The organism is Streptosporangium oxazolinicum (assembly GCF_039537505.1).
Lineage (GTDB): Bacteria > Actinomycetota > Actinomycetes > Streptosporangiales > Streptosporangiaceae > Streptosporangium > Streptosporangium oxazolinicum.
Map to the genome: position 1 here is coordinate 57,672 of NZ_BAABAQ010000010.1, position 114,675 is coordinate 172,346.

At 71.1% G+C, this 114,675-nt stretch carries 105 protein-coding genes and 1 pseudogene (2 of these 106 running past the window's edge); 61 read left to right on the forward strand and 45 right to left on the reverse strand.

From position 1 onward, the window contains the following. Positions 1-22 carry the 5' portion of a GH1 family beta-glucosidase gene (locus ABD817_RS24845; protein ID WP_344920528.1) on the reverse strand. It extends 1,364 nt beyond the left edge of the window, so the window shows 22 of its 1,386 coding nt (coding positions 1-22); the start codon lies at positions 20-22; its stop codon lies off the left edge, out of view. Positions 23-444: 422 nt separating this feature from the next. Between ABD817_RS24845 and ABD817_RS24850 the strand changes: the two genes are divergently transcribed. Next, on the forward strand, positions 445-1,704 hold the full coding sequence (locus ABD817_RS24850) for an alpha/beta fold hydrolase (protein ID WP_344920529.1): 1,260 nt from the start codon (positions 445-447) through the stop codon (positions 1,702-1,704). Positions 1,705-1,768: 64 nt separating this feature from the next. Here ABD817_RS24850 and ABD817_RS24855 read toward each other — a convergent pair whose 3' ends face one another. The 8 genes from ABD817_RS24855 to ABD817_RS24890 form a co-directional block, all read right to left on the reverse strand. Beyond that, on the reverse strand, positions 1,769-3,238 hold the full coding sequence (locus ABD817_RS24855) for an ATP-binding protein (protein WP_344920530.1): 1,470 nt from the start codon (positions 3,236-3,238) through the stop codon (positions 1,769-1,771). Next, complete coding sequence (locus ABD817_RS24860; RefSeq protein WP_344920531.1) at positions 3,235-4,896, reverse strand: NAD(P)/FAD-dependent oxidoreductase; 1,662 nt, start codon at positions 4,894-4,896, stop codon at positions 3,235-3,237. Before ABD817_RS24860 ends, ABD817_RS24855 begins: the two co-directional genes overlap by 4 nt. A 103-nt stretch (positions 4,897-4,999) precedes the next feature. Beyond that, complete coding sequence (locus ABD817_RS24865) at positions 5,000-5,902, reverse strand: TrmB family transcriptional regulator (RefSeq protein WP_344920532.1); 903 nt, start codon at positions 5,900-5,902, stop codon at positions 5,000-5,002. Between the two features lie 331 nt (positions 5,903-6,233). After that, the gene (locus ABD817_RS24870) at positions 6,234-6,836 is read right to left on the reverse strand and encodes a TetR/AcrR family transcriptional regulator (protein ID WP_344920533.1); all 603 of its coding nucleotides are present in this window, start codon (positions 6,834-6,836) and stop codon (positions 6,234-6,236) included. A 171-nt stretch (positions 6,837-7,007) separates the two neighbouring features. Next, a complete protein-coding gene (glnII, locus tag ABD817_RS24875) occupies positions 7,008-8,021 on the reverse strand; it encodes a glutamine synthetase (protein WP_344920534.1) in 1,014 nt (337 codons plus the stop codon). A gap of 296 nt (positions 8,022-8,317) precedes the next feature. Next, positions 8,318-8,950: a MerR family transcriptional regulator gene (locus ABD817_RS24880; RefSeq protein WP_344920535.1), complete on the reverse strand. Its 633-nt coding sequence runs from the start codon at positions 8,948-8,950 to the stop codon at positions 8,318-8,320. A 41-nt stretch (positions 8,951-8,991) separates the two neighbouring features. After that, on the reverse strand, positions 8,992-9,585 hold the full coding sequence (locus ABD817_RS24885) for an HAD family hydrolase (RefSeq protein WP_344920536.1): 594 nt from the start codon (positions 9,583-9,585) through the stop codon (positions 8,992-8,994). Positions 9,586-9,712: 127 nt separating this feature from the next. Continuing rightward, entirely contained in the window at positions 9,713-10,081 is a 369-nt protein-coding gene (locus tag ABD817_RS24890) for a hypothetical protein (protein ID WP_344920537.1), read from the reverse strand. Positions 10,082-10,298: 217 nt separating this feature from the next. Between ABD817_RS24890 and ABD817_RS24895 the strand changes: the two genes are divergently transcribed. The 5 genes from ABD817_RS24895 to ABD817_RS24915 all read left to right on the forward strand — a co-directional run bounded on the left by ABD817_RS24895 (position 10,299) and on the right by ABD817_RS24915 (position 15,325). Continuing rightward, positions 10,299-11,168, forward strand: a complete 870-nt coding sequence (locus tag ABD817_RS24895) for a MurR/RpiR family transcriptional regulator (RefSeq protein WP_344920538.1) — start codon at positions 10,299-10,301, stop codon at positions 11,166-11,168. Between the two features lie 2 nt (positions 11,169-11,170). After that, complete coding sequence (locus ABD817_RS24900; RefSeq protein ID WP_344920539.1) at positions 11,171-11,929, forward strand: sugar isomerase domain-containing protein; 759 nt, start codon at positions 11,171-11,173, stop codon at positions 11,927-11,929. A gap of 39 nt (positions 11,930-11,968) precedes the next feature. Further along, positions 11,969-13,378, forward strand: a complete 1,410-nt coding sequence (gene ngcE / locus ABD817_RS24905) for an N-acetylglucosamine/diacetylchitobiose ABC transporter substrate-binding protein (protein WP_344920540.1) — start codon at positions 11,969-11,971, stop codon at positions 13,376-13,378. Positions 13,379-13,511: 133 nt separating this feature from the next. Next, positions 13,512-14,414, forward strand: a complete 903-nt coding sequence (locus ABD817_RS24910) for a carbohydrate ABC transporter permease (protein ID WP_344920541.1) — start codon at positions 13,512-13,514, stop codon at positions 14,412-14,414. Then, positions 14,414-15,325, forward strand: a complete 912-nt coding sequence (locus ABD817_RS24915) for a carbohydrate ABC transporter permease (protein WP_344920542.1) — start codon at positions 14,414-14,416, stop codon at positions 15,323-15,325. Before ABD817_RS24910 ends, ABD817_RS24915 begins: the two co-directional genes overlap by 1 nt. 28 nt (positions 15,326-15,353) lie before the next feature. Here ABD817_RS24915 and ABD817_RS24920 read toward each other — a convergent pair whose 3' ends face one another. Beyond that, positions 15,354-15,671, reverse strand: coding sequence for an ArsR/SmtB family transcription factor (locus ABD817_RS24920; protein ID WP_344920543.1), 318 nt, complete (start codon positions 15,669-15,671; stop codon positions 15,354-15,356). A gap of 92 nt (positions 15,672-15,763) precedes the next feature. On the opposite strand from ABD817_RS24920, the gene ABD817_RS24925 reads away from it, so the two are divergent. Beyond that, positions 15,764-16,762 carry a zinc-dependent alcohol dehydrogenase family protein gene (locus ABD817_RS24925; RefSeq protein ID WP_344920544.1) on the forward strand — a complete coding sequence of 333 codons (999 nt, stop codon included), beginning with the start codon at positions 15,764-15,766 and terminating at the stop codon, positions 16,760-16,762. A gap of 383 nt (positions 16,763-17,145) precedes the next feature. Then, positions 17,146-18,018 carry a chitosanase gene (locus ABD817_RS24930; RefSeq protein ID WP_344920545.1) on the forward strand — a complete coding sequence of 291 codons (873 nt, stop codon included), beginning with the start codon at positions 17,146-17,148 and terminating at the stop codon, positions 18,016-18,018. Between the two features lie 268 nt (positions 18,019-18,286). Here the strand turns inward: ABD817_RS24930 and ABD817_RS24935 are convergent, their stop codons facing one another. Then, positions 18,287-18,976 (reverse strand): DNA alkylation repair protein, encoded by a 690-nt coding sequence (locus ABD817_RS24935; RefSeq protein WP_344920546.1) that lies wholly within the window; start codon positions 18,974-18,976, stop codon positions 18,287-18,289. Positions 18,977-19,052: 76 nt separating this feature from the next. Further along, entirely contained in the window at positions 19,053-19,742 is a 690-nt protein-coding gene (locus ABD817_RS24940) for a TetR/AcrR family transcriptional regulator (RefSeq protein WP_344920547.1), read from the reverse strand. Between the two features lie 577 nt (positions 19,743-20,319). Between ABD817_RS24940 and ABD817_RS24945 the strand changes: the two genes are divergently transcribed. The 3 genes from ABD817_RS24945 to ABD817_RS24955 all read left to right on the forward strand — a co-directional run bounded on the left by ABD817_RS24945 (position 20,320) and on the right by ABD817_RS24955 (position 23,801). Further along, on the forward strand, positions 20,320-21,843 hold the full coding sequence (locus ABD817_RS24945; RefSeq protein ID WP_344920548.1) for a glycoside hydrolase family 3 protein: 1,524 nt from the start codon (positions 20,320-20,322) through the stop codon (positions 21,841-21,843). Between the two features lie 121 nt (positions 21,844-21,964). After that, complete coding sequence (locus ABD817_RS24950; protein WP_344920550.1) at positions 21,965-22,666, forward strand: pentapeptide repeat-containing protein; 702 nt, start codon at positions 21,965-21,967, stop codon at positions 22,664-22,666. A gap of 196 nt (positions 22,667-22,862) precedes the next feature. Then, positions 22,863-23,801, forward strand: coding sequence for an SDR family oxidoreductase (locus ABD817_RS24955; RefSeq protein ID WP_344920551.1), 939 nt, complete (start codon positions 22,863-22,865; stop codon positions 23,799-23,801). Here the strand turns inward: ABD817_RS24955 and ABD817_RS39650 are convergent. Then, a pseudogene (locus ABD817_RS39650) lies at positions 23,788-23,901 on the reverse strand (IS982 family transposase); the annotation flags it as partial. The gene ABD817_RS24955 and the pseudogene ABD817_RS39650 sit on opposite strands and share 14 nt — an antisense overlap. Positions 23,902-24,085: 184 nt before the next feature. Between ABD817_RS39650 and ABD817_RS24960 the strand changes: the two are divergent. Then, positions 24,086-25,099 (forward strand): nitronate monooxygenase, encoded by a 1,014-nt coding sequence (locus ABD817_RS24960; protein WP_344920552.1) that lies wholly within the window; start codon positions 24,086-24,088, stop codon positions 25,097-25,099. A gap of 760 nt (positions 25,100-25,859) precedes the next feature. Here the strand turns inward: ABD817_RS24960 and ABD817_RS24965 are convergent. Together ABD817_RS24965 and ABD817_RS24970 are read right to left on the reverse strand one after the other, a co-directional pair. Continuing rightward, entirely contained in the window at positions 25,860-26,678 is an 819-nt protein-coding gene (locus tag ABD817_RS24965; RefSeq protein ID WP_344920553.1) for a hypothetical protein, read from the reverse strand. Beyond that, complete coding sequence (locus ABD817_RS24970; protein WP_344920554.1) at positions 26,675-26,995, reverse strand: PadR family transcriptional regulator; 321 nt, start codon at positions 26,993-26,995, stop codon at positions 26,675-26,677. The genes ABD817_RS24965 and ABD817_RS24970 overlap by 4 nt, the downstream gene beginning before the upstream one ends. 415 nt (positions 26,996-27,410) lie before the next feature. Here ABD817_RS24970 and ABD817_RS24975 point away from each other — a divergent pair, with 415 nt between their 5' ends. Further along, positions 27,411-28,244 (forward strand): ATP-grasp domain-containing protein, encoded by an 834-nt coding sequence (locus ABD817_RS24975; RefSeq protein WP_344920555.1) that lies wholly within the window; start codon positions 27,411-27,413, stop codon positions 28,242-28,244. Positions 28,245-28,475: 231 nt separating this feature from the next. On the opposite strand, the gene ABD817_RS24980 is transcribed toward ABD817_RS24975, so the two are convergent. Both ABD817_RS24980 and ABD817_RS24985 read right to left on the reverse strand, forming a co-directional pair. Continuing rightward, a complete protein-coding gene (locus tag ABD817_RS24980) occupies positions 28,476-29,120 on the reverse strand; it encodes a DUF3159 domain-containing protein (RefSeq protein ID WP_344920812.1) in 645 nt (214 codons plus the stop codon). A gap of 2 nt (positions 29,121-29,122) precedes the next feature. Then, positions 29,123-30,418 carry an FAD-dependent oxidoreductase gene (locus tag ABD817_RS24985; protein WP_344920556.1) on the reverse strand — a complete coding sequence of 432 codons (1,296 nt, stop codon included), beginning with the start codon at positions 30,416-30,418 and terminating at the stop codon, positions 29,123-29,125. A 105-nt stretch (positions 30,419-30,523) separates the two neighbouring features. Between ABD817_RS24985 and ABD817_RS24990 the strand changes: the two genes are divergently transcribed. Then, complete coding sequence (locus tag ABD817_RS24990) at positions 30,524-31,132, forward strand: TetR/AcrR family transcriptional regulator (RefSeq protein WP_344920557.1); 609 nt, start codon at positions 30,524-30,526, stop codon at positions 31,130-31,132. Positions 31,133-31,202: 70 nt separating this feature from the next. Here the strand turns inward: ABD817_RS24990 and ABD817_RS24995 are convergent, their stop codons facing one another. Then, positions 31,203-33,734, reverse strand: coding sequence for a M14 family zinc carboxypeptidase (locus ABD817_RS24995; protein ID WP_344920558.1), 2,532 nt, complete (start codon positions 33,732-33,734; stop codon positions 31,203-31,205). A 131-nt stretch (positions 33,735-33,865) separates the two neighbouring features. Further along, the gene (locus ABD817_RS25000; RefSeq protein WP_344920559.1) at positions 33,866-34,627 is read right to left on the reverse strand and encodes an SDR family oxidoreductase; all 762 of its coding nucleotides are present in this window, start codon (positions 34,625-34,627) and stop codon (positions 33,866-33,868) included. Between the two features lie 229 nt (positions 34,628-34,856). Between ABD817_RS25000 and ABD817_RS25005 the strand changes: the two genes are divergently transcribed. The 5 genes from ABD817_RS25005 to ABD817_RS25025 all read left to right on the forward strand — a co-directional run bounded on the left by ABD817_RS25005 (position 34,857) and on the right by ABD817_RS25025 (position 40,885). Next, on the forward strand, positions 34,857-36,764 hold the full coding sequence (locus ABD817_RS25005) for an ABC transporter substrate-binding protein (RefSeq protein WP_344920560.1): 1,908 nt from the start codon (positions 34,857-34,859) through the stop codon (positions 36,762-36,764). Positions 36,765-36,770: 6 nt separating this feature from the next. Beyond that, positions 36,771-37,823: an ABC transporter permease gene (locus ABD817_RS25010; protein ID WP_344920562.1), complete on the forward strand. Its 1,053-nt coding sequence runs from the start codon at positions 36,771-36,773 to the stop codon at positions 37,821-37,823. After that, positions 37,820-38,752 carry an ABC transporter permease gene (locus tag ABD817_RS25015; RefSeq protein WP_344920563.1) on the forward strand — a complete coding sequence of 311 codons (933 nt, stop codon included), beginning with the start codon at positions 37,820-37,822 and terminating at the stop codon, positions 38,750-38,752. The genes ABD817_RS25010 and ABD817_RS25015 overlap by 4 nt, the downstream gene beginning before the upstream one ends. 64 nt (positions 38,753-38,816) lie before the next feature. Next, positions 38,817-39,875 (forward strand): ABC transporter ATP-binding protein, encoded by a 1,059-nt coding sequence (locus ABD817_RS25020; protein WP_344920564.1) that lies wholly within the window; start codon positions 38,817-38,819, stop codon positions 39,873-39,875. Then, complete coding sequence (locus tag ABD817_RS25025) at positions 39,872-40,885, forward strand: ABC transporter ATP-binding protein (protein WP_344920566.1); 1,014 nt, start codon at positions 39,872-39,874, stop codon at positions 40,883-40,885. The genes ABD817_RS25020 and ABD817_RS25025 overlap by 4 nt, the downstream gene beginning before the upstream one ends. A gap of 149 nt (positions 40,886-41,034) precedes the next feature. Here ABD817_RS25025 and ABD817_RS25030 read toward each other — a convergent pair whose 3' ends face one another. Next, complete coding sequence (locus ABD817_RS25030; protein WP_344920568.1) at positions 41,035-42,333, reverse strand: DUF2252 domain-containing protein; 1,299 nt, start codon at positions 42,331-42,333, stop codon at positions 41,035-41,037. 331 nt (positions 42,334-42,664) lie between these two features. On the opposite strand from ABD817_RS25030, the gene ABD817_RS25035 reads away from it, so the two are divergent. Next, a complete protein-coding gene (locus ABD817_RS25035) occupies positions 42,665-43,288 on the forward strand; it encodes an SDR family NAD(P)-dependent oxidoreductase (protein WP_344920569.1) in 624 nt (207 codons plus the stop codon). Positions 43,289-43,332: 44 nt separating this feature from the next. Further along, a complete protein-coding gene (locus ABD817_RS25040; RefSeq protein ID WP_344920813.1) occupies positions 43,333-43,407 on the forward strand; it encodes a hypothetical protein in 75 nt (24 codons plus the stop codon). Positions 43,408-43,482: 75 nt separating this feature from the next. Here the strand turns inward: ABD817_RS25040 and ABD817_RS25045 are convergent, their stop codons facing one another. From ABD817_RS25045 to ABD817_RS25080, 8 genes are all read right to left on the reverse strand, one after another. After that, positions 43,483-43,800 carry a hypothetical protein gene (locus tag ABD817_RS25045; RefSeq protein ID WP_344920570.1) on the reverse strand — a complete coding sequence of 106 codons (318 nt, stop codon included), beginning with the start codon at positions 43,798-43,800 and terminating at the stop codon, positions 43,483-43,485. Further along, a complete protein-coding gene (locus ABD817_RS25050) occupies positions 43,791-44,207 on the reverse strand; it encodes a hypothetical protein (protein ID WP_344920571.1) in 417 nt (138 codons plus the stop codon). The genes ABD817_RS25045 and ABD817_RS25050 overlap by 10 nt, the downstream gene beginning before the upstream one ends. Positions 44,208-44,264: 57 nt before the next feature. After that, a complete protein-coding gene (locus ABD817_RS25055; protein WP_344920572.1) occupies positions 44,265-45,113 on the reverse strand; it encodes a helix-turn-helix domain-containing protein in 849 nt (282 codons plus the stop codon). Between the two features lie 9 nt (positions 45,114-45,122). After that, a complete protein-coding gene (locus ABD817_RS25060; RefSeq protein ID WP_344920573.1) occupies positions 45,123-45,638 on the reverse strand; it encodes a DUF6879 family protein in 516 nt (171 codons plus the stop codon). A 5-nt stretch (positions 45,639-45,643) separates the two neighbouring features. Further along, the gene (locus tag ABD817_RS25065) at positions 45,644-46,015 is read right to left on the reverse strand and encodes a hypothetical protein (protein WP_344920574.1); all 372 of its coding nucleotides are present in this window, start codon (positions 46,013-46,015) and stop codon (positions 45,644-45,646) included. Positions 46,016-46,252: 237 nt separating this feature from the next. After that, the gene (locus ABD817_RS25070) at positions 46,253-47,455 is read right to left on the reverse strand and encodes an FAD-dependent monooxygenase (protein ID WP_344920575.1); all 1,203 of its coding nucleotides are present in this window, start codon (positions 47,453-47,455) and stop codon (positions 46,253-46,255) included. A gap of 275 nt (positions 47,456-47,730) precedes the next feature. Then, on the reverse strand, positions 47,731-50,916 hold the full coding sequence (locus ABD817_RS25075; protein WP_344920576.1) for an AfsR/SARP family transcriptional regulator: 3,186 nt from the start codon (positions 50,914-50,916) through the stop codon (positions 47,731-47,733). A gap of 232 nt (positions 50,917-51,148) precedes the next feature. Then, positions 51,149-51,502 (reverse strand): hypothetical protein, encoded by a 354-nt coding sequence (locus ABD817_RS25080; RefSeq protein WP_344920577.1) that lies wholly within the window; start codon positions 51,500-51,502, stop codon positions 51,149-51,151. Positions 51,503-51,638: 136 nt separating this feature from the next. Between ABD817_RS25080 and ABD817_RS25085 the strand changes: the two genes are divergently transcribed. From ABD817_RS25085 to ABD817_RS25095, 3 genes are all read left to right on the forward strand, one after another. Beyond that, positions 51,639-52,385 (forward strand): GntR family transcriptional regulator, encoded by a 747-nt coding sequence (locus ABD817_RS25085; RefSeq protein WP_344920578.1) that lies wholly within the window; start codon positions 51,639-51,641, stop codon positions 52,383-52,385. Between the two features lie 281 nt (positions 52,386-52,666). Further along, complete coding sequence (locus ABD817_RS25090; RefSeq protein WP_344920579.1) at positions 52,667-53,281, forward strand: GNAT family N-acetyltransferase; 615 nt, start codon at positions 52,667-52,669, stop codon at positions 53,279-53,281. A 43-nt stretch (positions 53,282-53,324) separates the two neighbouring features. Beyond that, positions 53,325-53,999: a copper homeostasis protein CutC gene (locus tag ABD817_RS25095; protein ID WP_344920581.1), complete on the forward strand. Its 675-nt coding sequence runs from the start codon at positions 53,325-53,327 to the stop codon at positions 53,997-53,999. 87 nt (positions 54,000-54,086) lie between these two features. Here ABD817_RS25095 and ABD817_RS25100 read toward each other — a convergent pair whose 3' ends face one another. Beyond that, a complete protein-coding gene (locus ABD817_RS25100) occupies positions 54,087-55,301 on the reverse strand; it encodes a DUF6986 family protein (RefSeq protein WP_344920582.1) in 1,215 nt (404 codons plus the stop codon). A gap of 138 nt (positions 55,302-55,439) precedes the next feature. Further along, entirely contained in the window at positions 55,440-56,780 is a 1,341-nt protein-coding gene (locus ABD817_RS25105) for an FAD-dependent oxidoreductase (RefSeq protein WP_344920583.1), read from the reverse strand. 456 nt (positions 56,781-57,236) lie between these two features. Here ABD817_RS25105 and ABD817_RS25110 point away from each other — a divergent pair, with 456 nt between their 5' ends. From ABD817_RS25110 to ABD817_RS25120, 3 genes are all read left to right on the forward strand, one after another. Continuing rightward, complete coding sequence (locus tag ABD817_RS25110) at positions 57,237-57,605, forward strand: hypothetical protein (protein ID WP_344920584.1); 369 nt, start codon at positions 57,237-57,239, stop codon at positions 57,603-57,605. A 360-nt stretch (positions 57,606-57,965) separates the two neighbouring features. Then, on the forward strand, positions 57,966-58,529 hold the full coding sequence (locus ABD817_RS25115) for a hypothetical protein (RefSeq protein WP_344920585.1): 564 nt from the start codon (positions 57,966-57,968) through the stop codon (positions 58,527-58,529). Positions 58,530-58,627: 98 nt separating this feature from the next. Next, positions 58,628-60,370: a proline--tRNA ligase gene (locus ABD817_RS25120; RefSeq protein ID WP_344920586.1), complete on the forward strand. Its 1,743-nt coding sequence runs from the start codon at positions 58,628-58,630 to the stop codon at positions 60,368-60,370. Between the two features lie 250 nt (positions 60,371-60,620). On the opposite strand, the gene ABD817_RS25125 is transcribed toward ABD817_RS25120, so the two are convergent. The 4 genes from ABD817_RS25125 to ABD817_RS25140 all read right to left on the reverse strand — a co-directional run bounded on the left by ABD817_RS25125 (position 60,621) and on the right by ABD817_RS25140 (position 62,419). Then, complete coding sequence (locus ABD817_RS25125) at positions 60,621-60,830, reverse strand: DUF4236 domain-containing protein (protein ID WP_344920587.1); 210 nt, start codon at positions 60,828-60,830, stop codon at positions 60,621-60,623. Positions 60,831-60,931: 101 nt separating this feature from the next. Next, positions 60,932-61,129, reverse strand: coding sequence for a DUF4236 domain-containing protein (locus tag ABD817_RS25130; protein ID WP_344920588.1), 198 nt, complete (start codon positions 61,127-61,129; stop codon positions 60,932-60,934). Between the two features lie 307 nt (positions 61,130-61,436). Beyond that, a complete protein-coding gene (locus ABD817_RS25135) occupies positions 61,437-61,931 on the reverse strand; it encodes a ferritin-like domain-containing protein (RefSeq protein ID WP_344920589.1) in 495 nt (164 codons plus the stop codon). Next, entirely contained in the window at positions 61,928-62,419 is a 492-nt protein-coding gene (locus ABD817_RS25140; protein WP_344920590.1) for a hypothetical protein, read from the reverse strand. Before ABD817_RS25140 ends, ABD817_RS25135 begins: the two co-directional genes overlap by 4 nt. A gap of 191 nt (positions 62,420-62,610) precedes the next feature. Between ABD817_RS25140 and rimP the strand changes: the two genes are divergently transcribed. From rimP to ABD817_RS25210, 14 genes are all read left to right on the forward strand, one after another. Then, on the forward strand, positions 62,611-63,111 hold the full coding sequence (rimP, locus tag ABD817_RS25145) for a ribosome maturation factor RimP (protein WP_344920591.1): 501 nt from the start codon (positions 62,611-62,613) through the stop codon (positions 63,109-63,111). Between the two features lie 12 nt (positions 63,112-63,123). Continuing rightward, entirely contained in the window at positions 63,124-64,131 is a 1,008-nt protein-coding gene (gene nusA / locus ABD817_RS25150) for a transcription termination factor NusA (protein ID WP_344920592.1), read from the forward strand. Next, entirely contained in the window at positions 64,115-64,417 is a 303-nt protein-coding gene (locus ABD817_RS25155; RefSeq protein WP_344920593.1) for a YlxR family protein, read from the forward strand. The genes nusA and ABD817_RS25155 overlap by 17 nt, the downstream gene beginning before the upstream one ends. 143 nt (positions 64,418-64,560) lie before the next feature. Then, complete coding sequence (infB, locus tag ABD817_RS25160) at positions 64,561-67,725, forward strand: translation initiation factor IF-2 (RefSeq protein WP_344920594.1); 3,165 nt, start codon at positions 64,561-64,563, stop codon at positions 67,723-67,725. 108 nt (positions 67,726-67,833) lie between these two features. After that, the gene (locus tag ABD817_RS25165; protein WP_344920595.1) at positions 67,834-68,133 is read left to right on the forward strand and encodes a DUF503 domain-containing protein; all 300 of its coding nucleotides are present in this window, start codon (positions 67,834-67,836) and stop codon (positions 68,131-68,133) included. A gap of 66 nt (positions 68,134-68,199) precedes the next feature. After that, a complete protein-coding gene (rbfA, locus tag ABD817_RS25170; protein WP_344920596.1) occupies positions 68,200-68,679 on the forward strand; it encodes a 30S ribosome-binding factor RbfA in 480 nt (159 codons plus the stop codon). Then, entirely contained in the window at positions 68,676-69,680 is a 1,005-nt protein-coding gene (locus tag ABD817_RS25175; protein WP_344920597.1) for a DHH family phosphoesterase, read from the forward strand. Before rbfA ends, ABD817_RS25175 begins: the two co-directional genes overlap by 4 nt. A gap of 30 nt (positions 69,681-69,710) precedes the next feature. Beyond that, a complete protein-coding gene (gene truB / locus ABD817_RS25180) occupies positions 69,711-70,610 on the forward strand; it encodes a tRNA pseudouridine(55) synthase TruB (RefSeq protein WP_344920599.1) in 900 nt (299 codons plus the stop codon). Positions 70,611-70,755: 145 nt separating this feature from the next. Further along, positions 70,756-71,709 carry a bifunctional riboflavin kinase/FAD synthetase gene (locus tag ABD817_RS25185; protein ID WP_344920600.1) on the forward strand — a complete coding sequence of 318 codons (954 nt, stop codon included), beginning with the start codon at positions 70,756-70,758 and terminating at the stop codon, positions 71,707-71,709. Positions 71,710-71,997: 288 nt separating this feature from the next. Continuing rightward, positions 71,998-72,267: a 30S ribosomal protein S15 gene (gene rpsO / locus ABD817_RS25190; RefSeq protein ID WP_344920601.1), complete on the forward strand. Its 270-nt coding sequence runs from the start codon at positions 71,998-72,000 to the stop codon at positions 72,265-72,267. Between the two features lie 319 nt (positions 72,268-72,586). Continuing rightward, the gene (locus tag ABD817_RS25195; RefSeq protein ID WP_344920602.1) at positions 72,587-74,938 is read left to right on the forward strand and encodes a polyribonucleotide nucleotidyltransferase; all 2,352 of its coding nucleotides are present in this window, start codon (positions 72,587-72,589) and stop codon (positions 74,936-74,938) included. Then, positions 74,938-76,251: a M16 family metallopeptidase gene (locus tag ABD817_RS25200; protein ID WP_425583407.1), complete on the forward strand. Its 1,314-nt coding sequence runs from the start codon at positions 74,938-74,940 to the stop codon at positions 76,249-76,251. Before ABD817_RS25195 ends, ABD817_RS25200 begins: the two co-directional genes overlap by 1 nt. A gap of 93 nt (positions 76,252-76,344) precedes the next feature. Further along, entirely contained in the window at positions 76,345-77,082 is a 738-nt protein-coding gene (gene dapB / locus ABD817_RS25205; RefSeq protein WP_344920604.1) for a 4-hydroxy-tetrahydrodipicolinate reductase, read from the forward strand. Between the two features lie 300 nt (positions 77,083-77,382). Next, positions 77,383-77,892, forward strand: coding sequence for a GNAT family N-acetyltransferase (locus ABD817_RS25210; protein WP_344920605.1), 510 nt, complete (start codon positions 77,383-77,385; stop codon positions 77,890-77,892). Positions 77,893-77,998: 106 nt separating this feature from the next. Here the strand turns inward: ABD817_RS25210 and ABD817_RS25215 are convergent, their stop codons facing one another. The 4 genes from ABD817_RS25215 to ABD817_RS25230 all read right to left on the reverse strand — a co-directional run bounded on the left by ABD817_RS25215 (position 77,999) and on the right by ABD817_RS25230 (position 81,847). Then, entirely contained in the window at positions 77,999-78,868 is an 870-nt protein-coding gene (locus tag ABD817_RS25215) for a 1,4-dihydroxy-2-naphthoate polyprenyltransferase (RefSeq protein WP_344920606.1), read from the reverse strand. Positions 78,869-78,893: 25 nt separating this feature from the next. Beyond that, positions 78,894-79,505: a GNAT family N-acetyltransferase gene (locus ABD817_RS25220; RefSeq protein ID WP_344920608.1), complete on the reverse strand. Its 612-nt coding sequence runs from the start codon at positions 79,503-79,505 to the stop codon at positions 78,894-78,896. Between the two features lie 132 nt (positions 79,506-79,637). Continuing rightward, entirely contained in the window at positions 79,638-80,210 is a 573-nt protein-coding gene (locus tag ABD817_RS25225; RefSeq protein WP_344920609.1) for a CGNR zinc finger domain-containing protein, read from the reverse strand. A gap of 239 nt (positions 80,211-80,449) precedes the next feature. Then, positions 80,450-81,847, reverse strand: a complete 1,398-nt coding sequence (locus tag ABD817_RS25230) for an aminotransferase-like domain-containing protein (RefSeq protein ID WP_344920610.1) — start codon at positions 81,845-81,847, stop codon at positions 80,450-80,452. Positions 81,848-81,905: 58 nt separating this feature from the next. Between ABD817_RS25230 and ABD817_RS25235 the strand changes: the two genes are divergently transcribed. Then, positions 81,906-82,856, forward strand: coding sequence for a DMT family transporter (locus ABD817_RS25235; RefSeq protein ID WP_344920611.1), 951 nt, complete (start codon positions 81,906-81,908; stop codon positions 82,854-82,856). Positions 82,857-82,914: 58 nt separating this feature from the next. Here ABD817_RS25235 and ABD817_RS25240 read toward each other — a convergent pair whose 3' ends face one another. Beyond that, positions 82,915-83,124 carry a hypothetical protein gene (locus ABD817_RS25240; RefSeq protein WP_344920612.1) on the reverse strand — a complete coding sequence of 70 codons (210 nt, stop codon included), beginning with the start codon at positions 83,122-83,124 and terminating at the stop codon, positions 82,915-82,917. Positions 83,125-83,584: 460 nt separating this feature from the next. Between ABD817_RS25240 and ABD817_RS25245 the strand changes: the two genes are divergently transcribed. Then, positions 83,585-84,061: a peroxiredoxin gene (locus tag ABD817_RS25245; RefSeq protein ID WP_344920613.1), complete on the forward strand. Its 477-nt coding sequence runs from the start codon at positions 83,585-83,587 to the stop codon at positions 84,059-84,061. A 130-nt stretch (positions 84,062-84,191) separates the two neighbouring features. Here ABD817_RS25245 and ABD817_RS25250 read toward each other — a convergent pair whose 3' ends face one another. Both ABD817_RS25250 and ABD817_RS25255 read right to left on the reverse strand, forming a co-directional pair. Further along, positions 84,192-85,253 carry a glycerophosphodiester phosphodiesterase family protein gene (locus ABD817_RS25250; RefSeq protein WP_344920614.1) on the reverse strand — a complete coding sequence of 354 codons (1,062 nt, stop codon included), beginning with the start codon at positions 85,251-85,253 and terminating at the stop codon, positions 84,192-84,194. Positions 85,254-85,533: 280 nt separating this feature from the next. Next, complete coding sequence (locus ABD817_RS25255; RefSeq protein ID WP_344920615.1) at positions 85,534-86,256, reverse strand: GntR family transcriptional regulator; 723 nt, start codon at positions 86,254-86,256, stop codon at positions 85,534-85,536. Between the two features lie 550 nt (positions 86,257-86,806). Here ABD817_RS25255 and dapA point away from each other — a divergent pair. From dapA to ABD817_RS25315, 12 genes are all read left to right on the forward strand, one after another. After that, positions 86,807-87,733, forward strand: coding sequence for a 4-hydroxy-tetrahydrodipicolinate synthase (dapA, locus tag ABD817_RS25260; RefSeq protein ID WP_344920616.1), 927 nt, complete (start codon positions 86,807-86,809; stop codon positions 87,731-87,733). Between the two features lie 164 nt (positions 87,734-87,897). After that, positions 87,898-89,583 carry a ribonuclease J gene (locus ABD817_RS25265; protein ID WP_344920617.1) on the forward strand — a complete coding sequence of 562 codons (1,686 nt, stop codon included), beginning with the start codon at positions 87,898-87,900 and terminating at the stop codon, positions 89,581-89,583. Between the two features lie 340 nt (positions 89,584-89,923). Beyond that, positions 89,924-90,736: a 5-dehydro-4-deoxy-D-glucuronate isomerase gene (gene kduI / locus ABD817_RS25270; RefSeq protein WP_344920618.1), complete on the forward strand. Its 813-nt coding sequence runs from the start codon at positions 89,924-89,926 to the stop codon at positions 90,734-90,736. Beyond that, the gene (locus ABD817_RS25275) at positions 90,736-91,473 is read left to right on the forward strand and encodes an SDR family oxidoreductase (protein ID WP_344920619.1); all 738 of its coding nucleotides are present in this window, start codon (positions 90,736-90,738) and stop codon (positions 91,471-91,473) included. The genes kduI and ABD817_RS25275 overlap by 1 nt, the downstream gene beginning before the upstream one ends. 17 nt (positions 91,474-91,490) lie before the next feature. Next, positions 91,491-92,255, forward strand: coding sequence for an IclR family transcriptional regulator (locus ABD817_RS25280; protein WP_344920620.1), 765 nt, complete (start codon positions 91,491-91,493; stop codon positions 92,253-92,255). Positions 92,256-92,359: 104 nt separating this feature from the next. Further along, the gene (locus tag ABD817_RS25285) at positions 92,360-92,545 is read left to right on the forward strand and encodes a tautomerase family protein (RefSeq protein WP_344920621.1); all 186 of its coding nucleotides are present in this window, start codon (positions 92,360-92,362) and stop codon (positions 92,543-92,545) included. 271 nt (positions 92,546-92,816) lie between these two features. Beyond that, positions 92,817-95,342, forward strand: a complete 2,526-nt coding sequence (locus ABD817_RS25290; RefSeq protein ID WP_344920622.1) for a DNA translocase FtsK — start codon at positions 92,817-92,819, stop codon at positions 95,340-95,342. 101 nt (positions 95,343-95,443) lie between these two features. After that, positions 95,444-96,193: a helix-turn-helix domain-containing protein gene (locus tag ABD817_RS25295; RefSeq protein ID WP_344920623.1), complete on the forward strand. Its 750-nt coding sequence runs from the start codon at positions 95,444-95,446 to the stop codon at positions 96,191-96,193. Positions 96,194-96,349: 156 nt separating this feature from the next. After that, positions 96,350-97,759, forward strand: coding sequence for a 30S ribosomal protein S12 methylthiotransferase RimO (rimO, locus tag ABD817_RS25300; protein ID WP_344920624.1), 1,410 nt, complete (start codon positions 96,350-96,352; stop codon positions 97,757-97,759). A 25-nt stretch (positions 97,760-97,784) separates the two neighbouring features. Further along, complete coding sequence (gene pgsA, locus ABD817_RS25305) at positions 97,785-98,390, forward strand: CDP-diacylglycerol--glycerol-3-phosphate 3-phosphatidyltransferase (protein WP_344920625.1); 606 nt, start codon at positions 97,785-97,787, stop codon at positions 98,388-98,390. Between the two features lie 7 nt (positions 98,391-98,397). After that, positions 98,398-98,901 carry a CinA family protein gene (locus tag ABD817_RS25310; RefSeq protein ID WP_344920626.1) on the forward strand — a complete coding sequence of 168 codons (504 nt, stop codon included), beginning with the start codon at positions 98,398-98,400 and terminating at the stop codon, positions 98,899-98,901. A 207-nt stretch (positions 98,902-99,108) separates the two neighbouring features. Further along, complete coding sequence (locus ABD817_RS25315; protein ID WP_030904158.1) at positions 99,109-99,456, forward strand: helix-turn-helix domain-containing protein; 348 nt, start codon at positions 99,109-99,111, stop codon at positions 99,454-99,456. On the opposite strand, the gene ABD817_RS25320 is transcribed toward ABD817_RS25315, so the two are convergent. From ABD817_RS25320 to ABD817_RS25330, 3 genes are all read right to left on the reverse strand, one after another. Continuing rightward, the gene (locus tag ABD817_RS25320; RefSeq protein ID WP_344920627.1) at positions 99,453-100,244 is read right to left on the reverse strand and encodes an Fpg/Nei family DNA glycosylase; all 792 of its coding nucleotides are present in this window, start codon (positions 100,242-100,244) and stop codon (positions 99,453-99,455) included. The genes ABD817_RS25315 and ABD817_RS25320 overlap by 4 nt on opposite strands. Positions 100,245-100,421: 177 nt before the next feature. Next, positions 100,422-100,871, reverse strand: a complete 450-nt coding sequence (locus ABD817_RS25325) for an RrF2 family transcriptional regulator (RefSeq protein ID WP_344920628.1) — start codon at positions 100,869-100,871, stop codon at positions 100,422-100,424. Positions 100,872-100,891: 20 nt separating this feature from the next. After that, the gene (locus tag ABD817_RS25330; protein WP_344920629.1) at positions 100,892-102,562 is read right to left on the reverse strand and encodes a condensation domain-containing protein; all 1,671 of its coding nucleotides are present in this window, start codon (positions 102,560-102,562) and stop codon (positions 100,892-100,894) included. Between the two features lie 309 nt (positions 102,563-102,871). On the opposite strand from ABD817_RS25330, the gene ABD817_RS25335 reads away from it, so the two are divergent. Further along, positions 102,872-104,050 carry an ROK family transcriptional regulator gene (locus tag ABD817_RS25335; RefSeq protein ID WP_344920630.1) on the forward strand — a complete coding sequence of 393 codons (1,179 nt, stop codon included), beginning with the start codon at positions 102,872-102,874 and terminating at the stop codon, positions 104,048-104,050. 156 nt (positions 104,051-104,206) lie between these two features. On the opposite strand, the gene ABD817_RS25340 is transcribed toward ABD817_RS25335, so the two are convergent. Then, on the reverse strand, positions 104,207-105,712 hold the full coding sequence (locus tag ABD817_RS25340; RefSeq protein WP_344920631.1) for a glycoside hydrolase family 3 protein: 1,506 nt from the start codon (positions 105,710-105,712) through the stop codon (positions 104,207-104,209). Positions 105,713-105,893: 181 nt separating this feature from the next. Here ABD817_RS25340 and ABD817_RS25345 point away from each other — a divergent pair, with 181 nt between their 5' ends. The 5 genes in view from ABD817_RS25345 to ABD817_RS25365 are tightly spaced (each overlapping or abutting the next) and all read left to right on the forward strand, a layout consistent with a single transcriptional unit that may run on beyond the window. After that, positions 105,894-107,402 (forward strand): condensation domain-containing protein, encoded by a 1,509-nt coding sequence (locus tag ABD817_RS25345; protein ID WP_344920632.1) that lies wholly within the window; start codon positions 105,894-105,896, stop codon positions 107,400-107,402. Beyond that, entirely contained in the window at positions 107,399-111,997 is a 4,599-nt protein-coding gene (locus tag ABD817_RS25350; protein ID WP_344920634.1) for a non-ribosomal peptide synthetase, read from the forward strand. Before ABD817_RS25345 ends, ABD817_RS25350 begins: the two co-directional genes overlap by 4 nt. Further along, on the forward strand, positions 111,990-113,414 hold the full coding sequence (locus ABD817_RS25355) for an MFS transporter (RefSeq protein ID WP_344920635.1): 1,425 nt from the start codon (positions 111,990-111,992) through the stop codon (positions 113,412-113,414). Before ABD817_RS25350 ends, ABD817_RS25355 begins: the two co-directional genes overlap by 8 nt. Next, on the forward strand, positions 113,392-114,435 hold the full coding sequence (locus ABD817_RS25360; RefSeq protein ID WP_344920636.1) for a methyltransferase: 1,044 nt from the start codon (positions 113,392-113,394) through the stop codon (positions 114,433-114,435). Before ABD817_RS25355 ends, ABD817_RS25360 begins: the two co-directional genes overlap by 23 nt. After that, positions 114,432-114,675, forward strand: the 5' portion of a protein-coding gene (locus tag ABD817_RS25365) for an FAD-dependent oxidoreductase (RefSeq protein ID WP_344920637.1). Its footprint extends 1,298 nt past the window's final position; only the first 244 of its 1,542 coding nucleotides appear in the window; its start codon is at positions 114,432-114,434; its stop codon lies off the right edge, out of view. The genes ABD817_RS25360 and ABD817_RS25365 overlap by 4 nt, the downstream gene beginning before the upstream one ends.

Consider the following 114,675-nt stretch of genomic DNA (forward strand, 5'->3'; position numbering starts at 1 on the left):
TCCGGTCGTCGGTCTGGGTCATCCCTTGATCGCTCCTTGCGTGGTTACGCGGACGGGTCGCCTTCGGAGCAGCGCCGGGACGACGATCGGTGCGGGGGCGCCGGGGCAGCGCCCACTGGTGCCCACCGGTGCCCTCTGCGCATCGAGTCACCCTCCCGCGCTTTGTGAGCGCTCACGGGGAGTGGCGACTGCTCAACTTCGAGGCTTAATTCATATTGAAATTTAAGAGGCAAAGCTCCGTCTGCGTCAAGGTGGTGTTATCGAGTCGTTTCTCACGTTACGGACAGTGCCGATCCATGTCGGAGGACCTCCGGAACACCCGTGGGAGCCGGCCCGCGCCGCCGTCCGTGGGAGACCGGCGACCATGACCGTACGGCACGCCGGCCGGGCACCGGGGCGCGGGCAGGCGAAGGGACGTCGCGCGGGTCCGATAGCTTTCCGTGGGTGACTGTCCTTCTGCCCGGTGTGGCGCTCACCGACCACGTGTTCACCGTTCCCCTCGACCACGCCGACCCCGGTGGCGAGACGATCGAGGTCTTCGCCAGGGAGGCGGTGGACCCGGCACGGCGGGGGGAGGACCTGCCGTGGCTGCTCTTCCTGCAGGGCGGTCCCGGGGGCAAGTCGCCACGCCCGGCCGCCGCCGACGGGTGGCTGGGGCACGCGCTGAAGACCCACCGGGTCCTGCTGCTCGACCAGCGGGGGACCGGCCGCAGCACTCCCATCACCGCGAGGACCGCGCGCGGCACGGACGCCGAGCTCGCCGCCCGCCTCGGGCACTTCCGGGCCGACTCGATCGTGGCCGACGCCGAGCTGATCCGGCGCGAGCTCTCCGGCGACCGGCCGTGGGAGACCCTCGGCCAGAGCTACGGCGGCTTCATCACGCTGACCTACCTCTCCCGGGCTCCCGAGGGCCTGGCGGCCTGCTACGTGACCGGCGGCCTGGCCGGGCTCGACGCCACCGCCGACGACGTCTACTCCCGCACCTACCCGCGCGTCCGCGACAAGGTGAACCGCTACTTCGCCCGCTACCCGCACGACTCGGAGCGCCTGGACGAGATCGCCGCCCACCTGCGCCTTCGCGAGGTCTCCCTGCCCGACGGCGACGTGCTGACCGTACGCCGCCTGCAGACCCTCGGCATGTGCCTGGGCATGAGCGACGGGGCCGAGTACCTGCACTGGGTGCTGGAGGAGGCCTGGACCGGCGACAGGCTCTCCGACCTGTTCCTGTACGAGGTCATGATGGCCACCGGCTTCGTCGGCAACCCGCTCTACGCGGTCCTGCACGAGTCGATCTACGCCCAGGGCGCCGCCACCGGCTGGGCGGCGCATCGGCTGCTGCCCGGGGAGTTCCGCGAGGACGCCGGGCCGACGCTGCCCACCGGGGAGATGATCTACCCCTGGATGTTCGACGAGATCGCCGCGCTCCGCCCCTTCAAGGGCGCCGCCGAGATCCTCGCCGCCACCTCGGACTGGCCCGCCCTCTACGATCCCGCCCGGCTGGCCGCCAACCGGGTCCCGTTGACCGCCGCCGTCTACTACGACGACATGTACGTCGACGAGGGCCTGTCCATGCGCACCGCGCGGGCGGTGGGCAACGTGCGGACCTGGGTGACCAACGAGTGGCAGCACGACGGCGTCCGCGTCTCCGGGGGCGCCGTCCTCGCCCGCCTGATGGACATCTCCAACGGTGTGCACGGCTCCTGAACATCCACGGCTTCCGGAGGTCGCGGACGTCGTGGGACCTCCCGCCACTCTCAGGGGCCGGGTTTCAGGTGGAGTCGGCCGCCTCGGTCAGGGGGAGGCGCACCTGGAAGCGGGTGTCGCCGGGCTTCGACTCCACGCGCAGGTCACCGCCGTGCCGGCCGGCGACGATGCGGAAGGAGATGTCCAGGCCGAGCCCGGTGCCCTCGCCCACCGCCTTCGTGGTGAAGAACGGCTCGAAGATCCGCTCGCGCAGGGCCTCGGGGACGCCGGGGCCGGTGTCGCAGATCTCGATCAGTGCGATCGTGTCGTGTTCGAGCCGGGTGCGGACGGTCAGGACACCGGTGCCGGCCATCGCGTCCAGCGCGTTGTGGATCAGGTTGGTCCACACCTGGTTGAGCTCCCCGGCGTAGGCGGGGATGGGCGGCAGCTCGGGGTCGTAGTCGGTGGCGATGGTGATCCCCGGCGGGATCTTGCCGCGGAACATGGTGAGGGTGCTGTCCAGCAGCTCCCGCACGTTCACCGTCTGGTACGGCGCCCGGTCCATCTGGGAGTACTGCTTGGCGGAGGCGATCAGCGAGGAGATCCGCTCGGTCGCGTCCGTCACCTCGTTCAGCATCTGGGTGATCTCGATGGCCTCCGACAGCCAGTGCATCGCCCCGTCCAGGTAGCGCTCGCCCAGCGCCTCGCGGACCTTGTCCATCTTGCCGACCCTGAACCCGGCCGCCACCAGCGGAGGAGCGATCTCCCAGGCGTCCCGCACCCCCGCCTCCTCCAGGGCGTCGGCCAGTTCGTCCTCGGCGTCGGAGATCTCCAGCGGGGAGCGGGGCGGCGCCTCGGAGATGCTGGCGGCGCACGCCTCCTGCAGGTCGATCAGGGCGCGCAGCCGCTGGGGCTCGATGCCGTCCTCGGCCAGCGCGGCGAGCCGCCTGCGCGAGGTCTTCGTCCTCTCCCGCAGGTCGTCCACGGCCCGCACGGCCGCCGCGGCCGGGTTGTTGAGCTCGTGGGTGAGCCCGGCGGTGATCGTGCCGAGCGCGGTGAGCCGCTGCCGCCGGTCGATGAGCTCCCGCTGGGCCATCCCGCCGATCCGGGCCCCGTCGAGCAGGTGCACCGCCATCGGGAACCACTCGGCCATGATCTTGCCGTACTTCCTGGCCGGGAGCATGAACACGCGCGTCGGCTTGGTGGCGCGCAGCGAGTGGCTGTAGGTCTCCGGGGCGCGGTCGCCCAGGTAGGCCAGGATCGCGCCGCCGTAGGCGCCGGGCTGCGAGGTCGGGGTCATGGTGACCGGCCCCGCGGGGGTCTCGGTGGTCATCACCACCTCGCCCTCGACGAGCACGGCGAAGCAGTCGGCCGGATCACCCTGCTTGATGATCGCCTCGCCCGCGTCGTACTCCTCCTCGTCCCCGTACCTCGCGAGCCACCGCAGCTTCTCCTCGTCGAGCTTCTCGAAGAGGAACAGCCCGCGGAGCACCTCGATGTCGATCATGTTCTTTCCCCCGCGGGTGCCGGGAGGGACCTCGTCCGGAGTGGTCATGTCTTCTCCAAATAGCGGTGGACGAGAGCCACGGCCATCGCGCCCTCGCCGACCGCCGAGGCGACCCGTTTGATCGAGTCGGCCCGGACGTCGCCGGCGGCGAACACCCCCGGCACGTTCGTCTCCAGGTGGTACGGCTCCCGCCGGAGCGGCCAGTTGCGCGGCCGGTTCTCGTCGGCGGTCAGGTCGGGGCCGGTGAGGACGAAGCCCCTCTCGTCGCGCTCGACGGTCTCGCCGAGCCACTCGGTGAACGGCTGGGCGCCGATGAAGACGAACAGCCACTCGGCCTCGACGGTGCGCTCGCCCTCGGGGCCCTTCAGCGTGATCCGCTCCATGTGGCCCTCGCCCTCGGCGCCGACCACCTCGGTCTCGGTGTGCACCTCGATGTTCGGGATCCGCGAGATCTGCTCGATCAGGTAGTGCGACATGGTCCGCTCCAGCCCGTCGCCCCTGACGATCAGGTGGACCCTGCTGGCGTACCCCGACAGGTAGACCGCGCCCTGACCGGCCGAGTTGGCGGCGCCGACGATGTAGACGTCACGGTTCGCGCACTCGGGCGCCTCGGTCATGGCCGCGCCGTAGTAGCAGCCGGAGCCGATGAAGTCGTCGAGGCCGGGGGCGTTCAGCCGCCGATAGGAGACGCCGGTGGCGAGGATGACGGTGTGCGCGGCGATCGTGCCGCCGTCGGCGAAGCCGACCACCCGGGCCCGGCCCCTGACCTCCAGGCTGGTGACCGTGCGGGCGGTGAGCAGCTCGGCGCCGAACTTCGTGGCCTGGCGCCGCGCCCGGTCGGCGAGCTGGGCGCCGGAGACGCCGTCGGGGAAGCCCAGGTAGTTCTCGATCCTGGAGCTCTGGCCCGCCTGCCCGCCCGAGGCGTGCTGCTCGACCATCACCGTGCGCAGCCCCTCGGAGGCGCCGTAGACCGCGGCGCCCAGCCCGCCGGGGCCGCCCCCGATCACGATCAGGTCGTAGAAGTCGGTGGCCGGGGCGGTGGACAGCCCCACGGCCTGGGCCAGCTCCGAGGGACTCGGCGCGGTGAGCTTCCTACCGTCGCCGGTGACGACCAGCGGCAGCCTGGCCGGGCTGACGGGCTCCGGGCTCCCCTCGGCCTTCTCCCCGGCCGCCGCGATCAGCTCGGCGCCCTCGGGGGAGTCGGCCAGCATCCAGCGGTAGGGCACCTGGTTGCGCGACAGGAAGTCCCTGACCTCGTACGACGGGGCCGACCAGCGCGCGCCCACCACCCGCAGCTCGTCGGACTCGCGCCGGTCCGTCCGCTGCCAGGCGTCGAGCTGGGCGTCCAGCACCGGGTAGAACTTCTCCTCCGGCGGGTCCCACGGCTTGAGCAGGTAGTGGTCGAGATCGACCACGTTGATCGCCTGGATCGCGGCCTCGGTGTCGGCGTAGGCGGTCAGCAGCACGCGGCGCGCGTAGGGATACAGGTCCATGGCCTGCTCCAGGAACTCCACCCCGTTCATCTGCGGCATCCGGTAGTCGGCGAGGATCGCCGCCACGTCGTCGCCGCGCAGCCGCAGTTCGCGGACACTGGCGATGCCGTCGGCCGCTGTGTCGGCCCGGACGACGCGGTAGGAGTGGCCGTAGCGGCGCCGCAGGTCGCGGGCGACGGAACGGGACACGCCGGGATCGTCGTCGACCGTCATGATGACCGGTTTATCCATGTCCTGCCTTCCCCCGAGATGGAGACAATCGATATCGGGACAATCTCTCCGAAGGATGTCACATCAGCGTTAAAGCAAACATCGATCAGGCGTGGTCGTGGGGCGCGGGGGAACCGTAGGGACGGTGGCCTGGCGCCCCGGCGGCGCGCAGCAGGGCGGCCGAGCGGTCGCGGTCCGTGAGGAAGCGCCTGAGTTCGGTGTCGGCCGCCCAGATCTCGCGCATGGCCTCGTGCCCGACCCGGTCGGCGACGATCTGCAGGGCGATGTCCTGCCTGACGTACTCGACCGCCATCGCGACGACGGCCGGGTCCTCGGTGTAGACGCCCCACGCGGTGCCACCGGCGAAGCCGCCGACGAGGGCCTCCCGCCGGTCGCCCGTGACGACGAGCAGCCGGTGGTCCGGGCTCTCCTTCGCACCCCCCTCGCCCTCGGGGACGGCGCAGGGGAAGCGGTGCTCGTACAGGTGCCCGACCGGCTCCCGCGCCGTCCCGAAGTGCATCACCGAGGTGTCGACCCCGCGCTCGACCGCCCGCTTGATCAGCGGGGAGAGCAGCCTCATCTCCTCGGGCCAGATCGACACGAACAGGTCGCCCCGTGCCCCGGCCACCACGTCCTCGGCCCGGTCGAGCAGCGTCCCGGCGTCCTTGAGGTTGTGGATCAGGTAGGCCTTGGGCGGCGCCACGATCGCGGGCAGCGCGACCTCCAGCGACTCGATCGAGTCGTCGAACTCCCTGCGCATGCGCTCCAGCAGGGACCGCGGGGGCAGCGGCAGGTAGTCGGTGGCGTCGTCGGAGCCGCGCAGCTCGTAGGCCGCGCCCTTGGCCACCAGCTTGCCGAGGGTCTCGTAGACCGTGCTGCGTGGCACGCCCGAACGTTTGGCGACCTCGTAGCCGTTGAGAGGCTGTCCGGCACCGACCAGGGTGACATACGCCTTGGCCTCGTAACCCGACATGCCCAAGCGTTGTAATTGCTCCACTACGTCCCGCATCGCAGTTATGGTACGGCGCGAGCTACCCGTTTAGCGCTGTCCTAAAGCACCTGTTTTGTAGGATTTTCGTGACGTGAAGTCGTCCGGACCCGTGGAACTGGGGTAACGGAACGAGAGAGCGCTCCACGGGGGAATATTTTACTTTCATTTGGTTTCAGTGGATTCATCGTGCGTGCTCAGGCACCCGGTGGCGGGCAAGCGCCGGAGCCGATTCCTGCCCGAATCCGGCCCGGACCGGCAGGGGTTTCACCGTGGGACGCGCCACGGGCCGGAGCCCGTCCCGCGCCGGTGGCGCGCGCGGTAATTTCGGTCCTGTCCCGCGTCTCCCCGGTCACCGCGGCGCCTGGGTCACCCTCAGGGCTCCGAGGACGAACTCCACGACCGTGTCGGCGTACTCGTGGGTGAGCGGGGCGGTACGCAGGATCCAGCGGTGGTAGACGGGTCCGTACAGCAGCTCGACGGCCACGCCCAGATCCGCGTCCTCGGCGACCTGCCCCGCCCGCTGGGCGCCGCGCAGCCGTTCCCTGGTCGCCTCCAGGTGCGGCTCCATGATCCGCGCGGTGATCTCGGTGTTGATCGCGGGGTCGTTCAGCGACTCGACGATCAGCGCCCGGCTCATCGTGTCGAGCCCGGGATCGTTGTACTCGTCGACGATGGCCCGCAGCACGAGGCGCAGGTCGGCCCGGAGGTCGCCGGTGTCGGGCAGCGCGAGGTTCCCCTCCTCGTCCGAGGTCCGGGAGAGGAAGGCGTCGACGAACACGGCGCCCTTGGACGGCCACCAGCGGTAGATCGTCTGCTTGCCCACCCCCGCGCGGGCGGCGATCGCCTCTATCGTCAGCCTGGCGTATCCGGACTCGGCCACCAGGTCGAAGGCGGCGCCCAGAATGGCCTGACGCGACCGCTCACTGCGACGGGCCGGGTTCGGTGTTTTCACGCGCCCGAATGTACCATTTTGCGAGTCGAAACGTCTCGTCTCGCCTACTTCGTCGTGCTCCGCGGCCCCACGGAACTCACGAAGGGGGCGCGGGTGGACGGAGGGGTGGAACGCCGAAGGCCGCGGACGCCCCCGGCAGGGCGTTCGCGGCCTTCGAGTCTGCGGGTCGGATCAGACCTGGCCGGCCTTCTCCAGGGCGGAGCAGCAGGTGCTCACGATGAGGCGGGTGACGAGGTAGGGGTCGACGTTGGCGTTCGGACGCCGGTCCTCGATGTAGCCCTTCTTCTCCACCTCGACCTGCCACGGGATGCGGACCGAGGCGCCGCGGTCGGAGACGCCGTAGCTGAACTCGTTCCAGGGGGCGGTCTCGTGCAGGCCGGTGAGACGCTCCTCGATGCCGGCGCCGTAGTGCTTGACGTGCTCCAGGGCGTTCGCGGCGAGGGCCTCGCAGGCGGTGATGATCGGGTCGTAGCCCTCGCGCATCGCCTTGGTGGAGAAGTTGGTGTGCGCGCCCGCGCCGTTCCAGTCGCCCTTCACCGGCTTGGCGTCCAGGGTGGCGCCGACGTTGAAGTCCTCCGCGGTGCGGTAGAGCAGCCAGCGGGCGATCCACATGTGGTCGGAGGCCTCGACGGGACCGGCCGGGCCGATCTGGAACTCCCACTGACCCGGCATGACCTCGGCGTTGATGCCGGAGACGGCCAGGCCCGCCGCGATGCAGTGGTCGAGGTGCTTCTCGACGATCTCGCGGCCGAAGACCTCGTCGGCGCCGACACCGCAGTAGTAGCCGCCCTGCGGGGCGGGGAAGCCGCCGATCGGGAAGCCGAGCGGGCGGCCCTCCTTGAAGAAGGTGTACTCCTGCTCGATGCCGAACCACGACTCCTGGCCAGCGTACTTCTCGGCGACCTCGACGAGGGCGGCGCGGGTGTTGCTGGAGTGCGGGGTCATGTCGATGTTGAGCACCTCGCACAGCACCAGCACGCTGTCGCCGCCGCGGATCGGGTCCGGGCAGCTGAAGACCGGCTTGAGCACGCGGTCCGAGGAGGAGCCGTCGGCCTGGTTGGTGCTGGACCCGTCGAAGCCCCAGATCGGGAGCTCCGCACCGTCCGCCAGGACCCTGGTCTTGGAGCGAAGCTTGGCGGTCGGCTCGGTGCCGTCGATCCAGATGTATTCGGCCTTGAAGCTCATCGGCGGAGTCCTTGAGGATGGAGGGATCTGCTGCCCTCAAAGATTCGCAAGTCGCGATTTCGCAACTGTTGCCCGTGTGTGAACAGGGTGTTACCCAGACCTATATGAGCAGGCAGGGGCTGTATTGAGGCCCGCACGCGCGAGGTTTCAGGGCTGTGAGCTGCCCTTTCGCGGGACGATTGGAACGATAGAGACATCCGTCACAGGTTGAACGGGATTATTACTTAAGGGGGTTTTCATCACTTTTGTCCCATACGAGGCCGGGCGCCGTCCCATGTGCAGGCCCCTCCGGGAGGTCAGGCGCCGAAGACGCGGGCCGAGACCGACTCGTGGGCGAGCCGCCGCATGACGTCGAGAACCCTGCCGTGCACGACGGTGCCGAGGACCATCGCCTCGACCGCGGCCTCGCGGGGGCCGTCGAGCGGGATGTTGCCGATCTCGTGCTCGGTCACGAGCCGCAGGGCGGCGTCGGCGTAGGGCCGCAGGGCCTCGCCGTCGGCGGGCATGCCGAGCCGGGCGAGGGTGAGGATGGCCTGGGCCAGCTCGTCGCGGGCCGGGGCGCCGGGGTCGATCCGCCAGCCGAGATCGGTGATCATGGTGTCGGCCTCGGTGCGGGCGCGCGCCCACTCCTCGCCGGACGCCTGCGGTTCGACCGCGGGCGCGAGGGCGTACTGCGCGGTGCCGAGGACGCGGTGCAGGTCCAGGTCCTCGTTGTCGACGGCGGCCATCACCTTGCCGATGGCGGCGATGGACAGCCGCCCGACCTCCAGCAGCGCCCGGATCAGCCGCAGCCTGCGCACGTGCTCCTCGCCGTACCGCGCCCTGGTGGCCGAGGTCTGCTCCCCGGCGGGGAGCAGACCCTCGCGCAGGTAGTACTTGATCGTCGGGATGGGTACGCCCGACGCGGCGCTGAGCTCGGATATCCGCATCATTGGATAGTACAGGTAGCCAACGCGCGAGCCGGGACACGCTAGCGCAGTACGGGGCGGACGTCGATGACGGTCATCCCCGCGGCGAGGGCGGAGGCCACTCCCTCGTCGGTGTCCTCGTAGGCGACGCAGGCGTACGGGGCGACGCCGAGGAGGCGTGCGGCGAGGAGGTAGACGTCGGGGGCGGGCTTGCCGTAGCGGACGTCGTCCCTGGTGACCACGGTGTCGAAGAGGGGGCGCAGGCCGGTGACGCGCAGGGTCTCCTCCACGGCCTGGCGGGCGCCTCCCGAGGCCACGGCCATCGGCACCCGTCCCCGGTGCGCCTCGGCGACCGCGCTGACCGGCCGGTGCGGGGTGACCGTGTGGATCAGCCACTGGTAGGCGTCGAGCGCCGCCGCGCGCACCGCCTGGTAGTCGAGCTCGGCTCCGGTCTCGGTCTCCAGCTCGGCCAGCAGGCGATCGGCCGACAGGCCCGTACGGGCGCGGTACCACGCGGGGTCGAGGTCCACCTGCCACCCGGCGAGCGCGGTCCGCCAGGCGCTCTCGTTGGCGGAGGCGGTGTCGACGAGGGTCCCGTCGCAGTCGAAGACCAGGGCGGCGTACGGCGTGGAGGGCTGGAGTCGCTGGTGAAGCATGGTCGCCTAACACGTGACGGTGGATCTCCGTCCACTTTACGCGTACGGAACCGGCGGTACGCCCGCCCGGGGGGTGGTCGCGTCACCGTGACGGTGAGGCCGCGACGGCGGGCGGTGCGGGGAGAACCTAGCTGATCTCGCCCCAGCCGTCGTGCCGTGCCCTGGCCAGCTCGGCCTCCATCTCCTCCAGCTCCTGCATGAACCCCTGGAACCCCCTCGGGCCCAGGCGGCGCCAGACGAGCAGCTGCAGGGAACGCGTCTCCTCGTCGATGAGCGGCTCCTGGCGGAGCGGTGCCAGCAGCTCCTGGGCCTGCCGGTCCGCCGCCTGGAGCTCCTCGACGGTGAAGCGGATGCCGTGCTCGCGCTCCAGCAGCCGGATGTGGGGGTCGTTGCGCAATCTCTGGTCCCAGGCGCGCCGGGCGCGCCGGGCGGCCAGCTCGTCGTGGACGTGCGCACTGGAAACCTGGTGCGGCGTGTCGGCCGGACGTCGAGTCATCGTGGGGTTCGCCTCCGTCAGGCGGCTCCTTTTCTGGAACCTCTGCTATGAACGACGCTCGAGAAGCGCCGGAGGTTGTCGGAATTTTCCGCTGAACCTCCGGATCCGCGGGCGTTGTGTCCCCAGTTGTGTCCCCAAATGTGCCGCTGACGGCCTTGACGCGAGCTTGACTTGAGAATAATTTTCACCCAGATGGCTTCCAATGAAAGGAATACTTGTGGCCGCAGGTGCGCTCGGACGCATCCAGACCGAGACGCCCGCGCTGCCCGAGGCGCTGCGCCGGGTGGGGGAGGCGATCCTGGCCGACCCCGCCGAGGCGGCGCGATCCACGATCATCGCGCTGGCCGAGCGGAGCGGCAGCTCGCCCGCCACGGTGACCCGCTTCTGCCGGGTGTTCGGCTTCACCGGGTACGCCGGGCTGCGGGTCGCGCTGGCCACGGAGAACGGGCGTGCCGCGCAGGCCAACTGGGACGCGGGGGTGGGCCACGAGATCGGCCCCACCGATCCGCTCGACGCGGCGATCGGCGTGATGGCCGCCGCCGACTCCCGGCTCATCCAGGAGACCGCGGCCCAGCTGGACGCGGGCACCGTCGCCACGGTCGCCGAGGCCATCGTCGCGGCCCGCCGCGTCCTCATCTTCGGTGTCTCCACCAGCGGGGCGGTGGCCGTGATGATGGGCGGGCGGCTGCGCCGCATCCGGATCCCCTGCTGGAGCCACGCCGACGCGCACGAGGCGCTCGCCGACGCCGCGCTGCTCGGCGAGGGCGACGTCGCGATCGGCATCTCCCACCAGGGCCGTACCCGCGAGGTGCTGGAGTCCCTCGGCGAGGCCGGGGACCGGGGCGCGCTCACCGTCGCGGTCACCTCCTTCGCCCGCTCCCCGCTGGCCGAGCTGGCCGACCGGGTGCTGACCACCGCCAGCCGCGAGACCACCTTCAGGCTGGGCGGCCTGGCCGCCGTCCACTCCCAGCTCTTCGTCCTCGACACCGTCTACGTCGCGGTCGCGCAACGCACCTACGAGCAGACGAACGAGGCGTTCGAGCTGACGATCAGGGCTCTGGAGAGCCATCGCGTGGAGAGGAGCTGACCGTGGAGATCGGTGCTTCCGAGTACGTTCACGAGGTCAAGGCCCTGGTGGACGAGGTCTCCAGGACCCAGAGGGACGCGGTGGGGGCAGCGGCGGCGCTGATCGTCGCGTCCCTGCGCGGCGGCGGCGTGATCCAGGCGTTCGGCTCCGGGCACTCCGAGGCGATCGCGATGGAGATCGCCGGGCGCGCGGGCGGCCTGGTGCCCAGCAACCGCCTCGCCCTGCGCGACGTCGTCCTGTACGGGGACGCTCCGGTCGGCACCCTCCTCGGCGCCCCCGGTGAGCTGGAGCGCGACCCCTCGGTCGCCCGGCGGATCTACGACCTGGCTCCCGTCCGGCCCGGGGACGTGTTCGTGCTGATCTCCAGTTCCGGGGTGAACGGGTCGGTGGTCGAGCTGGCCTCGATCGTCAAGGAGCACGGGCACGACCTGATCGCCCTGACGTCGGTGCAGCACAGCACCGCGATGACCCCCCGCCACCCCTCGGGCCGCAAGCTGCTCGACCTCGCCGACGTGGTGCTCGACAACCGCGCCCCGTACGGCGACGCGGTCCTCCCGCTCCAGGACGGCGGCACGTTCGGGGCGGTCTCCACGATCACGTCGGCGCTGCTGGCCCAGATGGTCGTGGCCGAGGTGGTACGCGTCCTGACCGAGGCGGGCCTGACCCCGCCGATCTACCGTTCCGCCAACGTGACCGGCGGCGACGAGCACAACCGCGCGCTTGAGGACCGCTACGCCGGAAGGATCCGGCGAGGTGCCTGACCACCGCCCTCCACTCCCAGGCCACTTCCAGGAGGAAGCATGACCCAGCTATCCAGGCGTGAGCTTCTGCGCAGCGCGGCCCTGGCCGGTCTCACCCTGCCGGCCCTGTCCGCGTGCGCCACCCCCGCGGGCAACGGCGGCGCCGCCTCTTCGGCACCCGTCGTCGGGGCCACCAGCGCGGCCAACCCGCTCGGCTTCGCCGAGAACAAACCCCTGGAGGTCTGGATCTTCGACGGTGGCTTCGGCGACGGCTACGCCACGGACGTCCACGAGCCACTGCTCAAGGCCAGACATCCCAAACTGGAGATCCGGCACAACGCCACCAAGGAGGTCGCCAAGACCCTCCAGCCGCGCTTCGCCGGTGGCGACCCGCCGGAGTTCGTCAACAACTCCGGCGCCAACGCGATGGACTTCGGCGCCCTCGTCCAGGACGGCCAGCTCGCCGACCTCACGCCGCTGTACGACGCGCCGAGCTGGGACGACCCCGCCGTCAAGGTGCGCGACACGATCGACCCGAACGCGATCGAGCTGGGCAGCTACGACGGCAAGCCGTACGTCCTCAACTACGCCAACACCGTCTGGGGCATCTGGTACTCGCGCAAGCTCTTCGAGACCGAGGGCTGGCAGGTCCCCAAAACCTGGGCCGACTTCCTGGCGCTGTGCGAGACCATCAAGAAGTCGGGCAGGATGGCGCCCTTCACCTACGCGGGCAAGCACCCGTTCTACATCTACGAGGCCATCCTCACGCTCGCCGCGAAGATCGGCGGCAAGGACGTGCTGAAGGACATCGACAACCTCCAGGAGGGCGCCTGGAAGGCCGAACCGGTCAGGCAGGCCGCGGGGGCCTTCGTCGAGATCGGGTCGAAGTACCTACTCCAGGGCACCGCCGGGCTCGACCACGTGCAGACCCAGACCGCGCACAACAAGGGCCAGGTCGCGATGCTGCCCTGCGGCTCCTGGCTGGAGAACGAGCAGAAGGACTCCACCCCGGCCGACTTCGACTACGCGATGTTCGCGCTCCCCGACTTCGGCTCCTCCGACGCCCTCCCGTACGGCACCCTGCACGCCCAGCCGGGCGAGGAGTACGTCGTCCCGGCGAGGTCGGCGAACCCCCGCGCGGGCATGGAGTACATGCGCGCCATGCTCTCCAAGGAGGGCGCGGGCAAGTTCATGGAGCTGGTCTCCACGCTCACGGTCGTCAAGGGCGCCGGCGAGGGCCGTACGCTCAAGCCCGGCCTGAAGAGCGCCTCGGCCGCGCTGGACGCGGCGGGGGACAACGCCGTCTGGTTCCTGTTCCGCAAGTGGTACGTCGAGCTGCACGACGAGGTGGCCGCCGCGACCGGGCAGCTCATGAGCGGCAAGCTCACCGTCGAGCAGTGGGCGGACCGGGCGCAGGCCAAGGCCGACGCCATCAAGAAGGACTCCTCGGTGAAGAAGTTCAGCCGATGACGGCGGCACGGGGCGGGTCACGTGGCGGGGCGCCCGGGGAACGGCGGTCAGGTCATGAACCACGGCGGGATGACGACGACGGCGGCCGGCGGCGCGTCGCAGGGGGAGTCGCGGAGGGAACGGTAAGCCGGCCATGAACCACGGCAGGACACGGTTCGTCGCGGGCTTCCTCGCGATCCCGGTGGCGCTCTACCTGATCTACGTGATCGCGCCCTACGCGCAGGCCTTCTACATCGCGTTCACCGACTGGCGCGGGGTGAACGCGACCCCGCGCCTCGTGGGGCTGGAGAACTTCCGGCGGCTCCTGGACGACAACGTGTTCTGGCAGGCGGTCGGCCACAACCTCGTCCTGCTGGTCCTGATGCCGATCCTCACGCTCGGGATCGCACTCTTCTTCGCCTTCCTGCTCAACGCGGGCGGGCGGGGCGGCACCGGGGGCATCTGGGGGTCGAAGTTCTACCGCGTGGTGTTCTTCTTCCCCCAGGTGCTGGCCGTCGCCGTGGTCGCCGTGCTGTTCCAGCAGGTCTTCAGGCCGGACCGCAGCGGCATGCTCAACGCGCCGCTCATCGCCCTGGGGTTCGAGCCGGTCGGCTTCCTGTCCAGCACCGACGTCGCGTTCTGGTCGATCCTCGCGGTGCTGGTCTGGCAGGCGGTCGGCTTCTACGTCGTGCTCTTCTCGGCGGGCATCGCCTCCATCCCGCGCGACCTGTTCGAGGCGGCGGCGATCGACGGCGCCGGGGGGCCGCAGCTGTTCCTGCGGGTCACGCTGCCGCTGCTGTGGGACACCATCCAGGTCGGCTGGGTCTATCTCGGCATCGCGGCGCTGGACGTCTTCGCCATCGTGTGGGTGATGACGGCCGAGCACGGCGGCCCCGACCACTCCACGACCGTGATGGCGGCGGAGATCTACCGCACCGCCTTCCAGTACTTCAAGTTCGGCTACGCCTCCGCGATGGGCGTGGTGCTGTTCTTCTTCACCATCGGGTTCGCGGCGCTGGCCCTGCGCCTGTCGCGGCGTGAGCGGATCGAGTTCTAGTGGCGGACGTCGTGATTCCCCGGAGCAGGGCCCTCGCCCGCGAGGAGCGCAGGAGGCGCCTGGGGCCCCTGTCGGCCCTGACGCACGTCGCGCTGCTGGTCTGGACGGTCCTGGTCGTCGTGCCGATCGTGTGGACGTTCCTCGCGTCGGTGAAGAGCGAGGACGAGATCTTCGGCGACGCCTGGTCGCTGCCGGCCTCCCTGCGCCTCGACAACTGGGCCCGCGCCTGGGAGCAGGCGCACATCGGCCAGTACATGGTCAACAGCGTCGTCGTGGTGGCCTTCGGCACCTTCGGCACGATGCTGTTCGGCTCGATGGCCGCGTACGTGCTGGCCCGCTACCGCTTCCGGGGCAACAGGGCGATCTATCTGCTGTTCGTCTCCGGTCTGGCCTTCCCGGTCTACCTGGCGCTGACCCCGCTGTTCTTCGTCGTGCAGAACATGGGGACGATCCCGGTGATCGGCCCGTTCATCGGCCTGAACACGCACGGCGGGCTGGTGCTGGTCTACATCGCCTACTCGCTGCCCTTCACCGTCTTCTTCCTCGCGGCCTTCTTCAGGACGCTGCCGGGAGCGGTGGCCGAGGCGGCCTTCGTGGACGGGGCCTCGCACGCCCGGGTGTTCTTCCAGATCATGCTGCCGATGGCCAAGCCGGGCATCGTCAGCGTGACCATCTTCAACGTGCTCGGCCAGTGGAACCAGTACCAGCTGCCCCTCGTCCTGCTCAACTCCGACCGGGACAGGTGGGTGCTCACCCAGGGCATCGCCGACATCTCCACGGCCGCGGGCTACGACGCCGACTGGTCGGCCCTGTTCGCCGCGCTGAGCATGGCCATCCTGCCGATGCTGATCGTCTACACGCTCTTCCAGAGCCAGATCCAGAAGGGTCTCACCGCGGGCGCGCTCAAGTAGGGGCATGGCCGCCTTGAGGTCCGTGAGGTCAGCGCACCCCGGCCGGGCGCGGGGTGAGGGCGTCGAGCAGGCCGGGGAACGCCTCGTCCATCTCGGCGCGGCGGAGGGAGTTCATCCGCGAGGTCCCGACGTAGTACTGCCGGATCAGGCCCGCCGCGCGCAGCACCTTGAAGTGGTGGGTGGCGGTGGACTTGCTGACCGAGATGTCGAAATCACCGCACCTGATGTCCTCGTCGGTGGCGTCGAGCTGCGTGACGATGCTCCGGCGTACCGGATCGACGAGCGCCTCCAGCACCTGCTGGAGGTCGAACTGCGACATCTCTGGATGCGGCGGTGTGCGTCCCATGGATCCAATAGTACGACCTCCATCAAAGTTTGACAGCCATCATACTTCTGCGTGACAGTGGAACGCGTCCACAGCGAGCGGAGGACGGTGGCATGACAAGAACCGTGCGGTTTCACGAGATCGGCGGCCCCGAGGTGATGCGGCTGGAAGACCTGGAGGCAGGCGAGCCGGGACCGGGTGAGGTGCGCATCCGGGTCGAGGCGATCGGGGTGAACAGGGCCGAGGCGCTGTTCCGGCGCGACGAGTACATCGAGCCGGTGAAGCGGCTCCCGGGCAGGCTCGGCTCCGAGGCGGCCGGGGTGGTCGAGGCCGTCGGCCCGGACGTGACCGGGTTCGAGGAGGGGCAGGCGGTCAGCAGCGTGCCGGCGTTCTCGCAGAACGACTACGGCGTCTACGCCGAGCGGGCGATCGTTCCCGCGTCCGCGCTCCTGCGCCGCCCCGACGGGGTGGACGCGGTGTCCGGTGCCGCGGTGTGGATGCCCTACCTCACCGCGTACGGCGCGCTGGTGGAGGTGGGCGGGATGCGGGCGGGCGACGTGGTGGCGCTGAACGCCGCCTCCAGCGGTGTCGGCCTGGCCGCGATCCACACGGCCAACCGGGTGGGGGCCGTGCCGATCGCCGTCACCCGTACCCGCGCCAAGAGGGAACGGCTGCTCAAGGAGGGCGCGGCCGAGGTGATCGTCTCCGACGAGGAGGACGTACCGGCCAGGCTGCTCGCCCTGACCGACGGCAGGGGGGCCGAGTACGTCTTCGACGCCGTCGCCGGGCCGGGCGTGACCGGCCTGGCCCGAGCGGTGGCCCCGGGCGGCACGCACTTCCTGTACGGGGCGCTGAGCGGGCGGCCGACGCCGTATCCGGGATTCGACCTGGGCATGCCCGCCCTCAACGTGCGCACCTACACGGTCCTGGAGACCACGAAGGACCCCCGGCGACTGCGCAGGGCCGAGGCGTTCGTCGCCTCGGGCCTGCGCGCCGGGGCCTTCCGCCCGGTGGTGGATCGCCTGTTCCCGCTGGAGGAGATCGTCCGGGCACACCGGCACATGGAGTCCGGCGACCGGTTCGGCAAGATCGTGGTCACCGTGGCCCACTGACACCGGCTCGGGACACGATCACCCTCGTGACGCGTGGGAGCGCCCGCCTCTTTCGCGCGTCGGCTCGTGACGGCGAGGCGTCACGCGAGCTCGGGACACATGAGCGTCCGTGTTCGGGACCGGGATTCCGATCAGGTTCGCTTGAGCCTTTTGTAAGGCTGCCTTCAGGTTCGATCGGCGCGAACGGGTTGACGGGTGGGGAGGGGTGGGGGGTAGGTTCGTTAGGAAAGTTTCCTAACGATCAGTGCGGGCTCCCTTACCCGAGGTCCCCCGCCTCCGACCGTCCCCGGCTCCACTCCCGGAGGGCCTTCACGGAACCCCTTAGGGAGTTTCCCCGGAAGCGCCTCCGGGCGTTCCTCCGTCCCCTTCCCTGGAGAAGACACGTGCCCTTCTCGTCGAACCCCCGCCCCGGCCGCCGTACCCTGAGCTTCCTGCTGGCCTCGGCCGCGACCGCCGTCCCGGTCCTGATCGCCCCCGCCGGTGCCGGGCACGCGGCCGAACTCTCGCCCACCGCGGCGCCCGCCGAACTGGTGGTGTCCTCCGCCGCGGTCGACCTCACCGACCCGCGCAAGAAGGACATCGCCATGCAGCTGGTGTCCAGCGCCGAGAACTCCTCGCTGGACTGGAAGGCGCAGTACAAGTACATCGAGGACATCGGCGACGGCCGCGGCTACACCGCCGGGATCATCGGTTTCTGCTCCGGCACCGGTGACATGCTCGACCTCGTCGAGCGCTACGCCACGCTCAAGCCGGGGAACGTGCTCGCCAAGTATCTCCCCGCCCTGCGCGCGGTCGACGGCACCGACTCCCACCGGGGCCTCGACCCGAACTACACCAGGGACTGGGTCACCGCCGCCAAGGACACGGTCTTCCAGCAGGCCCAGAACGACGAGCGCGACCGGGTCTACTTCAACCCCGCGGTCAACCAGGCCAAGAAGGACGGCCTGCGCGCCCTCGGGCAGTTCGCCTACTACGACGCCATCGTCATGCACGGCGGCGGCACCGATCCCCAGAGCTTCGGCGCGATCCGGAAGAACGCCCTGAAGAAGGCGAAGCCCCCCGCGCAGGGCGGCGACGAGACGAAGTATCTGCACGCCTTCCTCGACGCCCGCAAGGTCGCCATGAAGGCAGAGGAGGCCCACGAGGACACCAGCCGCGTCGACACCGCCCAGCGGGTCTTCCTCAACAACGGCAACCTCGACCTCAACACCCCGCTGTCCTGGAAGGTCTACGGAGACCCCTTCAAGATCAGCTAACCCCGGCCGGGGCCCCGGCGGCACCCCACCCCGCCGGGGCCCCGCACCACTTGTGCTGCCCTCGCCCTCCCCACTTCGGCGTGGATTCGTCGCCGATGGATTTTCGGGCATTTCCGGGGAAGCGGCCTCGGTGCCCTCCTTTACCGGAGGCCGGAAGCGGGTTTCGACCCGGCTTCCGTTACACGGGCTCGGCCGGCCACGGACGTGGGTACGGGGACACGGTGATCGCGCGCCGACGGCAGCCGGTCGGCCGGAGACGCGGCTCCGGTTACGTGACCGGAAGGTTCTTCAGCGCCTCGCGGCGGCTCAGGCCGCTGATCCGGGTGTGGTCGACGTAGCGGACGACCTCGCCGGGGTTCGTCTTGGCGTACTCGCGCAGGGCCCAGCCGATCGCCTTGCGGGCGAAGAAGTCGTTGTCGGACAGGCTGGGCTCGATGCAGGCGTACAGCAGGCCGGTGTCGGTGGCGGATTTGAAGCGGTTCTGGCTGAGGATGGCCGTACGGCGCTTCCACAGGTCGGTGCCGCGGGCCCAGCGGAGCATGAGGGGACGCATGGTGTCGGGGAAGGCCGCGAGCAGGCCGCCGACGCGGTGGACGGCGAGCTCGTCGACGTAGTCCCACCAGGCCCCGGTGACGATCATCTCCTCGTACATCGGCAGCGCGTCGAGCGTCTGGAAGGCGCGATAGAGGCGGAAGCCGGTCAGCTCGATCGCCGCGTAGCGCTCCTCGCGGTACTCGGCGCCACGCCACAGGGTCAGCGCCGCCTCCCGCCACGCGGACGCCACGTCGACGGGGTAGTCGGCGAAGACCCGCTTCAGCGCGGCGCGGCGCGGTGCGGCCTGCACGCCGAGGAACGGCATCGACGACTTCATGTAGGCCTGCATGACCGGCGCCTTGGCGGGATCGGCCACGTCAGTGAGCGCCATTCGCACGGCCTTCTGCAGGATCTCCACGCTCACCCACCACTTCCCGTTCGCTTCGCGGACGCTTGATTCTCACAGGCCGCGCCGCTCACCGCGCCGGGTTCGGCGGGTGTCATGCCTTCTGGCTACTCCGCTCGCCGGTCGCCAGGCCGTCGAACAGGACGGTGATGTAGTGTTCGGCGAGGCCGGTGGTGTCGAGACGGCCTCCCGGTCGGAACCAGCGGACCGCCACCCAGATGGTGTCGCGGATCATGCGGTAGGTGAGCTTGGGGTCGACGTCGGCGCGGAACAGGCCGTCGGCCTGGCCGAGCTTGATCTGCCCGACCCACATGCGCTCGACCTCCTCCTCGGCCCTGACCAGGTAGTCGAAGCGGTCGCCGGGCAGTGACCTCAGATAGTTCCAGTCGTTCTGCATGACGGTGATCGCCGCGCGGTGGGGCTCCAGCGTGCTGAACCCGATGCGCACCATCTCTGAGAGGATCGTGCGGGGGTCGCCGCTCTGGTCCAGGGCGGCGCGGTAGCGGCCGACGAGGTCGTCGAGGAAGGTGGTCAGCACCTCGTCGACGATCGTCTCCTTGGAGTCGAAGTGGTGGTAGAGGCTTCCGGACAGGATGCCCGCCTCCTCCGCGATCTCCCGGACGGTCGTCGCCTGGAAACCCTTGCGGGCGAAGAGCTCGGCGGCGAGCTTGACGAGATGGTCGCGGCGCTCCGAGGCGGGGCCGGAGGTGGCCGCCCGCTTGGTCCCGCCCTGACGCCTGACCGGGGTCGTGGTCGCGCCGCCGGAGTTCTTTCGCGTGTTCACGTCCCTATTATGAGCCCTTGCGCAATCGCTTGTTCACCGGAACGCGCCAGCTCATCCCCGCTTTCTGTCGCGACCAAACGCTTGCTACCTTTCCCTTCGAACGGAGGGGGAGGGGCCGGACGGTGGGCGAGGCGTGGCCCGTACTCCGGTCGGCCGCCGCCGACGGCGAGACCCGCGCCGGGCGAATGGACGGCCGAAGACCCACGCCGGGCGATGGACAGCCGGGGACCCGTGTCGGGCGGCGGACGGCCGAGGACCCGTGCCGGGTGCCGCGCGGGCGGATTCGCCGACGTCGGCGGCGGATTCGTCTTCCGGGCGGGCGGTGACGACCCTCGCCGTACGCGGAGATGTCTCGTTTCTGAGCTCCCTATCAGCGGGCCTTCGACGCGCCCATCGTTCCGATCCGCAAAATCCTGAGTCGAAGGCCTATGGTCAGCCCACTAGCAATTAGGAAACTTTCCTATTAGATTTGCGCAGAGCCGCTGTGGGAGCGCTTTCCCACAGGGGTCCGGTGACAACGTGGTGTCTGCGCGTCTTCGGCAGGAACGCCGACCGGCCGTCAGGCGAGGAGGGGTGAATGAAGCGCGGCCCAGAGCTGCTCCGTCTGGCGGAGACGGTCGTCTTCCCCGGCTTCGAGGGCAAGTCCCCGCCCGACTGGATCCGGCGCCGGCTCGGCGAGGGACTGGCCGGGGTGGTGCTCTTCTCCAGGAACATCGCCACCCCCTCCCAGGTCGCCGACCTCACGGCCGCGCTCCGCGAGGAGAACCCCCAGGTCCTGGTCGGCATCGACGAGGAGTCCGGCGAGGTCACCCGCCTGGAGGCCGTGGGCGGGAGCACCCGGCCCGGCAACTTCGCCCTTGGCGTGGTCGACGACATCGGCCTCACCGAGGAACTCGCCGCCGACCTCGGCCGCGACCTGGCCCTGGCGGGGGTGAACCTCAACTTCGCCCCCTCGGCCGACGTGAACTCCAACCCCGACAACCCGGTCATCGGCCTGCGTTCCTTCGGCGCGGACCCCGACCTCGTCGCCCGGCACACCACCGCCTGGATCCGGGGCATGCAGTCGGCGGGAGTGGCCGCCTGCGCCAAGCACTTCCCCGGGCACGGCGACACCTCGGTCGACTCCCACCACGGCGTGCCGCTCGTCGCCGCCACCCCGGGGGAACTGCGCGACGTGGCGCTGCGGCCCTTCCGCGCGGCCGTCGAGCAGGGGGTGCGCACGGTCATGACCGGGCACCTGCTCGTCTCCGCCCTGGACCCCGCGATGCCCGCCACCCTCAGCCGCCCGGTCCTGCACGACCTGCTCAGGGTCGAGCTGGGCTTCGAGGGCGTCATCGTCACCGATGGCATCGAGATGGCCGCCGTCTCCGGCCCGTACGGCATCGGCGGTGCCTCCGTCCTCGCCGTCGCCGGGGGCGCCGACGCGATCTGCGTGGGCGGCGAGCACGCCGGGGAGGAGACCGCGATCGGGATCCGCGACGCGATCGTGGACGCCGTGATCGAGGGCAGGCTCTCCGAGGAGCGGCTCGCCGACGCCTCCCGGCGCGTCTGCGAACTCGCCCTCTGGACCACGACCACCCCCCGGAGCGCGCTCTCACGCCCCGACGCCCCCGGCCGTCCCGGTGACCCGTCGATCGGCCTGGAAGCCGCCCGGCGGGCCCTGCGGATCACCCGCCGCTCCGCGAACGCGGTGTTCCCCCTGCCCGCCCCGCCGCACGTCGTCGAGCTCGCCCCCGAGATGAACCTCGCCATCGAGAAGGACACCCCGTGGGGCGTCGGCGAGCCGCTCGGCAAGCTCCTTCCCGGCACCACGGTCACCCGGCTGACCGCCTCCGCCGCCACCGGAGGCGCCGTCGAGGCCGTGCTCGCCGCTGCGGCCGAGCGTCCCCTGGTCGTCGTCGTCCGCGACGCGCACCGCCACCCCTGGCAGGCCGACGCGCTCCGGCACCTCCTGGCCGCCCGCGCCGACGCGGTCGTGGTCGAGATGGGACTGCCCGGCCGCTCCGACCTCGGCGCCGTCCACATCGCCACCCACGGAGCCTCCCGCGTCTGCGGCCAGGCCGCCGCCGAACTCCTCGCCGGAGACACGGGCACCACCTGACTCGATGGCCCTCTCTCGGGGTACGGAGGGTTTCCCGGGGTGCGGCGGCCTCCTGAGGTGCGGCATTTTCCCGGGGTACGGCGGTGGGGATTCTGTCGGGGCGGGCTGCTTGAATCGTGGGATGAATGCGGCACAGTTACTGGCGGACCAGCGCGAGATCCACGGCGTCGATCTGGCGGGGCTCTCGCTCGGCGAGCATCTGACCGGTGACGGGCCCTACGTGTTCAGGGAGTGTGACCTCACCGGCGCGGACCTCGCCGGGGCGTCGCTGGTCGAGGCCACGTTCGAGAAGTGCGTGCTGGAGCGGGCCGACTTCCGCCGTGCGGACCTGGACGGGGCGCGCTTCTCCGGTGGCGGGGGATCGGGGCTCAGGTTCGCGAACGCCGAGATCGTCGACGCGACCTTCACCGACGTCGACCTGTCGGGCGCGCGCTTCGAGCTCGCCCTGCTCACCGACGTCACCTTCACCGGCTGCCGCATGATCGGCGCTGTGCTGTCCGCCTGCCGGGGTACCGGCTACCGGTTCGACGGTTCCAACCTGGCGCTGGCCGACCTCACCGGCTGCTCGCTCCGAGGTCTCCACCTGCGGGGCGTCCGCTTCGACGACGCCAACCTGTCGGGCTGCGACTTCACCAAGACCGTGTTCGAGGACTGCCGCCTGATCGGCGCCCGCACCGTCGAGACGGTCTTCACCAAGGCGGACCTGCGCGGCGCCGACCTCGGCGAGGTCGACGACACCCGGCTCAGGTCGTTGCGCGGAGCGGTCATCAGCCCCACCCAGGCCGCCCTGATCCTCGCCGCCCGCGGCCTCACCGTGACCTGACACGTCGGACCCCTCGGAACGCGACAAGGTTTCGAGTGCCTGGGGCACGTGAGCTCACGATCCCCTCGTACGGTGGCGCGATCTTCACCCGCCTTCACCTGGTGAGAGCCGATGAAAGTCGGTTACGAACCGCATCTAGACATGAAAGGTGAACAACCGGGAAACTCTGCATGATCGTGGCGAAAGGGGTCCTGGCATGGGCGGTATCTGTGACGGGCGTGTGGTGATCGTGACCGGCGCCGGGCGCGGCATCGGCAGGGAGCACGCCCTGGAGTTCGCCAGACAGGGGGCCAGAGTCGTGGTCAACGACCTCGGCACCGGCCGCGAGGGCGACGGGCGCTCCGCGGGCCCCGCCCTGGAGGTGGTCGAGGAGATCCGCGACCTGGGCGGCCGGGCCGTGGCCAATAGCGATGACGTCACCGCGTGGGACGGCGCGGCCCGCCTGGTCAAGATGGCGCTGAGCGCCTTCGGACGGCTGGACGTGCTGGTGAACAACGCCGGGTTCGTCCGTGACCGGATGCTGGTCTCGATGACCGAGCAGGAGTGGGACGACGTGATCCGGGTCCACCTCAAGGGCCACTTCCTGCCGCTGCGGCACGCGGGCGCCCACTGGCGGGAGCGGTCGGAGGCGGGCGACCTCGTGGACGCCCGGGTGATCAACACCTCCTCCGGGGCCGGGCTGTTCGGCGGCGTCGGCCAGGGCAACCACTCCGCGGCCACGGCGGGTGTCGTGGCACTCACCCAGACCGCCGCCGCGGAGCTCGGCCGCCACGGCGTCACGGTGAACGCGATCGTCCCGGCCGCCCGCACCCGGATGACCGAGGAGGTCCTCACCACGACGGCCGGGCCGGTGGGCGGCTTCGACGCCGCGCACCCGGCCAACATCGCGCCCCTGGTGACCTGGCTCGGCTCGACCGGATCCCGGCACGTCACCGGCAGGGTCTTCGAGGTCGAGGGCGGAGCCGTCTCCCTCGCCGACGGCTGGCGGCACGGCCCCCGCGCCGACCGGAACACCCGCTGGAACCCCACCGACATCGGCGACGCCGTCGCCAAACTCCTCGTCGACGCCCCCGACCCGGAGCCGGTCCGTGGAGCCTGGACGAGTAAGCCGGAAGCCGGGGCAGTGACCGGGTGACGAGTCGGCCGGTGGCACCGGTGTGCCGGATCACCGCCGTCAACGCCAAGATCGGGCGAGCGACGCGGACCGCGCCGCCCGGCAGGCCGCGTCCGCCGTGACAGGCCGATGCCCCACCCGCCTGACATGGGGCCACCTCGAACTCACACGAGAGGTGGAGCCGGGTGACATAGGCTTTCAGCGCCCGATGGAGATCGCCCGTGGTGTGGCCGTCCGCCACGTTCACCGTCGTGGCGGCTCTGGCGACGCCTCGGGTGCGCTGAGGGAGGAGATGCCGATGTCCCATGTCTGATCTGGCGTCGTGGTCGTTCGGGTTGCCGGTCGTGCAGGCTCCCATGGCCGGTGGGGCGTCCACTCCCGAGCTGGCCGCGGCCGTGTCCGAAGCCGGGGGTCTGGGATTTCTCGCGGCAGGCTACAAGACGGCCGCGCGGACACGCCAGGAGATCGAGCGGACGCGTGAGCTCACCTCCCGTCCGTTCGGGGTGAACGTGTTCATGCCTACGGCCGACGAGGTCGATCAGGCTGAGATCGACGCCTACGCGCGAGTCATCGAGGGAGAGGCGCGGCTGCTGAGCGCCACCCTGGGAATCCCGCGCGGGGGCGACGACGATTTCACGGCCAAGGTCGCGGATCTGCTGACGGATCCGCCCGCGGTGGTGGGGTTCACGTTCGGCTGTCCGGAGGACGAGCTGATCCAGGCGTTCCGCCACAGGGGGACCACTGTGATGGTCACGGTGACGTCGGCGGCCGAGGCACGGCTCGCCTCGGCCGCCGATGTGCTGTGCGTCCAGGGGGAGGAGGCGGGTGGCCATCGCGGGTCGTTCACCAATGCGGACGTCGAGGCGATGAGCCTGGAGCGGCTGCTCTCCCAGGTGCGAGAGGTGTCACGGCTTCCCCTCGTCGCGGCGGGCGGTGTCGCCTCGTCCGCCGACGTCTCCCGGGTCCTGTCCGCGGGAGCGGTCGCGGCCGTGGCGGGCACCGCCTTCCTGCTCTGTCCCGAGAGCGGGACCAGCGTGGTCCATCGGGCGGCGCTGACCGATCCCCGCTTCACGCGTACCGCCGTCACCAGAGCCTTCACCGGACGTCCGGCGCGCGGCCTGGTCAACCGATTCATGACGGAGTACTCCGGCCGGGCCCCCGCGGCCTATCCGCAGGTCCACCATCTTACGGCGCCGCTGCGCCGCGCCGCGGCGGCCCGAGGGGACGCCGAGACACTGCACCTTTGGGCCGGGACCTCCTGGAACCGGGCACGAAGCACACCGGCGGCGAACGTCACCGCGGACCTGGCCGCGATCTGAGAACGGTCTCCGAAGTCTCCGGCGCACCTGAAGGCCCGACCTCCTGGTCTGCTGGACTTCGGGTGGGCTGTCGCCGTACCGGACCGCGTTGAGGCGGGTGGCTCCATCTCGATCGGGTTCGGTGTGCTCACGGTTGAGCGGGCCGCCGCCGTGTTCGGGTGAGGTGCACGCTGTTGAGGCCGATGTCGTCGGTGGTTGCCGGGGCGCATCGGTGGGGCACCCCTTCCGGGACCTACAGCCGTACGTGGGAGCTGCACGACGGCCAAGCCGACGCTGAAGCGTGGGCGGGGGCTGCCTACAGCGATCAGACGCTGGTCACCCAGGTAGCCGGGAGACACGCGGACCATGCCCACGTCGGGGACACGATCACCGGACGGCCCACTTCGTCATCCACGCTTCCCAGCTTGGTGGTGCAGATGCTCCAGCATTGGGACATCGTGGGACGTCCTGGAAGGGGTGCGCACCTACTGGCTCCGGCATGGCGAGTTGCCGCTGCACGGCGCCTGGGTGCGCATCACCCCGGACGGCGCCATCCACCTCCAGCGCGGACGGTGGAGAGCGACCATCGGTCCACCCTCCGGGCCGGGGGTCACGAAGTGACATCGGCGTGAATCTGAGGAGGTGGCGAACAACCCTGCGCTGTGTCGGAGAGACACGCTTCAGTTGGTGCTGCGACCGGAAACGATCACCAGGTTGGGGGAGCGCCTGCGGCTGAACAGGGCCGAAGTCGACGCGAGCGGGCTGAGGGGCGCCGTAAGCATCAGATCCGTCTCCTGGTACGGCGGGCGGCGACCACCGAGGCTGTCACGAGCAGGGACACCAGTCCCCAGTAGAGGTAGTCGCGTGTGCTGTGCCAGGGCAGGTATGCCCACTGACCGTCGAACTGGAAGAGCACGAGGCCGGTCCCGGCGTAGATCGCGCTCGCCAGGGTCCAGCGCGGGTCCCTGGCGATCAGGGTGGCCCACAGTGCCGCACCGAGCAGCAGTACGTCGATACCCGTGCTGACCTGGGCCCATGGCGCATGCGCGTACAGTCCGAAGCGGCCGACCGAGGGCAGCCAGAAGAAGGCGGGGATGAGCGCCCACGTCCACGACCGTCTGGTCAGCCCCTTGCCGGGCCGTACGGCGAGCACCGCCAAGCCCACGACGATCACGTGGCTGCGGATTGACGGCTCCAGGGGCGTGAGGACCTCGAAGACGAACAGCGCCAGGGGTAGGGCCGGTCTTACCCAGCCCAGCGTCACCAGCAGGAGAAGCGCGATCGACGTCTCGGTCCCCAATGGGAACCTCGCCGGCCCGGCCATGGAGAACTCCGCCACGATCAGTGCGAGCACGGCCAGGTGCAGCCCGTCCGCCCACCAGGGCGCGCGGGTCCTTCGCGCCTCGAGCGCGTGCGCGGCGAACGCGCCGGACATGAGCGCGGCCATTTCGCGGATGAGCGGGCGGCGCGGGATTGATGCCGTGTCGCGACGGGAGGCGAGTATCAGCGTGCCGATCAGCTCCTCGCCATGCCGATCGCGGTAGTCCTTGGGGTAGAGCAGCAGTAGGCGGCGGTAGCAAGCCTCCAGGCGGCCGCTCATGCGCCGGTTACCGCGACCCGGCCGGTGACGAGGTTGACGGCCCGCTGGAGCCGCGCGGCCTCCGCCCGAACGGCGTCCGTCCCCTCGTCGGTGATCCGGTAGTAACGCCGGACGCGACCGTCCACGACCTGCTCGTGGTCCGTCGCCACCAGGCTTTCTTCCTCCAGGCGGTCCAGGGTGCGGTACATCGTGGCGACGGCGATCCGCACCTGCCCGCCCGACTGCTCCCGCGTGCGCAGAATGATCCCGTAGCCGTGCAGCGGTCCGTCCAGCAGTGCCGAAAGGATGAAGTAGGTCGCTTCCGTCATCTTGCCCATGACTCGCAGGATATATCCATAATGGATATATTGCAGCACGCCGCAAGGGGGAAACTCCGACGCTGTTCACACCGATGCCGATGGCCGATGACTGTTGCCGTGGATGGAGACGATCGCGCCTTCTCATCACCGATCGGACATGACCTGTCCTCTCCAGCGGGCTATGCGATTACAGGCGACCCGGTGACCATTTTTGGTCACGGCATTGGGTGACCCGCTTTGAGCGGTCTCGTCGCACGCGTCGCCACCACGCCCATCACCCGGCACAGGTGCCAGGAGGAGTGGATGCTGCGGGCGATAAGCCATATCGGTGCGCACCCGTTGCCGGAAATATGCGACATCCAGTCCATGGCTCGGCATGTCGCTTCTGGGTAAGGTGCCTTCTGGTTATTTGGTGCTGACGCAGGGGGTTTTCGTGGGCGTTTCCGTGGCGTATGTGACCTTCGCCGACCCGGACGGGCTCGACGACGAGAAGGAGGTCGCCGTCGCGGCGTGGGCCGAGGAGGGGATCACCGGGCGGATCGCGCGGTGGGACGACCCCGGGGTCGACTGGGCCGCGTTCGACGCCGTCGTGGTCCGTACGCCCTGGGACTACGTGAGTCGGCGGGCGGAGTTCCTCGCGTGGGCCCACCGGACGGAGGCGGTCACGCGGCTGTTCAATCCGGCGGCCGTGCTGGAGCGCAACACCGACAAGGTCTACCTGCGGGACCTGGACGTGCCGTCCATTCCCACCTACTGGGTCGCGCCGGGTGAGGCCGTGGACTTCCCGGTCCTGGGCGAGTACGTGGTCAAGCCCTCCATCTCGGCGGGAGCCCGCGACACGATCAGGACCGGGGACCGGAAGGAGGCCGAGGCCCACGCGGCCCGGCTGGCCGCCGGGGGACGGACCGCGATGGTCCAGCCGTACCTGGACATGGTCGAGACCGAGGGGGAGACCTCGCTGCTGTACTTCGGCGGCCGGTTCAGTCATGCCATCCGGCGCAACGCGATGCTGGTGGAGAGCGCCACCAGGCCGGGGCGGGGGAACGACCACGGGGAACCGCGCGTCCCCGAACCCGACCAGATCGCGCTGGCCGAGCGGGTGCTCGGTGAGTTTCCCGAGGTGCTCTACGCCCGCGTGGACCTGGTCCGCCTCGCCGACGGCAGTCCGGCTCTCATCGAGGTGGAGCTCACCGAGCCGTACCTGTTCCTGCGGTACGTGCCCGGCGCCGCCGCGACCCTGGCCCGCGCCCTGGCCGAAGCGCTCTGACGTCCCGTGCGGGACGGTCCGTACAGGTTCCTGCTGTACGGACCCGGGGCCGCCGCCGCCCCAGGGTTCGTGCGAAATTCGGATCTTTAGGCGAGGTGAGGGCTTCGGATCCACAGGACGGCTCCGCGCAGGCGAAGGCCGGCCAGGTGACTTTCGGGCGTCTTGCCGAAGCGGAAGGCCGGCCCGTGCCACTCCTCGTCGGCCCGAACCCGTTCGGCGGGACGGCCGCTCTCAACCGTGGCCCGGTACGGTGACGGCCGGACCCGCTTCCCGCGGGCTCGCCTCCGTACGCAGGATCCGCCAGCACGCGTAGGCGCACAGGCCCGTCGCGGGCGTGCCCAGCACCGTCGCGGCGATGCCCAGAGCGGTCACCCGCCCCGCCAGGTACAGCGGCACCATCACCGTCACGGAGAGGCCGAACTTCGCCAGGAACACCGCCGTGCACGCCTGGTAGCGCCGCAGCCGCGCCCGATCGCGCCGCCAGCCGGACCGCTCACCGCGCAGTCCTTCGACCAGCCCCCCGATGATCGGCCACCGCACCAGCATGGACACCAGGAACACCGTCCCCGCGACCGCCGGCAGCGACACGCTGACGAGGTAGAAGTCGACCGCCTGTCCGGTGCCGCCGGCCAGCGACGCGGACACCCCCACGATCATGAGCCCGGCCCCCGCCTGCCAGTACTTCCGGTCGGTGCACGCCCGGACGATCGCGAACACCGCGACGGCACCGACCGCCACCAGCGCGGAGAGGAGAACCCGGCCGGTCAGCAGATGGGCGATCAGGAACACCGCCTTCGACACCACGGCCTCGGCGACGGTCCGCCAGCCGCCCACGGCGGCGAACAAGGTCAGTGACCTCCGCGTGAGCACGCCCATGGTCACGCGCCCGGCTCCGCGCCATCATGGGCATCCGTGGTCCGTGAGGACGACCGGGCCGGGGCCGCCGCGAGCAGCGGTTCGCGCGGCTGACCCACCGGCATCGGCACGGCCGCTCCGCCGGGACGGAACTCGCGCGCCGGGCCGCGGCCCTGGGCGTCGAGGGCGCCGAGGGTGTCGAGGGCGGGGACGCTGTCGTGGCGCATCGCCTGCTCGGCGGTGCCGATCGCGGTGAGCAGATCCCGCTCACCGCGGGCATGCGCGGCCAGGGCGTCACGGAGACGGCGCGCGTCCTGCATCGCCAGGTTGCCGCCGAATCCCGGGGCCGCGTGAACGGCATCGCCGATGACCGTCACCGGACCGGCCGGCCACGCCGGAACCGGCGGGATCATTCCGATCCGCAGCGCGACCGTGGCGTCCGGCCACGCCTCGTCGACGACCAGCCGCAACGCCGGGTGCAGGCCCGTGGCCAGCTCCCGGGCGAGCCGCCAGACCGCGTCCGGCGAGCCGGCAGGCCCAAGTTGGGCCTGGGTGACGGGCAGGCACCACATCACGTAGTCCTCGGCGTCGGCGACGACGCGGGAGTCGAGGGCGGGCAGCCACCGCTCCCGGGCGGCGGCCGGCGACCCGGTGAACCGGTGGACGCCCAGCGCCATCGTCATGCCGCGCACCCGCGCGCTGGTGCCGCTGTCGCCGACCAGGGCGGGCAGCCCCGTTCCGGCCACGGCCCGCAGTGGTGTCGCGCCCATCACCATGCGCCTCCCCGTGTCGACCACCCCCACGTGCGGCAGGTACTGACGGCGGACCGCCGAACCGACCCCGTCCGCGCCGACCAGCACGTCCGCGGTGTCCGTACGGCCATCGGCCAGCCACACCCGGACCCTGCCGTCGGCGCGCTGCTCGAACCGCGTGAACGCCGCCCCGAACCGCACCCTGTCCTCCAGCCCGGTCAGCAGCACCGCCCGCAGCAGGCGCCGATGGGTCTGACGGCCCGGCCGTCGCCCCGCCGTGCCATCGGAAGGCCGGGTGCCGGCGACCACGAGCTCGCCGTCCACCTCGGACAGCAGCAGAGTCCGGTCGCGCAGCCCGCCCATGGTGGCCTCCGCCATCGCCAGGTGCCCCGGGGGCAGGCACGCGCGCAGCGCCTCCGCCCCCCGATCGTCGACGTGCAGGCTGACGCCCTGGGGACGGCCCCGCGCCTCGTCCTTCTCGTACACCATGACGTCGATCCCTGCCCGGTGTAACCCCTGGGCCAGCGTCAGTCCGCCGATCCCCGCGCCGGCCACGATCACCCGCATCGTTCTCCACCTTTCTTCACCGGTTGATGAGGTTTCAATCTAGCCGGTGGGGCGGGCAAAACTCAATCGACTGATGAAGAAAGGGTTCGATAGAGTGCTCCCGTCATGACAGAACCGAATCCCTCAAGCCGCCCCGGGCGCTGGCGGTCAGGCGCGGAGAGCAGGCAGCGGATCCTGGAAGCGGCCCGCGTGCTGTTTCGCGAGCACGGCTACGGCGGCACCACGATGCGCGCGGTCGCTGCCGAGGCAGGGGTCGACCCGGCGATGGTGTTCTACTTCTTCGGCACCAAGCAGGGCCTGTTCGGGGCCGCTCTCAAGGTGCCGGAGCACGTTCCGTCCGCCATTGAATCGGTCTTCACCGGCGGCCTGGACGACATCGGCGCGCGCATGGTCCGCACGCTCGTGGAGAACCTCGACAAGTCCGACCGCACCCCGCTCGTGACGCTCACCCGCTCGGCCCTCACGCACGACGACTCCGAGACCCTGCTCCGCCAGTACATCGACCGGGAGATCACCGCCCGGCTGGTGACGATGCTCGGCACACCGGACGCCGCGGTGCGGGTCGCCATGCTGAACGTGCAGATCCTGGGCCTCGCGGTGGCGCGCTACATCGTACGGATCGAGCCGGTCGCGTCCGCGTCCGTCGACGACCTGGTCACCTGGTTCGGCCCGATCGTGCAACACGGCCTGACCGGACCGGCCTCACCGCGGTGACGGCCCGTACGAACGACGCGGCGCGCGTCCCGGGGAAGGGGACGCGCGCCGCGCGGTGTCATCGCTGCTGTTACTGGGGCATCACCACCGCGAGCGGGGAGACCCCGGCGGTGCGCAGGGCACCGGGGAGCTTCCGGGCCCAGGGGTGTTCGTGCAGGTCGAGCTCCTCGGGGTTGGCGACCGTGAACCGGACGGCTCCGTCGGTGGCGGGCTGCTCGGTCCAGGTGGCGCCGAAGCCCTTCAGCGCCGCGGTGACCTTGTCACGGTCGGACGCGGGGACCGTGACGCGGATCGGCGATCCGCGGTCCGGGATGGCCGCGACGGCCCGGGAGGCGTCGGGGACGGGGGCGAGGGCCCGCGCCCGCGCGGAGGCGGACGGCAGGTCGGCGGTGATCGCGTTGGAGATGATCTTCATCGTGCCGTCGGTGAAGGCGCGGAAGTTCGGGTCGGCGGCGAACAGCACCGCGTGACCGTTGCCCACCGGCTCGTCGACCGCCGCCGCCGTCCCGCCGAGCTCCTCGGCGCCCAGCGCGAAACCGGACTGGTACCAATCGGGGGAGTTCGCGGCCGGGTAGGAGGAGACCACGTGCGCGGGGTTGGCGGCGCGCATGACCAGGTCGTACGCGTAGAACTGCATCACGCTCGACCCGACACCCTTGCTCAGCGGACCCTGGGCCACGTTCGTCCTGAAGAGCGTGCCGGGGACGTCCGAGGTCGGCTCGGTCAGCGTCACACCGGAGACACCGGCCAGGACGGCGAGCTGGGTGCCGCCCGCCCAGCCGACGTACCGCCCGCCGCCGTTGACCCAGGCGCGCAGTGCCGCGCGACCGGCGTCGCCGAGGACGGTGTTCGCCGAGTTGGCGGAGCCGTCGGGCACGAGCACCACGTCGAGTCCGGTGAGCTTGCCCGCGGCGACGTCGGCCGGGGTGAGCACCGTGTAGGGCAGCTTCCAGTCGCGGTCGAGGCGGTGACGCAGCCAGCCGGAGGACTCGGCGGCGTTCTGCGCCGTGCCGCCGGACAGCTGCAGGACCCCGATCTTGCGGGAGGTGGTGACCTTGGTCGACGGGGCGTCCACCTGCTGGACCGGCGTCGCGATGGGCAGCAGCACCTGGCCGGAGGACCCGCCGGAGACGTTGCCGAGCAGTGGCATGCTCCACGCGGTCACGTCGTAGAAGTAGGGGAACGGCGTGTAGGTGTCCTCGTTCAGCATGGCCTGGATCCAGTGCTTCTGGCCCTGGGCCATCGGGATCCAGTAGGTGCCCCTGGGCAGGGTGGTCCTCGCCTCGGGCCTGCCGTACGCCTTGAAGTCCTTGACCGTGAGCGGCAGGGCGAGCTTGAACACCTGGACGTCCATGCGCTGGAGCCGCCGTACGATCAGCTCGGTCTCCGCCTTCTTGGCGGGGTCGTCGGCGCGCAGGAAGTAGTGGCGGACCTTGCGGTCGGGAACCTGGGTGATGACCTCGTTGCCCGGGTTGTAGACCTGGTTCGGCTCCAGCTTGCCCTCAAGGCCCTGCTTGAGCGCGTCGGCGTACATGCCGTGCCAGGTGGTGAGGATCTCGGTCTTCTTGGCGGCGGCGGCCGAGAGCGAGACCCACTGGGTGAGCCACTGCTCGAAGGCCCGGGTGGCGATCGGGGAGGCGCTGCCCTTCTCGTACGTCATGCCCGCCGCGTTGAACCCGGTCGTCGGGACCGTGTCGCCGTAGCCCATGTAGAACATGTCGTAGACGTCGCGGTTGAAGAACGGGATCCCTCGCCGGGTGAACTCGTCGATCATCGCGGCGCCGTAGGTGTTGTTGATCCAGTCGATCGCCGGCTCGGCGATGTCGTGGTAGAACGGGTCGGCGTTCGGCGGGAAGAAGAACTCGGTGCCGCCCATCTCGTGGGCGTCGATGAAGAGCTGCGGCGGATACTTGCGCATCAGCTCGATCTTGCCGTCGGTCTCCGGCTGGGTCCGCGCGAACCAGTCGCGGTTCATGTCGAACGAGTAGGCGTTGCGCCGGGTGTCTGCCTCGCGGCCGTCGGGGTTCTGCGTCGGCAGGATCACCACGATGGCGTTGTCGAGGATCCGCTTGGCCGCGCAGTCGTCCCGCCCCGCCAGGTCGTGCAGGGTCCGCAGGGCCGCGTCGGTGCCGCTCTCCTCGCCGCCGTGCACGTTTCCGGCCACCCACAGGATCGCGGGCGTGTTCCTGGCGAGGACCTTCGCCACGGGGGCGGGGGTGAGGGGGTTGCGCAGCAGCTTGATCGAGGACTCGATCGCGCGCAGGTTCCTGATGTTGTTCGAGGTGCCGACGATCGCGTACTTCAGCGGGCGTCCCTCGGCGGTCGTGGCCAGGGTGCCGGAGACGACCCGGTCGCTGGCCCTGTCGATCGCGGTGAGCAGGGTGTCGGACTCGGCCGAGGTGACCTCCCGCTCGCCGAGCTCGAAGCCGAGAACGCTCTTCGGCGTCGGCACCTTGCCGTTGTACGCCGGGGGAGTCTGGGTAGCGTCACAGGTGGTCGCGGAGGGTGCGGCCGGAGTGGGATCCGCCTGGGCGGCTCCGGCGGGAAGGGCGATGGCCACGGCCAGTACGGCCGGTGCCATCACCTTGAAACGCTTCAGCATGAGGTAAAGCTGTCATCTGGAAGAAATGACGGCAAGGGATAAAATTTTACACTTGTGTTACGGATGGGGCTTTTGTTGCTCAGAGTCCCAATAATCTGGTCATGGGTGAAGAATCCCGCGATCCGGTGGGGCTACGCGTGGCCGGAGAGGCCGCCGTCGACCGGAATCACGGCCCCGGTGAGGTAGGCGCCCGCGCGCGAGGACAGGAAGATCGCGGTGCCCGCCATGTCCTCGGGGCTGCCGATCCTGCCCAGCGGGACGTGGGAGGCGATCGCCGCGCGCGTCGCCGGGTCGTCGAGCGCGAAGGCCATCATCTTCGAATCGAACGGCCCCGGGGCGATCGCGTTGACCGTGATCGACTCCCTGGCGAGCCGCTGGGACAGGTGCCGGGTGAGCATGTGCACGGCCGCCTTGGCCGCCGAGTAGGCGTAGGTCTCCATCGTCGGCACCCGGAGGCCGTCCACCGAGCCGATGTTGATCACCCTGGCCGGGTCCTCCAGGGTCGCGGCGGCGCGCAGCAGCGGCAGGAACCGCCGGGTCAGGGAGAACACGCCCTTGACGTTGATCCCCCAGAGCTTGTCGAAGGCGTGCTCGGGGTACTCCTCCAGCGGCGCTCCCCAGGTCGCCCCGGCGTTGTTGACCAGCACGTCAAGCCGGGACTCCCGCTCCGCGACCGCCTCGAACAGCGCGGACACCCCGTCCTCGGTGGACAGGTCGGCGGGGACGGCGACGCACCCCAGCTCGGCGGCCGTCTTGCCGACCTCGGCCGCCTTCCGCGCGGAGATGTACACCGTGGCTCCCGCGTCGACGAACCCGGCCGCGATCATCCGGCCGATTCCCCGGGACCCGCCGGTGACGACGACGGTCTTGCCTTCCACCGAGAACAGAGTCATGTTCTGTAGCATGCCGCACCCCGGTGACCGCGTCCATACCAACCGGTCGGTTCTGCGCGTTGCTCATCCCTTTTATGATCTTAAATCCCCTTTGTGGCAGGGGGCCTGAAAAATAATGTCGCCAAATAAAACGAGAGTGAAACAATCTTCCACCGCTCGTTGACACGTGCCGTTCGTATGGTGTGCCTTCGTTGTCAGAAAGTCACCGATCCGAAGGTGGGGGTACGGCATGCTCAGAACGGGTGCGCGTCTGCTGGCGCTGAGCCTGGGACTGTCGATGGCATGGGTGACGGCGGCCCTTCCCGGGGCGCACGCGTCACCTTCCGGAGGCTCCGGGGTCTCGGGGGCTCCCGGCGCGCTCGCGCATCCCGCGCATCCCGCTCTGCGGGCCTCGGCCGCGCGGGCGCCCCAGCCGGAGAAGAGGATCGTCCGGCTGGGCGCGACACAGAGCATGGACTCGATGAACCCGTTCCTCGCGGTCCGGCTGATCTCGACGTCGATCCACCGCTGGACGCACGGCTACCTCACCGTCTCCGACCCCAAGACCCTGAAGCCCAGCCCCGACCTCGCCGAGTCGTGGAAGACGTCCCCGGACAAGCTGACCTGGACCTTCACGATCCGGGCCGGAGCCACCTGGTCGGACGGCAGGCCCGTCACCGCCGGGGACGCCGCGTGGACCTTCAACAAGATCATGACGGACGACGCGGCGAAGACGGCGAACGGCCCCGCCGTCGAGAACTTCGACACCGTGACGGCGCCCGACGACCGGACCCTCGTCATCAAGACGAAGAAGCCGCAGGCTTCGATGCTGGAGCTGCCGATCCCGATCGTGCCCAAGCACGTGTGGGAGGGTGTGCCCGACATCGGCACCTTCGAGAACGAGACCTACCCCGCCGTCGGCAGCGGACCCTATGTCGCCGTCGAGCACAGCAAGAACAACTACGTGAAGCTCAGGGCCAACCCGTCGTACTGGCGCGGCGCCCCCAAGATCGACGAGCTGCACGTCATCTTCTACGAGAACCCGGAGGCGGCCAACGCCGGGCTGAAGAAGGGCGACGTCGACTGGATCGGGCGGCTGGCACCCCCGCAGTTCCAGGCCCTCGCGGGCGACCCGAACCTCGTGCAGTGGAACACCCCGGGCCGCCGCGCCAGCTACCTGCAGTTCAACCCGGGCGCCGAGACGGCGGACGGCGAGCCGATCGGCGACGGGCACCCCGCGCTGAAGGACGCCAGGGTGCGCCGCGCCATCCACCACGCGATCGACAAGAAGACCCTCGTCGAGCAGGTGCAGAACGGGCTCGCCGTCCCGGCCGACGGCTCGATCATCCCGCCGATGTACAAGGAGTTCTTCTGGAGGGCCGAGGGCGACAAGGCCGTCACCTTCGATCCGGCCGAGGCCAACCGCCTCCTCGACGAGGCCGGATACGCCAGGGGCGCCGACGGGATCCGGACCATGCCCGGTGGAGGCCGCGCGCTGGAGATGCGCTTCAGCATCCACACCGAGGACCCCGTCGAGGACAAGCTCGCCCAGTTCCTCACCGGCTGGCTCAGGGACGTCGGCATCCGGATCACCACCCGCAAGCTCGACTCCAACAAGTTCACCGAGGAGACGGGCGGTACGGCGCTCTACGACATCGCGATCAGCGGCTGGTCGGTCAACCCGGACCCCGAGGAGGTCCTCGCCACCCACCTGTGCAGCCGCAGGCCCACCGCGAGCGGCGAGGGCGGCGGCACCGAGTCGTTCTTCTGCGACGACGAGTTCGAGAGGCTCTACCAGGCGCAGCTGGCCGAACTCGACCGGGCCAAGCGCGTGGACCTGATCAAGCGGATGCAGGAGCGGCTCTACACCGAGGCCCCCGTCGTCGCGCTCTACTACCCCAACAACCTTGAGGTCTACCGCAAGGACCGGATCGCCTCCATCACCCCGATCCCGGAGGACAAGGGCATCCTGTACGGCGGGAGCGGCTACTGGCCGGTCTACTCCCTGCGGGCGGTGGAGCGTCCCGCCGCCCCGGCCGGAGACGACTCGGGGAACGGCGTCATCCTGGCCGTCGTGGCGGTCGTCGTCGTACTGGCCGGAGCCGGGATTTTCCTCCTCGTCAGGCGGCGCCGCGCCACCGCCGACGACCGCGAGTAGCGGCCGATGAGCACGATGAGCACATCGCTGGACGAGCTGACGAAGGCGCCGCCGAAGGACGATCAGGGCGGCGCCCGCCGGGGGCTGGCGCGCTACGCGCTGGCCAAGCTCGGCGGGGCGCTGCTCGGCATCGGGCTGGTGATCGTCGCGACGTTCTTCCTGTTCCGCCTCATCCCCGGCGACCCCACCATCGCCTACACCCGCGACGTGCCGGTCACCCCCGAGCAGCTCGCCCTGCTCAGACGGCAGATGGGCCTGGACCGGCCGCTGGGCGAGCAGTTCCTGGACTTCGTGCTGCGAACCCTGCGGCTGGACCTCGGCACCTCGTACGAGTACCGCAGGCCGGTCGCCGAACTCATCGGCGAGCGGGTGGGCCCGACGCTGCTGCTGGTGGGCACCGGGCTCGCCATCGCGGTCGGCCTGGGCATGTGGCAGGGCACCAGGGCCGCCTGGCGCCACGGCGGCCGGTTCGACCGCTTCTCCACGGGGACCGCGCTCACCCTGTGGTCGGTGCCGACCTTCTGGCTGGGACTGCTGCTGCTCATGGTCCTCGCCGCGGGGATGGGCCCGATCCCCGGCCTGTTTCCCACCCGGGGCATGGAGGACGTCGACGCGCCGGACGGGCCGCTCTACCTCCTGCACGTCGCCCACCACCTGGTGCTGCCGTGCCTCACCCTGGTCGCCGTCGTCTACGCGCAGTACCTGCTGGTCATGCGCTCCTCGCTGCTCGACGAGATCGGCCAGGACTACGTGACCACCGCCCGCGCCAAGGGCCTGCGCGACGACGACGTCCGGCGGCGCCACGCGGTGCCGAACGCGCTGCTGCCGACGGTGACCCTGGTGTTCATGCAGATCGGGTTCGTGGTCGGCGGCGCGGTCTCGGTGGAGTTCGTCTACTCCTGGCCCGGCCTCGGCCTGCTGTTCGTCGAGGCGATCAAGGGGCCCGACTACGCGGTCATGCAGGGGACCTTCATGCTCGTCTGCGTCGCGGTGATCGTGATGAACACGCTGGCCGACGTGGTCTACCACGTCCTGGATCCGAGGGTGAGGTCGGCGTGAGCACGAAGGAGGGGACCCCGCGCGAGGTCGGCGACGGCGCCGGGACGTCGCGTGCGATCGCGAGGGCGCGCCGCCGCGCCGCCCTCGCGCGGTTCTGCCGCGCGTACGGCGGAAACAGGGCCGGGCTGTACGGCGCGGCGATTTTGCTGGTCGCCGTCCTGGCGGCCCTTCTCACGCCGCTGGTCACCGACCCGTCCGGCATGGACGTGACCAGGGCGACGGGTGCCAAGATGGCGCCGCCGAGCGCGGACTTCCCGCTCGGCACCGACGAGTCCGGCCGCTCGGTCCTGCTCATGCTCCTGTGGGGCGCGCGGGTCTCGCTGCTCATCGGGTTCATGTCGGCCCTGCTCAGCATGGTGATCGGTACGGTCTTCGGCATCGCGTCCGGGCACTTCCGGGGCTGGGTCTCGGCCGTGCTGATGCGCGTCACCGACTGGTTCCTGGTGCTGCCCGCCCTCGTCCTGGCCCTGGTGCTCGCGGCCGTCCTCGGCGGCGGCGCGTCCACGATCATCCTGGCGATCGGGGTAACCTCCTGGGCCTCCACGGCGAGGCTGATCCGGGCCCAGACGCTGGCGGTCGAGGCCAGGCCCTACATCGAGAGGTCCAGGGCACTGGGCGCCGGGCACTGGCACGTCATGACCCGGCACGTGCTGCCGAACGTCGCCCCGCTGGTCCTGGCCAACACCACCCTCACGGTGGCGAGCGCGATCGTCACCGAGTCCACCCTCGCCTTCCTCGGCGCGGACTCGGGCCAGGTGTCGTGGGGCGGCATGCTGCGCGGCTCCTACGACTGGGGCGCGGCCACCTCGGGCGCCTGGTGGTACGTGCTGCCACCCGGCCTGTGCATCGTCCTGGTCGTCCTGGCGTTCACCCTCTGCGGACGCGCCCTGGAGACCGTACTCAACCCACGCCTTCGGGGGGCCTCGTGACCGTGATCGACCCGTGGTTTCCAGACGTCCCGGCCGTGTCCGGCCCGCGCGTCCGGGGGGTCTCGTGACCCTGCTCGAACTGCGCGACGTGGCGGTGACCTACCGGAGCGCGGCCGGGGACGTCCCGGCCGTGCGGGGTGTCTCGCTCGGCCTGGCGGAGGGCGAGGCCCTCGGCGTGGCGGGGGAGTCGGGGTCGGGCAAGTCGACGCTGGCCATGTCGCTGCTGCGGCTGCTGCCCAGGGACGCGCTGGTGTCCGGGGAGATCCTGCTGGACGGCGAGGACGTCCTCACGATGAGCTGGGGGCGGCTGCGCGCGGTCCGGTGGGCGTCGGCCTCCCTGATCTTCCAGGGCGCCCAGCACGCCCTGAACCCGGTGCGCAGGATCGGCGACCAGATCGCCGAGCCGCTGCGGGTGCACGGCATCGCGACCGGCGCGGCGGCGCGGCGCAGGACGGCGGAGCTGCTGGAGCAGGTCGGCCTGCCCGCCTGGCGGGCGCGTAGCTACCCGCACGAGCTGTCCGGCGGGCAGCGCCAGCGCGTGATGATCGCGATGGCGCTCGCCTGCTCCCCGCGCCTGATCGTCGCCGACGAGCCGACCACCGCGCTGGACGTGATGATCCAGGCGCAGGTGCTCTCGCTGATCCGCTCGCTCATCGCCGAACACGGGATCGGCCTCGTCATGATCTCTCACGACCTGTCGGTGCTGGCCGCGACGTGCGACCGGCTGGCGGTCATGTACGCGGGCCGCGTGGTCGAGTCCGGTCCCTCGCACGAGGTCTTCGGGGACGCCGGGCACCCCTACAGCAGGGCGCTGGCCGAGGCGTTCCCCACCGTCGGCGACCCCGCCTCCAGGATGGCGCCCAGGGGACTGGGCGGGGACCCGCCCGACCCGGCCCACCCGCCCACGGGGTGCTCCTTCCATCCCCGCTGCCCGGTGTCGCTCGTCTCGTGCGCGTCGGAGCCGGTCGAGCTCTGGCCGGTGGGCCGTACCAAAACGGGTCGTACTGAAGTGGGCCGTGCGGAAGCGGGCGGTGCCGAGGCGGGTCGTGCTGCGGCGGGTCGTTCCGAGGTGGCGCACACCGCCGCGTGTGTCCACGTCCGCGTCCACGAGGAGACCCGATGACCCTGCTCGAAGCGCGGGACCTGCGCGTGGAGTTCGTCTCGCGCGGGCGTCGCGCCCGCGCGGTGGACGGGGTGAACCTCGTCGTGGGCCAAGGGGAGATCGTCGCGCTGGTCGGCGAGTCCGGCTGTGGCAAGACGACGCTGGCCCGCACCCTGCTCGGCCTGGAGCGGCCCGCCTCGGGGTCGGTCCTGTACGGCGGTGTCCCGCTGGCCTACTCCTCGCGCGCGCTGCGGGCCCACCGGCGCGAGGTGCAGCTCGTGCTCCAGGACCCCACGGGATCGCTCAACCCCCGGCACACCGTCTACGAGGCGGTGGCCGAGGGGCCGCGCATCCACCGCCTGCCCGCGGAGGGGGAGCGGGTCGCGTCGGCGCTGTCGCGCGCCGGGCTGCGGCCTCCCGAGCGGTTCTTCAACCGCTACCCGCACGAGCTCTCCGGCGGCCAGCGCCAGCGCGTCGTCATCGCCGGGGCCCTCGCGCTCGACCCCAGGGTGCTGGTCGCCGACGAGCCGGTGGCCTCGCTGGACGCGTCGGTGCGCGGCGAGATCCTCGCCCTGCTGCTCCGCCTCCGCGACGAGCTCGGCCTGTCGGCGCTGGTCGTCACCCACGACCTCGGGCTGGCCTGGAACATCGCCGACCGCGTCGCGGTGATGTATCTCGGCAGGATCGTCGAGTCGGGGCCGGTGGAACGGATCCTCACCGCGCCCTCGCACCCGTACACCCAGGCGCTGCTGTCGGTCCTGCCGGAGTCGCCGTCGCCGGTGGTGCTGGGCGGCGAGCCACCGGACCCGACCCGGATCCCGCCGGGCTGCCGCTTCCATCCGCGCTGCCAGATCCTGGCCTCGGGCGCGGCGGCCGAAACAGGGGTCGACGGGCTGTGCGTGTCACGGCCGCTGCCGGTCCTGTCGTCCTCGGCCGCCGCCCAGGTCGCCTGCCATCACGCCGAGGCCCGCCCGGCCTCTACCCGGCGCGAGGCCGAGGCGGGGGCAGGGGTGGAGGTGGAGCGCCGGTGAACGGAGGTGGACGGCGGCGAGGGGGCGGAGGGTATGCCCGGCCTCGGCGGGCGGCGAGGGGGCCGGACCGGGTGAGCGGCGAGGGGGGCCGGATCGGATGAGACATGCCCGGCCTCGGACAAGGCGTTTCGCGGAGGCCGGGCGAGGGGTCAGAGGCCGGGGAGGCGGCCGTTCCTGAACAGGTCGACGAAGAGACCGTGGTCGGCCCTCGCCCGAGCCCCGTAGGCGTGGGCGAAGCCGACGAGGCTGCGGGTGAAGCCGTCGGTGTCGCCGTCGATCACGGCCACGATCGCGTCCTCGGTGGAGAAGTCGACCAGGTCGTGGCTGGACTCGTCGTCGGCCACCGAGTGCATCCTGGCCACGGCCCGGCCCAGGTCGCGGATGACCGAGGCCAGCTCGTCCGGTTCGTTGACGTCACCCCAGGCCAGGTCGGCGGAGTAGGGGGAGACCTCGGCGACCAGCTGGCCGACGCCGTTCAGCGTGGTGTAGCCGAGCCACGGGTCGGCGTACGCCTGAAGGGCCCGCTGCGACTCCGCGGTGCGGTGGCCCTGGTGCCTGAAGTAGCCGTGCACCTTCTCGTCGGTGATGTGCCGCGCCACGGCCGGGACCTGGGCCTGCTTCATGTAGAGGATGACGTCGTTCTCCAGGGCCTGGGTGTGGCCCTCCAGGAGCATGTTGTACGAGGGCAGCCCGGCCGAGCCGATCCCGATGCCGGTGCGCAGCGCGAAGTCCTTGATCTTGTGCTCGACCTCCGAGACCGAGGGAAGGGTCGTCAGGTAGTCGCGGAAGGCCACCTCCACCGCCTCGCGGGTCTCCTGGTCCACCGGATAGCGGCCGTCCATGACGGCGAACCTGCGGTCGAAGTTCTCGACGGTGGTCTCCAGGTCCAGCAGCGCCACCCGGGTGTTCAGCCGGGCGAGCTGCAGCACCCGGTGGAGCACCCCGCTCGTGGTGTCCAGGGTGAGCGAGCCGATCGCGTCGTCCCCGCCCTCCGAGATGCCGTGCAGCTCGGAGAGGTACGAGTGGGCGAACTCGGTCACCAGGCCGGTGATGACGTCGTCCGACAGCGCCTTGGCGTACCCGATGAGCGCGACGCTGGCCGCGAAGCGCCGCAGGTCCCAGATGTACGGGCCGACGTAGGCCTCGTCGAAGTCGTTGACGTTGAACACCAGGACGCCCGAGGCGTTCATGTAGGTGCCGAAGTTCTCGGCGTGCAGGTCGCCGTGGATCCAGACGCGCCGCGTCTGCTCGTCGAGGAAGGCGTCGTCGGCGAACGCGCCGGTCATGTCCGCGTAGAACAGGCAGGCGCTGCCCCGGTAGAAGGCGAAGGGCGAGGCGGCCATCTTCCGGAACTTGCGCCGGAAGGCGGCGGGGTCGCGTTTCATGGAATCACCGAACTCGGTGATCAGGACGTCGAGAATGTGCGCCGAGCGCCCATCGGTGGTCATGGTGGGCAGATTAGGCGCGAGACCGAAACTCCGCCATATCCGGAGCATCACGGATCTGGAACGTACCAATGAACCCGGTCCGCCTCCGTCCGGTTCACGGGCCGGACGCCTCCCCGGGAGGGCGTCGACAACCGCGCCGGTCGATCATAGGTTCGCGGTGGGGCCCGGAGCGGCGGGAGGCAGAGGGGCTCGGAAGGGGAGCGGGCGCGAAGGCCGCGGGTTCCCGGGACGAAGGCGATGGCTCCGGCCACGGCGGCAGGGGAGCGCGGCAGGTGTGGACGCGGGGCCCGAAGGACGGCTGAGAGCTCACGGGAGAGGCGCGGAGGTCGGCATGGCGGTGCTGGAGGGTAGGACGGCGGTGGTCACCGGGGGGTCCCGGGGCATCGGCCGGGCGATCGTGGAGCGTCTCGCCCGCGACGGGGCGGACGTTCTCTTCAGCTACGCGAACGCCGCCGCGTCCGCGTCCGAGGTGGAACGGGTGGTCAAGGAGGCGGGCGGGAGCGCCCGCGCCGTCCAGGCCGACCTCGGGAAGCCGGGCGCCGCGGAGTGGCTGATGGAGACCGCCGAGGAGCTTCTCGGCGGCCTCGACATCCTGGTCAACAACGCCGCGCTGAACTTCACTCCGATCCCCATCGCGGAGACCACCGAGGAACTGTACGACCGCGCCATGGCGGTCAACGCCAAGGCCGCCTTCCTGACCATCCGGTACGCCGCCAGGCACATGCGTGACGGCGGCCGTATCGTCAACATCTCCACTCTCAACACCGTCCGCGCCGCGTCGGGCATCGCGCCCTACGTGGCGAGCAAGGGCGCCCTCGAACAGCTGACCTCCGTCGCGGCCCGCGAACTCGGCGAACGGGGCATCACCGTCAACACGGTCTCCCCGGGCGCCACGGACACCGACCTCCTGCGCGGCACCAACCCGGAGGAGCTCCTACCCAGATCGCCGCGCTGACCCCGCTCTCCCGCCTCGGCGCCCCCTCGGACATCGCGGACGTCGTGGCCTTCCTGGTGGGTCCCGACGGCCGCTGGCTCACCGGCCAGAACCTCCAGGCCAACGGAGGTCTCAGCTGAGGCTGAGGTAACCGTTCCGTCCGGCCCGCCTCACGCTCATCGGGGAGTCCGGGGAGTCCGGGGGGCTCAAAGAGCTTAGGGAGCCCGGGGAGTGGCGTCCCGGACTGGAGAACCCGGCGCCCGCGTCGGGCCGACCTTCGGCGCCGGACGTCTCGCCTGGCCTTCGCTCACCCCGCGCGCGGTCTCGTGGCGCGTCTGCAGGCGGGCTATGGCACCGTCCACGAGCCTGCCCAGCTCCCGCAGGTCCCGGACCTGGCGTGCGCGTTCCCTGGTCTCCCAGTCCTCGATGGCCGCGTGGATGCCGGGAAAGCCCGCGACCTTGACCTCGACCTCCTGCCCGTTGACCCTCCGGGTGGCCATGTCACCGAGGATGTGCCAGTCATTCACCGGCATTGCCGCCTCCCCTGGCCGCCTTCCTCGATCGCCGCGAGGACCACGTCCACCACCGCGTGCGGCCGGTCGGGTTTCACCGTCCGAATCTCGGCACCCGCCGAGGACGGGTGGACCAGGTAGCAGCCCGAGCGTCTGCCCACGGTCACCGAGGCGGCCATTCGCCCGCCGCCGTCGTAGGCGACCAGCTCGGGGACGCGTCGCCTGCGCTCCGCGATCGGAAGCGGCCTGCCGTCGCGGGACAGTCTCAGGACGACCGTGTGAACCGGTTTGGCCCGCACCCCTCGCGCCTTCAGCAGCCGCTGCACGAGGGCCAGGGACCTGCCGTGCTTCTCCGCCGTCGCGTCGGTCACCTCGTCGTTCTCGTATCCCTCGGCGAGGGGTTCTCCTGCTGTCTCTGAGGTCGTCATGCCTAAGACGGTAGGAACCGGAGTTGTCGGCTTCAAGGATGTTGCAAACAGTTGCAATCAGTCTGGCTCGTTATTCAGAACGGTGACGGCCTGAGTGATCAAGCCTCGCGCCTCCCTGCCGTATACAGCGGACTGGGCGAGTTGATCGAACGCCTTGGTGTAAAGGTTGATCTCTCCCGGCTGAGTCAGCTTAATTTCTGCTGATATCGTCTCAATCAAGACTTCTCGGGTGTCGAGAATCCAGAAGCCGTGCAGGGGAAGGTAGCCGTGGCGGGCGCGCGTGGGAATTATCCCCATACGCATACGGGGGAGTGTCGACATGACCAGCAGTCGGTCAAGCTGACCGGCCAGCACGTCCTTGCCGACCACCCCCAGTGTCAATACCGACTCGCAGAAGACCATATGGAAGCGACGGTCGCCTCGATAGAGAATTTGTTGCCGATCCATGCGAGCCTGTACGCCCGCCTCGATATCATCAGGCGTGCCGTGGAAGCCGGTGAAATATCTGAGCATCTGCTCCGCGTATGGAGCGGTCTGCAGCAGTCCCGGAACGGCGCATGCTTCGAAGGCGCGGAACAGGGTGGTTTCCGCCTCGAAGCGGACACTTTCCTTCTGGCGCTTCTTGGTTCCCGACCGTAGTTGCCTTCGCCATTCGACGAACATGGTGTCGATCGAGCGCACCGTGGCAAGCAGATCCGGAAGCTGATCCTCCATGTCGCAAAGGCGACACCAGGTTCGTACGTCCTCTTCCGATGCCTTCAGAACACCATGCTCAAGTTTGGAGATCTTGGTGAAATGCCACCCTGCCAAGGCCGCCAAGGTCCTGCCCGTCAGGCCGGCGTCGTTTCTGATGTCTCTGAGACGTACGCCGAAGGCTTCGCGGGCCTGGCGGGCGGGAGTGGACACGGGTAGAGCTTATTCGGTCACGTAGACCGCATGGGGAATGCCTCGTGACCAGGCTTGATCACGCACGGTTCGATAGCGTGCGATCAGCTCGGGGTCGTCCTCCAGGGCGAAGCCCCCTGAACGTCCGTCCGGCTCGAAAAGGCTGAGCACCAGCCCGTCGTCGTCGAACAGCCAGCAGTCTTCCGCGGGGAAACCGATGTCTTCCGCTTCGTGTCGAGGAAGATATCGAATCTCTTCCCCGGCTTCGATGTTGCCCGGGTTGAGGGTCATCTCCCATCGAATATAACGGGTATGAGGCTCGGTCACGATTCGCAGACGCTCGACCCTGACGCCCAAGGTCGTGACCTCTCGCAGGTGGTCGAGCCACTCCTGGTGCCACCCGAGGTCATCCGATTCTCCTTTGAGCCACTTCCCGAAGGGAATCTCTTCCGTTTCTACGTTGTAGACGTCTCTCAGTTCGAGATGCCACGCCCGCCGACTTGAGTGGAACATGTTCTTGAACTGTTCGTATGTGATCGGCTCCATCGGCTTTATCTGAGCAGAGCCACGACGTGTGCCTTGAGGACCTCGACACACGTTTCGTGGTCTGGGATGTCCATCATCGCGAGTGCTTCCGAGTCGGTCACCCTTTCCCCTTGGATGATGTAGTTTCCGTCCTCCTTGACGTGGACGATGGGGAAGACGAGGTTCGTCACCTCCCCGTTGAGCCCGTCTTTGGCGAGATGGGTGAGGAGCGGTGCCGGCACCTCCACGCATGTCTCGCCGTCCGACATGTTCAGCATGGCAAGAATGCCGATGTCGGTGACGATCCAGCCTTGCACGAGATAGGTGCCCCGCTCGGTGACGTAGAGGGTGGGGCTTTGGCCGCCGGTTGTCTCTTTGCCGAGGAACGTTGGCCGCATCGTACCGCCTCCGTGTGTTCTAGTTGCAGAATATTGCACTATGACTGCGATACTCGGTCCTGCATCCGGCGGCGTCAACCTCCTTGCGAATTGAGGTCTCGTGCGTTTGGCGGGCTTCGGTGAGGCTCCGGAAACCCCCGAGCCGGAGAGAGGGCCCTGAGCAGGATCGTCTGGGTGGATCTCAGCATTTTTCGACAGAGAACGTGCGGGACGTGGCAGGCGGGGCGGCGAGGGCGGTCAGTGCTCATAGTCCTTCAGGGTGATGGCGTTCGCCGTCTGCCGGATGCCCTTGGCGATCAGTCCCTTCCACGGCACGTAGGGCAGGAGCCGGTAGTTCTGGTTGACGAACCAGGCCATGAACCGGCTGTCGGGAACCATCCACTTGCCCACCCCGTCACCCGACTTCTGGCATCCCGTCGCGTACTCGCGCATGGCCTCCTCGTACCCGGCGAAGCCCGCGCGGTGGTCACCGCCCGCGGCGGCCAGTTCCCCGGCGAGGACGTAGGCGCCGATCATGGCCAGGCCGGTGCCCATGCCCGAGAGCGGCGAGGCGCAGCAGGCGGCGTCCCCGAGCAACGTGACCCGCCCGCGCGACCAGCTGTCGAGGTGAACCTGGCTGATCGAGTCGAAGTAGAAGTCCCGGGCGTCCCGCATCGCGTCCAGCAGCCGGGGGGCCTCCCAGCCGACGTCGGCGAACGCCTCGGCGAGGATCTTCTTCTGCTGCTCGACGTCGCGGCGGTCGTAGCTCAGCGGCGGGGAGGCGAAGTAGAACGTCGCCTTGGCCTCGGTGTTCCCCCGGGCGCTGTACATGCCGACGAGCTTGCCGGGAGTGTTGTAGATCCGCCCCGCGTGGTCGAGTCCGAGGTGGTTGGCGGTGGTGAAGATCGCGCAGTACAGGCCCATCTCCCTCACGAACCGCGACTCGGGCCCGAACGCGAGCGCCCGGACGGTGGAGTGCAGCCCGTCGGCCCCCACGACCAGGTCGAACCGGCGCGGCCCACCGCGTTCGAAGGTGACCTGTACGCCCTCCGCGTCCTCGGTGAGAGAGGTGATGGAGTCGTCGAAGAGGTACTCGACGTTGTCCCGGGTGCGCTCGTACAGGATGCGCGCCAGGTCGCCGCGCAGGATCTCCACGTCGCCGCTGAAGACGTCGGCGGGCATGCTGGAGATCTTCTTGCCCGCGGCGTTGACGTACGCCATCGCGCCCATGTTCGTCCGCTCGCGCCGGATGTCGTCCAGGATCCCCATCCGGTCGAGCACGGTGAGGTGTGCCTCGCCGCGGAAGTCGACCGCGTAGCCGCCGTCGCGGACGCCGGGTGCCCGCTCCACGATCGTGGGGGTGAAGCCGTGGCGGTGCAGCCAGTGGGCCAGCGCCGGACCGGCGACGCCGGCCCCGGAGATCAGGATGTTCGTGTTCTTGAGCCGCGGTGTGGTGTTCATGAGGAGAGCCTGTCCAAGGGCGCTCACCGCTCGCTCACGACGTGCTCACCACCTTTCCGGCCGCTCACCGCTCGCGGTGAGCGCCCCGCGCGCGCCCAAGAACGTCCCGGACAAGCCGAGCGCCCTGCGAGGGCGGACGCCCTGCGCATACTGAAAGCGCCGTACGCGCCGAACACCCCATACGCGCCGAACACCCCGTAAACGCTGAGCACCCCATGCACACCGAGCACCCATGCACACCGAGCACCCCGTACGTCCGGAGGCCCCCGGGCCGGTCAGCCGGGCAGGGCCGGTTTGTGGTCGGCGAGGCCGCTGAGCGGTGAGGTCCGGATGAAGGTCTCGGAGACGCCGGCCAGGCGGAGCGCGGCCGTCGCGGACAGGCGCGCCCCCTCGCCGTGGGCGGCCTCGTACGGCGTCTCGCCCAGCGCGGCCCGCACGGCGTCGGCCGTACGGGAGACGTCGGGGTCGTCCTCGACGGCGATGCCCCGCAGGGCGACGGCCGCGCCGAGCAGCAGGGCGGCGCCGGGGGCGTCCCCTTCGAGCAGGGCGATTCCCGCCAGGGCCTCGACCGGGCGGGCGCTCTCGGTGATCGCCCCCGTTTCCACCGCCACCTCGGCGGCCCGCCGGTGCAGGGCGCGGGCCTCGGTGAGATCGCCGGAGACCTCGGCGATCCTGCCGAGCCCGAGGAGCGCGGCCGTCCGGTTTCCCGCGCTCTTCACCCAGTGCGTCTCGAACCGGTCGAGCGCCTGCTCGTACAGCACGCGCGCCCCGGTCAGGTCGCCCTCCAGCCGCGCGATGTCGCCGAGGCCGCGCAGCGCCGCGGCCAGGTAGGTGGGACTGCCCGCGCGGCGGGCGACCTCGGCCGCCCGCTCGTAGTCGGCGCGCGCCTCGGGAAGACCGGTGCCCGCCGGGTCCTTCCCGGCCCGGGTGGCCTGGACGCGGTAGTCGCCCCGGTTGCACAGCAGGTCGGGAATGTCCTCCAGGGCGCCGAGCCGCTCGGTGAGGGCGATGGCCTCGTCGGTCAGGGCGATCGCCTTCCCCGGGTCGCCGCGCAGGGCGGCCAGACCGGCGAGCGCGTCCAGGGCCAGCGACGTCCCCCACCGGTCACCCAGCGAGCGGAAGGCGTCGGCGGCCGAGGTGAACTCCTCCTCGGCCTGCGCCAGGTCCCCGGCGGCGAGCTGCGGGTATCCCCACAGCAGGTGGACGACGGCCCTCTCCCAGGGGTCGGTCCCCGCCCGCCCTCGGGCGATCACCGCGAGGGCGACCCTCGGATCCTCCGCGGCGGAGTTGACCATCGGCCAGAGGAAGGTGACGACCGGGTGGCGGTGCGGCCGGTCCGGGTCGACGACGGCCGCCTCGGCCGTGGCCCGGTGACGCTCCCACGCCTCCCGGCCACCGCCACCGGCCGCCGCCGCCAGGGCGCAGAGCACGTACCCATCGCCGAGCCCCGGGGGAGGGCTGTCGCCGATCGTGTCCAGGAGCGTGACCGCCGGTGCCGTCGCCAGGGTCCGCATACCGCGCATCCAGAAATACGGTGACAGGAAGGCGAACAGCGCGAGGGCGAGCTCGACCTCCCCTGACTCGGAGGCCCAGCGCAGCGCGCCCTGGAGGTTGGCGTCCTCCGCGACGAGGACCTCCAGCCACCGGAGCTGCTCGGCACGCCGCAGGTGGGGATCCGCCTCCCTCGCCAGCTCCAGGAAGTGGTCCGCGTGCGCGCGCCGCAGGGCCTCGGACTCCCCGGCCGCCTCCAACTGTTCGGCGCAGTAGGCGTGGATCGTGTCGAGCATCCGGTAGCGCCCGCCGCCCACTTCCACCAGGGACTTGTCGGCGAGGGAGTCCAGCACGTCCTCGGCGTCGGGCACCCCGCAGACCCGCGCCACGGCCTCGGCGGTCGCGCCGCCGGAGAAGACCGTCAGGCGCCTGGCCAGCACCTGCTCGGCTTCGGACAGCAGATCCCAGCTCCACGCCACGACCGCGCGCAGCGTCCTGTGCCTGGCGTCGGCCGTACGGCTGCCCCGCGACAGCAGGCGGAACCGGTCGTCCAGGCGGGCGGCGAGCTCGGGGAGCTCGTACGTGCGGGCCCTGGCCGCCGCGAGCTCGATGGCGAGCGGCAGTCCGTCGAGCTCGCGGCAGATCCGCCGTACGATCTCGGCCCCGGTCTCGTCCGGCGCGAAACCGGGGCGTACGGCCGAGGCCCGGTCGGCGAAGAGCCGCGCGGCGGGCGACGGGCCGAGTGGCCGGACCGGCCACAGGTTCTCGCCGGTGATGCCGAGCGGCTCCCGGCTCGTCGCCAGGACGCGCAGCTCCGGGCATCCGGCGAGCAGCCGCGCGACCAGGTCCGAGGCCGCCTCGACGACGTGTTCGCAGTTGTCGAGGACGAGCAGCGGCGGCCGGTCGGCCAGCGCCGCGAGCAGCCGGGAGACGGGCTCCGTCTCCTCGGGCACGGTGAGCAGCCCGCTCTCGCGGAGACCGAGCGCGCCGAGCAGGGTCTGCGGCAGCCGCCGCCCGTCGCGCAGCGCCGCGAGTTCGACGAAGCGGACGTCCGGCAGCCCGCTCGCGATCTCGATCGACAACCTGGTCTTGCCCGCCCCGCCGGGGCCGAGCAGGGTGACCAGGCGCGTCGTCCCGAGCAGCCGGGTGACCTCGGCGAGGTCCTCGTCGCGGCCCACGAAGCTCGTCAGCTGCGCCGGTGGCGCGGGCGGCTCGTACGGCCGCTCCCCCTGGAGCAGTTCCCGGTGGACGGCCGTCAGCTCGGCCGAGGGGTCCGCGCCGAGCTCGTCCGCGAGCAGCCGCCGCGTCTCCTCGAACGCGAGCAGGGCCTCCGCCTGCCTGCCACCCGCCCGCAGGGCGCGCATGAGAAGGCTCCTGAGCCTTTCCCGAAGCGGGTGCCGGGCGGTCAGCTCCCGCAGCTCGGGCACCGCGGCGCGATGCTCGCCCCGCTGGAGGTCGGCCTCGATGCGGTCCTCCAGGGCGCCGAGCCTGCGCTCCTCCAGCCGCAGCACCAGGGCCCGCACGGAGGCGGCGTCCGCGGCGTCGGCGAGCGCGGGTCCCCGCCACAGGTCCAGGGCCTCCCGCAGCAGTACGGCCGCCCCTGCCGGGTCCCCGCCGAGCAGGGCCCGGCGTCCCTCGTCCGACAGCCGCTCGAAGCGGTGGGCGTCGAGGTCGCCCGGATCGACCGCGAGCCGGTACCCCGAGGGGACGGCCTCGATCTCGGCCTCGCCCCCCAGGGCCTGGCGGAGCCGGGACACCTGCGACTGCAGGGCGTGCGCCGCCCCTCCCGGTGGCCGCGAGCCATAGAGGTCGTCGATCAGGAGGTCGGCCGTCACCACCTCGCCGGCGCGGGCGAGCAGCAGGCCCAGCAGCGCCCGCCGGGCCGGTCCGCCGACCCGTACCTCGCCGTCGTCGTCACCGTCGACGCTCTCGTGCCACGCCCGCGTGGTGCCCAGGATCCCGAACCGCATGAGGGCAATTGTCGTCCCTCGCGCGGTTCACGTCTTCCGTCCCGACGGGCCGCCCGCCGCCGGAAGCGGGGGGTGAGGGGAGGCGAGCGGCCACGCCCTGGTGGGTCCCGTCCCGTGGACGCGATCCCGTGATGGGAAGCGCGCCCTGGCGGGCGTGGGGGACCCGCCAGGACGCGTTCCGTCCCCGGCGCGGCGGTGGAGGACCCCGGCGAGGGATGGGGTCCTCGACCTGCTAGTCGCGCTCGGAGTCTGTGGCGGCGAAGGTGCGGACCGGGTGGTCCGCCTCCTCCTCCGATAGGTCGTCGTCGGGTGCGGGCCGCCGGTAGTGCCGTGAGATGAGGCGGGCCGCCCCCACCGGGTCGTCGGCCGGATGGGACGACTCGACGCCGTCCTCATTCCAGATGAAGAGCCCGTGTTTGCACCAGACAGTCAGATCGGTCAGCACCGAGAGCACGGACATGCCGTTCCCGTTGCTCTGGTAGGTGTGGGTGAATCCCTGGCGGTGCAACGCGTAGCGCAGCAGACGTGTCGCCTCGCGGGGATCGCGCCAGGGCAGGTTCGGCGTGTCCGTGCGGACCGACAGCACCGGTCTCCACCCCCTCGCTGACCTTTCGATGGATTTGTACCAACGATTGGATGATGCGGGTCTTGGGAGGTTGGGTCAAGGGGCTGTTCCCCGCTAGAACCAGATCGTCTAGTTTTGTTGGCACAAAGGGGACTTAATGGCACGGTCAACGCTGTATCAACAGGTGGCCTCCGACCTGCGGAGGACCATCTACTCCGGTGCGCTCGGACCGGGGGATCAGCTGCCGACCGAGGCGGAGCTCATGCTCGCGCACCAGGTGAGCCGCAACACCGTACGGCTCGCCCTCGGCGAGCTCGTGAACGAGGGCCTGGTCACCCGCACCCCCCGCAGGGGCACCGTCGTCAGGGAACGCCGCCCGCTGCTCATGCACCCCCAGCGCGAGCTGCAGCCGCGCCGCGAGGAGACCCTGGAGGCCTTCGCCTGGGCCGTCTCCCGCGAGGGACGCGCGCCGAGTCAGGAGATCGAGGTCTCGATCGTGCAGCCGGTCGAGGAGATCGCCAGCAGGCTGGAGCTCGCGGACGACGAGCTCGCCGTGGTCCGCCGCAGGCTGCGCTTCGTGGACGGCCAGCCGTACAACACCAACGACTCCTACTTCCCCCTGGCCCTGGTCGCCGACTCCGAGATCACCCGCCCCGGCGACATCGTGCGCGGGGCGAACAAGGTCCTGGAGGAACTCGGCCACCGGCAGGTGCGGGTGGTGGACGACATCTGGGCGCGGATGCCCAACAGCGCCGAGACCGAGCGGCTCCAGCTCCAGCTCGGCACGCCGGTCGTCGTCTACATCCGGGTCGGCTACGACGAGGACGACACCCCCGTACGCGTGGCGGTGTCGGTCCTGCCCGCGGACAAGCACCTGATCCGGTACGAGCTGGAAAGCCGTTGACGTCTCCGTGACCGCCCTGACGGGCCGGCCCCCGTTCCGCCCGCGCCGCGGGCGAGTACGGGGCCGTGCCCGCCAGGTGGCTAGACGCCGCTCTCCCCGCTCTCCCCGCACGCCCGCGCCTTTCGCCACGGCCGGTCTCTCCCCGCTTCCCCTCCCGATCGCGGTCTCACCGCTCGCCTCAGGCCCCTAGGCATCCGCCTAGCCCGGCATGGACGCCGTGCGCCATCACATGGACACGCTCCGTGTCACCTCATGTACCGAACGCAACGAAGGGATGAACCATGCACTCGAACACCGCCAGTCCCACCGCTACGCGCCCGTTCACGCTGCGCAGGGCCACGGACGGTGACCTCGACGGGGTGCTCGCGCTCCTCGCCGAGACCGCCGGGTGGCTGAACGGCCGCGGCGTACGGCAGTGGCCCGCCGGCGGCTTCCCCGCCGGGCGCATCACCCCGCTGATCGGCGAGGGGGTCCTGTACCTGCTGGACGGGGCGGAGGGGGAGAGCGGGCTCATCGCGACCCTCGCCCTGGACGGCCACGCCGACCCCGAGTTCTGGAACCGGGGAGACGACCCCGGCTCGGCGCTCTACGTCCACAAGCTGGCCGTGGCGCGTGACCACGCCGGTACGGGCCTGGGGGAGGCGCTCCTCGACTGGGCGGGCCTGCGGGCCCTGGCCATGGGGAAAAGATGGCTCAGGCTTGACTGCTCCAAGGACAACCTGAGGTTGCAGGACTACTATCGGGGACAGCGTTTCGCGCATCTCCGCACGGTCGACCTGCCGCATCGCGCCTCCGGAGCCCTGTTCCAGCGGCCGGGGGGCCTGCGCGCTCGCGCGTCCGGCCTCGCGCTGCCCTTCTCGGACCGTCGGGGGGCGCCCGTCCCCGAGCATGTCTGAACCACGGCGATCCCAGGACAAAGTCATCCGATAGCCTCCAATCATGACCGGATCCTTGCTTGAGGTGATCACGCTTGATGTGCGTGACGCCGTCGCCGCAGAAGCGGGCGGCGCCGATCGCCTGGAGGTCGTCGCCGACATGGCCTCCGACGGGCTCACCCCGGCGGCGGAAACGGTCGCGGCGATCTCCAAGGAGTGCGCGCTTCCGCAGATGGTGATGTTGCGCGGTGAGGCCTCGTTTCTGGCCACGCCCGAGTCGCTGAAGGCCCTGAGCCGCGATGCCAGGGCCCTCGCCGACGCGGGCGCGGCCGGGTTCGTGTTCGGTTTCCTCGACGAGGCCGGTGCGGTCGACCTGGCCGCCACCGAGGCGCTCATCCACGCTGTCGCGCCGCTGCCCTGGACCTTCCACCGGGCGGTGGACCACGCGGCCGACACCCAGGCGAGCTGGCGCGCGGTCCGTCTCCTGCCCAACCTCGCCACCGTGCTCACCTCGGGTGCGCCCGGTGGCGTGGCGGACGGGCTGCCGCTGCTCAAGACCCGGTGCGAGGCCGGCGACGGCCCGTTGATCATGGCGGGCGGCGGGCTGCGTCCCGGCCACGTCGGAGCGCTGATGGAGTACGGCGTGCGGGCCTTCCACGTCGGCAGCGCCGTGCGGGCGTCCTGGTCGGACCCGGTCGACGCCCGCCGGGTCCGCGAGTGGCGCACCCTCATCGACTGAGGCCCGCCGGGCCTCTCTATGCCTCTACGGCGACCCGCCGTGGAACGCCGGGCTCCTCAGCTGTGCCGTCCGGCCGGGTGTCCGGAGTCAGGCCGGTGGCTCCGCGGGGCCGGTGCCCAGCGCCAGGTCGGCGCGGCGGAGGGCGGCGGCCATGGTCCTGACCGTGGCGGGCTCGTCCATCACGCCCTCACCGGCGTCGCGCCGCTCCTCCCAGGCGCGCACCCGGCGGGTGTACTCCCCGTACCGGGACAGGTGGAAGGCGTAGACCGCCGCGTACCGGCTGACCAGGTGTGACGGGTGCATGTCCCAGCCCTGGTAGAAACCGTGGGACAGGGAGTGCCCGACCAGCTCCGCGTGGCGCCGCCACAGGTCCAGCACGTCACTCCTGCCGTCCGAGGCGGGAGAGGCGGCCAGCGACCCGTCCGACAGCTCCACCCCGGTCCCGGCGAAGACGGTCCGCATGACGTGCCTGGCGTGGTCGCAGACGGGGTGGTCCAGCCGCTGCTCGTGCGGGGGAAGGGCGCAGCTCGCCGTGTAGTCGAAGACGCCGAAGTGCGCCGCCGCCAGCCTGCCCCGCAGGGAGGTCACCAGGCCCGCGTCCAGGAACAGCACCGTCTGCGGCGCCTCCACCTGGATCTCGAACCTCAGCGTGCCCCGGCCGAGGCCCAGCCCGTCCTCCAGCGCGTCGAGGCAGTCGGCGAACTGGTCCAGGTAGTCCCTCATCAGCACCTTCGGGAAGGTGACGACGAACCCCTCGGGCAGGTGCCCGGCCCGGTCGGCCACACCGGTGAGGAAACCGTCCAGGGTCCTGACGGCGCGGACCGGGTCGCCGTCGGCGAACGACTTCACCCTCGGCCCCCAGCGCCGGGGGAGCGTCCCGGCCGCGTGCATGGCCGCGATCGCCTTGGCGGCGGCGGAGGCGTGGCCGTCCTCCTCCCCGGGGCGCGTCCCGTAGCCGTCCTCGAAGTCGATCCGCAGGTCCTCGACGGGCTCCCGGGCGAGCTTGGCGGCCACCCTCTCGTGCACGGCCCCGGCGACGTCCCCGCCCGGGTCGAGGGACACGCCGGGCGTGGTGCCGAGGATCGTGGCGAGGTCGCCCACCGGCAGGTGCCGCCGGAACAGCTCCAGCGCGGCGTCACCCCACTCCCGCGTCGTCCCGGCGTCGAACCGGTCGGCCGGGACGTAGACCGTGTGCACGGGCTGCCACTCGACCGGCCGGTACGGGTACAGCGCGGACTGCTCGCGATGGGTCCGCTCGAAACCCGGGATCAGGGCGGACGGGTCGGCGAGCGTGACGCGCATACTGGTGTTCCTCCTGGACGTGCCGTTTCGAGGGGAAGTTGCCGGTTCGGGGAAACCTGGCGGTCCGGCGGGCCCGGCCGCCTCGCCGGTCCGGGCCGGGCCGGCCTGGTCCAGGTCGAGCCAGGCAGGGCGGCCCGTTCAGCCGGTCTCCAGGTCGCTTTCCCGCAGTTGCTCCCGATCGCAGGCGGTGAGCATGGCCGCGAGGCCGAGGAGCTTCACCCGCTCGCCCCGGTCGAGGGATCTGGCCAGGGCCGCCTCGGCCGCCTCGATGGACAGCCAGTGCTCGTAGGTGATCGGCGAGACGCCCCGGGCGGCGAGAAGGTCGTCCAGGTCCGTCCGGGGTTCCGGATCATGGTCGGCGCGGTTGGCGAGATCGGCGAGGAGGGTGCGGACCGTCTCGGCGGCGTCGGACTTGTTGGTGCCGATCACGCCGGTGGGGCCCCGCTTGAGCCAGCCCGCGACGTACTCGCGGTCACGGACCCGGCCGGCCTCGTTCGGCACGGTCATGGTGGTCTCGGAGAAGGGGACGCCGGGCAGTGGCACGCTCTGGTAGCCGACCGAGCGCAGCACCATGCCGACCGGGAGGGTCTCGAACTCGCCGGTGCCGACGACCCGGCCGTCCACCAGCCGGGTGCGTTCCAGCCTGAGCGCCTCCACCCGTCCCTCGCCGAGGATCTCCACCGGACGCATCCAGAACCGCACGTCCAGCCGCCGAGGGCGGCCCATGGAGGCACGGGCGGCCCAGCTCCGCAGGACCTCGACGTTCCCCCGGACCTGCCGGGACGCCGCCGTGACGTCCGCCACGCACTCCTCGGCCCGTACGCGCACGTCCGCGTTGGCCAGCTCGCCCAGCTCCCTGAGCTCCTTCAGGGTGAACTTGGCGTGCTCGGGCCCCCGGCGTCCGACCATGTGGACGGTCTTCACCTCGCTGGCGGCCAGCCGGGTCAGCACCTCCTCGGGCACGTCCGTGGCACGCAGCTCCTCGGCGGTCTTGGCCAGGACGCGCACCACGTCGACCGCCACGTTGCCCACGCCGATCACCGCGACCTCGGGGCTGTCGAGGACGAAGCGGTCGGCGGGCATGTCGGGGTGGCCGCAGTACCAGTTGACGAAGTCGGTGGCGGCCACGCTGCCCGGCAGGTCCTCGCCGGGAATGCCCATCCGCCGGTCCACCATCGCGCCGGTGCAGTAGACGACCGCGTCGTAGCAGGCGAGCAGGTCGGTGACGTCGACGTCCTTGCCCAGCTCGACACCACCGAGGAACCGCACCTCGGGAAGCTCCAGCACGCCGCGCAGGTAGTCCGCTATCGACTTGATCGAGGTGTGGTCGGGAGCCACCCCGTACCGGACCAGCCCGTACGGCGTCGGCAGCCGTTCCAGCACGTCCACCCTGAGAGGAACGGCGGCCTGCTTCGTCAGGGCCTCGGCGGTGTAGATCCCGGCTGGTCCTGACCCCACGATCGCGACTCGCAGTGACATATCGCCTCCTCGGCGTTGGATGTCATGAACGCGATGCCCTGTTCGATTCTGTATCACCGAGGGGGCAACCTGCCAGACTCACGCGCCGACATGATCGAGTTGTTCGCCGGGCATCCGGCCCCGGCCGGTGCGCGCCACCTCTCCGGCCCGCGCTCCGGCGGGCGACCGGCTCGGCCGGTCTCGTGGCGTACGGTCGGCCACCAAATCAACACTTGCGGGGACAAGCCCGGCGGATCACAGTTGGTTCTCGTGAGTTCAGGAGCGGAGAAGCGCCGCAAAGCGGATGCCCGGCGTCCAAAGGACGGTCCGCTCCAGGGCGCGAGAGGACCACGAGGAACAGGACGCACTCCCGGCTCGTCCGGCACCCCGGGTGCCCCCGGTGCCCCTGGTGCTCTCGGTGCTCCCGGTGAGGGACGGCCCTCGCGTGGACTCCGGTACGAGGCGTTCGGGCGGGTGATGGCCGCGCTGGCGGGCGAGTCGGAGCTCCTGGAGTCCTGCCGCGACCTGACCTGGTGGCGCGGGGCCGACCACGGCTGGCACATCGAGTGGCGCGACGGCCCCGGCGCGGCCGACATCGCCGCCGTACTGGCCAGGCAGGTCCGCGACCCCGGCTGCCCCGACGCCCTGGTCACCCGCTCGGGGCCCGCCACGGCCGGTGGCGCCACGCTGGACGTCATGGGCGTTCCGTTCGTCCTGCGCGCCGTCGACCCCGTGCACCGCGAGCGCTTCCGAGGCAGGGCCGGCCTGCGCCGCCTCGGTGAGGCGCTCGACACCACCCGCAGGACCACCTCCCGCCACCCCTGGGAGGTTTTGCTCGGCGGCTGACGCCCCGGAGGCCGCCACCCGCCCGGGGCGGCGGCGAACCGATCCCGGGACGTCCGGACGCCGGAGGGGGGCCGGAACGCCGGGTGAGAAGGGCGCGGGCGGTGTCGCGGAGCTCCGGCCGGTCTTCCCGAATCTGCCGGAGAAGGTCGTGGAAATGCCCGAGGAAAGGCTCGCGGCGGCAGTGTTATCAAGCGCTCGCTTGCTTTACGAATTTGACATATTCGGGGCATTACCCCAGGTCAGATACACTGTTGATAGCCACTAGCGAATGTGATCGGGGGATCAGTGGCTTTGGCAGAACGTAATTACATGCTTGACTTCGTCGCGGGAGACCGTCGGGATCGTGCCATTCTCCGGCACATGGTCCTCTCGCTCTTCGTGGGGATGCTGCTCGGTGGTGTCGGAGCGCTGCTGGCTTACGGCCCCGACCTGCTGTACGCGCTTTACAACCCGTACGCGTACCTTCTCCTCGTCGTCGTCATGGGGCGGACCGCGGCCGGTTTCGGCTGGGCGGTGCTCTCGAGCGTGCTGGCCGCGTTCGGGCCGATCCTCTCGCTGCTCGTCGCCACGATCTTCGAGTCGAACGCCTGGCTCGTGAGCCTCGGTGGCGGCGCCTCGATGAACCTCATGATCGCGAATCTCGTCGCGATCGGCGTCCTCTCCTACCTCGCCAAACGCTACGACCGCTGGGGAGACGTCGCGGCCGGTGGCGCGGCCGGGCTCGCCCTGTTCGACGGGATCGACAAGGCGATGCCCGGCGGGCCCGAGCACGTCTCCGGTTTCTGGCCGTGGGGTGTCACGGTCGTGGCCGCGATCGCGCTGGGGATGCTGGTGTCGCTGGGACGCGGCTGCGACCGGGTCTGCTCCGCGCTGATCGCGCTGGTCCTCGGGGCCTCGTACTTCGTTTTCCTCACCGGCCTCTGAGGCCACACCGCCCGGCCCGGAAGCGGTCGACGGCAGACAATCGGCTTGCGAGACTCGATAGCCTGTAGAGCATCGAACCTCGCCAACTAGGAGTAGCCGTGCTGCTGCGCATGTCGTCGCTGTTTCTTCGAACGCTGAGGGACGACCCGGCAGACGCGGAAGTCCCGAGCCACAAGCTGCTCGTCCGCGCCGGTTACGTCCGCCGCGTCGCCCCCGGCGTCTACTCCTGGCTGCCGCTCGGCAAGACGGTCCTGGAGAACGTCACGCGCGTCGTGCGCGAGGAGATGAACCGCATGGGCGGCCAGGAGGTGCTCTTCCCCGCCCTGCTGCCCCGCGAATACTACGAGGCGACCGGCCGCTGGACCGAGTACGGCGACACGCTCTTCCGCCTCAAGGACCGCAAGGGGGCCGACTATCTCCTCGGTCCCACCCACGAGGAGATGTTCACCGACATGGTCAAGGGGGAGTACGCCTCCTACAAGGACTATCCGGTGACCCTCTACCAGATCCAGACCAAGTACCGCGACGAGGCCCGTCCCCGGGCCGGCATCCTGCGCGGGCGCGAGTTCATCATGAAGGACTCCTACTCCTTCGACCTCGACGACGACGGCCTCAAGCGCTCCTACGAGCGCCACCGCGAGACCTACGTCAGGACCTTCGACCGCCTCGGCATCGCCTACAAGATCTGCTTCGCCACGTCCGGGGCGATGGGCGGGTCGGCCTCCGAGGAGTTCCTCGCCCCCGCGGCCACCGGCGAGGACACCTTCGTGGCCTGCCACAACTGCGGCTACGCGGCCAACGCGGAGGCCGTCGTCACCCCCGCGCCGGCCGCGATCACCGGTGAGCGGCCCGCCGCGCGAGTGCTCGACACCCCCGACACCCCGACCATCGAGTCCCTGGTCGGCTACGTCAACGAGCACCACGGCCTCGGCGTCACCGCCGCCCAGACGCTCAAGAACATCGTGGTCAAGGTGACCGTCCCCGGCTCGGACAAGACCGAGACCCTGGTCGTCGGCGTGCCCGGAGACCGCGAGGTCGACTTCAAGCGGCTGGAGGCCTCCCTGGCCCCCGGCGAGCCCGCGATCTTCGAGGCCGAGGACTTCGCCAGGCACCCCGGCCTGGTCCGCGGCTACATCGGCCCGCAGGTCCTCAAGGACCTCGGCATCCGCTACCTCGTCGACCCCCGCGTGGTCGACGGCTCCGCCTGGGTGACCGGTGCCAACGAGCCCGGCAAGCACGCCGCGGACGTCGTCGCGGGCCGTGACTTCGCCGCCGACGGCACCATCGAGGCCGCCGAGGTCCGCGCGGGCGACGCCTGCCCGGTCTGCGGCTCCGGCCTGTCCATCGACCGCGGCATCGAGATCGGCCACATCTTCCAGCTCGGCCGCAAGTACGCCGACGCCGCGAAGCTCGACGCCCTCGGCCCCGACGGCAAGCCGATCCGGGTCACCATGGGCTCCTACGGCATCGGTGTCTCCCGGGCCGTGGCGGTGCTGGCCGAGCAGACGCACGACGAGCTCGGCCTGGTCTGGCCCCGCGAGGTCGCCCCCGCCGACGTCCACGTCGTGGGCACCGGCAAGGACGGCCAGGTCGAGGCCGCCACCCGGATCGCCGAGGAGCTGGAGGGCCGAGGGCTGCGCGTCCTGGTGGACGACCGCGCCGGCGTCTCGCCGGGTGTGAAGTTCAAGGACGCCGAGCTGCTCGGCATGCCGACGATCCTGATCGTCGGCCGCGGCCTCACCCAGGGCGTCGCGGAGCTGCGCGACCGCGCCACCGGCGCCAAGGAGGAGATCCCGCTCGCCGAGGCCGTCGACCGCGTCGTGGCGGCCTGCCGGGGGTGATCTCGATCGGCCAGGGGAAACCCGCGCCGCCGGGGGAGATCCCGGACGCCTCCCAGGGTGCTTTGTGCCATCGAGGGTGATCCCCAACGCTCGCCGGGAGTGATCCCTGGCTCCGGGGGTGACGAGGATCGCGACAACGGCTGGACGGCCCGGTAGAGGCGCGACACCCCATATACACGGGAGAGCGGCCCACCCCTTCGAAGGGGTGGGCCGCTCTCCCGTGTATATGGCCCGCTGTGTGTGGCCCGCGTCAGTAGTGGTGGTGACGGTATCGGGAGCTCCGGCCGATCGCCTTGCCCACGTGGAACCCGCCCGGCAGGTTGACGGTCACGTATTTGCGGCCGTCGGGAGTCCTGGTGACGTGAAATCTGCGACTGCCGAAACTGTGGCCGACCCCTCGCGGGGACAGGTCGATCCTGAAGGGACCGACTTTGATCGACTTTCTGTATCCCCAGCCCATTGCCTTCTCCCCGAACTCCCCGGACTCCGCGGACTTCCCAAAACGCCGCGTCGTGTCATGAGAACGAGCGACGCCCGCGAACGGTTCCCGGGTAATGCCCATCAGCGACGGCTGCCGCTGCCGCTGAGTGTCTTGCGCCAGTGGAAGCCACCGGGAAGATTGACGCTCAGAGTGCGGCGCCCATCGGCCGTCTTGGTGACTCTGAAGGCGCGGTTTCCCCAGCTGTGACCCACTCCGCTCCGCGAAAGGTTAAGACGGAACGGACCGAACTTCATGGATTTCCGGTATCCCCAGCCCATTGCTTCCTCCTTAGGCGTATTTCGCGAGACTCAGCTACCCGGCAGCCGCGATGCAAACATGGTCGAAAGCGGGTTTGAATCGTGGCTCGCGAATCCGGAACCCCCCATTGAAGATCGATTTCCGCGCTGACCAGTCCGACCCCCGCGCTTCCCCCGGAAGGCGGCCACCCGCGAAAACCGGCGGGAAACGTCACCGGGACACGGTCGCGCCGGCCGGTGGTCTCGGGCGCCCATCGGGACGCGACCGCGACGGGGTCCGGTGCTCTCGGACGCTCACCGGGACGCGATCACGGTGAGAGGCACGTGCTCACCCGGACGTGGTCGCGGTTGGGGTGGCGGTGCCGGTGGGGGTGGGTTCCGGCGCCGTCCTGGGCGGCATGCCGGGAAAGGCGTCGATCTCGGGACGCAGGCTGTAGGAGCGGGTGACGCACTCCTGCATGACCAGCGCGGCCAGCTCGCGCAGGGCGGTGTCCGTGGACGCCGCCAGCTCCAGGTAGGCGCCGGTCACCCCCCGCTCGACCAGCACGGCCAGCTCCACCGCCTGGGCCGGGCTGGACGGCGTGACCGGGAGCTCGTACACCGCCTTCGGCTCGGCGGGCGTGCCGCCCGCGGCGATGACCATGGTGCGGAGCCGGTCGCGGTGGGCCCGGTGGGCGTTGTAGGCCGTCGTCATCGCCGCGCGCAGCCTGCCCGTGGTCCTGGCCCCCAGGACCCCGTACGCGTACACGGCGGCGTGCTCGGCCGCCAGCGCCGCGCCGAGTCCCTGATCGGCCCCCGCGCCGGACCCCGAGGCGCCCCTCACAACGGCCCCGACAGGGCCAGGGCGTGCGCGGCCTCGCAGGCGCCGATGGACGCGAGCAGCTGGGCCAGCGGGGGTGACACCCCCGCGATCTGGCGGGTGCGCAGCGCCGCGGCCCTGCGTTCCAGGTTGCGCAGGGTCCGTACCGACGCGGCGCCCTGGGGCGCGCTCCCGGACGGAGACGGCGTGGACGACGGCGCGGGGGCCGAGGCCGTGGACACCGGGGCGGGCGGCAGGCGGCGGCGGAGCTCGGCCAGATGGGCCTCGTGCCGCTGCCTGAAGGGTTCGAGCCGGGGCGAGGCGGCCGAGGCGTACAGCGCGACGGTCCGCTCCTTGCCCGCGATCAGCTCACGCAGGAGCAGCGTCTCGGGGTCGGGTGGCGCGGCCACGGGCGGCGGCACCCGCTCCTCGGCGGCGCACCCCGCGACCGTCGCGGCTGTCACCCCGAGAGCGCCGCCCCGCAGCAGGGCGCGCCGGGAGACGGAACGCACGGCGACCTCCGGTTCTGTGTCGGCAGCTGACGCACTTAGCATCGTACGGGCTTGGAATAATGGCACTCACCTCGCTTCTCGGGCGGCTCCGCCACACCGAGTGGCGCTGTTTCTACGCCCTGGTGTGGATAGGCTGGTTAATCGCATGGGCGAGGTCCGCCCGGCTGAGATCGTGACAATGGGAGGTCGGCATGGGCAGCGCCACATCCCGCGACCGCCTGATGAAGCTTCTGGAACCCGTCGTCGGGGCCGAAGGGCTCGACTTGGAGGACGTCACGGTCACCCCCGCGGGCAAGCGGCGGCTGCTGCGTGTCGTGGTCGACCGTGACGGCGGCGTGAGCCTCGACGACGTCGCGGAGGTCAGCCACGCCGTCTCGGCGACGCTGGACGCCGACGACGCGATGGGGGCCACCCCGTACGTGCTGGAGGTCTCCTCCCCGGGGGTCGACCGCCCCCTCACCGAGCCGCGCCACTGGCGCCGCGCGGTGAAGAGGCTGGTCAAGGCCGACCTGCGGGACGGCACCGCCGTGGAGGGCCGGATCGTCGCCACCGACGAGACCGGCGTGGAGCTGGACGTCGACGGCGCGCCGCGCCGCATCGACTATGAGGACCTGACCCGAGGACGGGTGCAGGTGGAATTCCGCCGGCTCGACGACGCCGAAGACGACGGCGAAGACGGCGACGAGGGCTAAGGGGGAAGCCTCGTGGACATCGACATGAGCGTCCTGCGCAGCCTGGAGCGGGAGAAGGACATCTCCTTCGACCTGGTCGTCAAGGCGATCGAGGACGCGCTGCTGATCGCGTATTTCCGGAGTGAGGGCGCGGCGGCCAAGGCGCGCGCCGAGCTCGACCGCAAGTCCGGGCACGTGACCATCTTCGCCGCCGAGCTCGACGACGAGAGCGGGGAGGTGCTCAGGGAGTTCGACGACACCCCGGGCAACTTCAGCCGCATCGCCGCGACCACGGCCAAGCAGGTCATCCTGCAGCAGCTCCGCGACGCCGAGGACGAGATCAACTTCGGTGAGTTCGCCAGCCGCGAGGGCGAGCTCGTGGCGGGGGTCATCCAGCAGGGCAAGGACCCGAGGGTCGTCCTGGTCGACCTGGGCAAGATCGAGGCGGTGCTGCCGCACAGCGAGCAGGTCCCGGGCGAGGAGTACGTCCACGGCGACCGCATCCGCTGCTACGTGGTGCAGGTCAAGAAGGGCCACAAGGGCCCCTCGGTGACCCTGTCGCGCACCCACCCCGGCCTGGTGAAGAAGCTCTTCGCGCTGGAGGTGCCCGAGATCGCCGACGGCACGGTCGAGATCGCCGCCGTCGCCCGCGAGGCCGGTCACCGCACCAAGCTCGCGGTCCGGTCCCGGCGCCCGGGGGTGAACGCCAAGGGCGCCTGCATCGGCCCGATGGGCTCGCGGGTGCGCAACGTGATGACGGAGCTGCACGGCGAGAAGATCGACATCATCGACTGGTCGGAGGATCCCGCGGATTTCGTGGGGAATGCGCTGTCCCCGGCCCGTGTTTCCCACGTAGAGGTGATCGACTTGGACGGCCGCGCCGCGCGCGTGACCGTGCCGGACTACCAGCTCTCCCTCGCCATCGGCAAGGAGGGGCAGAACGCCCGGCTGGCCGCCCGCCTCACCGGCTGGCGGATCGACATCCGTCCCGACACCCAGCCGGGGGACGCGGCCGGTTCCGCAGATGCGCCCACACGGTAAGCTGGAATATGGTGGCCAGGCTGCCCCACTGAGAACATGTGTGGGGTGCCGGGTTCGCACGGTTTCCTCCGAGCTGCTCCGCCTGGTGGTGGTCGAGGGCGTTATCGTCCCTGACCTGCGAAGACGGCTCCAAGGGCGTGGTGCTTCACTGCATCCCACCTTGAGCTGTCTCGAACTCGCAGAGCGTCGCCGAGCGTTTCCGCGTGCTTTTCGCGTCGCGGAAACGCTCGACCTGTCGCGGCTGCGCGGCCACCTGGAAGAGCAACAGGCTGAAAGGATCGGGTGAAATGGTTACCGACTGTCATGTAGGACGCCGATTTGATGGGCTGGTCAGATAGCTATGAGCGCCTGATGAGCATGCGGCGATGAGTACGTCAACGTAACGACGGTCCGGCGGCACCGCCTCCCGGGCCGAGACAAGGGAGTGCAGTGGCGAAGGTCCGGGTATACGAGCTCGCCAAGGAGTTCGGTGTGGAGAGCAAGGTCGTCATGGCCAAGCTCCAGGAGATGGGCGAGTTCGTGCGTTCGGCGTCCTCGACTATCGAAGCACCGGTAGTCCGCAGGCTCACGGAAGCTTTGGGCGGCCCCAGCAAGGGCTCGTCCGACAGGGGCAGAGGCCCCAGGCCGCCTCAGGCGGCCCCTCGGCCGGGTGACGGCCAGCCAAACGGCGCCCCCTCGGCGTCGACATCGATCCCCAAGCCGGGACCGGCCCCCAGGCCGGGTCCTCGTCCGGGGCCCGTACCGGCTCGTCCCGCGGCCACCGCGCCGCAGGCCCCGCCGGTCGTTCCTCCGGCTCCGCCGGCCCAGCCCCCGCAGCCGCCGCGTCAGCAGCCGCCGCAGGTGCAGGCGCCGCGGTTCGAGGCGCCCCGCACCGACGGCGGTCGCCCCGCGTCCTCCGGTCCCAAGCCGGGTCCCAGGCCCGCGCCGCGTCCGGGTCCCGCGCCGCGCCCCGAGGCGCGTCCCGAGGGCGGTCGTCCCGCGGGCGGTCCGGGTGGAGCGCCCTCGGGCCCCAGGCCCGGTGCCGGTGCCCCCGGTGCCGGTGCGCCCAAGCCCGGCCCGCGTCCGGGCCCGCGCGGTCCGCGCCCCGGCAACAACCCGTTCTCGTCGAACGCCAGCGGCATGGGCCAGGCCCGTCCGCCGCGCGCCGGCGGCCCCGGTGGTCCCGGTGGCCCCGGCCGTGACGGCGGTCCCGGAGACAGGGGTCCGCGTCCCGGTCCCCGCGAGGACCGCGGTCCTCGTCAGGACCGCGACAACGCCGGCCCCCGCCCGCCCGGCGCCCGTTCGGGCCCGCCCGGATCCGGTGGCCCGCGTCCGGGTCCCGGCGCCGGTGGCCCGCGTCCCGGTGGCGGTGCCGGTGGTCCCGGTGGCCCGCGTCCCGGTGGTCCGCGTCCCAGCCCGATGATGATGCCCCAGGGCCGGCCCGCCGGTCCCGGTGGCGGTGGTGGCGGCGCCGGCCGTCCCGGCGGTGGCGCGGGTGCCGGTCGTCCCGGTGGCGGCGCCGGTCGTCCCGGCGGTGGCGGCGGTCGTCCCGGTGGCGGCGGTTTCGCCGGTCGCCCGGGTGGCGGTGGAGGCGCCGGTCGTCCCGGCACCGGAACCGGTGGTCCCGGTGGCGGTGGCGGCGGTTTCGCCGGTCGTCCCGGTGGCGGTGGCCGTGGTCGCGGTGGAGGCACCGCGGGCGCGTTCGGCCGTCCCGGAGGACGCCCGACCCGCGGTCGCAAGTCCAAGCGCCAGCGGCGTCAAGAGTTCGACAACATGCAGGCCCCGGCGATCGGCGGCGTGCAGGCCCCTCGCGGCAACGGGCAGACGATCCGCCTGTCGCGCGGCGCCTCCCTGTCGGACTTCGCCGACAAGATCGGCGCGATCCCGGCGTCCCTGGTGCAGATCATGCTGCACCTGGGCGAGATGGTGACCGCCACGCAGTCGGTCAACGAGGAGACGCTCCAGCTTCTGGCCGCCGAGCTCGACTACAACCTGCTTGTGGTCAGCCCGGAGGAGGAGGACCGCGAGCTCCTGGAGACCTTCGACATCGAGTTCGGCGAGGACGAGGGCGACGAGTCCGACCTGGTCGCGCGCCCGCCGGTGGTGACCGTCATGGGTCACGTCGACCACGGTAAGACCAAGCTGCTCGACGCCATCCGCAACACCAACGAGGTGGCGCGGGAGGCGGGTGGCATCACCCAGCACATCGGTGCCTACCAGATCACCACCGTGCACGAGGACGAAGACCGGAAGATCACCTTCATCGACACCCCGGGTCACGAGGCGTTCACCGCCATGCGTGCCCGAGGCGCCAAGGTGACCGACATCGCCGTCCTGGTCGTCGCGGCCGACGACGGTGTGAAGCCGCAGACCGTCGAGGCGCTCAACCACGCCCAGGCGGCCGACGTGCCGATCGTCGTCGCGGTCAACAAGGTCGACAAGGAGGGCGCCGACCCGGGCAAGGTGCGCGCCCAGCTCACCGAGTACGGCCTGGTCGCCGAGGAGTACGGCGGCACCACGATGTTCGTCGACATCTCCGCCAAGAACGGGATCGGCATCGAGCAGCTGCTCGAGGCCATCCTGCTCACCGCGGACGCCGAGCTCGACCTGCGGGCCAACGCCACGATGGACGCCCAGGGCGTCGCCATCGAGGCGCACCTCGACAAGGGCCGAGGCCCGGTCGCGACCGTGCTGGTCCAGCGCGGCACGCTCCGCGTCGGCGACTCGATCGTCTGTGGCGAGGCCTTCGGCCGCGTCCGGGCGATGCTCGACGACAAGGGCGAGGCGATCCCGGAGGCCGACCCGTCCCGTCCGGTGCAGGTCCTCGGTCTGACCGCGACGCCGGGAGCCGGTGACAACTTCATCGTCGTCACCGACGACCGGATGGCGCGCCAGATCGCCCAGCAGCGCGCCGCGCGCAAGCGCATCGCGGACATGGCCAAGTCCGGCCGTCGCCGCACCCTCGAAGAGCTCTTCAGCGAGATGGAGAAGGGCCAGGTCGACGAGCTCAAGCTCATCATCAAGGGTGACGTCTCCGGTTCCGTCGAGGCCCTGGAGGACGCGCTGCTCAAGATCGACGTCGGCGACGAGGTGCGCCTGCGGGTGCTCCACCGCGCCGTCGGTGCGATCACCGAGTACGACGTCAACCTGGCGGTCGCCGACGACAACGCCGTCATCATCGGCTTCAACGTGCGTCCCGAGGTCAGGGCGCGCGACCTGGCCGAGCGCGAGGGCGTCGACATCCGCTACTACTCGGTCATCTACCAGGCGATCGAGGAGATCGAGGCGGCCCTCAAGGGCATGCTCAAGCCGGAGTTCGAAGAGGTCCAGATGGGCACCGCCGAAGTCCGCGAGGTCTTCAAGGTGCCGAAGATCGGCAACATCGCCGGTGCGCTGGTCCGCTCGGGCACGATCGTCCGCAACAGCAAGGCCCGGATCATCCGCGGCGGGGTCGTCATCTCCGACAACCTCAGCGTCTCCTCGCTGCGTCGTTTCAAGGACGACGCGACCGAGGTCCGCGAAGGGTTCGAGTGCGGTATCGGTGTCGGCTACAGCGACATCAAGATCGATGACGTCATCGAGACCTTCGAGATGCGGGAGAAGCCGCGAGCCTGATGCCTCGACAGGCGAAGGAACCGTCCCGCCGGCCGCGCCCCTCGGGTGCGCGGCCGGTGGGCGGGGCCCGAGCCCGTGGCACGGTGACCCCGTGGCGAGTGACCCACTATGTATGTAGGTGCCCTGACATTGGACATCCTGCTCGGCGACGTCCACTCGCTGAAGCAGAAGCGCTCGGTGGTGCGTCCCATCGTCGCCGAGGTGCAGCGACGGTTCCCGGGTGTGGCCGTCGCGGAGACCGGCCACCTTGATCTGCATCGCCGTACCGAGATCGGGATCGCGGTCGTCTCCGCCACCGCCGCCAACTGCGGCGCGGTGCTGGACGACTGCGAGCGCCTGATCGCCTTCCACCCGGAGATCGAGCTGCTGTCCGCCAGACATCGGCTCTACAACGAGGACGAGGACTAGATACGGAGACGGCCGGTCGCGGATCCCCTAACCGCCACCGGCCATCCCCGTGAGAAGGGGGGAGCTATGGACGCCGCACGCGCGCGTAAGATCGCCGACCGGATCCAGCAGATCGTGGCGGAGATGCTGGAGCGCCGGATCAAGGACCCCAGGCTGGGGTTCGTGACCGTGACGGACACGCGCATCACCAACGACCTGAGCGAGGCCACGGTGTTCTACACCGTGTTCGGCTCCGAGGCCGAGCGGGCCGACTCCGCCGTGGCACTGGAGAGCGCCAAGGGGCTCATCCGCTCGGAGGTGGGCCGCCAGACGGGCCTGCGCCACACACCGACACTGACGTTCACCCACGACCCGCTCCCCGACACCGCCCGTCACCTGGAGGACCTGCTCGCCGAGGCGAAGGCCAGGGACGTGGAGATCGCCAAGCGGGCCGAGGGCGCCTCGCACGCAGGGGACGCCGACCCCTACCGCAAGCCCGAGGACAGGGACGACTCCGGGGACGAAGAAGACGAATCCTCGGAACGCGCGGGACACTCCGCGACGTGACGCCCGCCCTGCGTGACGACGACTCGGCGGGCCCGGTGTCCGGTCAGGACTGGGCTCGGGCCGTCGAGCTCATCTCCGACGCGGACGAGATCGCGCTGGCCTGTCACGTCTCGCCCGACGGCGACGCGCTCGGTTCCATGCTGGGCGTCGGGCTCGCGCTGCGCGCGGCGGGCAAGCGGGTCACCGCCTCCTTCGGCGACCGGCGCTTCACGGTGCCCAGGCTGCTGCGTTTCCTCCCCGGGCAGGAGCTGCTGGCCGACCCCGCGCACTACCCCGCCGCACCCGAGGTGATGGTCACCTTCGACGTCCCCACCGTCGGGCGTCTCGGGGTGCTGACCGGCAACACGGTCAAGGCGAACGAGCTGGTCGTGCTGGACCACCATCCCTCCAACACCGGGTTCGGCACCCTCAACCTGGTCGATCCCGGCGCCGCGGCCACCGCCGTGCTCGCCGAGGAGCTGATCCACCGGCTCGGCCTGCCGGTCGACAGGGACATCGCGACCTGCCTGTACGTCGGGCTCGTCACCGACACCGGCTCCTTCAGGCACTCCTCCACCACCCCCGAGGCGCACGCCATGGCCGCCCGGCTGCTGGCGACCGGGCTCGATCCCGAGAGGATCGCCCGCGAGCTGTGGGACCGTTCCCCGTTCGGCTACCTGAAGGTGCTCGGCGTCGTGCTCGACCGGGTGCGCCTGGAGGCCGAGGTGGGCGGCGGCCTGGTCTGGACGTTCGTCACCCGCGCCGACCGCGCCGCGTACGGGCTGCCGTACGACGAGGTGGAGGGGATCATCGACGTGATCCGGCGCACCGACGCGGATGTCGCCACGATCCTCAAGGAGGACGACGACGGCGTCTGGCAGGTCTCCATGCGCTCCAAGGGCGGGGTGGACGTCTCGCGCGTCAGCGCCGCGCTGGGGGGCGGCGGCCACGCCAAGGCGGCGGGTTTCACCTCCCACCAGCCCGTCGAGGAGACGATCGCGAGTCTCCGGGCCCTGCTGTAAAACCTTCCCGGCACGCCTGTGAGGACCGATATGAGTACGGCTCGCGCCAAGCGCACCCCGCCGCCGAGCGGGCTGATCATCGTTGACAAGCCCGCGGAGTGGACCTCGCACGACGTCGTGGCCAAGCTCCGCGGCATCGCGGGCACCCGGAAGGTCGGCCACGCGGGCACCCTCGACCCGATGGCCACCGGCGTGCTGGTGGTCGGGGTCGAGAAGGCCACCCGCCTGCTCGGCCACCTCGCGCTCACCGAGAAGGGCTACGACGCCACGATCCGCCTCGGCCAGACCACCAACACCGACGACGCCGAGGGCGAGATCATCGCCACGGCCTCGGCGGCACACGTCGCCGAGGAGGACGTCAGGAAGGGCGTCGCCACGCTGACCGGCCCGATCACGCAGATCCCGCCGCAGGTCAGCGCCATCAAGGTGAACGGCGAGCGGGCCTACAAGCGGGCCAGGGCGGGCGAGGAGGTCGAGCTCAAGCCTCGCCCGGTGACCGTGTCCGGCTTCGAGATCACCGCCGTACGCCGGCACGGTGACCTCGTCGACGTCGACGCCTCGGTGTCCTGTTCCAGCGGCACCTACATCCGCGCGCTCGCCCGCGACCTGGGCGCCGGCCTGGGGGTCGGCGGCCACCTGACCGCCCTGCGCCGTACCCGGGTGGGTCCCTACGACCTGTCGGCGGCCCACACCCTGGAGCGGCTCGCGGCCGAGTGCGTGATCCTGCCGATGGCCGACGCGGTCGCGGCGGCCTTCCCCCGCCGGGACGTGACCGCCGAGGAGGCGTCCTCCGTGGCGCACGGCGGGCGGCTGCCCGCGCTGGGGCTGGGGGGCGGGCCGATCGGGCTGTTCGGCCCCGACGGCGCCCTGGTGGCGCTGGTGGAGGAGCGGGGCCAGATCGCCAGGTCCCTGGCGGTCTTCGTCCCCTGACGGCCCGGCCGGGGCGTCAGGGGTTCCTCCGGTACCCCCAGGCTCCTCGGGGACGCGCCGTGGGCAAGGGGCTCCCCGATTGGGGAGAAGGGCCGGGAGCATGGCAGGCTTTAGGGGTTCATCCGCTACGAGGGAAGAGGCTGCGGTGCGAGGCTGGCACGGATTGGACGACGTGCCCGAAGACTGGGGCAGGTCCGTCGTCACGATCGGCGTCTTCGACGGCGTTCACCGCGGGCACCAGCAGATGGTGGCCCGTGCCGTCGCGATGGCCGCGCGTCTCGGGGTGTCCTCGGTGGTGGTGACCTTCGACCCGCATCCGGAGGAGGTGGTGCGGCCGGGCACGCACCCTCCGAGGCTGACGACGGCCAGGCACCGCACCGAGCTCCTGGCGGGGCTGGGCGTCGACGCGGTGTGCGTCCTGCCGTTCACGCTGGAGTTCTCCCGGATGAGCCCGGACGAGTTCGTGCAGACCGTGCTCGTCGACCGGCTGCACGCCGCCGGGGTCGTGGTGGGGGAGAACTTCCGCTTCGGCCACAAGGCCGCCGGTGACGTGGAGACGCTGCGCACCCTGGGGGAGAAGTACGACTTCGTGGCCGAGGCGGTCCCGCTGGTCAGCGACGGGGAGACGATCTCCTCCACCCTGATCCGCGAGCAGATCACCTCCGGCGACATGGAGGCGGTCAGGCAGACGCTCGGCCGCCCGCACCGGGTCGAGGGCGTGGTCGTCCGCGGCTACCAGCGCGGCCGGCAGCTCGGTTTCCCGACGGCGAACCTGGAGTCGCCGGAGTTCACCGCGATCCCCGCCGACGGCGTCTACGCCGGCTGGCTGCAGGGTGTCGATACCGGCAATCTGCCCGCGGTGTACGACGGTGAGCGCTGGCCAGCGGCGATCTCCGTGGGCACCAACCCGACCTTCGAGGGCGTGCCCCGCACCGTCGAGGCGTACGCCCTCGACCGCGACGACCTCGATCTCTACGGCGCGCACGTGGCCGTCGACTTCGGGCCGAGGCTGCGCGGCAACACCAGGTTCGACTCGATCGAGGCGCTCGTCGCGCAGATCCACGCCGACGTGGACGAGGTGCGGCGCCTGACGAGCTGACCTTTCCACCGCGATCCCGCGCGATCCCACCCGGCACCTGTGTCCCACGGCTCTCGCGCGGGGTGGCCCTCCGGTTCCGGAAACCCCGGTCCCGCTGGAGTTTCCGGCCGGGGCTCGCCGGGCTCTCCGAGGATGTGCGGGGGCGCCGAAGCCGGTGGTAACCTGGCATGTCAGCTCTGTAACCGGTGTCTTACGACGCCGGTGCTGATCTCGCCACGGCGACTGTAGGCACGCACGGTCGTTCGGGGAGCCGGAATCGCGCGTGCCCGCAGAGGTTCAAGGAGAGAAGTGTCGCTCGACACCGCAGCAAAGAAGCAGATCATCGGTGAGTACGCCAAGGGTGAGACCGACACCGGTTCCCCCGAGGTGCAGATCGCGCTGCTGAGCAAGCGCATCAGCGAGCTCACCGAGCACCTGAAGGTGCACAAGCACGACCACCACAGCCGTCGTGGCCTGCTGCTGCTCGTCGGCCGCCGTCGCCGGCTGCTGAAGTACCTGCAGAGCAAGGACATCACGCGTTACCGCTCGCTCATCGAGCGGCTCGGCCTGCGCCGATAGTGTCATGGGGGAGTGGCGTTCGCGCCGCTCCCCCATCTCATACGGGGTGGTGTCGGCGCGTCGCGCCACGAAGACGCCGCTTCGGTGAGCAAACTGAATAGCCGAGACAGTGCCCCGCGTCCGCAAGCAAGCGCGCCCCACGGCGTCGGAGGGCCGGTCCTCGGTAGTGGCCCCCGGTCATCATGGCACAAGCCATACGGAACCGGGCGCTTCGATCGAAGACCGGCGCTGCACCTACGGGGAGCCGGCAACACGACGAACCAGGCGCGACACGTGCGTCTGGCCGGACGCGGGCGACCGATCCACAAGGAGGTCCCCCGTGGAGGGTGTCCACAGCAGCGAAGCCGTCATCGACAACGGCTCATTCGGTACGCGTACCATCCGGTTCGAGACCGGGCGGCTCGCGCGCCAGGCGGCGGGTTCCGCCGTCGTCTATCTCGACGACGACACGATGGTCCTCTCCGCGACCACCGCGTCCAAGAATCCCAAGGAGAACCTCGACTTCTTCCCCCTCACGGTGGACGTCGAGGAGCGAATGTACGCCGCGGGCCGCATTCCCGGCTCGTTCTTCCGGCGTGAGGGCCGTCCCTCCGAGGACGCCATCCTCACCTGCCGCCTGATCGACCGGCCGCTGCGCCCCTCGTTCGTCAAGGGCCTGCGCAACGAGATCCAGGTGGTCGCCACCGTGATGGCGCTCCACCCCGAGCACCTGTACGACGTCGTGGCGATCAACGCCGCGTCGCTGTCCACCCAGCTCGCCGGGCTGCCGTTCTCCGGCCCGATCGGCGGCGTCCGCGTCGCGCTGATCGAGGGCCAGTGGATCGCCTTCCCGACCAACACCGAGCTGGCCAGCGCCACCTTCGACATGGTGGTCGCGGGCCGCGTCCTGGACGACGGCGACGTCGCGATCATGATGGTCGAGGCCGAGTCCACCCGCGACACGCTCAAGCTGGTCGCCGAGGGCGCCGTGGCTCCGACCGAGGAGACCGTGGCCCAGGGTCTCGAGGCCGCCAAGCCGTTCATCAAGGTGCTGTGCGAGGCGCAGGCCAAGGTCGCGAAGGTCGCCGCCAAGGAGACCGCCGAGTACCCCCTGTTCCTCGACTACCAGGACGACGTCCTGGAGGCCGTGACCGGCTCGGTGCGGAGCGAGCTCGCCGCCGCGCTCACCATCGCCGGCAAGCAGGAGCGCGAGACCGAGCTCGACCGGGTCAAGGCCCTGGTGCTGGAGAAGATCGGCCCCGACTTCGAGGGCCGCGAGAAGGAGATCGGCGCCGCGTTCCGGTCGCTGACCAAGACGCTCATGCGTGAGCGGGTCATCGCCGAGGGCGTCCGCATCGACGGCCGCGGCGTCAAGGACATCCGGCAGCTCAGCGCCGAGGTCCACGTCGTGCCCCGGGTGCACGGCTCGGCCCTGTTCGAGCGCGGCGAGACCCAGATCCTGGGCATCACCACGCTCAACATGCTCCGCATGGAGCAGATGATCGACACGCTCAACCCCGAGCGCACCAAGCGCTACATGCACAACTACAACTTCCCCCCGTACTCCACCGGTGAGACCGGCCGGGTGGGCTCTCCCAAGCGGCGCGAGATCGGCCACGGCGCGCTCGCCGAGCGGGCGATCCTGCCGGTGCTGCCGGCGCGCGAGGAGTTCCCGTACGCGATCCGCCAGGTCTCCGAGGCGCTGAGCTCCAACGGCTCGACCTCGATGGGGTCGGTCTGCGCCTCGACGATGGCGCTGCTCGACGCGGGTGTCCCGCTGAAGGGCATCGTCGCGGGCATCGCGATGGGCCTCATCAACGAGGGCGACCAGTACGTCACGCTGACCGACATCCTCGGTGCCGAGGACGCCATGGGCGACATGGACTTCAAGGTCGCCGGCACCAAGGACGTCATCACCGCGCTCCAGCTCGACACCAAGCTGGACGGCATCCCGGCCTCCGTGCTGTCGGCCGCGCTGCGGCAGGCCAAGGGCGCCCGCCTCGCGATCATCGACGTGATGCAGGAGGCGATCGACTCCCCGGCGGAGATGAACGCGACGGCTCCGCGCATCATCACGATCAAGATCCCGGTGGACAAGATCGGAGAGGTCATCGGCCCGAAGGGCAAGATGATCAACCAGATCCAGGACGACACCGGCGCCGAGATCACCCTGGAAGACGACGGAACCATCTACATCGGCGCCACCGACGGCCCGTCCGCCGAGGCGGCCAGGTCGGCGATTAACGCCATCGCGAACCCGCACATGCCGGAGGTCGGCGAGCGTTACCTGGGCACGGTCGTCAAGATCGCCGCCTTCGGCGCCTTCATCTCCCTCATGCCGGGCAAGGACGGCCTCCTGCACGTCTCCCAGATCCGCAAGCTGCACGGCGGCAAGCGCATCGAGAACGTCGAGGACGTCATGAACGTCGGCGAGAAGGTCCAGGTGGAGATCGCCGAGATCGACTCGCGCGGCAAGCTCTCCCTGGTGCCCGTCGAGGTCATCGAGAAGGAGGCCGCGGCCAGGGCCGAGTCCGGCGACACCGAGCCGTCGGCCGCTCCGGCCGCCGAGGCGTCCGCGGCCGACGAGCGGCCCCGCGAGGAGCGGCCCCGCCGCACCCGCACCCGCAGCAGCAACAGCGGCGGTGGCGGTGGCAACCGCGGTGGCGGCGGAGGGGAAGACCGCAACTCGTGATCACCACCACTCTGCACCCCGGCAAGGACGGCGCCGGGGTCGTGAAGCGCACCGTCCTTCCCGGTGGGCTCCGGGTGGTGACCGAGTCCATGCCGACCGTGCGTTCCGTCGCGGTCGGCATGTGGGTCGGCATCGGATCGAGAGACGAGTCCCCCCAGCACATGGGGTCCTCCCACTTCCTTGAGCACCTGCTGTTCAAGGGCACGCCCACGCGGGACGCCCTGGAGATCTCCGCGGCCATCGAGGGCATCGGCGGCGAGATCAACGCCTTCACCTCCAAGGAGTACACCTGCTACTACGCGCGGATCCTCGACGAGGACCTGCGGGTGGCGATCGACGTGCTCGCCGACGTGGTGACCTCCTCGCTCATCACCGAGGAGGACGTGGAGGCCGAGCGTGGCGTGATCCTGGAGGAGATCGCCATGCACGACGACGACCCCTCGGACGTGGTGCACGAGCAGTTCTCCGCGGAGCTGTACGGTGACACGCCCGTCGGCAGGCCGATCCTCGGCACGATCGACTCGATCACCGCGGTCACCCGCGACCGGATCGCCGAGTACTACCGGCGTTACTACCTGCCCACCCACACCGTGGTGTCGGTGGCGGGCAACGTCGACCACGAGCGGGTCGTGGCCCTGGTCGCGGCGGCCTACGAGCGGGCCGGGGCCCTGGGCGGGGACGCCTCGCCGGTGCCCCCGCGCCTGTCGGGGCCCGGCGTCGAGCTCCGCTCCGGCACGCGGGTGGTGAACCGGCCGACCGAGCAGGCCAACCTGGTCCTCGGTACGACCGCGCTGACCCGCACCGACGAGCGCCGCTTCGCGCTCGGCGTGCTCAACGCGGCACTGGGCGGCGGCATGTCCTCGCGGCTGTTCCAGGAGATCAGGGAGAAGAGGGGGCTGGCCTACTCGGCCTACTCCTACACCTCCGCCCTCGCCGACACCGGCCAGTTCGGCATCTACGTCGGCTGCCTGCCGTCGAAGATCGACGACGTGCTGAAGATCTGCCGCGAGGAGGTGCTCCGGGTGGTCACCGACGGCATCACCGAGGAGGAGATCGTCCGCGGCAAGGGCCAGATGCGCGGCGGTCTCGTGCTCGGCCTGGAGGACACCGGATCCCGGATGTCCAGGATCGGCAAGGGGGAGCTGGTCTTCGACGAGCTGCTCTCGGTCGACGACCTGCTCGGCAGGATCGAGGCGGTGACCCCGGAGCAGATCGCCGAGGTCGCCTCGGACGTCCTCACCCGGCCGATGTCCCTCGCGGTCATCGGCCCCTACAAGGAGGACCGGGACTTCAGCGCGGTCGTCACCGGCTGACGGTCCTCCCCGTTCTCCCACGCGAGCGGCCCCGGCGCATCCCGCGCCGGGGCCGTCCGTCGTCCCGGGGGCCTTCGGTATAGCCTTGGGCCCGTGATCAGGGTTGGAGTTCTCGGCGCCCGAGGGCGCGTCGGTGTCGAAGTGTGCAGGGCCGTCGAGGCGGCGGACGATCTGGAGCTGGTCGCGGCCGTCGACCAGGGCGACCCGATCGAGGAGCTGGAGGGCGCCGAGGTGGTGGTCGACTTCACCCACCCCGACGTCGTGATGGGCAACCTCGAATGGTGCGTCTCCCACGGCATCCACCCGGTGGTCGGCACCACCGGCTTCGACGCCGCCCGGCTGGCGACCGTGCGGGGCTGGCTGGACGCCAATCCCGGTGTCAACGCGCTGATCGCCCCCAACTTCGGCATCGCGGCCGTGCTCATGATGCACTTCGCCCAGCAGGCCGCCCGCTACTTCGAGTCGGCCGAGATCGTCGAGCTGCACCACCCCAACAAGGCCGACGCGCCCTCGGGCACCGCCCGCCGCACGGCCGAGCTGGTCGCCGAGGCCCGGCGCAAGGCGGGTTCGGCGCCGATGCCGGACGCCACCAGCACGGAGCTCGACGGGGCGCGCGGCGCCGACGTCGACGGGGTCCGCGTGCACGCGGTGCGGCTGGCCGGGCTCATCGCCCACCAGGAGGTCATCCTGGGCGGCGACGGCGAGATCCTCACCATCCGCCACGACACCATGAACCGCTCGTCGTTCACCCCGGGGGTGCTCCTGGGCGTGCGCAGGGTCCGCGAACTGCCCGGCCTGACCGTCGGCCTGGAGCATCTTCTCGACCTCTAGGGCCTGTTTTGTGGATCTTTTCGCCTACTGCGGTCGTCCAGGCGGCGCCCCGCGGCGTTGTCGTCGTCGCCCATAACTCCGTTATGAACTCCTCCTCCGCCTTGCGGGCCATCCACCTGGACGATCCTCGCCACGGCGAAGATCCACAAAACAGGCCCTGGCGGGTGATCCCGCCGGGCCGGCCGGTCTCCGGAGTCCCCGGCCCGGCGCCGTTCGTCGAGTGATCATGACACCGAGTTTCAGGAGGGGGAGGGCAGGCTCGCCTGATCCGCGTACGGTGCCGCTATATCCTCCAGTTCCATGACAGGCACTCGATCTTCACCATCGGCCGAGGTCCGCTGGGCGCGGCCGGAGGAGCTGGCCGGGCTGGTCGCGGTGGAGCTGGCGGCCGACGGGGTCTTCGCCCAGGTCGGGATCACCTTCCCGCCGGGGACCACGATGATCGAGGAGATTGACGACCCCTCCAGGGTGCTCGTGGCGGGTGACCCGCCGATCGGGTTCGCCCTGTTCGGCCCGGTCGACGGGCAGCTCCACCTCGACCAGCTCGCCGTCCACCCCGACCACGGGCGCAGGGGAGCCGGTGGGCGCCTGCTGGAGGCCGTCTGCGAGCACGCGGCCTCGACCGGCTTCGCCGCCGTGACGCTGACGACCTACCGTGACGTGTCCTGGAACGCCCCCTGGTACGCCCGGCGCGGTTTCGCCGTGCTCGACTCCGCCGAGTGGGGTCCGGAGCTGGACGAGCTGGTGCGCCACGAGCGGGAGCTGGGCATCGAGATCGTCCCCCGCGTCGTGATGCGCCGCGTCCTGTGACGGGGCCGATTCCGCGGACCGCAGGGCCGTGCCCCAGGAGGGCCGGAGAGCGGCCGGGGTTCGGTGAGGCGGGGTCCTGTCTTGGCGGGACCGAGGAGGCCGAAGGTCAGAGGGCCAGGCCGATGGTGAGCAGCAGGCCGTAGACGAGCTGGAAGCGGCCCGTCTGCTGGAGCGTGGCGATGAGCGCGGGGCCGGTCGCGCCCGCCCGTACGGCCTTCACCGGGGCGACGGCGAGCGGGGCGGCAAGCAGCGCCAGCGCCGCGAACGGCTGCCACGGCGCCAGCGCGGGCGCGATCACCAGGGGCAGGACCAGGCAGAGGGTGTACAGGACGCGGGTGCGGGTGTCACCGAGCACCACGGCCATGGTGCGTTTGCCCGCGGGGCCGTCGGTCACGATGTCGCGCAGGTTGTTGACCACGAGCATCGCGCAGGCCAGCAGGCCCGCGGGGACGGCCGCCGCGACCGCGAGCCAGGGCAGGTATTCGAGCTGGACGTACGTGGTGCCCGTCACCGCCACCAGGCCGAAGAACACGAAGACCGAGACCTCGCCGAGTGCCCGGTAGCCGTACGGGCTGGAGCCGCCGGTGTAGAACCAGGCCGCGGCGATCGCCAGCGCGCCGACCAGCAGCAGCCACCAGGCCCCGGTGACCACGACGAGCACCAGCCCGGCCACCGCGGCGGCCAGGAAGCAGGCGAGGGCCGCGACGAGGACCTGGCGGGGTGACGCGGCGCGCGAGCCGACCAGGCGCATCGGGCCGACCCGGTCCTCGTCGGTGCCGCGTATCCCGTCGCTGTAGTCGTTGGCGTAGTTGACGCCCACCTGGAGGGCGAGGGCGACGAACAGGGCGAGCAGCGCCCGCCACCACACCCCTCCGGCGTACCCGATCGCCACCCCGGTGCCGATGGCGACGGGGACGACGGCGGCGGGAAGGGTGCGCGGACGTGCTCCGGCGATCCACTGGCTCGGGGTGGCCATGGGGGTGCGGGGTTCCTCTCCGGCTCTAGCTGATGTCGGTCGCCAGGCGGATCATCCGCACCGTACGGCCCATGTCGATGACCCGCTCGGCCCCGTCGGCGCCCCACCCGGCGGACTCCAGGAAGCCTCGCACCGCGTAGTTCTCGGCGAAGACCCAGGTCACGATGGTGTGGTAGCCGTCGTCACGGAGGTAGTCGACCGTGGCGTTCAGCAGTCGGCTGCCGTGGCCGCGCCGGACGTGGTCGGGGTCGATCAGGAACGTGAGCATCTCCCCGGCGGCGGTCGGGTCGAGGTCGGGGTCCTCCGCCGGGGCGTGTGAGGCCAGGCCGGCGACCTTCTCGGCGCCCTGCAGCGCGGCCATCGCCTCGATGCCGCCGGGACCGAGCGCCGGGAAGGCGTCGGTGTCGAGGACGACCTGCTCCACGGCCACCAGCACGCGGTGCCAGCGGCTGGGCGGCGAGGTGATCGCGTCCTCCCACTGCTGCCGCCACATGTTCTCGGCCGCCGGGCCGGTCATCTGCTCCAGCGGTCCTTCGGGAAGGAAATCCCGGTAGCCGTATTTCCACGCGCGGATCTGGGTGCCCGTCACCGCGGCGACATCATCGTGCCGAGCCGCCCGCACGCCTACGTCTGCCATCTCGGCCCGCTCCTTCTCTGCCGTCTGCCGTCGCCTCGGAACGCGCTGTCTCGCGGATCTCGTGCCACGCGAGCGGGCATCAGGCGGGTGGATCCGTGAGGCAGGCTCTTACACCGTATCGGGGAATCCGACTCAGAGATGACGTGAACCCGGCTCCATCTGCCGTCGGGCCCGATATGCCCTTGTCTTCGTGCGGTTGCCGCAGACCTTCATGGAACACCACGACCGTGAGCGGTTCTTGGACGAGTCGACGAACGCCCACTGGCAGGTGCTCTCGGTGCAGACCTTCAGGCGCGGCCACATCCCCTCGGAACGGGCGCTCATCACGGCGGAGACGATCTCGGCCAGCCCGCCGGGAACCCCCGTCGCGACGGGTTCGAGCACCGGTCCGCCGGGGGTGAGGGCGACGCGCAGCGGGAGGGCGGCGAAGGGCCTCGACAGCCCGGGGTCGTGGTCATCGTCGCCGTGGCGCCCGCCGGGACGGTCGTGGTTGTGGCGAAGCGCCTCACGGAGGGCCTCGCGGAGCTCGACGGCCGTCGCCAGATCCCTCTCGTCGGCCGCGTCTTCCGGGCCGATCAGGCCCCGCCTGCCCAGCCAGGCGGTCAGCGCGGCAGGGGAGGGGATCGCGTCGGTCCTCTCCTCGACGTCGTACGTGTTCACGAAGTCGATCACCAGGCCGGAGGGGTCGTCCATCTCGCCGCTCACCTCTTCCCCCTTCGCAACCACTGTACGCCATTAGGGGGTTGTGTTCTCTTCGACACCGTCATAACGTGATAGCCGGTGTTTCGAGGAGGTTGTCATGTGGTACCTGGCCTATCTCGCGTTCAGGGAGAGCGGCAGACGCACGTCGTACCGGAGGAGAGAACATGATCATGAGGGTGTGGAGAGGCCGGACCCGCGCCGAGGACGCCGCCCATGAGAGGCCCCGCCGGAAAGCGGCCAGGTCAGGGCCCGTCTAGGACCGTCGCGAGCCTGCGGACCCCCTCGACCAGCTCGGCCGTGTGGACGGCCGCCGAGTGGGTCACCCTGATGCGCGGGCCCGGCGGCTCGGCGGGATAGTAGATGCGCCCCGGGCTCACCAGGGCGCCCGCCCTCCCGGCGGCCTCCACCACGGTCTCCTCGTCCAGCTCCCCGGGGAGCCGTACCCACAGGTGCAGGCCGCCCCGGGGGACGAGGTGGATCCCGGCGCCGGGCATCCGGGCGGTCAGGGCGGCGGCGAGGGTGTCCCTGCGGAGCGCCAGTTCGGTGCCCAGCGCGGCCAGGTGGCGCCGCCAGGCGGGCGAGCCGACGAACTCCAGCGCCGTCTCCTGGAGCAGCCTGGCCACGAAGAACGACTCCACGACCTGGTTCGCCCGCAGCCGCCGCGCGGCGGGGCCCCGGGCGACGACCCCGGCGACCCGCATGCTCGGCGACAGGGCCTTGGTCAGGGAGTTGATGTGCACGACCGTGCCGTGGGCGTCCAGCGCGACCAGCGGCGGCGGTACGGGGGCGGTGGTGAGGTAGCGGGCGTAGTCGTCCTCGATCACGAACGCCCCGGCGGCGCGGGCGATCGCGAGCACCTGCTCGCGCCGCTCCAGGGGCAGGGTCGCGCCGGTGGGGTTGTGCAGGGTCGGCTGGCAGAGGAGGACCCGCGCGCCGGTCACGGCGAACGCCTCCGCGAGGAGCTCGGGCCGCACCCCGTCGCGGTCCACGGGCACGGCCGTCGCGCGGAGCCCGGCGGCCCGCGCCGCCGCGAGCGCGCCCGGGTAGGTGGGGGTCTCCACGAGCACGGGGGTGCCGGGGGCGGCGAGGGCGCGGAAGGCGTGGACGAGCGCCGCCTGGCCGCCGCTCACGACCAGCACGTCCGACGGGGTGACGTCGCCGCCCAGCTCCTGGGCGAACCACCCGCGCAGCTCCGGGAGGCCGGTGAGCGGTGGCATCGCCCACACGTCGGGGCGGCGGAGTGCCCGGGAGGCGGCGGCCGACAGGGCTCTGGAGGGGCGCAGGGCCGGGTTGAGGTAGCCGCCGGTGAGCGGGATGACCCCCTCGGGCGGGGCGGTGAGCAGGCCGCTGACCTCGCTGTCGTCCACCACCCTGTCGCCGAGCGCCACCGTCTGCCACGACATGTCGGCGCTGTCGCCGCCCCGCGTGATCGCCGGGGCCACGTAGGCGCCGCTGCCGGGCCTGGTGATCACCCGCCCCTCGGCGGCGAGCCTGCCGATCGCGCGCGACACGGTCACCGGGCTCACGTTGTGCAGCCGGACCAGCTCCCGGCTCGACGGCAGCCGGTCGCCCGGACGGAGCCGCGACACCTCCTCACGGAGCGTGGCGGTGAGCCGGACGATACTGCTATCGTCATTCATGAGTGAAAAGAGTAGCGCTATCGTACCAAATCGGATAGCGGCGGGTACGGCGCCGCCCGTGGAGGGGCTGCCCGGTGTGGTGCCTCCCCGGGAGGCGCGTCACGACCGGCGGCCCGGCGGCGCGGTGCCCGCCGAGGCGCGGGGCAGGGCGTGGCGGGGGACCCTGCTGGCCGGGCTCGGCGTGCTGGCGTTCTCGGGGTCGTTCCCGGCGACGGTCTTCGCGATGGAGGGCTTCGACCCCTACCTCGTGGCGGTCGGCCGGGCCGCCGTCGCGGCCGTCGCGGCCGCCGCGTTCCTGCTCGTGGCCGGGGCGCCGCTGCTGCCGCCCAGGTCCCGGCTCCGGTCGTACGGCGTCATCGTGGTGGGCGTGGTGTTCGGCTTCCCCCTCTTCAGCGGGCTGGCGCTCTACGCCGGTGCCTCCACCTCGCACGCCGCCGTGGTGATCGGGCTGCTGCCCGCGGCCACCGCGGCCTGCGCGGTACTGCGGGCGGGGGAGTGGCCCAGGGCGCTGTTCTGGGTCTCCTGCGGCCTCGGAGCCGTGTCGATCACCGCCTTCACCCTCAGCATGGGCGGCGGCCATGTCACCGGGGCCGACCTGCTGCTCGTCGGCGCGCTGCTGTCGGCCGCCGTCGGCTACACCGAGGGCGGGCGCCTGGCCCGCGAGACCCCCGGCTGGCGGGTGATCTCCCACACCCTCGTCCTCGCCGCCCCGCTGACCGTGCCGATCACCGTCGCGCTCGCGCTCACCACCGATCCGCGGCCCACCGCCGCCTCGCTGGCCGGATTCGCGTACGTCGGCCTGGTCTCGATGTTCCTCGGCTTCATCCCCTGGTACGCGGGCCTGGCCATGGGCGGCATCGCCCGCGCCGGGCAGACCCAGCTCGCCCAGCCGCTGCTGACGCTGCTGTGGGCCTGGCTGCTGCTCGGCGAGATCTTCGGCGCGGTCACGATCGCGGCGGCGCTGGCCGTCCTCGCGTGCGTCGCCGTGACACAGCGGTCCCGTTCCTGAGCGCCTTCAGGATCTGAGACGGCCTCCGAAGCGAAGCGGGGCGCGCCGGGCCGGATCCCTACGAGGCCACGCCCTCCAGCCGCGCGACGACACGGGCGAGCAGGTCGCGGATCTCGATCTGCCCGGCCTTGAGCTCGGCGACGTCCTGAGCTACGCGGTTGACCTTCAACTCCATACCGCTCTGTCCGGCCCTGATCGCTGCGACGTCACTTTTGATCTCAGCGATGTCGGATTCGACGGTGTCGATCCGCTCCTCGATGTACGGCATGCGACCAGGATAGGACGATCCCCCGCGAGCGTGCGGCCGACTTCGGAGGGAGCGTCGCGCCAACCGCTTTCGAAGGTGAGAAGCCAGACGAAAACGCTCCAAGCTGGAAAAATGCCCCATATGGGCAACCGCATGACCACGAAAACGGCAGACGGTCGATCAGCCCCCATGACTCGCCACGAGGGAGAGGACTTTTCGCGCCCGCTCTCGATCCGGCCTTCGCGTTCGGTGTTCCCGGCGATGCCGAGGACGGCCACGCCGGAGTGACGACCGAGGGGTTCGACGGTGACTCGCGGGGTTTCCTGAGGACGAGAACGGATATTCCAGGGTGGGCCGGTTGTGGGCCTGTCACTCGGCCGGTGAATCGCTTAGAAATGAGGTTGGGACTTCGACTCCCGCTCTCGCCGATCACGACGGCCGGGGCGAGCGGAGATCCTCCGACGACATAAGGAGATGACTCGTGGGCGTGAGCCTCGCGGTGGGAGATGTGGTCGAGGACTTCGAGCTCCTCGACGAGACGGGCACGCCGAGGCGGCTCAGCGAGTTCCTGGCCAAGGGGCCGGTGGTGCTCTTCTTCTACCCGGCGGCCATGACCTCGGGGTGCACGGCCGAGAGCCGCCACTTCCGCGACCTGGCGGCCGACTTCGCCGCCGAGGGGGCGACCAGGATCGGGATCAGCCGCGACCAGGTCGACCGGCAGGCGAGGTTCGCCCAGGCCAACCAGCTGGGCTTTCCCCTGCTCTCCGACCCTGACGGCACCGTCGCCCGGCGCCTCGGCGCCCGCCGCGCCGTCGCGGTGGGCCCCTTCCTCACCCGCCGGATGACCTTCGTCATCGACGTGGACCACCGCCTCCTGGAAGTGATCCACAGCGAGAGCCTCATGGAGGCCCACGCCGACCGCGCCCTCGACGTCCTCCGCTCCCGCCCTCATCCGTGACATCGGAAGTCTTCCCGGGCTGTGACACGGATGTTCCGCGGCGGCGGACGGTTGAACACCCGGCCCCGCTCCCGGAGCTCGCGGGCCACCCGTCGCGCGGCCGTACGGGCGCTTCCCCTCGGCCGGGGAGCTACCTGGGGAAGTACGGCCGGGGAAGCCTGAACCCGCGGTCGGACATCACCTTCCGCAGGCGGTCGGGGTAGTCGGTGATGATGCCGTCGACGCCGTCGTCGATGAGCTTGTTCATCGTCGGCTCGTCGTCGACGGTCCACGGGATCACCTTGAGGCCGAGGCGGTGCGCCTGGTCGACCATCTCCCTGGTGACGTAGGGCTGGTAGCCGGGGTCGGTGACCTTCCCGTTCTGCGGCGTGCCGTGCACCGGGGAGAAGGCGGTCGCGCCGAAGGACTTGATCGCCTTGAGCGGGTCGCCGCCGAAGTCGTCGATGTCGATTCCGCCGAGCCAGGGGGACGCGCCGGGCTGTCCGGTCTGGAGGAAGTCCCGGTTGGTCAGGGCCACGAGAGGCAGCCTCCGGTCGACCTGGCGCATCCGCATCAGGGCGCCCCAGTCGAAGCTCTGGACGGTGACCTGGCGCCGCATCCCGGCCTTGCGGATCTCGGCCGCGGTGACCTGGACGAACTGCTCCCTGGGGGATGTCTGCTGCGGCGCCCCGGCCTCGACCTTGGTCTCGACGTTGAGCGTGACGTCGTGCGCGCGGTAGCGCTTGACCAGGTCGAACACCTCGCTCAGCAGGGGCATCCGAGCTCCGGGGGCCGGCCGCTGGCCGGGGAACTCCGCCAGCGTCTGGCTGCCGCAGTCCATGGTCCTGACCTGCGCCAGGGTCAGCGTGTTGACGAACTTGCCGACGTAGGGGAACTCGGGGTCGCCGTCGAACGCGGGGGCGGTGTCCCGGCACTTCCTGCCGTTGACCTGCCGGTCGTGGGTCACGACGGCCTTGCCGTCCTCGGTGATCTGCACGTCGAGTTCGAGCGTGCCGACCCCGGTTTCCAGCCCGTTGGCGAACGAGGCGAGAGTGCTCTCCACGACCAGCCCCAGTCCACCCCGGTGGGCCTGCAGGTCGAGGGTGCGACGGTGGTGCCTGTCGCGGTCGCCGTCGGCGATCGCCGTCCCGGACAGCGTCCCCATCGCGACACCGATCGTCGTGATCACTGTGGCCGCACGCCATCTACGCATCTTTTGTCCCTCTTCGTGGCTGATCTATCAGCTGACCGGACCACGGTTGAGTGATCCGTTCTGCCAAAGATCAGCCACGTGTGCGGCCAGAGGGGGTATTGGCGCTGAAGGGAGTTTTAAGCTTTGTGATCGGTTCGCCGCCCGGTACGGCGTCGCGGGTCGGCGGGCGTCCTTCCGGCTTCCGGGACTTCCGGGGCTTCCGCGACGGGCGGCACACGGGTGCCGCGACACGGGACGGTGAGGACCCGCCCCCGGTCGCGCCGGGCTTCGGGCCGGGGTGTCAGGGGTGCAGGGGGTGGGCGTAGACGAGGCGGAAGCGGTCGCCGGGGATGACGATGTCGCTGGTCTCCACCGGGCGGTCTCCGGCCCAGTGGGTGCGCTCGACGTGCAGGACCTGGACACCCGCGGGCAGGGCGAGGGCGTCGCTCTCGGCCGGCTGCGGGACGCGGGTGTAGACCTGCTCGACGATCTCGGTGACCTTGACGCCGATGGCCGACAGGCGGGCGATCAGCCCCCGGTGGCTCTCCTCGGCGGTCTCGCCGAACTCGGCGGGCTCGTAGGAGGTGGCGAGCTGGATCGGCTTGCCGTCGCCGCGGAAGACGTAGTGGGTGCGGGTGACCGGGGCCGACTCGTCCAGCCGGAGGCGGTGGGCGATGTCGGGGGTGGCGTCGGCGGGCTCGGCCCGCCAGTCCCAGGTGGCCCGGGTGCCCTGCGACTGGATGTCGGCGCCGAAGGGGGCGTGGTGGTCGTGGAAACGCCATCGGTGCAGGGGGAGCAGCACCGGCTGCTCTCGTACGTAGTGGCCCGAGCCGACGCGGCCGACGATCAGGCCCTCGGCGGCGAGCACGCGCAGCGCGTGCCGGGCGGCGGTCTCGCCCACGCCGTACTTTCTGGTCAGCTGGGCGCGTGAGGGGATCGGGGCGCCGGGGGAGAGGGAGCCGTCGACGATCTGGCGCCGGATGTCGGCGACGACGCGCAGGTAGACAGGATCGGAGCTTGCCACGTGTCCATCCCTGGGGGTCTGGGGCGTTGTCCCATCCTGTCGTATTCAATGCACAACGCAGGGTAATGGCCCTGATTTGGAGCTCCAACTTTACCGCCGCACCCAGAAGTGTCGAAAAATATCTCAGAGACCCTGTAACACCCGCGTAAGGACCACCGATTCAACGGTAGAGGTCGTCGATGTGTGTACCCCCGAGCACATATCGGCGGCCTCTTTCTCGTTCAAGGAAGCTCTCGCCACCGCTAAAGCGGACAAAGTTCTCCTTATTTCTCATAATTGGACATAAGGTGCATGGGGGTCGGTTTCTCGCCCGTCCCTCCCGCGGTGACCGCCCCGGCCGCCCCTGGCCGTCCCGCCGTCCGGGACGCCCCCTCCGCCCGGCGTACGACACGCTGCCCGCCCGGGTCCGTCGCCGCGGCGGTGTATATCCGCGTGTACGGTGTGCAGCGGGCACCTCGTGGCGATGTTCGCTCTTGGGCCCATCGGTGGACGGAGGTTAGGCGGGGTGGCGGGGTCCACCGTTTCAGCGGATCCAGGTAGCGTTCGGTCTATGGCAGCGCCAACTGGAACCTCCGACGCCCCCTTCGGCCGCATGCTGACCGCGATGGTCACACCGTTCACGAGTGACGGAGCGGTCGACTACGAGACAGCGGGGCGGCTCGCCACCTACCTGGTGGACGAGCAGCGTAACGACGGACTTGTCGTGAGCGGCACGACGGGGGAGTCCCCGACGACCACCGACGACGAGAAGGAGCGCCTCCTGCGCGCCGTCGTCGAGGCGGTCGGCGACCGCGCCACGGTCGTCGCCGGAGCCGGGACCAACGACACCCACCACAGTGTGGAGCTGGCCAGGGCCGCCGAGCGCGCCGGGGCCCACGGTCTCCTGCTGGTGACGCCGTACTACAGCAAGCCTCCCCAGGAGGGGATCTACCGCCACTTCACCACGGTGGCGGACGCGACGGCCCTGCCGGCCATGCTCTACGACATCCCCGGCCGAAGCGGCGTGCCGATCCGGAGTGAGACGCTGGCGCGGCTCGCCCGGCACGAGCGGATCGTCGCGGTGAAGGACGCCAAGGCCGACCTGTTCGAGGGGTCGCAGATCATCGCGTCCACCGGTCTGGCCTACTACTCGGGTGACGACACGCTCAACCTGCCGTGGCTGTCGGTGGGGGCCGTGGGGTGCGTCAGCGTGATCGGCCACGTCGCGGGCGCGGAGATCGCCACGATGATCGAGGCGTACCGCTCGGGGAACGTCCAGGGTGCGCTCGCCATCCATCGCAGGCTGCTTCCCGTGGTCTCCGCGATCATGATGCAGGCCGGTGGCGCGATCATGGCGAAGGCGGCGCTGTCCCTCGTCGGGAAGCCCGTGGGACCGATGCGGCCGCCCCTGGTGGAGGCGACCCGGGAGCAGCTCGCCAGGCTGCGCGAAGACTTGATCGCGGGCGGTGTGAAGCTGCCCGACGAAGTTGTGACATGAGATAAAGCACCGCGGCCCTCACCGGCCGCATCCGGGAGGAACGAGAGTTTGCGAGAAAGAAGACACAACGGTCCGCTGGGGGACGGAGTGCTCGGCGAGGGAGTAGTCCTGCTGCTCGCGGGTGCCTCCGTCGCGTGTGAGACCTCTGAGAGAGGTGTGGCCGGATGAGTCACCCCCACCCCGAACTCGGGCTGCCGCCCGCGCTGCCCGACGGTGCCCTGCGCATCGTCGCGCTGGGCGGTCTCGGTGAGATCGGCCGCAACATGGCCGTGTTCGAGTACGAAGGCCGGTTGCTGATCGTCGACTGCGGGGTCCTCTTCCCCGAGCCCGACCAGCCCGGCATCGACCTGATCCTGCCCGACTTCGAATACATCCGGGGCCGCCTGGACGACATCGAGGCCGTGGTCCTGACCCACGCGCACGAGGACCACATCGGTGCCGTGCCCTACCTGCTGCGCGAACGCCGCGACATCCCGATCGTGGGATCCAAGCTGACGCTGGCGCTGATCGAGGCCAAGCTCACCGAGCACCGCATCCAGCCGACCAAGCGCGAGGTCGTGGAGGGCGAGCGGCACGCGTTCGGGCCGTTCGAGTGCGAGTTCCTCGCGGTCAACCACTCCATCCCCGACGCGCTGGCCGTCGCGATCAGGACGCCCGCGGGCATCGTCCTGCACACCGGCGACTTCCGGATGGACCAGCTGCCCAGCGACGGGCGGCTGACCGACCTGGGCGGGTTCGCCAGGCTCGGCGCCGAGGGCGTCGACCTGCTGATGTCCGACTCGACCAACGCCGAGGTGCCGGGCTTCGTCACCAGCGAGCGGGAGATCGCGCCGGTCATCGACGAGGTGATCCGCACCGCGGGCAAGCGCGTGATCGTGGCGAGCTTCGCCTCCCACATCCACCGCGTCCAGCAGGTCATCGACTCGGCAGAGAAGCACGGCCGCAAGGTCGCGCTGGTCGGCCGCTCGATGGTGCGCAACATGGGCGTCGCCCGCGACCTGGGCTACCTGAGGGTCTCGCCCGGCCTGATCGTCGACTCCAAGGAGATCGAGGGCTGGCCGCCGGAGGACGTGGTGCTGATCTGCACCGGATCCCAGGGCGAGCCGATGGCGGCGCTGTCGCGCATGGCCAACCGCGACCACCCGATCCGGATCGCCGAGGGCGACACGGTCCTGCTGGCCTCCTCGCTGGTGCCGGGCAACGAGACCGCGGTCAACAACGTGATCAACGGGCTGTCGCGCTGGGGCGCCCGCGTGGTGCACAAGGGCAACGCGAAGGTGCACGTCTCCGGGCACGCCGCCGCGGGTGAGCTGCTGTACGTGCTCAACCTGACGCGGCCGTCCAACTTCATGCCGGTGCACGGCGAATGGCGTCACCTGCGGGCGCACGCCAAGCTCGCCGCGCTGACCGGGGTGCCCGACGACCACATCGTGATCGCCGAGGACGGCGTCGTGGTGGACCTGATCGACGGCCGGGCCAAGATCGTGGGCGCGGTTCCCGCCGGTTACGTCTACGTGGACGGCACCTCGGTGGGCGACGTCACCGACTTCGCGCTCAAGGATCGCCGCATCCTGGGCGAGGAGGGCTTCATCTCCATCGTCATCGTGGTCGACACCGCCACCGGCAAGCTCGCCGGGGGCCCGGAGATCCACGCCAGGGGATCCGGCATCGACCCGGCGATGTTCGACGACATCCTGCCGCAGGTCGAGCGGGCCCTCCAGGAGAACGCGGCCGACGGGGTGGTGGACATCCAGCAGGTCCGCCGCGTGGTCCGCAGGACCGTGGGGCGCTGGGTGAGCGACACCTACCGCCGCCGCCCGATGATCATTCCCGTGGTGGTCGAGGTCTGACCCCGCACCGTGCGGCGGTCTCACCGGCCGCCGTACGGACCATCGGGCCGCCCGATCGAGGCGGCCCCCGCCGCGCCCGTCGCAGTACGGGCGCGGATGCCGGCTTTCCCTTTAACGGGCCGACGGGTGCCGCCTCTCCCGCGGTGGGTCGGCGGACGCGGACCTTGGCCTCCATCCTTCTGACCCTCCCGGCGTCCTTCGGCGGCCGGGTGAGGGATCGTTTTCCGGGCGCCGGTGCCCGGGGGAATCGCGGTGGGTGCGTGAGGAAGGGGACCGTTGTATGCTTACATCGTTCTATGTAGCAGTCTCTAGTTTCATGTAATAGAACAATGGAGGGTCGATGGAGGTACGGCACGCCACGGCACCCGACCAGATCACCGGGGCGACGACCGACTGGCTGCGCCGCCGGTTCCTGGTGGAGCAGATCTTCGTCCCCGGGGAGGTCCGCCTGCTCTACTCCCACGAGGACCGCATCGTGGTCGGCGGGGCCCTGCCGGACGATGAGCCATTGAGACTGCACTGCCCCGACCCGCTCAGGTCGGAGTACTTCCTGGAGCGCCGCGAGCTTGGCGTGGTCAACATCGGCGAGCCCGGCACGGTGACCGTCGACGGCACCGCGTACCCCCTGGCCGCCAAGGAGTGTCTCTACGTCGGACGAGGGGCCCGCGAGGTGGTCTTCGAGGGGGGCGCGTTCTACCTGGTCTCCACCCCCGCGCACGCCACCCTGCCGACGACCGCCGCGACCCTGGAGGACGCCGAACCCGTACGGCTGGGCGGCCGGGACGGCTCCAACGACCGGACGATCTACAAGTACGTCCACGCCAAGGGCATCCGGAGCTGCCAGCTCGTGCTCGGCGTGACCGTGCTGGAGCCCGGCAGCATGTGGAACACCATGCCCTGCCACACCCACGAGCGCAGGACCGAGGTCTACCTCTACTTCGACCTGCCGCCCGGCGAACGGGTGATCCACCTGATGGGACGGCCCGACGAGACGCGCAACCTCGTCGTCGCCGACCGGCAGGCCGTCGTCTCCCCGTGCTGGTCGGTGCACTGCGGCTTCGGCACGAGGAGTTACTCCTTCGTCTGGGCGATGGGTGGGGAGAACCAGGCGTTCGAGGACATGGAGCAGGTCGAGATCGGCGAGCTGCGCTGATGTTCTCGCTGGAGGGCAGGACCGCGCTCGTCACCGGCGCGCGGACCGGGATCGGGCGGGCCCTGGCCGTGGGCCTGGCGGCGGCGGGGGCCGACATCGTGCTGCACGGCCGCGACGACGACCTGGACGAGGTCGAGGCCGAGGTCCGCGATACCGGCAGGCGGGCCTCCCGGTGGATCCTCGACCTGTCGGACCCCCGGGCCGTCCCCGAGGCGGCCGCGCGCCTGGGCCCGGTCGACGTGCTGGTCAACAACGCCGGGATCATCCGCAGGGCCCCGGCCGCCGGGCACCCCCACGCGTCCTTCCGCGAGGTGCTCGACGTCAATCTGGACGCGGTCTTCCTGCTCAGCCAGGCTCTGGGGGCGCGGATGCTCGCCCGGGGCTCCGGGAAGATCATCATGATCGCCTCCATGCTGTCCTTCCAGGGGGGTGTCAACGTCGTCGGCTACACCGCGGCCAAGCACGGCGTCGCCGGGCTCACGCGGGCGCTGGCCTGCGAGTGGGCGGGCTCGGGGGTGCAGGTCAACGCGATCGCCCCCGGCTACATCAGGACCGGCAACACCGAGCGGCTCTGGGACGACCCCGAGCGGGAGGCCGAGATCAGGGGCCGCATCCCCGCCGGGCGCTGGGGCACCCCCGAGGACCTCGTGGGAGCCGCCGTCTTCCTGGCGTCCGGCGCCTCCGACTACGTCAACGGGCACCTGCTGGCGGTCGACGGAGGCTGGTTGGCGCGCTGACCAGTAGGCTCACGACCGTGGTCAGGGAAGGCAGTTCCATCGACAAGGCGCTCACGGTGCTGGAGGCGATCGCCGAGCACCACCGGGTGACCGACATCGCCGCCGCGACGGGCGTGTCCAAGTCGACCGTGCATCGCATCCTCCAGTCGCTGGTCGAGTGGGGGTTCGCGCGGGCCGACGGCCGGGGCGGGTACGAGCCGGGGCCGCGGATCCTCACGCTGGCCGGCCGGGTCATGAGCCGCTTCGACCCGGCCCGTCAGGCCTCCGGCGCGCTCAACGCGCTGCACGAGCGGATTGGCTACACCACGCACTTCGCGATCCGCAGCGGGGACGAGGCCGTCTACGTCGACAAGCTGGAGGGCCGGCGGCCGTACCAGATGCCCTCGCGGGTCGGGATGAGCCTGCGCCTGCACTGCACCGCGATCGGCAAGGCGGTCCTGGCCCAGCTCGGCACCGACGAGGTCCGCGCCATCTGCGCCCGTACGGGCATGCCGGCCCCGACCCCCACCACGCTGGCGACGCCGGAGGACCTGCTGGCCGACCTGGCGTTGGTACGATCCCGCGGCTACGCGCTCGACGACGAGGAGAACCTGCCGGGCATCCTCTGCGTCGGCGCCCCGGTCTTCGACCACACCGGCCAGGTGCTCGGCGGCATCTCCATCTCCGCCCTCGCGATGGACATGGGCCGCGAGGACCTGGAGCGGTTCGCGCCCGAGGTCGTCTCCGCGGCCCGCGACGTCTCCGCCGCCCTCGGCGCCCCCGCCCCGGTGCCCAACGGCTGATCCGCCCGCCTCCCGGGTCCGGGTCCGGTCACGGCCGACTGTTGTTCCATGTAATGGAATGTGTTCTCATGTTATGCAATAACCTGAGCCTGGAGGATTTCGACATGCCGAACATCACCGTGGAACTCCTGTCCGGCAGGACCCTCGACCAGCGCCGCGAGTTCGTGGCCGCGCTGACCGAGGCGGCCGTGGGCATCCTGAAGGCGCGCCGCGAATCGGTGCGTATCGTCTTCACCGAGATCGAGAAGTCGGACGTGGCCAACGGCGGCGTCCTGGAGTCCGACAAGTAGCCCGCCCGGCGCCCGCCGCGCCCGGGACCGGCCGGATTCCCGGTCCGGGTGTTTCCCTTCCCCTCCCGGTGGAAGGAGCATGTCCCCGGGCGGGCGGGTCCTGGAGCCCGCCACGCCCGGGGGATGGTCATCCGTGACGGGCCAATGGGATATCCAGCTCCCTTCACCACTGTTCACGAAATATCGATCAATCTCGTGAAACGCCGCTGAGGGCCGGGCGCTCCGGCGCGTCGGCGCGCAATCCACCACCCGTCTCGTTAACCTCCCTAGCATGGCCACCCGTACGTCTAAAGGCTCCTCAGGAAAGCCCCCCGGCAAGGGGGCCTCCGGTCGTTCGGGCGCCTCCCGGGCCCGTACGGCCCCCGCCAGGCGGACGCCCGCCGGACGGCCGAGGAGCACGAGTCAGGCCCGCAGGCCCTCGCCCCAGCACGACCCGATCAGCTGGGTGCTCATCATGATCGGCAAGCTGTTCATGGGCATCTGGATGCTGCTGGCGGGGGGCATCGGCGGCGCCGCGCGGGCCCTGGGGCAGAACGCGCGCGAGCTCGACCCCGTCCACCGCCGCGACGGGCTCGGCCTGGCGGTGTTCGCCGGGGCGGTCGTGCTGGCGGCCATGACCTGGCGGAAGAACACCGGCACGGTCTCCACCGTGGTCGACGGTGTCATGCGCGGCGTCTTCGGCTCGCTGACCTGGGTGATCCCGATCCTTCTCGTGCTGCTGGCCTGGCGGCTGCTACGCCACCCCGACCAGAACGCCGACACCGGCCGGATGATCATCGGCTGGTCCGCCCTCACCATCGGCGTGCTCGGTATCGTGCACGTCGTCCACGACACGCCGTACCCCTCGGGGGGCAGCTCCGACGGCATGGACAAGGTGTCGGCCGCCGGAGGCATGATCGGCTTCATCGTCTCGGCGCCCCCGGCGAGCATCCTGCCGTCCTTCATCACCATCCCGCTGCTGCTGATCCTGTCGGGCTTCGGCGTCCTGGTGATCACCGCGACGCCGGTGCACCGGGTCCCCGAGCGGCTGGCCGAGATCCGGCACATGCTCTTCAACCGCGACCTGCCCCCCACGCCACGGGTGTCCAGGAGGAAGCCCTCCACCCGCAAGAAGCCGGAGCCCGAGGGCAACGAGCTGGGCGACCACGTCAAGCCCTACGACACGCCCCTGGTCGCCGAGACGCCCGGCGGGACTCCGGGACACTCCCCGGAGATCGTGCCCGGCCTGGTGGACGAGGAGGCGGGGGAGGGGGTCAGGGCCGAGCCGTCCGCGCCTCCCTCGCCGACCCCGGCCCCGCGCAAGGTCGAGCAGCTCGTCCTGTCGCCCCAGGCCGGTCCGTACACCCTGCCCGAGTCGCAGCTCCTGCGCCCCGGCACCGCCCCCAAGCCGCAGACGAAGGCGAACACCGTCGTCGTCAACGCGCTGACCAGCGTGATGGAGCAGTTCGCCATCGACGCCCAGGTGATCGGTTTCACCCGGGGGCCGACGGTGACGCGCTACGAGATCGAGCTCGGCCCGGCGGTCAAGGTCGAGAAGGTCACCGCGCTCACCAAGAACATCGCGTACGCCGTCAAGTCGGCCGATGTCCGTATTTTGTCCCCGATCCCCGGCAAGTCGGCGATCGGCGTCGAGATCCCCAACACCGACAAGGACCTCGTCTCGCTGGGCGACATCCTGCGCTCCCCGGTGGCCCAGGCCGACCACCACCCGATGATCGTCGGGCTCGGCAAGGACGTCGAGGGGCGCACGATAGTGGCCAACCTGGCCAAGATGCCGCACCTGCTCATCGCGGGCGCCACCGGCGCGGGCAAGTCGGTCTGCGTCAACGGGCTGATCACCTCGATCCTGATGCGGGCCACCCCCGACGAGGTCCGCATGGTCCTGGTCGATCCCAAGCGGGTCGAGCTCAGCGTCTACGAGGGCATCCCGCACCTGATCACGCCGATCATCACCAACCCCAAGAAGGCCGCCGAGGCCCTGGAGTGGGTCGTCGGGGAGATGGACCGCCGCTACGACGACCTGGCCGCCAGCGGCTTCCGGCACGTCGACGACTTCAACAAGGCGGTACGCACGGGCAAGCTGGTGCCGCCGCCGGGCAGCGAGCGGGTCTACCAGCCCTATCCGTACCTGCTGGTGATCGTCGACGAGCTCGCCGACCTGATGATGGTCGCCCCGCGCGACGTCGAAGACTCCATCGTCCGCATCACCCAGCTCGCCCGCGCCGCCGGAATCCACCTCGTCATCGCCACCCAGCGCCCCAGCGTGGACGTGGTCACCGGCCTGATCAAGGCCAACGTGCCCTCCCGGCTCGCCTTCGCCACCTCCTCGCTGGCCGACTCCCGGGTCATCCTGGACCAGCCCGGCGCCGAGAAGCTCGTCGGGCAGGGCGACTCGCTCTTCCTGCCGATGGGCGCCAGCAAGCCCATGCGGCTGCAGAACGCCTTCGTCTCCGAGAAGGAGATCGGTGAGATCGTCGGGCACTGCAAGGCCCAGATGACGGTCGAGTACCGCGAGGACGTGTCCGCCTCGACGGCCGCCAAGAAGGAGATCGACGAGGACATCGGCGACGACCTCGACCTGCTGGTCCAGGCGGCCGAGCTCATCGTGACCACCCAGTTCGGCTCGACCTCGATGCTCCAGCGCAAGCTCAGGGTCGGCTTCGCCAAGGCGGGCCGCCTGATGGACCTGCTGGAGAGCAGGAACGTCGTCGGGCCCAGCGAGGGGTCGAAGGCGCGGGAGGTCATGGTCAAACCCGACGAGCTCCCCGGCCTGCTGGCCGACCTGCGCGGGAGCTGACGGCGCCGTACGGGAATGGCACCCCCCGCCGCACACCTTCCGTCCGGTTACTGATTGAATAGGTGTCACTACGCAACGTCGGGGGCTGAGAGGCGTGCGCCATGGGCATTGGAAGCGATCTGGCGGATGCCAGGCGGTCGATGGGGATGACCGTCGGGCAGTTGAGTGCGCGGACGCGCATTCGCGAGGTTCTCATCCAGGCAATCGAGAGGAACGACTTCTCCCAATGCGGGGGAGATTTCTACGCGCGGGGCCACATAAGAAACATCGCCAAGATCGTCGATCTCGATCCGGAGTCGCTGGTACACCGCTACGACGAGCAGCACGGGGGCGTGCCGCTGCCGGTGCGGGCCTCCAGCGTCTTCCAGGCCGACATGCCCCTGAAGATCCGTGAGCGCCGCTCACCCAACTGGACGACGGCGATGGCGGTGGCCCTGGGCATCGTGGTCATCTTCGGCGTGGCGCGGACCATGAGCGGGGGCGACACTCCCGTGGCGGAGCTCCGCCCCATGCCGGTGCCCGCCGCGACGCCGCCGTCGGCCGGTCCCGACTCGCCGCGCCGGGCGGCGTCGCTGGCCGAGGGGAAGCGGCGCGACATGGTCGTCCTCCAGGTCAGGGCGAAGCGGACGTCCTGGCTCGACGTGCAGGACGCGGGCGGCCGGAGACTCTTCTCCGGAACGCTCGCGGCGGGCAAGACCTCGACCTGGAAGGCGAAGAGCGGGATGAGGGTCACCTTCGGCGACGGGGGAGCCGTCTCGCTGAAGGTGAACGGCAAGAACCTGGGCGCCCCCGGCCGCCGGGGGCAGGTCGTCAACCGCTCCTACGAGGCTCCCGCCGCCAAGAAGCGCTAGGTCAGGCCGTTTCCCGGCGTCCTTCCGGGCGTCGAGGGCCACCCGCGACGCAGGCGTGTCCGGGGCGGGGCGGGGGGTGCGGCGGTGCCTGAACGGGGCCTGAATGGGGGGAGGTGCATCGGGTGGTGGCCAACTCCCGATACCGTAGTGTTCACCATGTCATCCCGCCGAACCGCATCGCTGATCACGCTTGGTTGCGCACGCAACGAGGTCGACTCCGAGGAACTCGCCGCTCGTCTTGAGGCTGCCGGTTGGCAGCTGGGCGACGACGACCCCGATGTCGTCGTCGTCAACACGTGCGGCTTCATCGACTCGGCGAAAAAGGACTCCATCGACACGCTGCTCGCCGCGGCCGACTCCGGGGCCAAGGTGGTCGCCGCGGGCTGCATGGCGGAGCGGTACGGTGACCAGCTCGCCGACGCGCTGCCCGAGGCCGCCGCCGTCATCTCCTTCGACGACTACACCGACATCGGCACGCGTCTCGACGACGTGCTGGCGGGCAAGCGGCTCGTCCCGCACAGTCCCCGCGACCGCAGGACCCTGCTGCCCATCTCGCCTGTAGAGCGCGCCGCCGCCCCCAGGACCGCCATTCCCGGCCACGGCGAGCTGCCCGAGGGCGTGGCCCCCGCCAGCGGCCCCCGGCCGCTCCGCAAGCGCCTGGGCGACGGCCCGGTGGCCTCGCTGAAGCTGGCCTCCGGCTGCGACCGGCGCTGCACGTTCTGCGCCATCCCCGCCTTCCGAGGGGCGTACGTCTCGCGCCGCTCCGAGGAGCTCCTCGGCGAGGCCGCCTGGCTGGCCGGGCAGGGCGTCAAGGAGCTGGTGCTGGTCAGCGAGAACTCCACCTCCTACGGCAAGGACCTGGGCGACCTGAGGGCGCTGGAGAAGCTGCTGCCCTCCCTCGCCGCGACCGAGGGCGTCGAGCGGGTGCGCGTCAGCTACCTGCAGCCCGCCGAGCTCCGCCCCGGGCTGCTGGAGATCATCGCCTCGACCGAGGGCGTGGCCCCCTACTTCGACCTGTCCTTCCAGCACGCCAGCGGCACGGTGCTGCGCCGGATGCGCCGCTTCGGCGACCCCCGGCGCTTCCTGGACCTCCTGGAGTCGGTCCGCGCCCACGCCCCGGAGGCGGGCGTGCGCTCCAACTTCATCGTGGGCTTCCCCGGCGAGACCGAGGAGGAGTTCGGCGAGCTGGTGGGCTTCCTGGAGGAGGCGAGGCTCGACGTGATCGGCGTCTTCGGTTACTCCGACGAGGACGGCACCGAGGCGGCCTCGCTTCCCGGCAAGCTCGACCAGGAGATCGTCGACGCCCGGGTGTCCACGCTCACCGAGCTGGCCGAGGAGCTCATGGCCCAGCGGGCCGAGGAGCGGATCGGCACCGAGGTCGACGTCCTGATCGAGGAGGACCTGGGCGACGGCGGCTACGAGGGCCGCGCCGCCCACCAGGGGCCCGAGGTGGACGGCTCTGTAACGGTCCAGGGCATCGGGCTGGTCCCCGGCCAGATCGTCCGGGCCGTCGTGGTCGACTCGGAGGGGGTCGACCTGATCGCCCGCATCAAGGCGGCCCCATGAGCGCGCCGCCGGGCCGGGAGAGCGTATGACCAACACGCCAGAGACCGGCACCGACTCGACAGCGGCGTCCGCGCGCCCCAAGGTGAGCGCCTGGAACATCGCCAACGTCGTGACGGTGATACGGCTGGCGATGGTTCCGTTCTTCGCGGCCTGCCTCTTCCTGCCGGGATCCGGCTGGCGGGCCGCGGCGCTGGTGGTCTTCATGGTGGCCTCGCTCACCGACCTGCTCGACGGCGAGCTGGCTCGCCGCTACGGCCTGATCACCGACTTCGGGAAGATCGCCGACCCGATCGCCGACAAGGCCCTCATCGGCGCCGCCCTGATCAGCCTCTCGATCCTGGGGGAGCTGCCCTGGTGGGTCACCGTCGTGATCCTGGGCAGGGAGCTGGGTGTGACCGCGCTGAGGTTCGCGGTCATCCGGCACGGCGTCATCCCGGCCAGCTACGGCGGGAAGGTGAAGACCGTCCTGCAGATCGCCGCGATCGTCTCCTACGTCTGGCCGGGCGTGCCCGACCTGATCCGCTGGGTCGTGATGGGCGCGGCGGCCCTCGTCACCGTCGTCACCGGCCTCGACTACGTGATCCGGGCGATCAAGCTGCGGCAGGTCGCGAAACGGGCGCGGGCCATATGAGGCTGACATGAGTCACCGCCTGCTCGCGGCCACCGAGGTCCTCTCCCTTCTCGTCCGCAGGGGCGAGACGGTGGCGGTCGCCGAGTCGCTGACCGCCGGGCTGATCTGCGCGGCCCTCACCGGTCCCTCCGGGGCCTCCGCGGCCTTCCTGGGCGGGGTCGTCTCCTACTCCACCGAGCTCAAGCACCGGCTGCTGGACGTCCCCGCGGACCTGCTCGCCCGCGAGGGGGCCGTGCACCCGAAGGTCGCCGCCGCCATGGCCGAGGGGGTACGCCTCCTCGCCGGTTCCACGTACGGCCTGGCGGTCACCGGGGTGGCCGGTCCGGACCCGCAGGACGGTAAAGCGGTGGGCACCGTGCATCTCGCCGTTAGTGGCCCGGAGGGGCGGGTATGGCACCGGGATCCGCGACTCGCCGGGACGCGCGACCAGATCCGGGAGTCGACCGTGAACGAGGCCGTGGACCTCCTCCGAGGTGTGCTGGAGACGAACGTGAGGGAACATTCAGGGTGATTACCGCGTTACGTCCCCAGCGAACATGCTCCACATGGTCTGCCGCGTTGTCGGTTGATACAGGTACGGTGGAACTGTGAGTGAGGTAAAGGTCAAGCGATGATGACGGCGAGGAGTATGTACCAAGGGTCGCGTTCGAAGAACGGGCGGCACGAACCGATAGCGCGGAGTGTCGTGAAGACATCCGCGCCGGGGAGGGAGCGACAGATGGTCCTGCTGCGTCAGCTGCTCGGTGACGTGCTGCGGCGGCTGAGGGTGCGGCAGAGTCGCACCCTGCGTGAGGTGTCCACACTGGCTCGGGTTTCCCTTGGATATCTTTCCGAGGTGGAGCGTGGTCAGAAGGAGGCCTCCTCAGAGCTGCTCGCGTCGATCTGCGGCGCCTTGGGCGTGCCGCTTTCACAGGTTCTCCGTGAGGTTTCCGATCAGTTCGCCCTGGCCGAGCTGCAGCATGCTCCGGTGCTGGCGGGCGATGTCCCCGAACGGGAGCGTCTGCCGATTCCCGAAACCGTTCCCGATTCCGTTTTCCCCGAGGTCAACGACATGGTCGCCGCCTAGCCGGTCGGTTGTTCCGGCTGGCAGTGACGGCACCAGACGATCAGCCGTTCCTGCGGCTGTGCGCCCATCTCCCCACGACTGATCCGACGCCCGCAGCGCAGGCAAGGCCGCCCGGCCCTGCCGTAGACCCAGGTGCCCCGTCCCGGACGGAGGTCGCCCGTCGTCGTCCTGCTCGGGCGTTCCTTGTTCGCGTCCATCAATCGTCGCGCGATCGACACGATCGCCCCCAGATCCTCAACCGCTCCCACGGGTCGCCACGGCGACACTCCGGCGAGGAACAGCGTCTCGGCGCGATAGATGGTGCCGATTCCCGCCAGGTTGCGCTGATCGAGCAGCGCGACCCCGATGCTCGTTTCAGGCCGTCGTGCCAGCCGCCGTACGGCTTCGGTCTCGTCCCAGTCCTCCCCGAGCAGATCGGGTCCGAGATGGCCGACGAGCCGTCCCTCCTCCTCGGTCGAGACCAGGTCGACCATGCTTAGCCGCACCCCCGCCGCCTGCCATTCAGCGTTGGCCAGCACCAGGCGGACGACGTCGCCCCCGGGCAGCCTCCGTCCAGCGGGTGAGATCTGCCAGGAGCCCTCCATCCGCAGGTGGGTGTGGACGGTCAGCCCGCCCTCGACCCTGGTGAGCAGGTGCTTGCCGCGCGAGACGGTCTCCAGCACCGCGCGTCCGGTCAGGTCGGCCGTGGAGTGGCGTGGCACACGGAAGTCCGAGCGGGTCAGCACCCGTCCGTCGAGCGCCCGGCCGAGCCGCAGGGCGGAGCGGTGGACGACATCACCCTCGGGCACGGTGTCCACCCCGAGCCGCGGGCCGGTCCCGGGCGGCGAGCCGGTCCCGGTCGGTGGATCGTTCTCGCGAGGCGAGCCGACACCGTGGGGCGAATCGGGCGAATCGGTCACGCGCGGTGAGCCGGTCCCGGGTGGGCCGGGCCGGCCGGACCCCGGTGGGCGGCCACACCGGCACGGTCAGTCCCAGGCCGCGGGGTCGGCCGACAGGCTGCGGACCCGCTCGGGGAGCGATCCGGTGGCCACGTTCTCCAGGGTGACCTCCTCCAGGATCGCCCGTTCGCTGGCGCGCAGCGCGATCCAGACCTGCTGCAGCGACTCGGCGGGGCCCCGGTAACCGACGTGCTCGGGCCGTTCCCCCCTGACGTTGGCGAGCGGGCCGTCAACGGCACGGATCACATCGGCGAGACTGATCTCGGCGGGCGGGCGGGCCAGCACGTAGCCCCCCTCGGGGCCGCGCTGGCCGCGGACCAGCCCGGCACGGCGCATCTGGAGCAGGATGTTCTCAAGATACTTGGGAGGCATGTCCTGCTCTTTGGCCAGCTCACCCACCGTGGTAGGGCCGTCACCCGCGGCGGCGAGTTCGGCGGCGGCGCGGAGAGCATAGTCGACACGAGCGGATAGGCGCATGTAACCGATTATCCCGCCTGCTATTGGTTCCTTACGCGTGAGGGGCCGAAGGAGGTTGAGTGGCGTCCGTCGCCCTCGGTGACGACGGGCCCGTAGAGCGACGCGCCGGTGTGTCCCGGGGCGTGTACGACGTAGTGGTGAGGTGCCATCGCGGAGGTGCGGCCCGGCAGCAGGGCGAGGCAGGCGGCGCGGATCTCCTCGGGGGTTCCGGAGGTGACGTGGCAGGTCAGACGCCCGTCCGGGTCATGCGTCACGAGATGGGGACGCCCCTGCACGGCCTCGCCGACGAGCCGCTCGACCGCGCCGAGGTTCACCCAGCAGGAGTCGGTGTAGATCCATCGCGGATCACGCTCGATAGGCGAAATTCCCGATATATTCGCAATGTCGGAAGCCTGGACGTCCCCGTCTCCGGCCGCGATCAGCAGCCGGACGAGCCCGGTTCCAAAGCCCTCCGCCTCCGCCCGGCTCATCACCCTCGGGTCGATCCAGAGGGTCAGGTCCACCACGTCCTCCAGCCGGTTGGCCCAGAGCGCGAGGTGCGCGGGGAGCGAGGCCGAGGGAAGCCAGCCGCACTCGATCTCGGCGAACGGCGCGGGCTCGGGCTCGGGGAGGGTGACGCCGCTCATGTCGTTGAAGACGCAGTCGCGGGCGAAGTCCACCCCCCGCTCGGTGTTGACGGCCTCGATCACCTCCCAGAGCGCCACCGAGTCGAAACGGCTGTGCTGGTATCCGGAGAGGGAGGCACCGCGGAAACGGCGGACCGCCTCGTCGAAGGTGGGGACGTCGAGGTCCGCGGTCATCAGCGCGTCCTGGGCGAGTGGCCCGACGTAGTCGCGCAGCTCGGGCCGTACCCGGTTGCTCGCCAGTGACGCGATCACGCAGGTCCGCTGGGAGTTGCGCAGGCCGACGAGGACGCCGAGGGCGGCGAGCGTGACCGCCGAGCGGCTGGCGCCCGTACGGCTCGCGGCGGCCTCCAGCGCCTCGGCCGCCACCGCCGAGCGGATCCGCAGCCGGGGCCGGATCGCGTCGGCGTCGGCCTCGGCCGCCTCGTCGATCGCGAACATCGACTGCGGCGCCCGCCGAAGCCCGCTCTCCCAGTGCCGCAGGGCCGCGGTGTTCCGGCGCAGGGTCGCCGGGCTCCCCTCCGCGGTCGCGAGGTCCAGCGGCTGCATCGGGCACGGTGCCGGTACGGCGATCCCCCGGATCAGGCGCTCCCACTCCCTCATCACGGTGGCCAGCCCGATGGCGTCCACCGAGGTGTGGGGCAGAACGAAGATCACCAGGCGGGGCGCCTCCCCCTCGGTGACCACGGCGACCCTGATCGGGAGCTCGGCCTCCAGGTCGAACCGGGTGCCCTGCATCCGCAGACCCACCTCCTCGGCGACCTCGTCGAGGAGACCGGTCCCGGCACCGTGTATCTCGATGGGCAGGGAACCGGCACCGGCCACGACCTGGACGTCCGAGTGGATGGTGGCCCGCAGTCCCTCGTGCCGGGAGAGCAGGCGCCCGACCGCCTCGGCGACGGCGGACAGGGGCGTCCCCTCGGGGAGGTGCTTGGTGACGCGGAAGTTCATGTGGAGTGGCGGGTCGCGGAGCACGCACCGCGCCATGTTGGCCTGGCCCATGGTCACGGGCCCCTGCCGGGTCCGCAGACCCGTGTATTCGGCCGCGATCGTGATGACGGTATCCATGTCGAAACCTGCCTCGCCACCCGACGGCAAGGGTCTTACTGAAAAGAACCTTTACCGTTTTCGGGAGTGTTCCACGCGCCGGGCCGACGTCGCAAGCCCTTGATTTCCGGGCCTCGAGGTGGTGGGCACGCGGGAGGCGGGGGGCGAAACGGCGGTGAGCAGGGGCGCGACGGCGCCGGGACACATCCTCGTCAGCCCCCGCCGGGTCCGGGCGGGGCTAAACTATCAGGAAGCCTTATTAAGAATAGAACCGTTATTCTTGCTTGAAAGTAATCGCGACGGGGAAACGGCGAACAAGAGAGCATGCGTATGGAGCGACGTCCTGGCGTGCCCAGGCTATTGAGGGAGATCAACGACAGGGCCGCCCTGGAGCTGTTGCTCGCTTCCGGGCCGTTGACGCGGGGGCAGATCGGCGAGCTCACGGGCCTTTCCAAGGTGACGGCGTCTCAGACGCTCGCCCGCCTGGAGGGGCGCGGGCTGGTGGAGGTCGCGGGGGAGCAGGCGGGTGGCCGCGGGCCCAATGCCGCGCTTTATGGGATTATTTCCTCCTCGGCCTATGTGGCCGGTCTGGATGTCGGCCCGGAATTCGTCACGACCGCCATCGCAGATATCCACGGGGAGATCGTCGCCGAGGTGCGGGTGGCACCCAGCGGACACGACGATCCGGTGGCCCTCGTGCACAACGCGGTGGTCAAGGCGTGCCGGTCGGCCAAGGTCGCGCTCTCCAAACTGCGCTCGGTCGTCATCGGCACCCCGGGCGTGGTCGACCCCCGTACCGGAGACGTGCGGTTCTCCTTCGACCTGCCCGGCTGGCACGAGGGCATCCACGAGGCGCTCGCCCGTGACCTGCGCCGCGACGTCAGGATAGAGAACGACGTGAACCTCGTCGCCATCGCCGAGCGCACCCTGGGGGCCGCCCGCGAGGTCGACGACTTCGTGCTCCTGTGGGTGGGGCGCGGCATCGGCCTCGGCGTCGTGCTCGGCGGGCGGCTGCACCGGGGCCGGTCCGGCAGCGCGGGCGAGATCGGCTACCTGCCGGTGCCCGGGGTGCCGCTGGCCGAGGACGTGCGGGCCGTGCCGGGCAGGCTGCCGTCGCTCGCCGGGGGTCTGCAGTCCCTGGTCAGCGCCGAGGCGGTCGCCGAGCTCGCCGCGACGTACGGCTTCGAGGGGGAGAGCGCCGCCGAGTGCGTCGCGGCGGCGGTCGCGGCGGGGGAGCGGGGAGAGCCCCTGATCGACGACATCGCGGGGCGGCTGGCGCTGGGGGTGGCGTCGGTGTGCGTCGTGCTCGACCCCGGGCTCGTGGTGCTCGCGGGGGAGGTGAGCAGGGCCGGGGGCGACGAGCTCACCTCCCGGATCGAGGAGGCGGTGGCGAGGAGCTGCCCGGTCCGGCCGCAGGTGGTGGCGAGCGAGGTGGGGGGCAACCCGGTGCTGCGCGGGGCCGTCATCGCCGCCCTGGAACAGGCCAGGGAGGAGATCTTCACCTCCTGAACGGCGAGTTCCGGACGGCGAATCCCGAGCGGCGAATTCTGAGCGGTTGATCCCGGGCGGCGAACGGCCGTCGCGGACCGCCCGCTGGTGCTCCCCGTGGGACGGGCCGATCGTGGAGGCCGGGGGGAGCTAACCCGCAGGTCGGCGGGGCGGGGATCAGCCGGGGTGCCTGCCCGAGAGGAGTTCGGCGGCGGCCTGACCCGAGGCGGTGGTCGCGCCGTGGGTGGTGATGTGGACGGCGCCCGGGGTGGCCGGGCCCGGCAGGCCCATCTCCACCACGATCGCGTCGGGGCGCCGTGACAGCAGGGCGCCCAACCGGTCCGAGACCCAGGCGTGCCGGTGGGCGTCGCGTACCACGATCACCAGCGGGCGTCCCTCGAGGGGTGGCGGGACCGGGTCGCCGGAGCCGAGCCGCAGGGCCGTCGTGCCCGGCAGCAGCGCGGCCAGCGGCGCGGCGACCCCCCACGGGGTGGCGCGGTCGACGGCGATGTTCGTCTCGGAGACGAACTCGATCACCTGGGGCGCGGCGGGCAGCGGGAGCCCGTCACCGCGGACCCGCAGGGCCCGCCTGGCCGCGGCGAGCCCCGAGGGCCTCCCCGCCGGGCCCGTCTCGCCGGCCGTCCGGCGTCGCTCCGCCGACCAGGCGGCCAGGCGGCGGACCCGGGAGGCGGCCTCGGCCAGGCGTTCCTCGGAAAGGGTCCCGTCGGCCACCGCGCCCATGATGGCGTTGCGCATGAACCCGACCACCCCGGGACCCTTGCGCTCGCCGCCCACGCAGATCGCGTCGGCCCCGGCGGCGAGAGCGCGGACCGCCGCCCCGGTCACGCCGTACCTCTCGGCCACCGAGGGCATCTCCACGCCGTCGGTCACGATCAGGCCGTCGAAGCCCAGCTCCTCCCTGAGCAGCCCGACCAGGATGCGGGCGCTCATGGTGGCGGGGAGGTCGGGGTCGTATGCGGGCACGAGCAGGTGGCCGGTCATCACGGCACGCGTCCCGGCCTCGATGGCGGCCCGGTAGGGCGGGAGCGTGGTGGCGGCGAGCTCCTCGGCCGAGTACGCGACGGTCGGCAGGTCGTCGTGCGAGTCGACGGCGGTGGCGCCGTGGCCGGGGAAGTGCTTGGCGCAGGCGGCGACCCCCGCCGACTGGAGGCCGGTGACCCAGGCGCGGGCGTGCCGGGCGACGAGCCGGGGGTCGGCGCCGAACGCGCGGGTGCCGACGACGGGATTGTCCAGGTCGGAGTTGACGTCGACCACGGGAGCGTAGTTGAGGGTGATGCCCGCCTCGGCCAGGTCGAGGCCGATCTCGCGGGCGACCCGCTCGGTCAGATCGGGGTCGTTCACCGCGCCGAGCGCGAGGTTGCCGGGACGCGAGCTGCCGGTGAGCGCCTCCAGCCGGGTGACGTCGCCCGCCTCCTCGTCGGTGGCGATCACCACGTCCGGGTTCTCCGCGCGCAGTGCGGCGGTCAGCGCCCTGGTCTGCTCGCTGTCTACAAGATTCCGGGAGTAGAGCGCAACCCCGCCGAGCCCCTCGGCGAGCCGTCTCCGCAGCCAGTCGGGCACCTCCACGCCCACGAACCCGGGCTGCAACACGGTGTCGGCGAGTCCGGCCAGTTCGGGGCTCGCGCCGTTCGGTCCGGTCGTCCGGCCACCACGAACGGTCATCAACGCCTCCAGGTCGGTTCACGGCAAGTCGCTTGTCTCAGGCGTACCACATGTGTAGCATTCGGTTTGCGTAAATAGACAAGAAACTTTCCTAATAATTGTTTGTCAAGACTGCATGTCAGGGGCGACGCGGCCCCCGGCGCCTGCCCGAAGTGAGTCACCCACGAGGGAGACGGACAGGATGTCGCACGGCCCCTTCGACCTGCGGGGAATCCCGCTGGCGCTTCACCTGAACGGTCCCGTCGACGTTCCGGCGCTGCTGGGCGCGTGCGCCGACGTGGCCGGCAGGCACCCGGTGCTCGGGCGGGTCAGGGTCACCCGCACGGAGTCGACCCCGGAGCGCTATCCCGGGGTCGCCGCGGCCGAGGCGGCGCGCCCGTTCGACCTGGAGCGCGGCCCGCTCGCCAGGTTCACGCTGGTCACGGTGGGGCCCGAGCGCGTCAGGCTGCTCTTCACGGCGCACGGGCGAGTGTTCGACGCGGACTCCAAGGACGTCCTGCTCCGCGACCTGGCCGACGCCTACTTCTCGCGGGCCACCCTGCCGGGGCCGACGTCGCACTCCTGCCCGGTCCCGTCGCCGTACGGCGCCTCGCAGGGCTCGCCGTCCGCGTGGACGGGGCGGCGCGGTGGCGCGGGGGTGGACGGCGGGGCCTCCCCGGCGCCGCCCGACTTCTGGAAGGGTGCCGAGGAGTTCTGGCGGGAGCGCGACCGCGAGCCCGCGGAGCTGGTCCTGCCCGGCCTGCGTGCCGTCCCACGCGGCACCGGGCCCGGGGAGATCGTCGAGATGGTGCTCGGCGGCGCGGAGTCCGGGGCCCTCACCGAGGCCGCCACGACACTCGGCGCGACCAGGTTCGAGCTGCTGCTGGCGGCGGTGGGCGTGCTGCTGCGCCGGTACGGCACCTCCGCGTCACCGCTCGCCCTCGACCTCGGCACCCGGACGTGCGAGACGCGCGACCGCGTCGGGCCGTTCGTGGCACGGGTGCCCTTCGTCCCGCACCCCGGACTCGACGAGGGGTTTCCCGGCTATCTGCGCACGGTCCGGGCCGAGCTCCGCGCCATGTACCGGTTCCGGCACGCGCCCCCGGAGCCGCCCTCCTCATCGGTGCTGCTCAGCTACCGCAGGAGGGCGGCCGTCCCGGAGTTCCCCGGTCTCGGAGCGGGCGTGGAGTGGACGGTCTTCAACGGGGCCGCCCACGGCGCGCTGCACCTCCAGGCGGTGGACGCCGGGCCGAGCCTCACCCTCGGCCTCCGCTTCAACCCCGCCGCGATCGGCCACGACGACGTGTCCGGGATCGCGGGTCACCTGCGCGCGCTGCTGCGCGCCGTCTCCGCGGAACCTCATGCGAAGGTCGCGGATCTGGCGGAACCACCCCACCCCACGTCCTCAGAGGAGTCTCCCGTGACCGACCTGTTCGTCCCGGCCCCCGGCACCGTGACGGAACCCCCCGCCGGGGAGGATCCGATCACCGCGCAGGTGCGGGAAATCTGGCAGGAGGTCCTCCGCCTCGACGACATCGGGCTGGACGAGGACCTCTACGACCTCGGCGGGCACTCGCTGACCATCACCCAGATCATCGCCAGGACCCGCCGCAGGCTCGGCGTGGAGGTCTCCCTGGACGTCTTCTTCGACAACCCCACCATCGCCGGCGTCGTCGAGGAGGTCACGCGTCTGCGGGGCGAGGTCGGGTGAGCACGCTCTCGTACGCCCAGGAGCGCCTGTGGTTCCTGGACCGGCTCACTCCCGGGGACGGGACGTACAACATGGTCGTCTGCGAGCGGCTCACCGGGCCGCTCGACGCCGACGCCCTGGAACGGGCACTGGGCGAGGTGGTGGCCAGGCACGAGGCGCTGCGGACCGTCTTCCCCGAGGTCGGGGGCTCCCCGGCCGCGAGGATCCTGGATCTCGCGCCGCTGGTCATGGAGAGGCTCGACCTGACCGGTGAGACGCCGGAGCTGGAGCGGGAGCTGGAGGCGTTGCTCGCCGAGCGGAGCAACCGGCCGTTCGACCTGGTCACCGGGCCGCTGCTGCGGGCGAGCCTGGTGCGTACCGGGCCCGGCGAGCACGTCCTGCTGGTCGTCGTGCACCACATCGCCGGGGACGCCTGGTCGATCGAGCAGGTCATGTTCGGGGAGCTGGCGTCGCTGTACCCGGCCTTCACCCTCGGGCTGCCGTCCCCCCTTCCGCCGCCCGCGCGGCAGTACGCCGACTACGTGCGCGAGCAGCGCGAGCACCCGGTGGACGTCGCCGCCGTGGTGCGCGAGCTCGACGGCGTCCCGGTGCTGGAACTGCCCACCGACCGGCCGCGCCCGGCTGTGCGGACCACCGAGGGCGACCTGGTGGTCCACCGGATCCCGCTGGAGCTGTGGCGGGACATCACCGGGATGGCGCGGGCCGAGCGGTGCACGCCGTTCATGGCCGTGCTCGCCGCCTACCAGGTGCTGCTCTCCCGCTACACCGGCCAGGACGACTTCTGCGTCGGCACCCCGATCGCGGGCCGCGCCGAGGAGGAGTTCGAGCAGGTCTTCGGCGTCTTCATCAACACCCTCGCCCTCCGCGCCGACCTGGCGGGCGACCCGACCTTCCGCGAGACGCTCAAGCGGGTGCGGCGGCGCGCCTTCACGATGTACGGCCACGCCGCGGTGCCGTTCGAGCACGTGGTGAACGAGCTGCGCCTCGACCGCGACCCGGCCAGGACCCCCGTGTTCCAGACGATGCTGATGCTGGGCAACCCGGACGCCGGATCGCTCGACCTCGACGGCGTGCGCACTGCGCCGGTGGCGTCGGGCCTGGCCGTGGCCAAGTTCGACCTCTCCCTGGACGTGATCGTCTATCCCACGCACGTCCAGCTGATGTTCTCCTACAACACCGGCCTGTTCGACCGGTCCACGGTGGAGCGGATGGCCGCCCAGCTGGAGACGCTGTTCCGGTCGATCGTCGCCGACCCGGGCCGCCGCCTGTCGCGGCTGGAGATCCTGCCCGCCGCCGAACGCGCGATCGTGCTCGGGGGTGTCCCGGTGCCGGAGAAGGGGGACGTGCTCTCGGGCGAGGCGGGGTGGGAGCCGGGGGACGTGCTCTCGGACGACTGGGACCCGAGGTCGGTCGCCTCGCTTCCGGGGGACCGGATGCGCGGGGGTACGCTCCCGGATGCCCAGGGGCTGGAGGCGGCCGGGGAGTCGCTCCTCGATCGGCTGATCGCCCGGCAGGCCGCCCGTACCCCCAAGGCCCCCGCCGTGATCACCCCCGCCGCTCCCGGCGGGGAGGGCGCCGTGCTCACGTACGGGGAGCTCGACCGGGCCTCGGACGCCGTGGCCGACCGGCTCCGGCCGCTGCTGGAGCGGTCACGGGAGACCGGCACCGCCGAGGACGGGGAGGCGCGGGTCGCGCTGGCGCTGGCCGCAGGGCCCGAGGCGATCGTGGCGCTGCTGGGGATCCTCAAGGCGGGCGCCGCCTACGTGCCGCTGGATCCGGCGCAGCCCGCCGAGCGGCTGGCGTACCTGCTGGCCGACTCCGGCGCGCGGGCGGCGATCGCGGACGGGGCGGAACTCGCCGGGTTCGCCGGGCCGGTCGTCAGCCGGGACGACCTCACCCTCTGGACCGACCTCTGGACGGACGGTGGCCCCGCTGGAACGACGGCGGGAGGCGCGGACGGCGAGGTGACGGGCGGGGCAAAGGGGAGCACGGACGGAGAGGTGACAGGTAGGGCGGCGGGAGGCGCGGACGGAGCGGAAGGAGAGGTGACGGGCGGGGCCGGGGGGAGCGTGGCGGGGCGTGAGCCCGGTGCCGGGCACCCCGACCGGGCCGCCTACGTGATCTACACCTCCGGATCCACCGGGCGCCCCAAGGGGGTCGTCGTCGGCCACCGCACGCTCGCCCACCTGGCCCGGTCGTTCCGGGACCTGCACGGGTTCGGGCCGGGGGAGCGGGTGCTGATGGTCCCGCCGCTCAGCTTCGACGCCTCGGCGGGGGACGTCTTCCCCGCCCTGATCAGCGGTGCCGCGCTGGTGCTGCACCCCGCTCCCGCCTCGCTGACCGGACCCGCCCTCGCCGCCCTCTGCGCGGAGCACTCGATCACCATGGTCGACACCGCCTCGGCGCTCTGGCAGCAGTGGGTGGAGGAGCTGGACGAGTTCGGCGCCCCGGTCACCACGATGATGGTCGGCGGCGAGAGCGTGCCGGTGGAACGCCTGCGGGCCTGGGCCGCGCTCACCGGCGGCCGGGTCGCGTTCCACAACCACTACGGGCCGACCGAGGCGACCGTCTGCGCCACCTCGTACCGCACGGTCGACGGCGCCGAGCTGGGCGCGGCCACGCACCTGCCGATCGGCGCCCCGCTGCCGCACGCCCGCGTGTACGTGCTTGACCGCCACGGCGAACCGGCCCCGATCGGGGTGCCGGGTGAGATCCACATCGGCGGCGAGTGTCTCGCCCACGGCTACCTGGGCCGTCCCGGGCAGACCGCCGGGCGCTTCCTGCCCGACCCGTTCTCACCCCGGGCCGGAGCGAGGATGTACGCCACGGGTGACCTGGGGAGATACCGGCCCGATGGGAACCTGGAGTTCCTGGGGCGCACCGACCGTCAGGTGAAGCTGCACGGTAACCGGATCGAGCCGGGAGAGGTCGAGGCGGCCTGCCTGGCCCACCCCGGCGTCCGCGAGGCCGTGGTCACCGCCGACGCCCGGCGGCTCATCGCCTACCTGGTGGGAGAGCGGCTCACCGTCGCCGAGCTGCGCGCGTTCCTCGCCGGGCGGCTTCCCGGCTACATGATGCCCGGCGCGGTCGTCACGCTGCCCGCGCTCCCGCTGACCTCGCACGGCAAGGTCGACTTCCGGGCGCTGCCCGAGCCGGACGCGGACGGGGAGGCCCCGCCGTACGAGCCGCCGAGGGAGGGCACCGAGCGGGTCATCGCCGCGATCTGGGCCGACGTGCTCGAGGCGGCCCCCGGCCGGGGGGACAACTTCTTCGACCTCGGCGGGCACTCGCTGCTGGCCCCGCAGATCGTCTCCAGGATCGCCGCGGAGCTGGGGGTGGCGGTCCCGATGACCGCGCTCTTCGCCGCGACCGACCTGGCCGGGCTCGCCACCGCCGTGGACGAGCGCGTCGGCCGCCCGGACCCCGGGGCGTGGGCCCCGGCCGCCGTGGACCTGTACGCGGAGGCGGTGCTGCCCGGCGACATCGCGTACACCGGGACGCCCGTCCCCGAGGGGCCGCCGCGCCGGGTACTGCTCACCGGCGCCACCGGCTTCCTCGGCGCGTACCTGCTCGCCGGGCTGCTGGGCACCACGGAGGCCGAGGTCCACTGCCTGGTCAGGGGGGACACCCCGGCCGATCGGCTGCGCGACAACCTCGGCAGGTACGGGCTCTGGGACGAGCGCTTCGACGGCAGGATCGTCCCGCACGCCGGGGACCTCGACCTGCCGGGCCTCGGCCTGCCCGCCGGGGAGTTCGCGGAACTGGCGGACTCGGCCGACCTGATCCTGCACAACGGGGCACTGGTCAACTTCGCCCTGCCCTACCGGCGGCTGCGCCGGGCGAACGTGGACGCCGTCCTGGAGATCCTGCGGCTGGCCGCGTCCGGCCGCGTCACCACCCCCGTCCACCTCGTCTCGACGCTCGGCGTACACCTGACCCCCGGGGAACGCACGGTCGGGGAGGACACCCCGCTGCCGGACCCCGGCCCGCTGCACCTGGGCTACGACCAGAGCAAGTGGGTCGCCGACCGGCTCGCGGGCGCCGCCAGGGAGACCGGGCTGCCGATCGCGATCCACCGCCCGGCCAGGGTCTCCGCCGACAGCCGCACCGGCCGGTCGGTGCCCGGCGACTTCCTCGGCCGCCTCTTCGCCACGTGCGCCCGCCTCGGCGCGGTGCCCGAGGGGGAACGGATCGACATGGCCCCGGTCGACCACGTCGCCTCGGCGATCGTGCACCTGGCGGCGAGCCGGGCCGTCGGCGACTTCCACTACCACAACCCGCGCGTGCTGACCTCGGAGGAACTCGCCGAGGGACTGCGCGAGCACGGCTTCCCGGTACGGCTCATGCCGGGCGTCCGGTGGCGGCGGCTGGTCCGCGACCGGCTGGAGGTCGGCGACGACCTGCCGATCGCCCCCTACCCGGCGTTCTTCGCCGAGTACGGCGCGCTGCCCGGCCCGTCCTTCGACTGCTCGGCCACCGAGGAGGTCCTCGCCGTCGCCGGGCTGGTCTGCCCTCCGGCGGACGGGAAACTGCTCGACCTCTATCTCGGTGACCTCATCGGCACCGGAGTCCTCGCGGGAGACAGCCGTGCATGACGGGATACGCAGGTTCGTCGTCATCTGGGCGGCGCAGCTGCTGTCGATCATCGGGTCGAGCCTGACGGGGTTCGTGCTGGGCGTCTGGGTCTACCAGCGCAACGGCTCGGCCACCGAATTCGTGCTGATCATGCTGTGCGCGGTGCTGCCCGAGGTGCTGCTCTCCCCGCTCGCCGGGTCACTGGCCGACCGGTGGGACCGCAGGCGGATGCTGATGGCCGCCGACGCCGGGGCCGCCGCGGTCACCGGCGCCCTCGCGCTGCTTCTCGTCTACGGCTCGCTGGAGGTCTGGCACGTCTACGTGATCACGGTGGCCGGGGCCGTCTTCGGGACCTTCCACATGGCCGCGTACCACGCGATGATGCCGCTGATCATGCCGCAGTGGCACCTGGGCAGGGCGAACGGCCTGATGCAGGTCGCCGACTCGGTGAAGATCGCGGCGCCGCTGCTGGCGGGAACGCTCCTGGTCACGGTGGGTGTCACCGGCGTGGTCGTGATCGACCTGGTCACCTTCCTGCTCACCCGGGCGGTCATGTTCGCCGTACGGCTGCCGCGCGAGGTCACCCGCCCCGGAGCCTCGGCCGCGCCCGAGCCGCTGCGCGGGGACCTGCTGTTCGGCTGGCGCTACCTGCGGGCCAGGCGCGGGCTGTTCCAGCTGGTCATGGTGCTGGCCGCGTACAACCTGTTCTTCGGGATGTCCGGCGTGCTGGTCCAGCCGCTGATCCTGTCGTTCGGATCGGCCGCGGTGCTCGGGGCGCTGATGTTCGCGGGCGGCGCGGGGGTCTTCGCCGGGGGGCTGGTGCTGAGCGCGTGGGGCGGGCCGAGGCGGCGGGTGCGCGGTGTCGCGGTGTTCGTCGCCCTGGGAGGGGTGCTGCTCGCCCTGCACAGCCTCGCGCCCTCGCCCTGGCTGATCGCGGTGGTGGCGCCCGCCTTCCTGTTCACGCTGCCGTTCGTGCAGGGCACCGGGATGACCGTACTGCAGATCAAGACCGACCCCGCGGCGCTCGGCCGGGTGCTCAGCACGGTCCGCGCGCTCACCCAGACGGCCACGGTGCTCACCTACCTGGCCGCGGGACCGCTGGCCGACCGGGTCTTCGAACCGATGCTCGCCCCCGGCGGGGCGCTCTCCGGAACCCTCGGCGCCGTGATCGGCACGGGCGAGGGACGGGGCATCGCGGCGATCTTCCTGGTCACCGGCCTGTGCCTGGTGCTGCTCGCGCCGCTCGCCTACCTCCGGCCCCGCCTGCGGAAGGTGGAGTCCGAACTGCCCGACGCCGAGGACGTGCACGCCCCTCCGGAACCCGGCGCGGAACCCGTCCCGGAAGACGGTGGGGAAGCCACCCCGAGGACCACCCCGGGAACCGATGTCGCGCGAGCCGCGCAAGGAGACAGCGATGCCGCTCTATCTCGACCCTGAGGAACTCCGCGGGGCGCCGGGCGCCCACATCGACCTGATCGGCGCGATGGCGTTCCGGGCGGCGGGGGCCGCCCAGCGCCTGGGGGTCTTCGAGACGCTCATGCCCGGCCCCCTCTCCGTGGCGGAGCTGGCGGCCAGGACGTGCACCGACCCGGCGGGGCTCGCCGTACTGCTGGAGGCGCTCGCCTCCTTCGGCTACCTCGACCGGACCCCCGGCCGGGCGGGGGTGTACGGCAACAGCCCGATGGTGGCGGGCACCCTGGACCGGCGGAGCCCGTGGAGCTACGCCCCGGCCCTGGCCTTCTGGCAGGACGTGCTCGCCGAGCTCTGGGACGGCCTGGAGGAGTCGGTGCGGACCGGCGCCCCCCAGGTCGACTTCTACGCCTGGCTCGAGGAACGGCCCAGGACACTGGCCGAGTTCCAGAGCATGCTCGACGGGATGGCCGCCGGGCTCGCCCCGCTGGTCGCCGCGAGCGCGCCGCACCCCGGGGAGCGCCTGCTCGACGTCGGTGGCGGGCACGCCCGCTACAGCGTCGCGTTCTGCCAGGCGTACCCCGGGCTCACCGCGACGATCGCCGACCTGCCGAACGCCCTGGAGGGCGGCCGGGCCAGGATCGAGGCGGCCGGGCTGGGCGACCGCGTCACCCTGCTCCCGGGCGACCTGGCCGACCCCGGCGTCGACCTCGGTGCCGGACACGACACCGCGCTGCTGTTCAACCTCTGCCACGGGTTCGACGAGGCGGGCAACCGCGCGCTGTTCAAGCGGGTGGCGGGCGCGTTGCGTCCCGGCGGCGCGGTGGTCGTGCTGGAGACCTTCGCCGACCTGCCCGAGGGCACGCCCGCGACGGTCGAGGCGTTCATCCGGGCCTTCAGCCTCAACCTCGCCACCACCCAGGGCGGCAGGATCCACTCCTTCGCCGACATCGCCGCATGGCTGTCCGACTCCGGATTCGGCCGGATCGAGCGGCGGCACGCCGACGGCCCCAACGAACTGCTCGTCGCCCGCCTGGAGACCGCATGAAGATCACTGTCATTGGAGCGGGTCCCGCGGGCACCCTCCTCGCCTGCTACCTGGCCGGGCGCGGGTTCCGGGTGGAGGTCTACGAGCGGCGGGCCGACCCCCGGCTGATCGACGAGGACGAGAGCAGGTCGATCAACCTCGGCCTGTCCGCCAGGGGCATCGCCGCGCTCACCGACATCGGCCTGATGGACACCCTGTGGCCGCTCACCGTCCCGATGCGCGGCCGGGCCATCCACCTGC

Coding starts and splice junctions, on each gene's coding strand:
- ABD817_RS24855 (WP_344920530.1), bottom strand. CDS start 3,238: ATGACCACTCCGGACGAGGTCCCTCCCGGCACCCGCGGGGGAAAGAAC.
- ABD817_RS24860 (WP_344920531.1), bottom strand. CDS start 4,896: ATGACGGTCGACGACGATCCCGGCGTGTCCCGTTCCGTCGCCCGCGAC.
- ABD817_RS24865 (WP_344920532.1), bottom strand. CDS start 5,902: ATGCGGGACGTAGTGGAGCAATTACAACGCTTGGGCATGTCGGGTTAC.
- glnII (WP_344920534.1), bottom strand. CDS start 8,021: ATGAGCTTCAAGGCCGAATACATCTGGATCGACGGCACCGAGCCGACC.
- ABD817_RS24880 (WP_344920535.1), bottom strand. CDS start 8,950: ATGCGGATATCCGAGCTCAGCGCCGCGTCGGGCGTACCCATCCCGACG.
- ABD817_RS24885 (WP_344920536.1), bottom strand. CDS start 9,585: ATGCTTCACCAGCGACTCCAGCCCTCCACGCCGTACGCCGCCCTGGTC.
- ABD817_RS24890 (WP_344920537.1), bottom strand. CDS start 10,081: ATGACTCGACGTCCGGCCGACACGCCGCACCAGGTTTCCAGTGCGCAC.
- ngcE (WP_344920540.1), top strand. CDS start 11,969: ATGACCCAGCTATCCAGGCGTGAGCTTCTGCGCAGCGCGGCCCTGGCC.
- ABD817_RS24910 (WP_344920541.1), top strand. CDS start 13,512: ATGAACCACGGCAGGACACGGTTCGTCGCGGGCTTCCTCGCGATCCCG.
- ABD817_RS24920 (WP_344920543.1), bottom strand. CDS start 15,671: ATGGGACGCACACCGCCGCATCCAGAGATGTCGCAGTTCGACCTCCAG.
- ABD817_RS24925 (WP_344920544.1), top strand. CDS start 15,764: ATGACAAGAACCGTGCGGTTTCACGAGATCGGCGGCCCCGAGGTGATG.
- ABD817_RS24945 (WP_344920548.1), top strand. CDS start 20,320: ATGAAGCGCGGCCCAGAGCTGCTCCGTCTGGCGGAGACGGTCGTCTTC.
- ABD817_RS24950 (WP_344920550.1), top strand. CDS start 21,965: ATGAATGCGGCACAGTTACTGGCGGACCAGCGCGAGATCCACGGCGTC.
- ABD817_RS24955 (WP_344920551.1), top strand. CDS start 22,863: ATGGGCGGTATCTGTGACGGGCGTGTGGTGATCGTGACCGGCGCCGGG.
- ABD817_RS24960 (WP_344920552.1), top strand. CDS start 24,086: ATGTCTGATCTGGCGTCGTGGTCGTTCGGGTTGCCGGTCGTGCAGGCT.
- ABD817_RS24965 (WP_344920553.1), bottom strand. CDS start 26,678: ATGAGCGGCCGCCTGGAGGCTTGCTACCGCCGCCTACTGCTGCTCTAC.
- ABD817_RS24970 (WP_344920554.1), bottom strand. CDS start 26,995: ATGGGCAAGATGACGGAAGCGACCTACTTCATCCTTTCGGCACTGCTG.
- ABD817_RS24980 (WP_344920812.1), bottom strand. CDS start 29,120: ATGGGCGTGCTCACGCGGAGGTCACTGACCTTGTTCGCCGCCGTGGGC.
- ABD817_RS24985 (WP_344920556.1), bottom strand. CDS start 30,418: ATGCGGGTGATCGTGGCCGGCGCGGGGATCGGCGGACTGACGCTGGCC.
- ABD817_RS24990 (WP_344920557.1), top strand. CDS start 30,524: ATGACAGAACCGAATCCCTCAAGCCGCCCCGGGCGCTGGCGGTCAGGC.
- ABD817_RS24995 (WP_344920558.1), bottom strand. CDS start 33,734: ATGCTGAAGCGTTTCAAGGTGATGGCACCGGCCGTACTGGCCGTGGCC.
- ABD817_RS25000 (WP_344920559.1), bottom strand. CDS start 34,627: ATGACTCTGTTCTCGGTGGAAGGCAAGACCGTCGTCGTCACCGGCGGG.
- ABD817_RS25005 (WP_344920560.1), top strand. CDS start 34,857: ATGCTCAGAACGGGTGCGCGTCTGCTGGCGCTGAGCCTGGGACTGTCG.
- ABD817_RS25010 (WP_344920562.1), top strand. CDS start 36,771: ATGAGCACGATGAGCACATCGCTGGACGAGCTGACGAAGGCGCCGCCG.
- ABD817_RS25025 (WP_344920566.1), top strand. CDS start 39,872: ATGACCCTGCTCGAAGCGCGGGACCTGCGCGTGGAGTTCGTCTCGCGC.
- ABD817_RS25030 (WP_344920568.1), bottom strand. CDS start 42,333: ATGACCACCGATGGGCGCTCGGCGCACATTCTCGACGTCCTGATCACC.
- ABD817_RS25035 (WP_344920569.1), top strand. CDS start 42,665: ATGGCGGTGCTGGAGGGTAGGACGGCGGTGGTCACCGGGGGGTCCCGG.
- ABD817_RS25045 (WP_344920570.1), bottom strand. CDS start 43,800: ATGCCGGTGAATGACTGGCACATCCTCGGTGACATGGCCACCCGGAGG.
- ABD817_RS25050 (WP_344920571.1), bottom strand. CDS start 44,207: ATGACGACCTCAGAGACAGCAGGAGAACCCCTCGCCGAGGGATACGAG.
- ABD817_RS25060 (WP_344920573.1), bottom strand. CDS start 45,638: ATGGAGCCGATCACATACGAACAGTTCAAGAACATGTTCCACTCAAGT.
- ABD817_RS25065 (WP_344920574.1), bottom strand. CDS start 46,015: ATGCGGCCAACGTTCCTCGGCAAAGAGACAACCGGCGGCCAAAGCCCC.
- ABD817_RS25070 (WP_344920575.1), bottom strand. CDS start 47,455: ATGAACACCACACCGCGGCTCAAGAACACGAACATCCTGATCTCCGGG.
- ABD817_RS25075 (WP_344920576.1), bottom strand. CDS start 50,916: ATGCGGTTCGGGATCCTGGGCACCACGCGGGCGTGGCACGAGAGCGTC.
- ABD817_RS25085 (WP_344920578.1), top strand. CDS start 51,639: ATGGCACGGTCAACGCTGTATCAACAGGTGGCCTCCGACCTGCGGAGG.
- ABD817_RS25090 (WP_344920579.1), top strand. CDS start 52,667: ATGCACTCGAACACCGCCAGTCCCACCGCTACGCGCCCGTTCACGCTG.
- ABD817_RS25095 (WP_344920581.1), top strand. CDS start 53,325: ATGACCGGATCCTTGCTTGAGGTGATCACGCTTGATGTGCGTGACGCC.
- ABD817_RS25100 (WP_344920582.1), bottom strand. CDS start 55,301: ATGCGCGTCACGCTCGCCGACCCGTCCGCCCTGATCCCGGGTTTCGAG.
- ABD817_RS25105 (WP_344920583.1), bottom strand. CDS start 56,780: ATGTCACTGCGAGTCGCGATCGTGGGGTCAGGACCAGCCGGGATCTAC.
- ABD817_RS25110 (WP_344920584.1), top strand. CDS start 57,237: ATGGCCGCGCTGGCGGGCGAGTCGGAGCTCCTGGAGTCCTGCCGCGAC.
- ABD817_RS25115 (WP_344920585.1), top strand. CDS start 57,966: ATGGTCCTCTCGCTCTTCGTGGGGATGCTGCTCGGTGGTGTCGGAGCG.
- ABD817_RS25125 (WP_344920587.1), bottom strand. CDS start 60,830: ATGGGCTGGGGATACAGAAAGTCGATCAAAGTCGGTCCCTTCAGGATC.
- ABD817_RS25130 (WP_344920588.1), bottom strand. CDS start 61,129: ATGGGCTGGGGATACCGGAAATCCATGAAGTTCGGTCCGTTCCGTCTT.
- rimP (WP_344920591.1), top strand. CDS start 62,611: ATGGGCAGCGCCACATCCCGCGACCGCCTGATGAAGCTTCTGGAACCC.
- ABD817_RS25155 (WP_344920593.1), top strand. CDS start 64,115: ATGCGCCCACACGGTAAGCTGGAATATGGTGGCCAGGCTGCCCCACTG.
- ABD817_RS25165 (WP_344920595.1), top strand. CDS start 67,834: ATGTATGTAGGTGCCCTGACATTGGACATCCTGCTCGGCGACGTCCAC.
- rbfA (WP_344920596.1), top strand. CDS start 68,200: ATGGACGCCGCACGCGCGCGTAAGATCGCCGACCGGATCCAGCAGATC.
- truB (WP_344920599.1), top strand. CDS start 69,711: ATGAGTACGGCTCGCGCCAAGCGCACCCCGCCGCCGAGCGGGCTGATC.
- ABD817_RS25210 (WP_344920605.1), top strand. CDS start 77,383: ATGACAGGCACTCGATCTTCACCATCGGCCGAGGTCCGCTGGGCGCGG.
- ABD817_RS25215 (WP_344920606.1), bottom strand. CDS start 78,868: ATGGCCACCCCGAGCCAGTGGATCGCCGGAGCACGTCCGCGCACCCTT.
- ABD817_RS25220 (WP_344920608.1), bottom strand. CDS start 79,505: ATGGCAGACGTAGGCGTGCGGGCGGCTCGGCACGATGATGTCGCCGCG.
- ABD817_RS25230 (WP_344920610.1), bottom strand. CDS start 81,847: ATGAATGACGATAGCAGTATCGTCCGGCTCACCGCCACGCTCCGTGAG.
- ABD817_RS25240 (WP_344920612.1), bottom strand. CDS start 83,124: ATGCCGTACATCGAGGAGCGGATCGACACCGTCGAATCCGACATCGCT.
- ABD817_RS25250 (WP_344920614.1), bottom strand. CDS start 85,253: ATGCGTAGATGGCGTGCGGCCACAGTGATCACGACGATCGGTGTCGCG.
- dapA (WP_344920616.1), top strand. CDS start 86,807: ATGGCAGCGCCAACTGGAACCTCCGACGCCCCCTTCGGCCGCATGCTG.
- ABD817_RS25265 (WP_344920617.1), top strand. CDS start 87,898: ATGAGTCACCCCCACCCCGAACTCGGGCTGCCGCCCGCGCTGCCCGAC.
- kduI (WP_344920618.1), top strand. CDS start 89,924: ATGGAGGTACGGCACGCCACGGCACCCGACCAGATCACCGGGGCGACG.
- ABD817_RS25275 (WP_344920619.1), top strand. CDS start 90,736: ATGTTCTCGCTGGAGGGCAGGACCGCGCTCGTCACCGGCGCGCGGACC.
- ABD817_RS25285 (WP_344920621.1), top strand. CDS start 92,360: ATGCCGAACATCACCGTGGAACTCCTGTCCGGCAGGACCCTCGACCAG.
- ABD817_RS25290 (WP_344920622.1), top strand. CDS start 92,817: ATGGCCACCCGTACGTCTAAAGGCTCCTCAGGAAAGCCCCCCGGCAAG.
- ABD817_RS25295 (WP_344920623.1), top strand. CDS start 95,444: ATGGGCATTGGAAGCGATCTGGCGGATGCCAGGCGGTCGATGGGGATG.
- rimO (WP_344920624.1), top strand. CDS start 96,350: ATGTCATCCCGCCGAACCGCATCGCTGATCACGCTTGGTTGCGCACGC.
- pgsA (WP_344920625.1), top strand. CDS start 97,785: ATGACCAACACGCCAGAGACCGGCACCGACTCGACAGCGGCGTCCGCG.
- ABD817_RS25310 (WP_344920626.1), top strand. CDS start 98,398: ATGAGTCACCGCCTGCTCGCGGCCACCGAGGTCCTCTCCCTTCTCGTC.
- ABD817_RS25315 (WP_030904158.1), top strand. CDS start 99,109: ATGGTCCTGCTGCGTCAGCTGCTCGGTGACGTGCTGCGGCGGCTGAGG.
- ABD817_RS25325 (WP_344920628.1), bottom strand. CDS start 100,871: ATGCGCCTATCCGCTCGTGTCGACTATGCTCTCCGCGCCGCCGCCGAA.
- ABD817_RS25330 (WP_344920629.1), bottom strand. CDS start 102,562: ATGGATACCGTCATCACGATCGCGGCCGAATACACGGGTCTGCGGACC.
- ABD817_RS25335 (WP_344920630.1), top strand. CDS start 102,872: ATGGAGCGACGTCCTGGCGTGCCCAGGCTATTGAGGGAGATCAACGAC.
- ABD817_RS25340 (WP_344920631.1), bottom strand. CDS start 105,712: ATGACCGTTCGTGGTGGCCGGACGACCGGACCGAACGGCGCGAGCCCC.
- ABD817_RS25345 (WP_344920632.1), top strand. CDS start 105,894: ATGTCGCACGGCCCCTTCGACCTGCGGGGAATCCCGCTGGCGCTTCAC.
- ABD817_RS25360 (WP_344920636.1), top strand. CDS start 113,392: ATGCCGCTCTATCTCGACCCTGAGGAACTCCGCGGGGCGCCGGGCGCC.